The sequence below is a fragment of the Acerihabitans sp. genome (assembly GCF_036398755.1).
Taxonomy (GTDB): domain Bacteria; phylum Pseudomonadota; class Gammaproteobacteria; order Enterobacterales; family Enterobacteriaceae; genus Acerihabitans.
This window is the reverse complement of the sequence record NZ_DASWOM010000006.1, coordinates 1-85,441: the sequence shown is the minus strand read 5'-3', so window position 1 is coordinate 85,441 and position 85,441 is coordinate 1. Positions and strand designations below refer to the sequence as shown.

The 85,441-nt window shown below is 58.6% G+C and carries 75 protein-coding genes and 2 tRNA genes; 27 read left to right on the top strand and 50 right to left on the bottom strand.

The features are described from left to right. The 9 genes from bamA to rpsB form a co-directional block, all read right to left on the bottom strand. Nucleotides 1-2,156: outer membrane protein assembly factor BamA (bamA, locus tag VGC33_RS01280; RefSeq protein WP_331118207.1), on the bottom strand; the 2,156-nt coding region annotated here is incomplete at its 3' end. A 36-nt stretch (nucleotides 2,157-2,192) separates the two neighbouring features. Next, entirely contained in the window at nucleotides 2,193-3,548 is a 1,356-nt protein-coding gene (gene rseP / locus VGC33_RS01275; protein WP_331118205.1) for a sigma E protease regulator RseP, read from the bottom strand. A gap of 20 nt (nucleotides 3,549-3,568) precedes the next feature. After that, nucleotides 3,569-4,426: a phosphatidate cytidylyltransferase gene (gene cdsA / locus VGC33_RS01270; protein ID WP_331118203.1), complete on the bottom strand. Its 858-nt coding sequence runs from the start codon at nucleotides 4,424-4,426 to the stop codon at nucleotides 3,569-3,571. Nucleotides 4,427-4,435: 9 nt separating this feature from the next. After that, nucleotides 4,436-5,197: a (2E,6E)-farnesyl-diphosphate-specific ditrans,polycis-undecaprenyl-diphosphate synthase gene (gene ispU / locus VGC33_RS01265; RefSeq protein ID WP_331118201.1), complete on the bottom strand. Its 762-nt coding sequence runs from the start codon at nucleotides 5,195-5,197 to the stop codon at nucleotides 4,436-4,438. A 209-nt stretch (nucleotides 5,198-5,406) separates the two neighbouring features. Next, nucleotides 5,407-6,603 (bottom strand): 1-deoxy-D-xylulose-5-phosphate reductoisomerase, encoded by a 1,197-nt coding sequence (gene ispC / locus VGC33_RS01260; RefSeq protein WP_331118199.1) that lies wholly within the window; start codon nucleotides 6,601-6,603, stop codon nucleotides 5,407-5,409. A 206-nt stretch (nucleotides 6,604-6,809) separates the two neighbouring features. Beyond that, nucleotides 6,810-7,367 (bottom strand): ribosome recycling factor, encoded by a 558-nt coding sequence (frr, locus tag VGC33_RS01255; RefSeq protein WP_331118197.1) that lies wholly within the window; start codon nucleotides 7,365-7,367, stop codon nucleotides 6,810-6,812. A gap of 136 nt (nucleotides 7,368-7,503) precedes the next feature. After that, nucleotides 7,504-8,229, bottom strand: coding sequence for a UMP kinase (gene pyrH, locus VGC33_RS01250; RefSeq protein ID WP_331118195.1), 726 nt, complete (start codon nucleotides 8,227-8,229; stop codon nucleotides 7,504-7,506). A gap of 143 nt (nucleotides 8,230-8,372) precedes the next feature. Beyond that, nucleotides 8,373-9,230 carry a translation elongation factor Ts gene (gene tsf / locus VGC33_RS01245; protein WP_331118194.1) on the bottom strand — a complete coding sequence of 286 codons (858 nt, stop codon included), beginning with the start codon at nucleotides 9,228-9,230 and terminating at the stop codon, nucleotides 8,373-8,375. Between the two features lie 118 nt (nucleotides 9,231-9,348). Then, nucleotides 9,349-10,074 (bottom strand): 30S ribosomal protein S2, encoded by a 726-nt coding sequence (rpsB, locus tag VGC33_RS01240; RefSeq protein WP_162368260.1) that lies wholly within the window; start codon nucleotides 10,072-10,074, stop codon nucleotides 9,349-9,351. Between the two features lie 338 nt (nucleotides 10,075-10,412). Between rpsB and map the strand changes: the two genes are divergently transcribed. From map to VGC33_RS01220, 4 genes are all read left to right on the top strand, one after another. Further along, nucleotides 10,413-11,207: a type I methionyl aminopeptidase gene (gene map, locus VGC33_RS01235; RefSeq protein WP_331118191.1), complete on the top strand. Its 795-nt coding sequence runs from the start codon at nucleotides 10,413-10,415 to the stop codon at nucleotides 11,205-11,207. Between the two features lie 117 nt (nucleotides 11,208-11,324). After that, nucleotides 11,325-14,003 carry a bifunctional uridylyltransferase/uridylyl-removing protein GlnD gene (glnD, locus tag VGC33_RS01230; protein WP_331118189.1) on the top strand — a complete coding sequence of 893 codons (2,679 nt, stop codon included), beginning with the start codon at nucleotides 11,325-11,327 and terminating at the stop codon, nucleotides 14,001-14,003. Between the two features lie 71 nt (nucleotides 14,004-14,074). Then, entirely contained in the window at nucleotides 14,075-14,899 is an 825-nt protein-coding gene (gene dapD / locus VGC33_RS01225) for a 2,3,4,5-tetrahydropyridine-2,6-dicarboxylate N-succinyltransferase (protein WP_331118187.1), read from the top strand. Nucleotides 14,900-15,029: 130 nt separating this feature from the next. Next, nucleotides 15,030-15,422: a DUF3461 family protein gene (locus VGC33_RS01220; protein WP_331118185.1), complete on the top strand. Its 393-nt coding sequence runs from the start codon at nucleotides 15,030-15,032 to the stop codon at nucleotides 15,420-15,422. Nucleotides 15,423-15,605: 183 nt separating this feature from the next. Here VGC33_RS01220 and VGC33_RS01215 read toward each other — a convergent pair whose 3' ends face one another. From VGC33_RS01215 to syd, 4 genes are all read right to left on the bottom strand, one after another. Next, nucleotides 15,606-16,058: a flavodoxin gene (locus tag VGC33_RS01215; RefSeq protein WP_331118183.1), complete on the bottom strand. Its 453-nt coding sequence runs from the start codon at nucleotides 16,056-16,058 to the stop codon at nucleotides 15,606-15,608. 14 nt (nucleotides 16,059-16,072) lie between these two features. Continuing rightward, nucleotides 16,073-16,864, bottom strand: a complete 792-nt coding sequence (gene truC, locus VGC33_RS01210) for a tRNA pseudouridine(65) synthase TruC (RefSeq protein WP_331118181.1) — start codon at nucleotides 16,862-16,864, stop codon at nucleotides 16,073-16,075. Then, the gene (locus VGC33_RS01205) at nucleotides 16,857-17,213 is read right to left on the bottom strand and encodes a YqcC family protein (RefSeq protein ID WP_331118179.1); all 357 of its coding nucleotides are present in this window, start codon (nucleotides 17,211-17,213) and stop codon (nucleotides 16,857-16,859) included. Before VGC33_RS01205 ends, truC begins: the two co-directional genes overlap by 8 nt. Before the next feature lie 991 nt (nucleotides 17,214-18,204). Next, nucleotides 18,205-18,753: a SecY-interacting protein gene (gene syd / locus VGC33_RS01200; RefSeq protein ID WP_331118177.1), complete on the bottom strand. Its 549-nt coding sequence runs from the start codon at nucleotides 18,751-18,753 to the stop codon at nucleotides 18,205-18,207. A 73-nt stretch (nucleotides 18,754-18,826) separates the two neighbouring features. Here syd and queF point away from each other — a divergent pair, with 73 nt between their 5' ends. From queF to xni, 3 genes are all read left to right on the top strand, one after another. Then, nucleotides 18,827-19,687 (top strand): NADPH-dependent 7-cyano-7-deazaguanine reductase QueF, encoded by an 861-nt coding sequence (gene queF / locus VGC33_RS01195; protein ID WP_331118175.1) that lies wholly within the window; start codon nucleotides 18,827-18,829, stop codon nucleotides 19,685-19,687. Nucleotides 19,688-19,858: 171 nt separating this feature from the next. Then, entirely contained in the window at nucleotides 19,859-21,223 is a 1,365-nt protein-coding gene (gene ppnN / locus VGC33_RS01190; RefSeq protein WP_331118173.1) for a nucleotide 5'-monophosphate nucleosidase PpnN, read from the top strand. Between the two features lie 88 nt (nucleotides 21,224-21,311). After that, nucleotides 21,312-22,076, top strand: a complete 765-nt coding sequence (gene xni / locus VGC33_RS01185) for a flap endonuclease Xni (protein WP_331118171.1) — start codon at nucleotides 21,312-21,314, stop codon at nucleotides 22,074-22,076. Between the two features lie 72 nt (nucleotides 22,077-22,148). Here the strand turns inward: xni and rlmM are convergent, their stop codons facing one another. The 4 genes from rlmM to VGC33_RS01165 form a co-directional block, all read right to left on the bottom strand. Beyond that, nucleotides 22,149-23,249 (bottom strand): 23S rRNA (cytidine(2498)-2'-O)-methyltransferase RlmM, encoded by a 1,101-nt coding sequence (gene rlmM, locus VGC33_RS01180; protein WP_331118169.1) that lies wholly within the window; start codon nucleotides 23,247-23,249, stop codon nucleotides 22,149-22,151. Continuing rightward, a complete protein-coding gene (locus tag VGC33_RS01175; RefSeq protein WP_331118167.1) occupies nucleotides 23,242-23,637 on the bottom strand; it encodes a DUF423 domain-containing protein in 396 nt (131 codons plus the stop codon). The genes rlmM and VGC33_RS01175 overlap by 8 nt, the downstream gene beginning before the upstream one ends. 37 nt (nucleotides 23,638-23,674) lie before the next feature. Further along, nucleotides 23,675-24,613: a transcriptional regulator GcvA gene (gene gcvA, locus VGC33_RS01170; protein WP_331118165.1), complete on the bottom strand. Its 939-nt coding sequence runs from the start codon at nucleotides 24,611-24,613 to the stop codon at nucleotides 23,675-23,677. 435 nt (nucleotides 24,614-25,048) lie between these two features. After that, a complete protein-coding gene (locus tag VGC33_RS01165; RefSeq protein WP_331118163.1) occupies nucleotides 25,049-25,270 on the bottom strand; it encodes a YgdI/YgdR family lipoprotein in 222 nt (73 codons plus the stop codon). Between the two features lie 225 nt (nucleotides 25,271-25,495). Here VGC33_RS01165 and csdA point away from each other — a divergent pair, with 225 nt between their 5' ends. Together csdA and csdE are read left to right on the top strand one after the other, a co-directional pair. Next, entirely contained in the window at nucleotides 25,496-26,704 is a 1,209-nt protein-coding gene (gene csdA / locus VGC33_RS01160; protein WP_331118161.1) for a cysteine desulfurase CsdA, read from the top strand. A gap of 18 nt (nucleotides 26,705-26,722) precedes the next feature. Continuing rightward, nucleotides 26,723-27,175, top strand: coding sequence for a cysteine desulfurase sulfur acceptor subunit CsdE (gene csdE, locus VGC33_RS01155; protein WP_331118159.1), 453 nt, complete (start codon nucleotides 26,723-26,725; stop codon nucleotides 27,173-27,175). Here the strand turns inward: csdE and tcdA are convergent. Beyond that, complete coding sequence (tcdA, locus tag VGC33_RS01150) at nucleotides 27,165-27,977, bottom strand: tRNA cyclic N6-threonylcarbamoyladenosine(37) synthase TcdA (RefSeq protein WP_331118157.1); 813 nt, start codon at nucleotides 27,975-27,977, stop codon at nucleotides 27,165-27,167. The two genes, csdE and tcdA, sit on opposite strands and share 11 nt — an antisense overlap. Before the next feature lie 29 nt (nucleotides 27,978-28,006). Next, nucleotides 28,007-29,170: a murein transglycosylase A gene (gene mltA / locus VGC33_RS01145; RefSeq protein WP_331118155.1), complete on the bottom strand. Its 1,164-nt coding sequence runs from the start codon at nucleotides 29,168-29,170 to the stop codon at nucleotides 28,007-28,009. 216 nt (nucleotides 29,171-29,386) lie between these two features. Here mltA and VGC33_RS01140 point away from each other — a divergent pair. After that, a tRNA-Met gene (locus VGC33_RS01140) sits at nucleotides 29,387-29,463 on the top strand. Nucleotides 29,464-29,554: 91 nt separating this feature from the next. Continuing rightward, a tRNA-Met gene (locus VGC33_RS01135) sits at nucleotides 29,555-29,631 on the top strand. Between the two features lie 373 nt (nucleotides 29,632-30,004). On the opposite strand, the gene amiC is transcribed toward VGC33_RS01135, so the two are convergent. Next, nucleotides 30,005-31,264: an N-acetylmuramoyl-L-alanine amidase AmiC gene (gene amiC / locus VGC33_RS01130; RefSeq protein ID WP_331118153.1), complete on the bottom strand. Its 1,260-nt coding sequence runs from the start codon at nucleotides 31,262-31,264 to the stop codon at nucleotides 30,005-30,007. Between the two features lie 230 nt (nucleotides 31,265-31,494). Between amiC and argA the strand changes: the two genes are divergently transcribed. Next, on the top strand, nucleotides 31,495-32,829 hold the full coding sequence (gene argA / locus VGC33_RS01125) for an amino-acid N-acetyltransferase (protein WP_331118151.1): 1,335 nt from the start codon (nucleotides 31,495-31,497) through the stop codon (nucleotides 32,827-32,829). A gap of 11 nt (nucleotides 32,830-32,840) precedes the next feature. On the opposite strand, the gene recD is transcribed toward argA, so the two are convergent. From recD to rppH, 12 genes are all read right to left on the bottom strand, one after another. After that, entirely contained in the window at nucleotides 32,841-34,694 is a 1,854-nt protein-coding gene (gene recD / locus VGC33_RS01120; RefSeq protein WP_331118149.1) for an exodeoxyribonuclease V subunit alpha, read from the bottom strand. Continuing rightward, nucleotides 34,694-38,260 (bottom strand): exodeoxyribonuclease V subunit beta, encoded by a 3,567-nt coding sequence (gene recB / locus VGC33_RS01115; RefSeq protein WP_331118147.1) that lies wholly within the window; start codon nucleotides 38,258-38,260, stop codon nucleotides 34,694-34,696. The genes recD and recB overlap by 1 nt, the downstream gene beginning before the upstream one ends. Nucleotides 38,261-38,275: 15 nt before the next feature. Next, complete coding sequence (ptrA, locus tag VGC33_RS01110; RefSeq protein WP_414636867.1) at nucleotides 38,276-41,167, bottom strand: pitrilysin; 2,892 nt, start codon at nucleotides 41,165-41,167, stop codon at nucleotides 38,276-38,278. A 140-nt stretch (nucleotides 41,168-41,307) separates the two neighbouring features. Beyond that, nucleotides 41,308-44,721 (bottom strand): exodeoxyribonuclease V subunit gamma, encoded by a 3,414-nt coding sequence (recC, locus tag VGC33_RS01105; protein ID WP_331118144.1) that lies wholly within the window; start codon nucleotides 44,719-44,721, stop codon nucleotides 41,308-41,310. A 78-nt stretch (nucleotides 44,722-44,799) separates the two neighbouring features. Continuing rightward, nucleotides 44,800-45,189, bottom strand: coding sequence for a prepilin-type N-terminal cleavage/methylation domain-containing protein (locus VGC33_RS01100; RefSeq protein WP_331118142.1), 390 nt, complete (start codon nucleotides 45,187-45,189; stop codon nucleotides 44,800-44,802). A gap of 26 nt (nucleotides 45,190-45,215) precedes the next feature. After that, nucleotides 45,216-45,641 (bottom strand): DUF2509 family protein, encoded by a 426-nt coding sequence (locus tag VGC33_RS01095; RefSeq protein WP_331118140.1) that lies wholly within the window; start codon nucleotides 45,639-45,641, stop codon nucleotides 45,216-45,218. Continuing rightward, nucleotides 45,638-46,207 (bottom strand): prepilin-type N-terminal cleavage/methylation domain-containing protein, encoded by a 570-nt coding sequence (locus VGC33_RS01090; protein ID WP_331118139.1) that lies wholly within the window; start codon nucleotides 46,205-46,207, stop codon nucleotides 45,638-45,640. The genes VGC33_RS01095 and VGC33_RS01090 overlap by 4 nt, the downstream gene beginning before the upstream one ends. After that, nucleotides 46,201-46,698, bottom strand: a complete 498-nt coding sequence (locus tag VGC33_RS01085; protein ID WP_331118137.1) for a prepilin-type N-terminal cleavage/methylation domain-containing protein — start codon at nucleotides 46,696-46,698, stop codon at nucleotides 46,201-46,203. The genes VGC33_RS01090 and VGC33_RS01085 overlap by 7 nt, the downstream gene beginning before the upstream one ends. Before the next feature lie 315 nt (nucleotides 46,699-47,013). Continuing rightward, nucleotides 47,014-47,808 carry a thymidylate synthase gene (thyA, locus tag VGC33_RS01080; protein ID WP_331118135.1) on the bottom strand — a complete coding sequence of 265 codons (795 nt, stop codon included), beginning with the start codon at nucleotides 47,806-47,808 and terminating at the stop codon, nucleotides 47,014-47,016. A gap of 6 nt (nucleotides 47,809-47,814) precedes the next feature. Beyond that, nucleotides 47,815-48,687, bottom strand: a complete 873-nt coding sequence (gene lgt, locus VGC33_RS01075) for a prolipoprotein diacylglyceryl transferase (protein ID WP_331118133.1) — start codon at nucleotides 48,685-48,687, stop codon at nucleotides 47,815-47,817. A gap of 196 nt (nucleotides 48,688-48,883) precedes the next feature. Next, nucleotides 48,884-51,133 carry a phosphoenolpyruvate--protein phosphotransferase gene (gene ptsP, locus VGC33_RS01070; RefSeq protein ID WP_331118131.1) on the bottom strand — a complete coding sequence of 750 codons (2,250 nt, stop codon included), beginning with the start codon at nucleotides 51,131-51,133 and terminating at the stop codon, nucleotides 48,884-48,886. A gap of 12 nt (nucleotides 51,134-51,145) precedes the next feature. Next, nucleotides 51,146-51,673 carry an RNA pyrophosphohydrolase gene (gene rppH, locus VGC33_RS01065; RefSeq protein WP_331118129.1) on the bottom strand — a complete coding sequence of 176 codons (528 nt, stop codon included), beginning with the start codon at nucleotides 51,671-51,673 and terminating at the stop codon, nucleotides 51,146-51,148. A 705-nt stretch (nucleotides 51,674-52,378) separates the two neighbouring features. Between rppH and mutH the strand changes: the two genes are divergently transcribed. From mutH to VGC33_RS01045, 4 genes are all read left to right on the top strand, one after another. Beyond that, nucleotides 52,379-53,056 (top strand): DNA mismatch repair endonuclease MutH, encoded by a 678-nt coding sequence (gene mutH, locus VGC33_RS01060; RefSeq protein ID WP_414636868.1) that lies wholly within the window; start codon nucleotides 52,379-52,381, stop codon nucleotides 53,054-53,056. Nucleotides 53,057-53,136: 80 nt separating this feature from the next. Then, the gene (locus VGC33_RS01055; protein ID WP_331118214.1) at nucleotides 53,137-53,874 is read left to right on the top strand and encodes a TerC family protein; all 738 of its coding nucleotides are present in this window, start codon (nucleotides 53,137-53,139) and stop codon (nucleotides 53,872-53,874) included. A 12-nt stretch (nucleotides 53,875-53,886) separates the two neighbouring features. Next, entirely contained in the window at nucleotides 53,887-54,105 is a 219-nt protein-coding gene (locus tag VGC33_RS01050) for a YgdI/YgdR family lipoprotein (protein ID WP_331118127.1), read from the top strand. Nucleotides 54,106-54,241: 136 nt separating this feature from the next. Further along, the gene (locus VGC33_RS01045) at nucleotides 54,242-55,282 is read left to right on the top strand and encodes an NADP(H)-dependent aldo-keto reductase (protein WP_331118125.1); all 1,041 of its coding nucleotides are present in this window, start codon (nucleotides 54,242-54,244) and stop codon (nucleotides 55,280-55,282) included. A 100-nt stretch (nucleotides 55,283-55,382) separates the two neighbouring features. Here VGC33_RS01045 and lplT read toward each other — a convergent pair whose 3' ends face one another. The 3 genes from lplT to VGC33_RS01030 are packed head-to-tail and all read right to left on the bottom strand — an operon-like array spanning nucleotide 55,383 to nucleotide 59,470. Beyond that, nucleotides 55,383-56,588, bottom strand: a complete 1,206-nt coding sequence (gene lplT / locus VGC33_RS01040; protein ID WP_331118123.1) for a lysophospholipid transporter LplT — start codon at nucleotides 56,586-56,588, stop codon at nucleotides 55,383-55,385. After that, nucleotides 56,585-58,741 (bottom strand): bifunctional acyl-ACP--phospholipid O-acyltransferase/long-chain-fatty-acid--ACP ligase, encoded by a 2,157-nt coding sequence (gene aas / locus VGC33_RS01035; RefSeq protein ID WP_331118121.1) that lies wholly within the window; start codon nucleotides 58,739-58,741, stop codon nucleotides 56,585-56,587. Before aas ends, lplT begins: the two co-directional genes overlap by 4 nt. 9 nt (nucleotides 58,742-58,750) lie before the next feature. Next, nucleotides 58,751-59,470 carry a GNAT family N-acetyltransferase gene (locus VGC33_RS01030; protein ID WP_331118119.1) on the bottom strand — a complete coding sequence of 240 codons (720 nt, stop codon included), beginning with the start codon at nucleotides 59,468-59,470 and terminating at the stop codon, nucleotides 58,751-58,753. Between the two features lie 493 nt (nucleotides 59,471-59,963). On the opposite strand from VGC33_RS01030, the gene galR reads away from it, so the two are divergent. Beyond that, nucleotides 59,964-60,965 carry an HTH-type transcriptional regulator GalR gene (gene galR / locus VGC33_RS01025; RefSeq protein ID WP_331118117.1) on the top strand — a complete coding sequence of 334 codons (1,002 nt, stop codon included), beginning with the start codon at nucleotides 59,964-59,966 and terminating at the stop codon, nucleotides 60,963-60,965. Between the two features lie 15 nt (nucleotides 60,966-60,980). On the opposite strand, the gene VGC33_RS01020 is transcribed toward galR, so the two are convergent. Continuing rightward, on the bottom strand, nucleotides 60,981-61,445 hold the full coding sequence (locus VGC33_RS01020; RefSeq protein ID WP_331118115.1) for a GNAT family N-acetyltransferase: 465 nt from the start codon (nucleotides 61,443-61,445) through the stop codon (nucleotides 60,981-60,983). A gap of 412 nt (nucleotides 61,446-61,857) precedes the next feature. Between VGC33_RS01020 and VGC33_RS01015 the strand changes: the two genes are divergently transcribed. Further along, entirely contained in the window at nucleotides 61,858-62,676 is an 819-nt protein-coding gene (locus VGC33_RS01015) for a formate/nitrite transporter family protein (protein WP_331118113.1), read from the top strand. An 18-nt stretch (nucleotides 62,677-62,694) separates the two neighbouring features. On the opposite strand, the gene lysA is transcribed toward VGC33_RS01015, so the two are convergent. After that, nucleotides 62,695-63,957: a diaminopimelate decarboxylase gene (lysA, locus tag VGC33_RS01010; RefSeq protein ID WP_331118111.1), complete on the bottom strand. Its 1,263-nt coding sequence runs from the start codon at nucleotides 63,955-63,957 to the stop codon at nucleotides 62,695-62,697. Nucleotides 63,958-64,082: 125 nt separating this feature from the next. Here lysA and VGC33_RS01005 point away from each other — a divergent pair, with 125 nt between their 5' ends. Further along, nucleotides 64,083-65,123: a LysR family transcriptional regulator gene (locus tag VGC33_RS01005; RefSeq protein WP_331118109.1), complete on the top strand. Its 1,041-nt coding sequence runs from the start codon at nucleotides 64,083-64,085 to the stop codon at nucleotides 65,121-65,123. Between the two features lie 120 nt (nucleotides 65,124-65,243). On the opposite strand, the gene VGC33_RS01000 is transcribed toward VGC33_RS01005, so the two are convergent. From VGC33_RS01000 to VGC33_RS00990, 3 genes are all read right to left on the bottom strand, one after another. After that, nucleotides 65,244-66,401: an MFS transporter gene (locus tag VGC33_RS01000; protein WP_331118107.1), complete on the bottom strand. Its 1,158-nt coding sequence runs from the start codon at nucleotides 66,399-66,401 to the stop codon at nucleotides 65,244-65,246. Nucleotides 66,402-66,576: 175 nt separating this feature from the next. After that, a complete protein-coding gene (locus VGC33_RS00995; protein WP_331118105.1) occupies nucleotides 66,577-67,299 on the bottom strand; it encodes a tetratricopeptide repeat protein in 723 nt (240 codons plus the stop codon). Between the two features lie 114 nt (nucleotides 67,300-67,413). Further along, nucleotides 67,414-68,451 (bottom strand): NAD(P)H-quinone oxidoreductase, encoded by a 1,038-nt coding sequence (locus VGC33_RS00990; protein ID WP_331118103.1) that lies wholly within the window; start codon nucleotides 68,449-68,451, stop codon nucleotides 67,414-67,416. Nucleotides 68,452-68,716: 265 nt separating this feature from the next. Between VGC33_RS00990 and panS the strand changes: the two genes are divergently transcribed. Continuing rightward, entirely contained in the window at nucleotides 68,717-69,643 is a 927-nt protein-coding gene (gene panS, locus VGC33_RS00985; RefSeq protein WP_331118101.1) for a ketopantoate/pantoate/pantothenate transporter PanS, read from the top strand. A 395-nt stretch (nucleotides 69,644-70,038) separates the two neighbouring features. Next, complete coding sequence (locus tag VGC33_RS00980) at nucleotides 70,039-71,889, top strand: DUF3413 domain-containing protein (RefSeq protein ID WP_331118099.1); 1,851 nt, start codon at nucleotides 70,039-70,041, stop codon at nucleotides 71,887-71,889. Between the two features lie 57 nt (nucleotides 71,890-71,946). Here VGC33_RS00980 and VGC33_RS00975 read toward each other — a convergent pair whose 3' ends face one another. The 3 genes from VGC33_RS00975 to VGC33_RS00965 all read right to left on the bottom strand — a co-directional run bounded on the left by VGC33_RS00975 (nucleotide 71,947) and on the right by VGC33_RS00965 (nucleotide 73,799). Beyond that, entirely contained in the window at nucleotides 71,947-72,492 is a 546-nt protein-coding gene (locus tag VGC33_RS00975) for a YfaZ family outer membrane protein (RefSeq protein ID WP_331118097.1), read from the bottom strand. Nucleotides 72,493-72,637: 145 nt separating this feature from the next. Continuing rightward, on the bottom strand, nucleotides 72,638-72,814 hold the full coding sequence (locus VGC33_RS00970) for a DUF3606 domain-containing protein (RefSeq protein WP_331118095.1): 177 nt from the start codon (nucleotides 72,812-72,814) through the stop codon (nucleotides 72,638-72,640). A gap of 157 nt (nucleotides 72,815-72,971) precedes the next feature. After that, the gene (locus VGC33_RS00965; protein ID WP_331118093.1) at nucleotides 72,972-73,799 is read right to left on the bottom strand and encodes an SDR family oxidoreductase; all 828 of its coding nucleotides are present in this window, start codon (nucleotides 73,797-73,799) and stop codon (nucleotides 72,972-72,974) included. 116 nt (nucleotides 73,800-73,915) lie between these two features. Here VGC33_RS00965 and VGC33_RS00960 point away from each other — a divergent pair, with 116 nt between their 5' ends. Next, on the top strand, nucleotides 73,916-74,806 hold the full coding sequence (locus VGC33_RS00960; RefSeq protein WP_331118091.1) for a LysR family transcriptional regulator: 891 nt from the start codon (nucleotides 73,916-73,918) through the stop codon (nucleotides 74,804-74,806). Nucleotides 74,807-74,995: 189 nt separating this feature from the next. On the opposite strand, the gene VGC33_RS00955 is transcribed toward VGC33_RS00960, so the two are convergent. Beyond that, the gene (locus tag VGC33_RS00955) at nucleotides 74,996-75,637 is read right to left on the bottom strand and encodes an HD domain-containing protein (protein WP_331118089.1); all 642 of its coding nucleotides are present in this window, start codon (nucleotides 75,635-75,637) and stop codon (nucleotides 74,996-74,998) included. Nucleotides 75,638-75,773: 136 nt separating this feature from the next. On the opposite strand from VGC33_RS00955, the gene VGC33_RS00950 reads away from it, so the two are divergent. Further along, on the top strand, nucleotides 75,774-76,739 hold the full coding sequence (locus VGC33_RS00950) for a GlxA family transcriptional regulator (RefSeq protein ID WP_331118087.1): 966 nt from the start codon (nucleotides 75,774-75,776) through the stop codon (nucleotides 76,737-76,739). A 106-nt stretch (nucleotides 76,740-76,845) separates the two neighbouring features. Here the strand turns inward: VGC33_RS00950 and psiE are convergent, their stop codons facing one another. Together psiE and VGC33_RS00940 are read right to left on the bottom strand one after the other, a co-directional pair. Continuing rightward, complete coding sequence (gene psiE / locus VGC33_RS00945; RefSeq protein WP_331118085.1) at nucleotides 76,846-77,244, bottom strand: phosphate-starvation-inducible protein PsiE; 399 nt, start codon at nucleotides 77,242-77,244, stop codon at nucleotides 76,846-76,848. Between the two features lie 240 nt (nucleotides 77,245-77,484). Continuing rightward, nucleotides 77,485-77,916, bottom strand: a complete 432-nt coding sequence (locus VGC33_RS00940) for an OsmC family protein (protein ID WP_331118083.1) — start codon at nucleotides 77,914-77,916, stop codon at nucleotides 77,485-77,487. A 358-nt stretch (nucleotides 77,917-78,274) separates the two neighbouring features. On the opposite strand from VGC33_RS00940, the gene VGC33_RS00935 reads away from it, so the two are divergent. Further along, nucleotides 78,275-80,101 (top strand): methyl-accepting chemotaxis protein, encoded by a 1,827-nt coding sequence (locus VGC33_RS00935; protein ID WP_331118081.1) that lies wholly within the window; start codon nucleotides 78,275-78,277, stop codon nucleotides 80,099-80,101. Between the two features lie 19 nt (nucleotides 80,102-80,120). Here VGC33_RS00935 and VGC33_RS00930 read toward each other — a convergent pair whose 3' ends face one another. From VGC33_RS00930 to VGC33_RS00915, 4 genes are all read right to left on the bottom strand, one after another. Then, nucleotides 80,121-80,555 carry an RcnB family protein gene (locus VGC33_RS00930; RefSeq protein ID WP_331118079.1) on the bottom strand — a complete coding sequence of 145 codons (435 nt, stop codon included), beginning with the start codon at nucleotides 80,553-80,555 and terminating at the stop codon, nucleotides 80,121-80,123. 197 nt (nucleotides 80,556-80,752) lie between these two features. After that, the gene (locus tag VGC33_RS00925; protein ID WP_331118077.1) at nucleotides 80,753-81,715 is read right to left on the bottom strand and encodes a sugar-binding transcriptional regulator; all 963 of its coding nucleotides are present in this window, start codon (nucleotides 81,713-81,715) and stop codon (nucleotides 80,753-80,755) included. A gap of 95 nt (nucleotides 81,716-81,810) precedes the next feature. After that, complete coding sequence (gene dhaL / locus VGC33_RS00920) at nucleotides 81,811-82,467, bottom strand: dihydroxyacetone kinase subunit DhaL (RefSeq protein WP_331118075.1); 657 nt, start codon at nucleotides 82,465-82,467, stop codon at nucleotides 81,811-81,813. Between the two features lie 3 nt (nucleotides 82,468-82,470). Further along, complete coding sequence (locus VGC33_RS00915) at nucleotides 82,471-83,472, bottom strand: dihydroxyacetone kinase subunit DhaK (protein ID WP_331118211.1); 1,002 nt, start codon at nucleotides 83,470-83,472, stop codon at nucleotides 82,471-82,473. A 327-nt stretch (nucleotides 83,473-83,799) separates the two neighbouring features. Between VGC33_RS00915 and rpiB the strand changes: the two genes are divergently transcribed. The 3 genes from rpiB to VGC33_RS00900 form a co-directional block, all read left to right on the top strand. Continuing rightward, nucleotides 83,800-84,252 (top strand): ribose 5-phosphate isomerase B, encoded by a 453-nt coding sequence (rpiB, locus tag VGC33_RS00910; RefSeq protein ID WP_331118073.1) that lies wholly within the window; start codon nucleotides 83,800-83,802, stop codon nucleotides 84,250-84,252. Nucleotides 84,253-84,323: 71 nt separating this feature from the next. Further along, nucleotides 84,324-85,274, top strand: coding sequence for a transaldolase (gene tal / locus VGC33_RS00905; RefSeq protein ID WP_331118071.1), 951 nt, complete (start codon nucleotides 84,324-84,326; stop codon nucleotides 85,272-85,274). Between the two features lie 18 nt (nucleotides 85,275-85,292). Further along, nucleotides 85,293-85,441: thiamine pyrophosphate-binding protein (locus tag VGC33_RS00900; protein WP_331118209.1), on the top strand; the 149-nt coding region annotated here is incomplete at its 3' end.

Below are 85,441 nucleotides of genomic sequence, written 5' to 3'. Positions count from 1 at the left end.
AACGGCGTCGGCACGATCAGTTCCGCGCTTAACAATGCCATGGCGTTACCGCCCACCGCATCGCTGGATCTGTCCAGCGGGCAGTCGTTGTTGGACTTGGCGCCGGCCGCGCAATCGAAATAAATGGCTTTCGGCCCGATGGTGTTGGAGCGGAAACCACGCACCGTGCTGGAACCGCCGGCGAAGAAGTTATCGTAGAACGGCACTTGCTTGCCGCTCAGGCCGTCGGCATAACCGGCGCGTCCGCGGCCCATCAGCACCCAGTTGCCGGACTCGGACAGCGGCAGGTAGCTGGTGGTGTCGAAGGTCAATTTGTAATATTCGTTATCGGAACCCGGGACGGTAACCTTGCCGCTCAGGCTGGCGGTGGTGCCGGACGTCGGGAAGTACCCGCGGTCCAGGTTGTTGTAACTCCAGCCGGTGGTAAAGAAGAAGTCATCGGTGCTGAAATCGGCGTCGCTGGTTTCATTTTCCCCCGTCACCACCTTCGGGAAAATGCCGTTGGCATTCAAATAGCGCCACATGGCAATCTGGGGTTGCATGTTCGACAAGTCATTGTGGACATAATCAACACCCAGGTTCAGTGAATTGGTTTCACTGATGGGGAAGCCCAGCGTGGAGCCGATACCGTAACTCTTGTTGGTATAATCCGACAGATCGGCGTCATCCGCCTTGAAGTCGTTATAGAAAATGCGGCCCCCCAGGCTCACACCGTCAACGGTGAAGAAGGGGTCGGTAAGAGAGAGTTCGGCATAGGTCTGGAAATCGTTCTTGGTCCCGTTGATACCCACCGAGTTGCCGGTACCCAGCCAGTTGTCCTGCTGGATGCCGAACTGGAAGCTGACGCCGCTCTCGGTGCCGAAACCGATGCCGAAGTTAATGCTGCCGGTATTACGCTCTTTAACCTTGTAAACAACGTCCACCTGATCGCTGGTGCCGGGAACGCGCTGGGTATCGGCATCGACGGTTTCAAAATAGCCGAGCCGGTTCAGACGCTCCTTGCCCTGATCCACCAAATCGCTGCCCAGCCAGGCGCCTTCCATCTGGCGCATCTGGCGGCGCAGAACTTCGTCTTTGGTAATGTCGTTGCCTTCGAACCGCACGCGCCGGACGTAGAAACGGTTGCCCGCATCAACGTTGATATGGAGTTTGACGGTCTTGGCGGCATCGTCGATCTCGGGCTGCGTCACCACGCGGGGGTAAGCGTAACCATAACGCCCCAGCAGCTGCTTGATGTCGTTTTCCATCTTGGTGACCTTGGCGCCGCTGTACAAATCCCCCGGTTTAACCTGGGACAAGGCGTCGATTTCCGAGGAGTGGCCGGCCAGATTCCCGTTCACCACCGTACCGGACAGCTGGTACTGCGCGCCCTCGGTGATATTCAGAGTGATGTAGATGCCTTTTTTATCCGGCGTCAGGCTGACCTGGGTAGAATCGATATTAAAGCGCGCATAACCGCGATCGAGGTAGAAACTGCGCAGTGTCTCCAGGTCGCCCGCCAGTTTTTGCTTCTGGTATTTGCGGTCCCCCACCACGTTCCACCACGGCACTTCGTCCCGCAGTTGAAACCGGGAGACCAGTTCATCGGTGGTGAAGGCATGGTTGCCGACAATATTGATCTGCTGGATTTGCGCTGAAAGGCCTTCGGTGAAGACCAGTTTCAAATCGACCCGGTTGCGCGGCAGCGGCGTCACCACGGCTTTCACCGTCGCGCTGTATTTACCGGCGCTGTAGTAGAAATCCTCAAGCCCCTTCTCGATATTGGAGATGGTGGTGCGATCCAGCGCTTCGCCGACGCGGACGCCGGATGCTTCAAGATTCTCCTTGAGCTGATCCTCTTTCACCGCTTTATTGCCGGAGAACGTGATACTGGCAATGGTGGGGCGTTCCTTGACCTCGACGACCAGCGTATCTCCATCACGCAACACCCGGACATCCTCAAAGTTCCCGGTGGCAAATAAGGCACGGATAGTATTGCCGATATCCTCGTCAGTGGCCGTGTCGCCGACACGTACCGGCATACTGAGTAACGCCGCACCGACGGCGACCCGCTGCAGTCCTTCGAAATGAATGTCCTTCACTACGAACCCGTCTGCACCGTATACGGTGGCGCTGCTAAGAAGCAGCGACGCTATGAGCAACTTTTTCATCGCCATCGTGGTTATGCGTTCTTCCTAACATAATCCCCAGCGCTAGAGCCGGGAGAAATCATTGAAAAGAGCAAGGCCCATTAACAACACCAGCAAAATCGAACCGATGCGATAACTGAAATCCTGCACTCGTTCGGAAACCGGCCCACCCTTAAGCTTTTCTATCGCCAGGAAGAGCAAGTGACCACCATCTAACACCGGTAACGGGAACAGGTTGATGATACCCAGGTTGACGCTGATAAGCGCCAGGAACATCAGGTAGTAGATCAACCCATAGTCCGCTGACATCCCCGCGCCCTGGGCTATGGATATCGGCCCGCTCAGGTTGTTCAGCTTAACATCTCCCGTGACCAGTTTGCCCAGCATACTGACCGTCAACTTCATCAGTTGCCAGGTTTTTTCGCCAGCCTGATAAAACGCGGGAAACAGGCCGTACTGGCGTATCGTTTTGTATTCCTCGGGCAATGGCGTCACTTTCGGCACCACACCCGCGAAGCCTTCCACTTCGCCTTTACCTACCGACTTCTCATCGGGCACCAACGTCACCGGCAGGCTTTCACCCCGGCGATCGATTTCCAGCGCCAGGGGCTTGCCGGGATTATCCCGTACCTGCATGACGAAATTCTGCCAGCGGCCGACGGGCTGACCATCGACTTTAACGATCCTGTCGCCAGCTTGCAAACCGGCTTTTGCCGCCGCGGACGCGTTTTGCACTTCCGCGAGCACCGGTTCTATCTGCGGACCCCGGGGAATAATCCCCAGCGCGATGATGGGATCCTGCTTATCCGGTTCAAAATCCCACGCGCGCAGATCGAGGATTTTCCTTTCAATACGGGAAGATCCAAAAGGCGCGACGCCGACGCTGGTCTGGCTATCGCCGATCTTGCCGATAAGCTCCAGCCGCACCGAATCCCAGTCAGGCGTTTCGATACCGTCAACCGACTTTAGTTCCATGCCGGGCGAAATTTCAGCCTGGGCGACGATAGAATTTGGGGTAACCTCACCGATTACCGGACGAAAACTCGGCACGCCTATCAAAAATACCAGCCAGTAGGCAAACACCGCAAAAATGAAATTGGCAATGGGGCCGGCGCTGATGATGGCGGCGCGCTGCCAGACCTTTTTGTGGTTGAACGCCTCATGCCGGCGTTCGGGCGCGACGGTATCCACCCGCTCGTCCAGCATTTTTACATAACCCCCGAGGGGGATGGCCGCAATGACATATTCGGTGCCGCGCTTATCCCGATGACGCCACAGCGCGCGGCCGAACCCGATGGAGAAACGCTCCACCGTAACGCCACAGCGACGGGCCACCCAAAAGTGGCCGAATTCATGCACGGTAATCAATATACCCAGCGCGACGATAAATGCGGCGAGATTCCAGAGAAAGTGCAACATGATAACTCCTGGCCCCTCGATTAAATAGCTCTAAAAATCAGCAGCATTAAACAGGCGAAAACCGGCACCGCGGCGGTGAGGCTATCGATGCGATCCAAAATGCCGCCGTGGCCCGGAATCAGGTGCCCGCTGTCTTTGATGCCGGCCTCGCGTTTGAACATGCTTTCCGTTAAATCTCCCAGCACCGACGCCAGCGCCGCGATCACCGAACAGGCCAGCAGGCTGAGCGGCAGCGCGTCCAGCGGTGCGTATTTGCCGAACAGCCAGGAAATGACGGCCGAGGTCACCAGGCCGCCCGCCAGGCCTTCCCAGGTTTTGCCGGGAGAGACCTTGGGCGCCAGCTTATGCTTGCCCAGCGCGCGCCCGAAGAGGTAGGCGCCGGAGTCCGCCCCCCACACCAGCAGCATCACATACAGCAGCCACCAGGCGCCGGTAAAGTGATTTACCGAGTAGTGATACTGGCGCAGGGTGAGCATGCCCCAAAAAAAAGGCATGATGGTCAGCACCCCGAACAGCAGCCGCAGCGTGCGTGAATGGCGCCAGAACGCGCTTGAACGCGGATAGAACAGCACCAGCGCCAATGCCGCGATCCACCACGCCAGCGAGGCTCCCAGCGCGTATTTCACCATGGGGGCGGTAACGAACGGGTGGTAGTCCGGTATGGTGAACATCATCAGCGCCAGCAACAGCCCGCACAGAATGGCCAGCCAGATCCGCTGGCTGCGGGTCGCCAGGCCGGCAAGCTGCCCCCATTCCCACGCCGCCAGCATGCACACGACGAGCGTAACCAGCGCGAACCCCAGCGGAGGCAGTAAAAAAAGCGCGGCGATAACAATAGGTATCAGTATAAAGGCAGTAATCAAGCGAGACTTCAGCAAAAATCCCCCCTAGGACGCGTTGGCATCATTAGGCGTAGTTCCTCCGAAGCGCCGCTCACGTTGAGCAAAAGCATTCAGCGCACCTTCAAAAACGTCTTCGTCAAAATCCGGCCACAGCACATCGGTAAAATAGAGTTCGGCATAAGCTATCTGCCATAATAAAAAATTACTGATGCGATGTTCTCCGCCGGTGCGAATCACCAAATCCACCGGTGCGAGCTCATTGAGGCAGACATGCCGGCACAGGGCGTCCTCATCGATCTGATCGGGACGCAATATCCCTTCCTGTACTTCTTCGGCCAGTCGCTTCACGCCCTGAATAATATCCCAACGGCCGCCATAATTCGCGGCAATATTGAGGGTTAACCCATTGTTATTTTGCGTCAGGGCTTCGGATCGGCGGATACGCTCCTGTAAACGCAGGCCAAAACGGCTGGTATCGCCGATAATACGTAACCGGACGTTATGTTTATGCAGGCTTTTTACTTCGCTGTCCAATGCCCTGACGAATAATTCCATCAGCGCGGAAACCTCCTGGGTCGGCCGGTTCCAGTTCTCGCTGCTGAAGGCGTAAAGCGTTAGAGCATCGAAATGATGGCTTACGGCAAAACTGACCGCGCGACGAACTGACTTCACCCCCGCTTTATGACCGAAGATGCGTAATCTTCCCCGGCTTTTGGCCCAACGACCGTTGCCATCCATGATGATGGCCACGTGACGGGGGGTGGATGAAGACAGAATAGTAGCCTCGTGCTGATTTTCGGACGACATAACGCTTACGTGTTTCCTCAATAAGAATACAACCGTCTTTCCGGAACAGTAGGCCCCGAATGCGCAAAAAAGCCGTGTACTAACACGGCTCACTCCGGATTTCTTATGGCCAGCCATCATCCTGGAGACAATTGGCGCTGACTATATCATTTCAGCAGCGGCGGAACAAATCAGGGCGCGACCCGGGTCATGCCCGGCTCCGGCTGATTTTACTGTATAAAAGCGGCCATTTCGCGCACCGCCACGCACCTTGCCTCGGCGTCAATCGCCACGACGTCTTCCACGCTTGCCGGCTCGCTCAACACCATGCGCTCAAGCGTGGCGCGGACCAGCGGGGCAATAGCGGTAAAACGCACCCGCCCCTGTAAAAACGCCGCCACCGCCACCTCGTTGGCGGCGTTGAGCGTCGTGGTGGCCGCCTGGCCGAGTTCGCAGGCGTCGATCGCCAATTGCAGGCACGGGTAGCGCGCTTCATCGGCCCGCTCGAAGGTCAGCCCGCCGATACGGTAAAAATCAAGCGGTTCGACCCCGGTCGCCACCCGGTCGGGATAGGCCATCGCATGGGCGATGGGCGTGCGCATATCCGGCGAGCCCAGCTGCGCCAGCACGCTGCCGTCGCGGTAACGGACCATGGAATGCACCACCGACTGCGGATGCACTATCACCTCCATTTGCGCCGCCGAGGCGTTGAATAACCACCGCGCCTCGATATACTCCAGCCCTTTGTTCATCATCGTCGCCGAGTCAACGGAGATTTTGCGCCCCATCGACCAGTTGGGATGGGCGCAGGCCTGATCCGGCGTCATGGCGGCCAGTTCGGACAGCGCCGTGGTGCGAAACGGACCGCCGGAACCGGTAAGAATGATGCTCGACACGCCATGCGCCTCCAGGGAAGCGTACCCTAACCGGCGCTGAAATGGTTCGGGTAAACTCTGAAAAATCGCATTATGTTCACTATCCACCGGTAAAAGCTGCGCTTTGCTCTGGCGCACCTCGTTGATGAACAGTCGGCCGCAGGTGACCAGCGCCTCTTTATTGGCCAGCAGCACGGTTTTACCGGCGCGGATCGCCGCAAGCGTCGACGCCAGCCCGGCGGCGCCCACGATGGCGGCCATCACCATGTCCACCCCCTCAAGGGCCGCCAGTTCACAGGCGGCCTGCGGTCCCGCCATGACCTCGGTGTCGCTGCCCGCCTCGCGCAGCAGGCGTTTAAGCTCCAGCGCCGCCGTCTCATCGGCCATACAGGCATACCTGGGTCGGAAGGCCAGGCACTGTTGGGCCATGACGGCACTGTTTCGTCCGGCCACCAGGGCGCGCACGGCGAATTTTTCCGGATTTTGCTGAACAACGGCCAGTGTGCTGGTTCCAACCGAACCAGTGGAGCCGAGAATCGTCAAATTTCTCATGAGGTGCTCTGGACAACCGCGAGTTAAAAAAATTTAGAAAGCACAGTAGTCTGTAACGTTGCGCAACATTTGTCTATGGCGTTACCGACAAAAAAAAGCCGCGGCGGACAAACAATGAAATTGATTGGCCGCCGCGGCGTGATTGTCGATGCGAAACAGTACCGGCGCCCTGTCGCGCGACAGGGCGTCACTTTAGCGCCGTGCGCTTAAATTTCCATTAACTCGGCTTCTTTGTCGGCCAGCGCGCTGTCGACTTTTTTGATAAAGGCGTCGGTCAGCTTCTGGATATCGTCCTGCGAACGGCGATCCTCGTCCTCGCTGATTTCTTTATCCTTAAGCATGGCTTTGACTTTATCATTGGCGTCGCGGCGCACGTTACGCACCGATACCCTGCCCTGCTCCGCCTCGGCGCGCACCACCTTGATCAGGTCCCGGCGGCGTTCCTCGGTAAGCGCGGGCAGCGGAACGCGGATCACGCTGCCGGCTGATGAGGGATTCAGGCCCAGGTCGGACGCCATGATGGCTTTTTCCACCGCGGCGCTCAGGGAGCGGTCGAATACGGTAATGGCCAGCGTGCGTGAATCTTCAGCCACTACGTTCGCTAATTGGCGCAGCGGCGTCGACGTACCGTAGTATTCGATGTGAATGCCATCAAGCAGGCCCGGAGAGGCACGGCCGGTACGGATTTTGCCGATGTGGTTTTTGAATGCTTCTACGCATTTTTCCATGCGCAGTTCTGCATCTTTGCGGATTTCATTAATCACGTTGCGAACCCTTGAAAACTGGTTATCCGGGCGGGCTTACGCTTGCGTCAAGCCCGTGATAGTCTGACCAGCCGCAGCCGATCGTGTCTATTATTGCCGTAACATCGGCATGATACTGTAACCTAGTGGACAAAGGCTACTTGGTAATGAGCGTACCTTCCTTCTCGCCCATCACCACTCGCCGCAGCGCGCCGGGTTTGTTCATATTAAACACCCTGATGGGGATATTATGATCCCGGGCCAGGGTGAACGCCGCCAAATCCATCACTTTCAACTCCTGCTCCAGCACGTCCTGGTAGCTGAGCTGATCATACAGGGTGGCATCGGGGTTTTTCACCGGATCGGCGGAATAGACGCCGTCCACTTTGGTGGCCTTCAACACCACATCGGCTTCGATTTCAATGCCGCGCAGGCAGGCGGCGGAATCGGTGGTAAAAAAGGGATTGCCGGTACCGGCGGCGAAAATCACCACCCGGTTGTTGCGCAGCAGGCTGATAGCCTCGGCCCAGCTGTAATTATCGCATACGCCGTTAAGCGGAATGGCCGACATCAGCCTGGCGTTGACGTAGGCGCGGTGCAGCGCGTCGCGCATCGCCAGCCCGTTCATCACCGTCGCCAGCATACCCATATGGTCGCCCACCACACGATTCATGCCCGCCTGGGCCAGGCCCGCGCCGCGAAACAAATTGCCGCCGCCTATCACCACGCCGACCTGGATGCCCAGCTCGACCAGCTCCTTCACTTCCTGGGCCATGCGATCCAGGACGCTGGCGTCGATACCGAAACCTTCTGCGCCTTGCAGGGCTTCGCCGCTCAGTTTGAGCAGGATACGCTGGTATACGGGTTTTGCATTGGTTGCCATTTGGTCTTTTCCTAAGCAGCGATAACGAGATGGGCGGATCCGACTTCTGGACCGCGTTTTGCAGAGTTTGTGCGGCAAAAGTCCCCTGACTTTATTTCAGCTCATAAAAAGGAACCGCCTTGAGGCGGTTCCGGATATCTACTTTAAGACTGTTTGCTCATGGCGGCAACTTCGGCGGCGAAGTCGACTTCCGCTTTTTCGATGCCCTCGCCCACTTCAAAACGGATGAAGTCGGCAACGGCGGCTTTGTGCTCTTCGAGCAGTTGGCCGACGGTCTTGCTCGGATCCATCACGAAATGCTGGCCGGTCAGGGAGATTTCGCCGGTAAACTTGCGCATGCGGCCTTCAACCATTTTCTCGGCGATTTCACGCGGCTTGCCGGACTGCATGGCGATATCCAGCTGAATCTGGTGCTCGCGGGCCACCACGTCCGCCGGTACGTCTTCGGCATGGACATATTCAGGCTTGCTGGCGGCGATATGCATGGCGATATGCTTGACCAGTTCTTCGTCAGCGCCGGTGGCGGCCACCATGACGCCGATACGCGCGCCGTGCAGGTAAGTGCCCAGCACGTCGCCTTCCAATGCGGCTACACGGCGAATATTGATGTTTTCACCGATTTTGGCCACCATCGCGGCGCGCTGATCTTCAAATTTGGCTTTCAGCGTATCGATATCCGTGATGCGTTCGGCCAGCGCCGCGCTTATCACTTCGTCGCCGAAGGCTTTGAATCCGCCGTCTTTGGCCACGAAATCGGTTTCACAGTTCAGCTCGACGATGACGCCGTATTTGCCGTCGGCGGCGATTTTAGTCAGGATGATGCCTTCGGCGGCAACGCGGCCCGCTTTCTTGGCGGCCTTGGCCTGACCGGATTTACGCATGTTGTCGATAGCCAGCTCGATATCGCCCTGAGCTTCGACCAGCGCTTTTTTACATTCCATCATGCCTGCGCCAGTACGTTCGCGCAGTTCTTTCACCAGGGCGGCGGTAATATCAGCCATTATTTTTTCCTCGTTATCCCATGAGGGGGGATAGGTAAAAAAGAGGGCCTGAAGCCAGGCCCTCTAACCAACATAGTTAAAACTTGGTTAATAAGAGCTCAATAAAGAGCATGCCTTATTATTCAGTTTCTACAAAGCTTTCTTCGGCCTGCTCAACCAGGTCCTGAGAGCGGCCTTCGCGAACGGCGGTGGCAACGGCGGTCAGGTACAGGTTGATGGCGCGGATGGCGTCATCGTTACCCGGGATAATGAAATCCACGCCGTCCGGATCGGAGTTGGTATCAACAATAGAGAACACCGGGATGCCCAGGTTGTTCGCTTCTTTGATGGCGATGTGCTCGTGCTCGGCATCGATAACAAACAATGCGTCCGGCAGGCCGCCCATGTCCTTGATACCACCCAGGCTGTTTTCCAGCTTGGCCAGTTCGCGAGTACGCATCAGCGCCTCTTTTTTGGTCAGCTTTTCGAACGTACCGTCCTGGGACTGGGTTTCCAGATCCTTCAAACGCTTGATGGACTGACGAACCGTTTTCCAGTTGGTCAGCATCCCGCCTAACCAGCGATGATTCACGAAGAATTGATCGCAGCTGTTGGCAGCTTCTTTTACCGCTTCACTTGCCGCGCGCTTGGTGCCGACAAACAGGATTTTACCCTTGCGGGAGGCAATTTTGTTCAATTCAGCCAAGGCGTCGTTGAACATCGGTACCGTCTGCTCAAGGTTGATGATGTGTACTTTATTACGCGAACCGAAGATGAAAGGCTTCATTTTCGGGTTCCAGTAACGGGTCTGGTGGCCGAAATGTACACCCGCTTTGAGCATGTCACGCATGGAAACAGTTGCCATGATTAAACCTCTTGTTAAAGTTTGGGGTTATGCCTCCACGTGTCCCATACGACCGACCCCGCCCTACTGGCCAAGGCACCCCGGCGTATGTGCCGACACGTGTGTGTAATTACACAATTGAGTTTAGTTGATCTGAACGGCGCATAGGACCAAAATACTCTACGCCGATCGTCGGCGCGCTTTATACCATAATCCGCGCCCGGACTCCACTCTTTGTTCAGTCCAGGCACCGGCATTAAATGATAATTTGGCAGTCTTATGGCAGGACTGGTAACATTATCCTCTACTTAAGCTTAATCATAAAATCGTCGACTTTCACGCCGACTGCGGATCTCTTCATGGCCATTCCAATTAAAAATTCCGATGATATCGCCAAAATGCGCGTTGCCGGCCGGCTTGCCGCCGAAGTACTGGAAATAATCGCGCCCCACGTTGTCCCGGGCGTCAGCACCGGCGAGCTTGATCGCCTGTGCCACGAGCATATTACCGTGCATCAGCACGCCATTTCCGCCAGTCTCGGCTATCACGGTTATCCCAAGTCCGTGTGCATCTCCGTAAATGAAGTGGTGTGCCACGGCATTCCCTCGGATGAAAAAATACTCAAGGACGGCGATATCATCAATATCGACGTCACCGTTATCAAGGACGGCTTCCACGGCGATACGTCGAAAATGTTTATCGTCGGCAAGCCGACCATACTCGGCGAGCGCCTGTGCCGCATCACCAAGGAGAGCCTGTACCTGGCCATCAACATGGTGAAACCCGGCATACGCCTGCGCACGCTGGGCAAAGCCATCCAGCAGTTCGTCGAGGCGGAAAACTTTTCCGTGGTGCGCGAGTACTGCGGGCACGGCATCGGCGAGGGTTTCCACGAAGATCCGCAGGTCCTGCACTATGATGCCGACGACGGCGGCGTGGTGCTGCAGCCGGGCATGGCGTTTACCATTGAACCCATGGTCAACGCCGGCGATTACCGCATCCGCACCATGAAGGACGGCTGGACGGTGAAGACCAAGGATCGCAGCTTGTCGGCGCAATACGAACATACTATTGTGGTCACCGACAGCGGTTGTGAAATCATGACCCTGCGCAGCGACGACACCCTGCCGACGATCATTACGCACGCGGCTTGATGGTTAATCGCGCGGCACGCGCCGTCCGGCGTCCCGCGCGCTATGTATTGTCCTTCGCCGGATGGTCCGGGGCGGTGTGCCCCGCGCCCGATCCACCGGCTTTACCATGGGTTCCCTATGCCGGATAAAATCCTGCTCTACGCCAATAAGCCCGCCCCCGCCGCCGCCCTGCCGGCCAAGCCCGCCTCGCCGCTGACCTGGCCGGACGACGCCTTGAACCGCGGGTTTCTTAAAAGTCGCCTGGATGATTTCCAGGGCTGGCTGGCGGCGGCGTTTAACGCCGGGGTGCCGGCCGAGACGCTTATCGACGCGCGGGCGTTGTATATCGATCAGCTGCTGCGCCAGCTTTGGCGATTGTACGGTTTCGGCGCGGCGCCGGAAACCGCGCTGGTGGCGGTGGGCGGCTATGGCCGCGCGGAGCTGCATCCTTTATCGGATATCGACGTGCTGGTGCTGAGCCAGGAACCGCTTTCGGCCGCGCAGGCCCATGCCGTCAGCGAGCTGCTGACGCTGCTGTGGGATTTAAAGCTGGAAGTCGGCCATAGCGTGCGCACCCTGGAGCAATGCCTGCAGGAGGGGCTGGCGGACCTCACCGTCGCCACCAATTTGATCGAATCGCGGCTTATCTGCGGCGACGTGGCGTTATTCCTGAAATTGCAAAAAAGCATCTTCAGCGAGGAATTCTGGCCTTCCCGTGAATTTTTCCCGGCCAAGCTGGCGGAGCAGGAGGAACGGCACCAGCGCTACCACGGCACCAGCTACAACCTGGAGCCGGATATCAAAAGCAGTCCGGGCGGCCTAAGGGATATCCATACCCTGCTTTGGGTGGCCCATCGCCATTTCGGCGCCACGTCGCTGGACGAAATGGTCGGTTTCGGCTTCCTTACCCAGGCCGAGCGCGATGAGCTTATCGAGTGCCAGAGTTTTCTCTGGCGCATCCGTTTCGCGCTGCACCTGGTGCTGAACCGGTACGATAACCGCCTGCTGTTCGACCGTCAGCAAAGCGTGGCGCAGATCTTGCGTTACAGCGGCGAGGGCAATGTGCCGGTGGAACGGATGATGAAGGATTTCTTTCGCGTCACCCGCCGCATTGGCGAACTGAACCAAATGCTGCTGCAATTATTCGATGAAGCCATCCTGGCCCTGGGGCCGGACGATAAGCCGCAGCCGCTGGACGCGGATTTCCAGCTGCGCGGCAGCCTTATCGACCTGCGCGACGAGACGCTGTTCGCGCGCGAGCCGGAAGCCATACTGCGTATGTTTTACCAGATGGTGGTGCATCAGAACATTACCGGCATCTATTCCGCCACGCTGCGCCAGCTGCGCTACGCCCGCCGCCATCTGGCCGAGCCGCTGTGCAACAATCCCAAGGCGCGGCAACTGTTTATGGCCATACTGCGCCATCCCGGCGCGGTGCGGCACGCCCTGCTGCCGATGCACCGCCATAGCGTGCTCTGGGCCTATATGCCGCAGTGGAGCAATATCGTCGGCCAGATGCAGTTCGATCTGTTCCATGCCTATACGGTGGATGAACATACCATTCGCGTATTGATGAAGCTTGAAAGCTTCGCCGATGAAAAGGTGCGGCCGCAGCATCCATTATGCGTCGAGCTGTTCCCGCGCCTGGCGCACCATCATCTGCTGCTGCTGGCGGCGCTGTTCCATGATATCGCCAAGGGGCGCGGCGGCGATCATTCCCGGCTGGGGGCGAAAGATGCGCTGGAGTTTGCCGAGCTGCACGGTCTGCACGCCCGCGAAGCCCAACTGGTTTCCTGGCTGGTGCGCGACCATCTGGTGATGTCGGTCACGGCGCAACGACGGGATATCCAGGATCCGGATGTGCTGCGGGAGTTTGCCGCCGAGGTGCAAACCGAAAACCGCCTGCATTACCTGCTGTGCCTGACGGTGGCCGATATCTGCGCCACCAATGAAACCCTGTGGAACAGCTGGAAACAAAGCCTGCTGCGCGAGCTGTTTTTCGCCACCGAAAAACTCCTGCGCCGCGGCATGCAAAGCGCGCCGGATATGCGCGCCAGGATCCGCCACCACCGGATGCAGGCGCTGGCGCTGCTGCGCATGGAGAACATCGACGAGGAGGCGCTGCACGCCATCTGGAATCGCTGCCGGGCGGATTATTTCCTGCGCCATTCCCCAAACCAGCTGGCCTGGCACGCCCGCCATTTGCTGCGCCACCATTCCAATGAGCCGCTGGTGCTGATTAGCCCGCAGGCCACGCGCGGCGGCACCGAAATCTTCATCTGGAACCAGGACCGTCCTTATCTGTTCGCCGCCGTCACCGGCGAGCTGGATCGGCGCAACCTTAGCGTACATGACGCGCAGATCTTTACCAACCGCGACGGCATGGCCATGGATACCTTTGTGGTGCTCGAACCGGACGGCAGTCCCCTGGCGCCGGACCGCCATCAGGTTATCGGCCAGGCGCTGCTGCAAACGCTGCAGCCCGGCAAATACCAGCATCCGCGCGTGCGCCGTCCTTCGCCCAAGCTCAGGCATTTTAATGTCGCCACTTCGGTGGTATTCCTGCCGACCCAGTCGGACCGGCGCAGCTACCTGGAACTTACGGCATTGGATCAGCCGGGCCTGCTGGCCCGCGTCAGCGAGGTGTTCGTCGATATGGGGGTGTCGCTGCACGGCGCCAGGATTTCCACCATCGGCGAGCGGGTGGAGGATTTATTTATCCTGGCGGGCAGCGATCGGCGCGCATTAAGTCCGGAAATACAGCAGGAACTGGAACGGCGCTTGACAGAGGCGCTCAATCCAAACGATAAAATATGATACAACTAGTGTGCGCGGCAGCGGCTGGCCGCGTTCATCTATTCATTCGACAAGAAACGGGACAAGACAGGATGCAGCAATTACAACAGATCGTTGAAAGCGCCTTTGAGCGCCGCGCGGACATCACGCCGGCCACGGCCGACAGCGTCACCCTCGAGGCCGTCCGGCAGGTTATCAGCCAATTGGACAGCGGCGCGCTGCGGGTGGCGGAAAAAATCAACGGTGAATGGGTCACCCATCAATGGCTGAAAAAAGCGGTATTGCTGTCATTTCGTATCAGCGACAATCAGGTGATGGAAGGGGCGGAAACCCGCTACTTCGATAAAGTGCCGATGAAATTCGCCCAGTATGACGCCGCCCGTTTCCAACGCGAGGGTTTTCGCGTCGTGCCGCCCGCCAGCGTGCGCCAGGGCGCGTTTATCGCCCGCAATACCGTGCTGATGCCGTCGTATGTGAATATAGGCGCCTACGTCGATGAAGGCACCATGGTCGATACCTGGGCAACGGTCGGATCATGCGCGCAAATCGGCAAGAATGTTCACTTGTCCGGCGGCGTTGGCATCGGCGGCGTGCTGGAGCCTTTACAGGCCAATCCCACCATTATCGAGGATAACTGTTTTATCGGCGCCCGCTCGGAAGTGGTGGAGGGGGTGATTGTCGAGGAAGGGTCGGTTATCTCCATGGGCGTGTTTATCGGCCAGAGCACTAAAATTTACGATCGTGAAACCGGTGAGATTCATTACGGCCGCGTACCGGCCGGTTCGGTGGTGGTTTCCGGCAATTTGCCGTCGAAAGACGGGAGCTATGGTTTGTATTGCGCGGTTATCGTCAAGAAAGTGGACGCGAAAACCCGCGGCAAGGTCGGTATTAATGAGCTGCTGCGTACGATAGACTGATATCTTTAGTGGCGAAAGCGTCAACCGCCCGGATATTTGGCTGTAATCTTAGCCGTTAATCACATTTTATGGCGCCTGCGGGCGTCATAATCATTCCGGAACCCCGGCAACATATACCAGAGGTAGCGCTATGTACGACAATCTTAAAAGCCTTGGCGTTAATCATCCGGACGATATCGACCGATACAGCCTGCGTCAGGAAGCCAATAACGATATTTTGAAAATTTATTTTCGGCGGGATAAAGGCGAATTTTTTGCCAAGAGCGTTAAATTTAAATATCCGCGGCAGCGTAAAACCGTGGTTTCAGATAACGTCGCCGAGGGCTATCGCGAGATCAATGAAATCAGCCCCAATCTGCGTTATGTGATTGACGAGCTGGACAAGCTTTGCCTGCGCGATCAGACCGAGGTGGATTTGAAGCATAAGATTTTGGAAGATTTGCGCCATTTGGACAGCGTGGTGTCCAATAAGATCGCCGAGATCGAAGCCGATCTGGAAAAGCTGACCCGCAATAAACCATGATCCCCCGGCACGTCCGCCCTTCAACACGTCTGCGTTGAGTTCGGCGTTGGCGGGCCTAGCATGCCATGGGGCACTCGGTCGGGCGGGAAAACCACGCCCGATTCGACCCCACCGGCACGCTCTCCCTTTAACACGTCTGCGTTGAGATCGGCGTTGGCGGGCATAGCGCGCCGGGGCTTGACGTTAACTTTTGATCAGTTCCGCCCATTTTTTGACCCAGGGGCTGGAAATCACTTCCGGTTCCGGATGCGTCAGCGCATCGATTTCCAGCAATTCCCCTACCCTGACCGCGCCCTGTTCCTGCAGCAACGCGTCAAATGTGTGCCCGGCGCCGCAGAAATTGTCATAACTGCTGTCGCCGAGGGCAATCAGCCCGTAGCGCAGCTCCGGCTGGTAGCCGACATGATCCTTTACTGCCTGGAATAACGGCGCGATGGAGTCGGGAAAATTGCCCTGTCCGGTGGTGGAGGTAACGATCAGCACATGATGTTGCCGATAATATTGCCAGGACTCCAGCGTGCCCTCGTCAAACAATTTTACCTCAAAGCCCGCTTCGGCCAGGATGGCTTGCGCTTCTTCGGCGACCAGCAAGGCATTACCGTACACCGTCCCGACAAAAATACCCACTTGGGCCATGCTTTGACTCCCTTTTATTCAGCCAGCATAGAAGATGCCATATCCTGACCCGATGCCGCGGGAAACTCAACCCTTTCATATTCAGGGATAATACCCGTCCAGCCGAACCGGACCATCAAATTTTGCCAGGCCTGATCCCAGCCGGCGTTGATTTTTAACGCTTTACCGGTAACCGGATGGGTTAATTCCAGGCAGCTGGCGTGCAGCATTAATCGCGCGCAGTCAAACGTGCGGGCGAACCCGCGATTCTGGCGCAAATCACCGTGGGTGGAGTCGCCTATCAGCGGGTGGTGCAGGTGGGACATGTGGCGGCGCAGCTGGTGTTTGCGGCCGGTTTGCGGCGTCAGTTCCATCAGGCTGTAGCGGGAGGTGGGGTAGCGGCCGATAGCCACCGGCATTTCCACCCGCGCCAGCGCCCGGTAATGGCTTACCGCCGGCTGCGGCGCTTTGTCCGGCTGGGCGAATTTGTCGGCTATCTTGTCCAGTTCCTGAGTCAGGGCATAATCGACCACGCCCTCGCCTTCCATATATCCACGCGCCACCGCATGGTAGGTTTTCCCGACCCGGTGCTGTTCAAACTGTTCGGATAAACTGCGCGCCACCTCACTTGACAGCGCCAGCAACAGCACGCCGGAAGTAGGCCGATCCAGGCGATGGACGGTAAAGACGTGCTGTCCCAGCATATCGCGCACCGTTTGCATCACCACCACCTTTTCCCGGCGGTCCAGCCAACTGCGGTGCACCAGCCAGCCCGCCGGCTTGTTCACCGCCACTATATATTCGTCCTGGTAACATATCTCAATCATGCTGGATTATCGGCGCCTGCGGGTGGGGATCCTGGGGGGGATCGATATTAAGTAAGTCGTCGAGCCGCTGTAATTGGGTCAGCAAAGCGGCGGCGTGCGGAAACGCTTCCTCGAAATAAGCCGTGATGGCAAAGCGTCGCGGCAATGCCGCCTGCTGGTCCAGCAGGGCGTGCATGCGCGGCAGCAGCATCCATTGCAGCCATTCTTCGGGGCGCATGGTATCGATACAGAAGGGCTCCTGGCTGTCAAATGCCTCACGCGCCGGCGGCAGCGGCTGCCACATTGACAATGAACGCATCGCCTGCTCAATGGCAAACAGCCGCTGGCGGACCTGTTGGTGTAATTCCATCGTATGCTCCACGCTGGGGCCTGCTGAGCCGGGTGTGACAAAACGGCAAAGCATAGCACTTAACCTTGTCTGGTACTAATTATGACATAGGAAGTTAGCCTGATAATTACAACTGATGGCATCGGCGGCCGTCTGTAACCCTGCTTGGAATAGCCCGTTATTATCACATCCAGCTTCATCACAAATATTATTTATGGGTATAAAAATATGATTATCACAATAATCAGCGGATTAGATTGCCGTATTCATATTTTCCCCAAGCGAAGGTCATTCCAATAGGGTATTTTATAGAAAAAAATTAGCTTGCTGATGCGTTATTGATGCCGGCTGGTAAATGGAAATTATTAGATATCTACTAAATTTAATTATATATATTAATATCTTTTTGATCGGCAGGGGAACGTCCGGGGCGGCGCGCCAAAGAAAAGGGGGTACTGTATCGCTACAGTACCCCCGGTTCGTTTATAGCAATCCCGCTATTGTTGTGCTCCCTGCATTCATCCATGATAAGCGTTATACTCACGATAACCCGGCAACACTCCTTGTCGGCAATCCCCGTCCTTGAAAGCCGCCTACGTTGTCTAACGTATTTCCTTCAGGCATTCCCGCCCCGCTGGTACTCCCTGACCCGCTCACATTCTCCATCCTGGAGGTGTCCTCATCATCATCCTGAATCGTCCGGGCCTCATCATGAGGCCATCCTTGTTACAGCTCATCCTGAACCCTTCCCTATCGGATGGAACAGGACCAACAGCCTTAGCCGCGTTCTGAACCGAATGATAAGATCGCTTAATCTTAGTGCTTATACAAGACAGTTACTGCTTATAGTAAATATTGTTTACGGCCACACTGTTAATTATGCTAATTAATTCGTTGATAAATTTAGTTAAATTGAGATTATTAGCCTAAAAAAAACTTAAATTAATAGCATTATCCTACAAGAAATGTAAGAGATCTCTCACAAGCCCTTCTACAAAATCGCCTGTTTTTTTCATGTAACGCAGGGGACGAGCCGGGATAAAAAATCCTGAAGCGTGGGCGCCAGCACGGTATTTTTTTTGCGCCCCACCTCTTCGAGCAGCACTTCGCCGGTCAGATTGGATACAGAGACCAGGCTCAGTTCGGAGTCGGTGGTGGCGATAAACACGGTGGGCGCGATCTTCAGCCGTTTTTGCATCAGCAGGTGACCGATAAGGTTTTCCTGAATGCGCACCCCGTCCGCCTCGCTCCAGACCTGGAGCAGCTCAAGGGATTGTCCCTGGTGGGACACGGTCATATCGCCGGCGAGCTGGGTGCAATAAAATGCCCAGGCTTCCGGGCGCAGCCGCATCTCCATCGCCCGCTCGACGCCCGCGAGCGTCAATGCCTCCTGCGGCTGGCGCGGCTGCCAGAATACCCGGCTGTCGTCCTCGCTTACCACGCAGGGCGAAGGAACGCCATACAGCGCCCGGCTGGCCGGAGGATTGCCGGTAAGGGACTGCCAGTGATGCAGATAACGGCGGGTAAAATCCTGTAATGACTGTGACACTTGGTAATCCATATTCTCTCTCATCTTACGACTCTCTAGGTTACACTTGGCGCATTGCAATACGGAGCATATAGGTTGAAACATTATGTCCTTGAACGACGATCGACACACCCTGGACTATTTAACGCTGGGTAAACCCACCGCCTACCGCGATCGGTATGACGCCGCGCTGCTGCAGGGGGTACCGCGCGCGCTCAACCGCGATCCGCTGGGCATCCGGCCCGACCGGGACACGGGGGCGCTGCCGTTTCACGGCGCCGATATCTGGACGCTGTATGAGCTGTCGTGGCTCAATGAAAAGGGCCTGCCCCAGGTTGCGTTGGGCCAGGTCAGCCTTGACGCGCAAAGCCTTAACCTGATTGAATCCAAGAGCTTTAAGCTCTATCTTAACAGCTTCAACCAAACCCGGTTTGCCGACTGGGCCACGGTGCGTGAAATTTTACTGCGCGACCTCGCCCGGTGCGCCGCGGGCGAGGTGGACGTCGCGCTGTTCAGGCTTGGCGAGCTGACGCATCAGCCGATTGCTGATTTTGACGGCGAGTGCATTGACGATCAGGACATCATCATCGATGAATATGGTTTTAACGCCGATTGGCTGGCGAATGCCGTCGGCGACACGCCCGCGGTCAGCGAAACCCTGGTCAGCCATGTGCTGAAATCCAATTGTCTGATTACCCACCAGCCCGACTGGGGTTCCGTGCAAATCAGCTATCGGGGCCCGCGTATCGATCGCGAAGCCCTGTTGCGTTATCTGGTATCGTTTCGCCAGCATAATGAATTTCACGAGCAGTGCGTGGAGCGGATTTATACCGACCTGATGCGTTTTTGCCGGCCTGAACGCTTATCGGTCTACGCGCGTTATACCCGGCGCGGCGGCCTGGATATCAATCCCTGGCGCAGCAATACGGATTTTATCCCGGCAAAAAATCGCCTGGCGCGGCAATAATGCGCGCACGCGCGCATCTCAGACGAATTTCTTCGCGGGCGGTTGGTAAAACCGCGGCGATATTATTATGGTTAGCTTAACTACAAAACAGCGAACCGCCCAACGGACTCATCAGTGGCCGGTTCGACTGTTTGTTTGCGTTTTGTGCCGAGTCGCACACAAGGAGTTATATTGATTACGCATATCAGCCCCCTTGGCTCGATGGATCTATTGTCACAACTTGAAGTCGATATGCTCAAGCGTACCGCCAGCAGTGATTTGTACCGGCTGTTTCGCAATTGTTCGCTGGCCGTGCTTAACTCCGGCAGCCAGACCGACAGCAGCAAGGAACTGCTGGCCCGTTACCAGGATTTCGATATCAACGTGCTGCGCCGCGAGCGCGGCGTCAAGCTTGAACTGGTCAATCCCCCGGAGGAAGCCTTTGTCGACGGCCGGATTATCCGCTCGCTGCAGGCAAACCTGTTCGCGGTGCTGCGCGATATCCTGTTCGTCAACGGCCAGATTGTCAGCGCCGGCCACCACCAGCACCTGAACCTGGAAAATTCCGTCCATATCACCAACCTGGTATTTTCCATTATGCGCAACGCCCGCGGCCTGCATGTGGGCGAAGCGCCGAACATGATCGTGTGCTGGGGCGGACATTCCATCAATGAAACCGAATACCTGTATGCGCGCAATGTCGGCAGCCAGCTGGGACTGCGCGAACTGAACATCTGCACCGGCTGCGGTCCGGGCGCCATGGAGGCGCCCATGAAAGGCGCGGCGGTGGGACATGCCCAGCAGCGCTACAAGGATGGGCGTTTCATCGGCATGACCGAGCCGTCGATTATCGCCGCCGAGCCGCCGAACCCGCTGGTCAACGAGCTTATCATCATGCCGGACATCGAAAAACGCCTCGAGGCCTTCGTGCGCATCGGCCATGGGATTATCATCTTCCCCGGCGGCGTGGGCACCGCCGAAGAGCTGCTTTACCTGCTGGGCATCATGATGAACCCGGAGAATAAACATCAGGTGCTGCCGCTTATCCTGACCGGTCCCGGCATCAGCGCCGATTATTTCCGGGTACTGGACGAGTTTATTGTCAGCACCCTGGGCGAGCAGGCGCGCAGGTTTTACACCATTATTATCGACGACGCCGCAGAAGTGGCCAGGCGCATGAAAAAAGCGATGCCTGAAGTGAAGGAAAACCGCCGCAATACCGGCGATGCCTATAGCTTTAACTGGTCGCTGCGCATCGCGCCTGACCTGCAGCACCCGTTCGACCCGACCCATGAAAACATGGCTAACCTGAACCTGCACCGCGACCAGCCGGCCGAACAGCTGGCCTCCGCGCTGCGCCGGGCCTTTTCCGGCATCGTGTCCGGCAACGTCAAGGAGACCGGCATCAGGCTTATCGAGCAGTACGGCCCCTACAAGCTGCACGGCGATCCGGCTATCATGAAACGCATGGACGCCTTGTTGCAGGGATTTGTCGCCCAGCACCGGATGAAGCTGCCCGGCAGCGCCTATATCCCCTGCTACGAGATTTGTATTTAATCCCGCGTCCTCGCGGCCCGGCCCGGGCGGCACTGCGGTTACCGGCCCGGCTTAACGCCGCGCCGGTTAATTATCAGGACGGTAAGCCATGTCGGTCCACTTATTGATTGTCGATGCATTAAACCTGATTCGCCGCATTCACGCGGTGCAGGGCGCGTCCTGCGCGTCGGCCTGCCTGCACGCCCTCCAGCAGCTCATCCTGCATAGCGAACCCACGCACGCGGTGGCGGTGTTCGATGACGAGGAGCGGCATGGTAGCTGGCGCCACCAGCGGCTGCCCGGCTATAAGGGCGGCCGCACGCCGATGCCCGATGATTTACGGTTATTGCTGCCGGAGATTAAACAGTTTTTTTCCCGCGCGGGAGTGCCCAGTTGGCAGGCGGCGGGTTTTGAAGCGGATGATATTGCCGCCACGCTTGCGTGTAAAGTGGCCGCTGCCGGCCACCGCGTGACGCTGGTTTCCACCGACAAGGGGTATTGCCAGCTGCTGTCGCCGTCGATTCAGATCCGTGATTATTTTCAAAAACGCTGGCTGGATATGCCGTTTGTGGCCCAGACCTTTGGCGTACAGCCCGAACAGTTGACCGATTATTGGGGACTGGCCGGCATCAGCGGCAGCAAGATCCCGGGGGTGACCGGCATCGGTCCGAAAACCGCCGCCCAGCTAATCGGCCAGGCCGGATCGCTGGCCAGGTTGTACCAGCAGTTGGATCAGCTGGGCGGCAAGTGGCGCCTCAGGCTGGAGCAGCAGCGGGAAATGGCGTTTATCTGCCAGCAGGTGGCGACGCTTGATACCGGTATTCACCTGGAAGGCAATTTGCAGCAGTTAAGGTTGGGCGGTCATTCGTCATAAGCGCCGGCAGGGGTTTTAATATAAAATACCGTATTCGCGGGGCGTTTTCCCCGGCCCCGCGCCATGCGGTTATCAGCGTTCGTCCCGCCGCCCCGGCACCGCGCTCCAAAACCTGCGGATGTGCACCGTCACCTCTTCTCGATCGTGATAAAGCTGCTTGGCGTGTACCTCGGAATGAATATCATTTTCCTTCAGGGTATCGCGCAGCAGCGCCAGGTTCTGGCTGACTTCCTCATAACGCTTTTTCATCGGCAGCTTGAGGTTGATGATGGCCTCGCGGCACCAGCCCTTGACCAGCCAGTCGGCGGCCAGCTGCGCCACCCGCGCCGGTTTTTCCACCATATCGCAAACCAGCCAGTAAACGTTGTTGCGCGGCGGCTCGAACCTGAAGCCGTCCTCGCGATGGTGGATCACCTGCCCGGTCGCCATCAGGCTCTCGGCCATGTCGCCGTTGTCCACCGCATGCACCATCATACTCCGTTGCACCAGTTGATAGGTCCAGCCGCCGGGACAGGCGCCCAAATCCACCGCGTACATGCCGCTGCCCAGACGTTCATCCCATTCATCGCGCGGGATAAAGACATGAAACGCCTCTTCCAGCTTCAGCGTGGATCGGCTCGGCGCCTCGGACGGGAATTTCAGGCGCGGGATGCCCATATAAAACGGCGAATTGTTGTTACTGTAGGAATACCCCACGTAGCAGCAGCCGGGGGCGATAAAAAACACATGGATAACCGGACGAAACGGTTCTTCCCGCACGGCCAGGATTTTCTGCGCGCGCAACGCCCCGCGCAGCGGCACGGTAAATTTGCGGCAGAACTTCATCAGTTCCTTGCTTTCATTGGTGTCGGGCACTTCCACCCGCAAATCGCCGGCGCCTTTTACCGCGCCGGTCAACATGCCGATTATCGGCGCAATGCGGTCGTCCACCGGCAAATCGCGCAGCAGTTCCCCGGTGAGCAACATTTGCCGGGCAAAGATTAACTCGCGAAACGGCAGCTCGCGGATCAACCGGTCGGCCTCTTCATGCTGGTAACATTCAAAAATAACGTAGCCGCTGTTGTCCTTAACCCGCGCAAAGCCATAGATTTCCAGGGCGCCGGCTTTTTCGGTAATCTCCGAGGCACACTCTTTCTCAAATCCGGGTCGGCAATATAAAATCACTTTATTCACGGCGTTCGGCCTTTTTCTTCAGACGCAGCGCGCCAATTAACATTAACGTCCATCCCGCCACAAAGCATGCTCCGCCTATCGGCGTAACATAAACCCATAGACGCAGGTGCGACAGGGCCAGGCAATAAAGACTGCCGCTGAACAGGACAATACCGATGGCCAGCAGCGCCCCGCTCCAGTAAAACCACAGGCTGGGGTTACGCTGCATGGCAACACCCAGCGCCATAACGGCCAGGGTGTGAAATCCTTGATACTCCAGGCCGGTTTTCAGCCAGGCCAACTCCAGCTCGCCCAGCGTCTGGCTAAGAATATGGGCGCCGAATGCGCCGAGGGCGACATAAATTAGACCACTCACGGCGGCAAATACCAACATAGCGCGACTACGCATTATATTAATCCTGATTATGATGTTAATTTTGCGATAATTATTCGGATTCAACCGAATGACCGTTATTGAAACGGAATCGGAATTTTTCCTGCTCGCTCGCCGCGCGCCCGATAATCCATTGTCGAAAGGCGGCTATTTTACCCACTTCCGCCTGGCTGTCATGACAAACCAGATAAAAAGCGTTTTTACTGACCAATACTTCATTAAACGGGCAGGCCAGCCTGCCGGCTTCAATTTCCGTCTGCGCCATTACATTGTTGGCCAACGCCACACCCTGACCATGGATCGCCGCCTGCAGCACCATGGCGCTGTGGCTGAAAATCGGCCCTTGCTGCACGTTGATATGAGTAAGCCCCAACTGGCGGGTATAGGCCTGCCAGTCCCGGCGCGAGGCGTCGTGAAGCAGGGTATGGTGCGCCAGATCCCCGGGGGTTTTCAGCGGGTGCGTCCCGCTTAACAAGCTGGGCGCGCAAACCGGCAGTAAATATTCGGCATACAGCTTTTCCACCCGCAGGCCGGGCCAGACGCCGCGGCCGTAAAAAATGCCGACGTCAACGTCATCGGCCAGCTTATCTTCTTCACGATCCACCGCCTGGATCAGCACGTCAATCCCCGGCCAGGCGGCATTAAAACTGGATAAGCGCGGCACCAGCCACTGAATGGCAAAACTGGGCAACAGGCTGACGGTCAACGCGCCTTTGGCGCTGCGCGATTGCAACCGGCGGGTGGCGTCGATGAGCGCCGAGAAAATTTCCTTGATATCCAGGTAGTAGCTCTGCCCCTCTTCGGTCAGTAACAACGATCGGTTGCGGCGGCGAAACAACTTTAGCCCAAGAAAATCTTCCAGGGATTTAATCTGGTGGCTGACGGCGGCCTGGGTGACGAACAGCTCTTCGGCCGCGCGCGTAAAGCTTAAATGGCGCGCGGCCGCGTCAAAGACCCGCAGGGCGTTAAGCGGCGGTAAGCGTTTAGACATGAGCGCGGCACTTTTCTGCACCGGTGGAAAGGAAGATGGGCACGAAGGCTTGACCTATTAGTTTTTGTTATCCGAGACATTATAATTTGTCCGTTGTGGATGCACCAGCAAATACCTATAGTATTGCTCAACCACGCGGGCCGGAACGAAAGGTAAGTTTGGATATTGCGATTCAGGCGAGCCTTTGGTCCGCGCAGTGATGTTGTGTTTGCCAATTTTTGGTTTGTTTTTCAGGCCGTTAGCTTTTTTTGGCGGCAGGGTGCCGCTTTATCGTACCGCTGCTTAGCATTTTCAGCTTTACTGAACATTTTTCTGTCTGTCCAATACGTGAAATATGTAGCACCGCCCCAGGCGGTGCTTTTTTATGCATTAGTCACGGCTATGGCGCCTTGCCGCCGGCACGATGGCGTTCCGTCCGCAAGGGTTGGACGCTGATTACTGCGCTTTCATCATTTCCTTTACATCGGCACGGTTAATCTGCTGCTCGGTGCCGTTGGCGTCTTGGTAACCGATCATGCCGGTTTCATCATCGACCTTTGGTTTGCCGGACGTGACGATGGTACGCCCGTCGTTGGTGTGCAAGACGTAATTGCTTGAACAGGCGCTTAACGTCATGGCAAACAAAAAGGCGGATATGACTGCAGCTGATTTTTTCATTTTTATCTCCTGGCAATATCGTTTCGTAAATATAATCGACACTTAATTCTGTTTTTCATTTTCCAAACAGTCAGGTATTTTCCTTACCCATTGTTATTCAGCATAACAAGCATTCTTGTTTTTTCCACAAAACGGGATTAAATCCTGTCCATTAACCCCTTCAGGCGGCGATAATAGGAAAAATCTGTAGTTAGATATCGCCGAACAAGGTGTATGAGAGTAACCATGACCGAATTTGATTATGCCGGCTTCCGGCGTCATTTCCCGGCGCTCGACAATGAAGCGGTGTATCTGGACAGCGCCGCCACCGCCCTTAAGCCCAACGCGGTCATTGACGCCACCGACGCGTTTTATCGCCATGGCGCCGGCAATGTCCATCGCAGCCAATACCCCGGCGCGCTTTCGCTAACCGCCCGTTACGAGCAGGCGCGCTATAAGGCCGCCGCCTGGATCGGCGCTTCCGACGCCGCGGGCATAATCTGGACCCGCGGCGCCACCGAGGCGATTAACCTGGTGGCGCAAAGTTATGCCCGGCCACGCCTGCGGGCGGGAGACGAGATCCTGGTCAGCGAGGCCGAGCACCACGCCAACCTTATCCCCTGGCTCATGGTGGCGCAGCAGACCGGCGCGCGCGTGGTCAAATGGCCGCTGGGACATGATCTGCTGCCGGACCCGGGGCGACTCGGCGCGCTGCTGAACGATCGGACGCGTATCGTCGCCGTAACCCAGATGTCGAATGTTACCGGCGGCTGCCCGGATTTGGCGCTGATCACCGCTATGGTCCGTCGCCACCCGCGGGCGGTTATCGTGCTTGACGGCGCGCAGGGCGCGGTGCACCGGCCTGCCGACGTGCTAGGCGCCGATATTGATTTTTACGCTTTTTCCGGCCATAAACTTTATGGACCGACCGGCATCGGGGTTTTGTATGGCAAAACCGCGCTGCTGGAAGATATGCCGCCCTGGCAGGGGGGCGGCAAAATGTTGACCGAAGCGGGCTTCGACGGATTTATTCCCCGGTCGGCGCCGCAGCGTTTTGAAGCCGGCACGCCCAATATTGCCGGCGTGCTGGGGCTTGGCGCCGCCCTTGACTGGCTGGGCACACAGGATCTGGCGGCGGCGGAGGAATACAGCGCCGGGCTGGCCGCCCTCGCCGCGCAACGTTTGTCCGCCCTGCCGGGGTTTCGCGCATTTAGCGCGCCGGGTTCGAGTTTGTTATCTTTTATGTTTACCGGACTGCATCATCAGGATATCGCCGCCATCCTGGCGCAGGACGGCATTTCCCTGCGCGCCGGGCAGCATTGCGCCCAGCCGCTGATGGCGGCGCTGGGCGTATCCGGAACCCTGCGCGCTTCTTTTGCGCCGTATAATACCCGCGGCGATGTCGACCGGCTGGCCGCATCGGTGGAAAAAGCCTTATCCCTGCTGGGGGATTGATTTGAAGGGGATAACGTTATGACAGAACAGCAATCGGGCGGCCATCCTTTCGGCCGCGAAATCGATATGCGGGAGCTCGCGCAACGTTTTGCCGCCTGCAGGTCCTGGGAAGATCGCCTGCGGCAGATTATTCTGCTGGCCAAGGCGCTGCCGCCGCTGCCGGATGCGTTGAAAACGCCGGCGGCATTGTTGACGGGCTGTGAGAACCGGGTCTGGCTCGGCCATCAGCGGCTAACCGACGGCACGCTGCATTTTTACGCCGATAGCGACGGGCGCATCGTCAAAGGCTTGTTGGCCGTGGTGCTGGCCGGCGCCGAGGGCAAAACGCCGGAGCGGCTTTTCCGCCAGGATCCGCTGGCGCCGTTTGACGCGCTGGGGCTGCGCGCCGAACTGAGCGTCAGCCGCGCCGGGGGATTGGCGGCGATTGCCGGGCGGATAAGCGCAATTGCCGAGGGTTATATCAAGCGCTGACGCCGCGGGCCGCCCTGGCCAGCATTTTTTTCAACGCATGGGAAACGGCGATAAACCCGAAACTGGCGGTAACCATGGTCGCCGCGCCAAAACCCGAGGCGCAGTCCATGCGTTTAGGTCCCACTGCCGTGGAAGGCGACGCGCAAACCGAGCCGTCCGGCTGCGGGTACACCAAAGGTTCGGTGGAGTAGACGCAGTCTATGCCCAATTTACCTTTACTGTTTTTGACCACGTTAAAATCATGCCTGAGCCGCTCGCGCAGCTTGGCCGCCAGCGGATCCTGGATAGTTTTGGCCAGATCGGCCACCGCAATGCGGGTGGGATCGATCTGCCCGCCCGCCCCGCCCACGGTGACCACCGGAATTTTATAACGACGGCAATACGACAGCAGCGCCGCTTTCGGCCGCACGCTGTCGATGGCGTCTATAACGTAGTCGAAGCCGCGATCGAGCAAGGCCGCGACGTTATCGGCGGTGATGAAATCATCCACGCAGGTCACCACGCATTCCGGATTGATCGAGGCGATACGCGCGGCCATGACCTCGGTTTTCGGCTGGCCCACCTGCTCACGCAGCGCATGGATCTGGCGATTGGTATTGGTGACGCACACGTCATCCATATCAATGAGCGTAATGGCGCCGACGCCGGTGCGCGCCAACGCTTCCGCCGCCCATGACCCCACCCCGCCGATGCCTATCACGCAGATATGGGCACGGTAAAACACGTCCAGCGCCTGCCCGCCGTATAGCCGGGCGGTGCCGCCGAAACGCTGGAGATACGCGTCTGAATAGCGCCGGTTCATTTTGCTGACCTTATTGATTTGTCCATAGCCTAATTATCGTAGGTAACCTGTACCTGGCCGCTGCTGGCTTGGGTTGTCAGGCCCTGTGACCCGCCGGTGAATATCGGGTTGCCGTCCTGGGCGCCTTTCAAAATCCAGACCCGGCCGTAATGGTTGTAATATCCCGCCGCATGGCCGGCTTCGGCGCCGATGCCCTGATAGATATCGAAGTGCTGTCCTTTAATGGCGCCGCCCACATCCAGGGCCACCATCAGGCGCATCTCATATTTGCCGGTAAACTTGCCGGCGTTGTCCAGCAAGGGCACCTCCGCCAGCAGCGTGGTGCCGGCCGGTATCAGCGAGCGGTCCGACGCCACCGAAGCCTTGGCCACCAGCGGTACGGCGCTGGCGCCTTTTACCGGCGCGAAGGGAACCGGTCTGAAGAACACATAGGACGGGTTCTCCTCCAGCAGTTGGCGCACCTCGGCCTCGCTGTGGCGCGAAGCCCACTGGCGGATCGCCTGCATCGACATATCCTCGCGCGCGACTTCGCCGCGATCGATCAATATCTTGCCGATGCTGCGATAGGGGTGGCCGTTTTTACCGCCGTAACCAAAGAAGGTGAGCGGCCGGCCGTCGCCATAATCCACATAACCGCTGCCCTGCACTTCCATCATAAAATTATCCATCAGCGAATTACTGTAGGCAATCGCCAGGTTACGGCCGTCGAGGGCGCCCGCGTTAATGGCGGCCCGGTCGGGCAGACGGTTGCGGCCCTTGGGCGGCATGCGGTACAGCGGGTAGCGGAACTCGCCCTGCGGAGTATAGCGGGCCTGAATAACCGGGGTGTAATAGCCGGTAAACTGCACGTTGCCGTAATTGTCCACCCCTTCCATCTGGTAGGCCTTGACGCCGAACCGGCTGAGCTGGCGGGTATCGGCCCCCGCCATGGCCCAGCGTTTAACGGCGTCGAAATTGCCGCTGTTGCGGCTATAAAGACCCGCGGCCGCATATTGCGTTTCAATCACCTGATCGGCGTAATCCTTGGCATTAACCGGTCGCCCCTTGGCATTGGGTTCATTGACCAGCCCAAACGGCTGGGTAAGGAGACCATCTTTATACTGTTGTCCACGATCGGTGGGGCGCGACGAACAGCCGGCCAAAATGGCTAAAATCAGGCCGATGAAAAGATAGTGTGCCCATTGTTTTTTCATAACGTTCTCATGCCGGTTCCGTTTGCCCTGGTATCAACGGCGAACGATAGCAAAGGCGGTTCAATAGATAAATGCATTATTGCAAAAACAAGCGTATGTTTTGTATATAAATTAGGCGAAAAAACCCTTCTTTAAACAAAAATCATGCAAGCAGAGGATTAATCGCAAAAAGGGGTTGCATCAAATGCAGTCCAGAGTATAGTGCGCTTCCACGGACGCGGGGTGGAGCAGCCTGGTAGCTCGTCGGGCTCATAACCCGAAGGTCGTCGGTTCAAATCCGGCCCCCGCAACCAATTAAGCAGTAAAAGTAATGTGTTAAGACAAAAAGCAAAAAAAAATGTAAAGAAGCAAGCATCTGATTGCTCACAGATGTAGTATATCGGACGCGGGGTGGAGCAGCCTGGTAGCTCGTCGGGCTCATAACCCGAAGGTCGTCGGTTCAAATCCGGCCCCCGCAACCATTTTTAGCAAGTATGAATTCCTCTCTTCGCCGCATTTAATCCTGTTTTTCCGTTCGCCTCATTCTTGGCATTTTTCTGCCGACAGCCGCAACCCTTATAGAATCACCGATATAATCTTTTATCCCCTGGGTAACACCTTTCATTTAACGGCGTGACGACGGTCGCCGCGATTATTACCCCATATGGTGGCGGCCAATCGACTCCCTGGACCGACGGGCAGATTTTATAGGGGTTTCAGCCTGGGCGAAACGGCGGGGATACCCGGCGCCGCAAAACCCCGGCAGCGCTTGTGCCAATGACCAAGGCGGCCTGCGTAGAGCCGGCGTTAGGCCGGCCGCGGGGATTTTAACGATATCGGGCAATACGCCATGTTTTACCGGCCCGAGATTACGCCGCCCGAGGCGAAATAGGACTTGATGCCCGCCAGGATGGACTGCGCCACCTGCTGTTGGTAACGCGTGGTGCGCAGGCGCCGCTCTTCTTCCACATTGCTGATAAACGCGGTCTCCACCAGGATGGAGGGGATGTCGGGCGCCTTGAGCACCGCAAAACCGGCCTGATCGACGCTGCGTTTGTGCAGGTGCGCAATTTTTCCCAAATGATGCAATACCGCTCCGCCGAACTTAAGGCTATCCTTGACGGTGGCGGTTTGCACCAAATCAAACAGGGCATGATCCAGGTAGCGGTCGCCGCTTCTGCTCACTCCGCCCACCTCATCCGCGGCGTTCTGGGTTTGCGCCAGAAAGCGCGCGGCCGCGCTGGTGGCCCCTTTGGTGGACAGCGCGAACACCGACGCGCCGCGCGCCGCGCGGTTGGTAAACGCGTCGGCATGGATGGAGACGAACAAATCCGCCCGCTGCCGCCGCGCTTTCGCCACCCGCACCTTCAGCGGGATAAAGACATCCTCATTGCGCGTCATATAGACTTTCATATTCGGTTCACGTTCGATCAATGCGCGCAGATGACGGGCAATTTTCAGCACCACATCCTTTTCGCGGGTGCGGAATTTGCCGATAGCGCCGGAGTCCTCACCGCCATGGCCGGGGTCGAGCATGATGATTATCGGCCGGTCGCGCCCGGCTTTACCGGCCCGCGGAGCCTGCGATTCCGGCGGCAGGCTGCGCGCCAGATCCCCCTTATTGTAGTCTTCCAGCAGCGCCAGCAGCGGGTCGTCCTGCAAGGCGGAGCGGCTGCCGGCCAGGGGATAGAGGTCCATGATGAGACGGTTTTTGAACCCCGCCACCGGCGGTAAGGCCAGAAAGCGCGCCTGGACCGGCTGTTTCAGTTCTATCACCACCCGGGCGGTGCGTTGATCAAACTGACCGGCCCGCATCCGTCGGATGTAGGGATCCGCCTCGCTGACCAATTGACCGGCGCCCGCAAGCACCGAATTGAGCCGCGCGTCCTGGATATCCACCACCAGCCGGTCGGGGTTGGCGAGAATAAACTGGCGGTACTGCAGCGGCGCCCGGGATTCGAGCGTAATGCGGGTGTAGCTGGCCGCGGGCCAGATGCGCACGGCCACCACCAGCGGCGGCGCCGCCATGCCGGTGCGGCTGAGGCTCAGCAGCCAGGCGGCCGCGGCGCCACGCAGCAACCGCCTGCGCCCCGAATTATGATGTGAATCGGTCATGTCCCCCCGGGGGAAAAGCTATTATAATGAAAAAACAGTCATTTTTTTAATGGCAAAAACTTTAACCAATCCGCCGGTATCTGTCATCCTTAAAAGCCTCTATGCTTAGTGCTTCGGGGTTTATTTTCGATTCTTTACAATTAATGATGGGGATAAATGCTGCTTGCCATAACCTCATTTATAGAATAAAAATACACAAAATCAGAATAATCATTCACAGAGGATTTGCCGTGAAGGAACGTAGTACTGAACTGGTCCAAGGCTTTCGTCACTCAGTTCCCTATATCAATGCCCATCGCGGCAAGACGTTTGTCGTCATGTTGGGCGGCGAAGCCATCGAACATGAAAACTTCGCCAACATTGTCAATGATATCGGCCTCCTTCACAGCCTGGGCATCCGCCTGGTGCTGGTATACGGCGCACGGCCGCAAATCGACGCCAATCTGTCGGTGCACCATCTGGAACCTATTTATCACAAGCATACCCGCGTCACCGACGCGCCGACGCTGGAGCTGGTCAAGCAGGCCGCCGGCCTGCTGCAGCTGGACATTACCGCGCGGCTGTCCATGAGCCTGAATAATACGCCGCTGCAGGGCGCGCATATTAATGTGGTTAGCGGCAATTTTATCATTGCCCAGCCGCTCGGGGTGGACGACGGGGTGGACTACTGCCACAGCGGGCGCATTCGCCGTATCGACGACGAGGCAATCCATCGCCAGCTGGACAGCGGCGCTATCGTCCTGCTCGGTCCGGTGGCGGTGTCGGTGACCGGTGAGAGTTTTAACCTGACCTCGGAAGAGGTGGCCACGCAGATGGCTATCAAGCTCAAAGCGGAAAAGATTATTGGTTTTTGCTCTTCCCAAGGGGTGTTTGACGATAAGGGCGAGATCATCTCCGAACTGTTTCCCAACGATGCCCAGTTGCGTATCGACGCGTTGGAAAACAAAGGCGACTACCAGTCCGGCACGGTGCGTTTTTTACGCGGCGCGGTGAAAGCCTGCCGCAGCGGCGTGCGCCGTTGTCACCTGATAAGCTATCAAGATGACGGCGCGCTGGTGCAGGAACTGTTCTCCCGTGAAGGCATCGGCACGCAGATTGTCATGGAAAGCGCGGAACAGGTACGCCGCGCGACCATTAATGATATCGGCGGCATCCTGGAGCTGATACGGCCGCTGGAGCAGCAGGGTATTCTGGTGCGCCGCTCCCGCGAACAGCTGGAGATGGAAATCGATAAATTCACCATTATCGAACGGGACAACCTGACCATTGCCTGCGCCGCGCTTTACCCTTTCCCCGAGGAAGGGCTGGGTGAAATGGCCTGCGTGGCGGTACACCCCGATTATCGCAGCTCCTCGCGCGGGGAAATGCTGTTGCAGCGCATAACGCAGCAGGCGCGGCAAATGGGGTTGAAAAAACTGTTTGTACTGACCACGCGCAGCATTCACTGGTTCCAGGAGCGCGGTTTTACCCCGGCGGAAGTGGAAGTGCTGCCACAGCAGAAGCAGGCGCTGTATAACTACCACCGCCGCTCCAAAATCCTGGTGGCGGACCTGACGGGCCAGTGACCGTCCGCCATTTATCCCTTGAGCAGCAGTTCGCGCAGGCCGCTGCGCCGCTCGGTCGGCGTGTCGATGGCCTGGCTGAGCACCGCGTCGTTGGCATATACCGACAGCCGTTCGCGGGCGCGGGTAATCGCCGTATAAACCAGTTCGCGGGTCAACACCGGCAGGAACTGGTTGGGCAGCACCAGCGCCGTATGGATAAATTCCGAACCCTGGGATTTATGCACCGTCATGGCGAACGCCGTTTCATGATCGGGCAGGCGGCTTAAAGGGACGGCTTTCATCGCGCCGCCAGGCAGCGGGAAGCAGGCTCTCAGTTCCAACCGCGCATCCGGCAGCATAATGCCGATATCGCCGTTATACAGCCCAAGCGCCGGCGCATTGCGGGTGATCATCAGCGGTCGTCCCGCATAGCCCCGCGCGGCGGCATCCGCCTGGCGCGTAATCAGCCCAGCCTGCGCCAACGCCTGTTCGATACGCGCGTTCAGGCCGGCGACGCCAAAAGGCCCTTCGCGCAGCGCGCACAGCAGGCGATACTGGTTAAAAGCCGATAACACCGCGTCCGGCCCGGCGCCGTCGCCTATCAGCCGCAGGTAATCGCTGTAACCCTTAACGCACCCTTCCAGCAGCCGTAGATAGTCCGCGCCGTCCCGCACCGGCGCGTAGGTCACATCCCGATCGCGCCCGCCCTTAAGCAAAGCCAGCGCCCCCCGGCTATCGCCGCTGTTAACCGTATTGGCCAGCCGGCCGATGCCGGACTGCGCGTCAAAGCGGTAGCTTTTACGCAGCAGGCACAGGCTGTCCCCGGTCGTATGTCCCGGCACCGGCGTGCCCGGCGGCACATCGCAGCCGGTAAGCCGCCGCAGCTGGGCATTGCGCGCGGGGCTGTAGCCGTTTTCCGCCAAGAAGCAGATATCGCCCAGCACCGCCCCCGCCTCCACCGACGCCAGTTGGCAGCGATCGCCTAAAAACACCACCCGCGCCCGCGGCGGCAGCGCCGCGATCAGGCTGGCCATCATCGGTAAATCGACCATAGAGGCTTCGTCGACAATCAAGATATCCACGTGCAGCGGATTATCCCGATGGTAACGCATGCGCTGGCTGTTGGGCTGCGCGCCCAGCAGCCGGTGCAGCGTCACGGCTTCCGCGGGAAACAGCCGCCGCTGCCGTTCGTCAAGGCCCAGCGCCGCCAGCGCGGCGCCCAGGGATTCGCCCAGCCGCGCCGCCGCTTTACCGGTTGGCGCCGCCAACTGGATGCGCAGGCGGGCATCGCCGCCCAGCACCACCATGGCGGCCAGCAGTTTTGCCACCGTCGAGGTTTTGCCGGTGCCTGGACCGCCGGAAATCAGCGCCACCGGATGGGTGATGGCCACCGCCGCCGCCACTTTCTGCCAGTCAACCTCATCACCGCCACCGGCCGGGAAAAAGCGATCAAGCACCCGGCCTATCAGTAATTCATCCCCAGCCGGCAGAGGGCGGACGGCGTTGAAGAAATCCGCTACCCGCCGCTCGTTTTGCCACATGCGCTGCAAATATAGCCGGCCGTGATCCAAAACCAGGGGCGTGGGCGTGGAACCGTCGCTGACCGCCGGCGACGCGCTCAGCAAACGCGGCCAATCGCCCGGCGCGGGTTCGCCGGCCAGCCGCCAGGCAAGCCCTGCCAGTTGCGGATACCGGCCGTTGAACAGCCCGCCGGGATGCAACAGGGTCAACGGCAGGCAGACGTGCCCGGCGCCGGCATCGGCGCTCAGGCAGGCGCAGGCCAGCATCAGGGCCGGCTCCCGCGCGCTCGCCAGCATGCGGGCAAACTGGATATCCAGCGTACGCCACAGCCCGAGTTGTCGAGCCTGTTCGATAACCTCATCCATTAAACCGCCTTATCCTCGATGTTGACCGGCGCGCCCTGGCTGAATAATGTATCCAGCCCGTCAATCAGGGCCGGCTCGGGGCGGCAGTAAAATATGCCGTTGCCCGGATTATCGGCCGCGACACCGCGCAGGAACAGATAGAATACCCCGCCGAAATGGCGGCGGTAGTCATACTCCGCCAGGCGATGGCGCAGATAACGGTGCAACGCCAGGGTATAAAGCTGGTATTGCAAATCGTAGCGATGCTCCATCATGGCATGCGCCATCGCCTCGGGGGTATAGGCGGCATTGTCCTCGCCCAGCCAGTTGGATTTATAATCCAGCAGGTAGTATCGGTCCCGCCAGCGGAAAACCAGGTCGATAAACCCCTTGAGCATTCCCCGCACCTGGGGGAAATCCAGCGGCGGGCAGCGCGCCGACAGCGGATCGTAGCGTTTGCACAGCGTATCCAGCGCCCCGGCGGTCAACGTGGCGTCGATCGGCAGGTAGAACTGCAGCTCAGCCTGTTTACCGCCCGCATCCAGGCGGGAAAGCATGATGCCCGAAGCGTCGAGCCGCGTGTTCAATACCCGTTCCATCCATTGCCCGATAACCGGCTGCCATATATCGCTGATGCCATTTTGCGCCAGTTGCCCGCCCAGCCAGGCCATATCCAGCGGCTGGGTAAAATCGAGCGATTCAAACAGGGCGTGCAGGAAGGTGCCGGGCGAAGCCCCGCGCGCAAAGGTATGGGGCGACAGCTCGGGTTCAGCGTCCTGACGGCGTTCGCCCACCGCGTCGACATCCAGCCGTGGCAGCAGCTCCATCAGCCCCGGCCCGCCGCCGTGCTGTTGCAGGCCGGAATAGCTGGTAACGCGCCAATTATCCAGGGCGCGCGGCCGGAAACGCCGGGCGGCGAGGATATGCCGCGCCGTCGCGGCCGGTTGCCAGGGCCGGCCCTGCGGCTGGGTAATCACGTCCAGGACAATATCCGCGTCGGACAGCCGTTCAAGCCGCGCCCGCAGGCCGGCGCCGTCGGCGGGCTGGCCCTGCTGCACCAGGTAGCCCAGCGCGCTTTGGTGCGCATCGGTATCGCCGCTTTTGGCGCGGGTGCCGCGATAGAGCGGCGCAATACCAATGCAGCATTGATAAATGGAACGGGTCAACGCCACGTAGAGCAGGCGCAGATCCTCCGCCAGCCGCTCCTCCTCGGCAAGCGCAAGGCTCTCATCGGCGGCCGCCAGATCCAGCCAGGCCTGGAAATCATCACGGTCGTGGAACAAAGGACGCTTTTGCAGACGGAAATCAGCGACGAACGGCAGGAACACCACGGGAAATTCCAATCCCTTAGACTTATGCACCGTGGTAATACGCACCAGATGGCGGTCGCTCTCAAGCCTGAGCTGCTGGTTATCAGCCTGGGTATTGGGTTGTTCTATCTGTAAAGCCAGCCAGCGCACCAGCGCGTGTTCATTATCCAGCTGCGCCGAGGCTTCCTGCAGCAGTTCGGCCAGATGCAGCAGATCGGTCAGCCGGCGCTCACCGCTGACGCTGGCCAGCAGGTTCTCCGCCATCTGGTGGGCGATCATCACCTGACGCAGCATCGGCAGCACGCCGCGTTGCCGCCACAGTTGGCGATAACCGGCGAATTTATCCACCAGGGCATCCCAGGCCTGACCGTCATTATTTATGGCGTCGATATCCTGTGCGTCAAGCCCCATCAGGCTGGTGGCCAGGGCGCAGCGCAGGGCGTTATCCTGCCCCGGTATCAGGACAGCCTGCAACAACCACAGCAGCTCGCGCGCCTCCGGGGTTTCAAACACGCTGTCGCGATTGGAGAGGTACACCGCCGGGATCGACAGCGCGCTTAGCGCATCGCGCACCAGAGACGCCTCATTACGGTTACGCACCAGCACCGTCATATCCGAGGCCTGCAGCGCCTCGCGCCCTTTGCGGCCGTGGAGCCAGGCGCGGCCATCCCGGCCGGCGGCCAGCAGGTCGCTGATGGCCGCGGCGCACTGGCGCGCCATTATATGTTGGTACTCACTTACCCCTGCTCCGTCTCCGTCCAGCAGCCACACCCGCAGCGCCGGCTGCGGTTTCTCGTCAACCATCAGCGACAGCCCGCCGCTGTCCGGGGCGGCGGCCACCGGCAAAAAGGGGATTTGCTGAAAAATAAACGGATTGGGAAGCGATTGGAACAGACGATTTACCGCGCCGATCATGGCTGGCGATGAGCGCCAGTTGGTACCGAGAGTATAGTGGGCGCTAACTTCACTTCTGGCGCGCATATAGGTGAAAATATCCGCGCCGCGAAAAGCGTAAATCGCCTGTTTTGGGTCGCCTATCAGCACCAGGCCGCAGTCAGGCTGGCCGCCATAGATACGGCGGAAAATGCGATATTGCTGGGGATCGGTATCCTGAAATTCATCAATCATCGCCACCGGATAACGCTTGCGCACCGATTGCGCCAGATCGCCGCCGTGCTCTCCCCGCAGGGCTTCGTCAAAACGGCTAAGCAGATCGTCAAAACCCATTTCGCCGCGCCGGCGTTTTTCCTGGCGCAGCGCGAGGCGGATTTCATCCAGCGCCAGCACAAAAATCAGCTCGCGCAGGGTCAGCGCCTCCTGGAAAAACCGGTCGATATCGTCGAACAGGCCATGTTCGGGCGGCGAGCCCTGGGTGGTTTTGGCGCGCAGAACCGATTGGCGGAAGCGTTCTAGCTCTTTTGGCACCGCGTAATCCTCGGTTGGCGCGGCGGCCCAGGCCGACAGTTTATCCAGCCATAAGGGCAGGTTTTTACTGCTGTATGAGCGCTTGTCGACGCCGGAACCCCCCACCAGAGCCGGCAACAGCCCCGCCGCCTGCCGCCACTGCCGTTTCAGGGCGTCGATCTGCGCGATAATGCGCTCGTGACGCGCCATGATGGACTCGGTTTTATCCGGCGGATTGCGCACCACCGGCGCCTCGCCCTGCAGATAGGGCAACAGTTCCGCCAACAGCTTTTCCGGACCGTCCCACTCCCGGTTGATGGCCCGGGCAATGGCATAAGGCAGTGGATAACAGTGGCGTCGCCAAAAGTCGGCGCATACCTGGCGCCGCAGGGCCGATTCGTCTTCCACCAGGGTCTGCTGGAACAGCATGCCCGACTCGACGGTGTTCTGGCCGAGCATGCGCTGGCAAAAGCCATGAATGGTATAAATCGCCGCTTCATCCATCTGGCGTTCTGCCGCCAGCAGCAAACGAGCGGCATGTTCCGTATCGGCCACCTGGGCCAGCAGGCCCTGAAACACGTCATCCGTGCCGGTGGCGCGCCGCGAGGGATCGCGCACGCAGGCCAGCCGCAGGCGGTGGATATTCTCCCGGATGCGCCCCCGCAGTTCCTCGGTGGCCGCCTCGGTAAAAGTCACCACCAGGATCTCTTCCACGCTGAGCGGGCGCTGATAAGCCGCCTGCTGGCCCAGCCCCAGCAACAGCCGGAGATACAGCGCCGCCAGGGTGTAGGTTTTGCCGGTACCCGCCGACGCCTCGATAAGGCTTGCGCCCCAAAGCGGCAACGTCAGCGGATTAAGAATCTGCGCGGTCACGTATGCTGTTTTCCTTTACTGATGAGCAAGCACGGGTAACATCTTTTGCAGCGCCGAGGCGTTGGGGTATAGCTGCCAGCCCGCCGGCGCGGCATATTCCGCCGGGTCGTGGCCATCCGCGCCGCCAATCTGCGACAATAGCGCCAGGCCCGTCGGCTCAATCACCGCCTGATGGAAAAAATCGGCCAATTGAGCGAGCGTCAGCTGCCGCAGCGCCGCCACCACTTTAGCACGGGTATCGAAAGACGGGTTATCGCGCTCGATATCATCGGTATATTGTCCCACTTCTTCTGCCAGCGTCTGCGGCTGCTGTAGCAATTGGCTGATGATGCCTTGCTTATACTGCTCGAAATCCTCGGGCGCCATGGCGCGCAGCCGCTGCTCCGCCTCTGGGAAGAAGGCCTGGTAGCGTTGGAAAAGATAAGCGGGCTGATGGGTGCCGCTTTGCAGCACAAAACCGATGCCGCCCTGATCGCCGACAAACACGGGCACCATAAAAATCGCATATCCCAGCTGTTCCTGGGTTCGCAGCCGCTGATAGAACCAGGATTCCACAATCTGCGCGATCATATAGCTGTTGGCCATGCCCTGGACCCGATCATAACCCGCCGGGACATACACCGCGGACAACGCCGCATCCGAACTACCGCCCCGCTTTTGAATCACCGCCAGCTGCGGCCGGACGATGCTCACTTTATCGGCGCGTCGCCATTGCGTACCCGTCCAACCTATCTGCTTTTTCAACTGCGCCGACAGGTCGGTGGCCTGTTGCGGCGTCATATTTCCCACCACCAGCATATCCAGCGCGGTGGGTTTGAACAGGGTTTCGCGGTAATCTTCCAGATCCCGCACCGTCATGCCGTCTATCAGGGCGCGCCGCTCGTCCCGTTCCACATACGGCAGGGCCGACAGGACCTTGGCCGGGATCATCGCCTGGGCGTAAGGTTTTTCTTTTTCGGTACCGTCAAGCTGCTCGCGGTACCAGCTTTTGGCCTGCAACAGCTGATCCACCGTCGGGGTATAGGTGGCGTAACGCTCAACCAGGCTGAGTACCAGCTGCGACAGGCGCTGGGTATAACCCGAGGCCTTGATGGTCAGCCCGTCGTTTTCATAAGTGGAAAAGCTGATGCCCCCCACATAGGCCTGGTTGCTCAATTCGGCCAGATCCTGGCTGGCGATATAATCGTTAAGGGAATACAGCACCTGGTTGCGGGCGGTGGCCATGATGGCGGGATTACGGAAATTGAGGGTGATATCCGCCCGCGGCTCGTCGGCAAAATAACGGCTGGGCATATAACGCAGCCTCAGCCCCGGTTCGTCTATCAGCAACTGCGGATAGACCGGCGCCGCGGTGGTTTTAATCAATGAAAAATCGCTGGCGATATAGGGATTGAGCGTCGGCAGCGACAGCCGGATATGCGGCTGGGTTTGACGCCACAGACTCAGCCGTTCCGCCGGGATTTTATTCACCTGGTAAGGCGCGTTGACAAAATAGGCGCTTTTGTTATGCGGTTCGTCCGGACTGATAAACCAGATGCGGGCATTATCCGGCGTCATGCTGTCCAGGCGCGCGGCGATGGCCTTGGGATCGTAACGATCCGCCACGTAGGAGGCGTCGAGCACGTGGCGCACCGGTACCCGCAGCATGGAGTCCACCAGCCATTCGATATAATCCATATTTCGGGTAATCACCGGATAGCGAAAATCCTGATCCAGCACATGGGCGATTTCATCGAAATATTGCCGCTGTATTCCCCGTTCGCGCAGGGTTTTCAGGTAACTGAAAATAGCCGCCACCACTTCATCCCGTTGCCTGAGTCCCTTATCGCTCAGGGAGGTGGCAATGGCGAATACGCCGCCGTTGCGATCGACCATGGGGTCGGCGCCGGCGTCTATCGCATCCGCCAGCCCCTGTTTCTGCAACCAGTCCGCCAGGGTATTGGGGCTGCGATTGCCAATCAGGTAGCTGATATACGTATCGCTTTTGCTGCGAAACGCCAGGCTGTTATTGGCTATGGGGAACTCGATGCGCAGCATTTTCTGCGGCTGCACCGGCTGGTAATGAATCAGGACGCCGGTCTGTTTTTTAGTAACCGCCGGTACGGTAATCCTGGGCACGGTGGCATGGCGGTCGGCCACGCGTCCATAGGTGGCGGCGGCGATCCTCGCCAGTTCAGGCAACGGCTGGTTGCCGTAGATCACCGCCACCATCAGGTTGGCGGAATAGTAACGATGATAAAACGCCTTCAGCGCCTGATGCAGGTTGCTGCCCGGCTTATCACGCAGGGTGTCGAGGTTGCCGCCGGAAAAACGCGAGCCGGGGTGGGCGGGGTTCATGGTTTCGGCGCGGATTTGCGCCATGCGTAAGCCGTCATTGGCGCGGGCCATGGTGAGTTCGGCATTGACGGCATGACGCTCCTTATCGGCGTTGCCGGGGTCGAGCAAAGGTTCGGCGATGGCGTCCGCCAGGCGATCGATGGCCGGCTCCAGGGCGTTGTTTTCCACCTCGAGATAAAAGGCGGTGCGATAGGAGGCGGTGCTGGCATTATGATCGCCGCCGTGCTTTTTCAGGAATTCCGACAGGTTTTCCGGCTGTGGGTATTTCTTCGACCCCATCAGGATCATATGTTCGAGATAGTGGGCCAGGCCCAGCTGGTTATCGGGGTTTTCCAGCGAGCCCACCGGCACCGCGATGGCCGACAGCGATTTTACCGCCTGCTTATCGCTGACCAGCAGTACCGTCATGCCGTTGGCCAGCCGGACGGCCTGGTACTCACGCACGTCCTTGCTGCTTTTGCGGATAGTCTCCTTTATCGGCTGCCAGCCGGCGGTATCGGCTCCGGCGGGCGTAATGCCAAAAAAAACCAACACCATACAACTAAGCAGTCCCACAACCAATCTACGCATTCCACTCTCCAACAACCCTGAAGGGCCGGCCATGGCCTCTTCGCTTTAATCCGCAATAGGTATACCGCTTTGAATTTGATGACAGATCGGTGCCTGCGGGAATGACGAGCAGCTTTGTCAGCAGTCTGTAGCCGGTCTCGTTAGCTTAACGTGCTTTTTTTCCCCCGTCGTGCCTTTTCGGATTCCGCCAGGTTATGACTGAAAGGAGGCAGCAGGTAAAGCTGCGCCGCCTGGATAATCGCCTCAATGTGCTGCGCGTCCGGTTGCCGCATCAGCCGCTGCAGGTAAGGATCTTGTCCCTCGCCGGGCGTGTAGCCGTCCCCTTGCCAGGCTTGCATCAGCTTATCGCGCGCCTGGCGCTGGCAGGATTCGCCCCAGTCGAGGGCGCCGGTGTCGTGATCATAACTTTGCGCCAGCCACGCGCCCCCGGCGCGGTGCAATAATAACAGCGGCGCGCTCATGCCCTGGACATAGCCCGCCACCAACGCCTGCAAACACGCGCTGGCCTGCTCCCGCGCCATCGCGGCGAAACGCCACTGGCCCTTGGTGCCGTACATACGGCTTTCACCGCCGCCGCCCATGGCGCACCAAGCCAGATGCTCAAGCCAGAGCGCCATGCCGTCCTTCATTGATAAAATACCCGGACGCCAGCGCAACAGGCCGTCGTTTTGCACCTGGGGCAACCAGCCGCTCAGTTCGATGTCGCCCAGCAGCAGGCTTATCTCGGTGCTTTGCGTTCCTTCCCGGCGCTGTTCACGCACCGTGGCGGCCAGCAGGGCCATCTCATCCCGCTGTTTGGCCCAATAGAGCTCGCCGAAGGCGCCGTACGGCAGGTAGCCGGCCGCCCTGAAGGTGCGGTATAGCCGGTCCGGATCTTCACCGGCGATAAGCGTATTAAGCAGTTGGTCGTTGAGTTGATAGCGGTCCAGTCCTTCGACGACGAACGGCTCGTCGGCGGACAGCTCGGTTTCCTCCAGCCGGAACCAGACGCCCAGGCGCTGCTGGAAATAGGCGCGCGCCGGGTGGCCGTAAAATCGTTTTAATACCTCAAACGCCAACTGGGTAACCGGCTGCGTAGCCAGCGGACGGGCGAATGGCGGATGGGGCTTGCCGCCCGCGCTGGCGGCGGGTAGCCACTCCGCGGCAAAACTTTGCTGTTCGGTGTCATCGATAAAATTTTCCGCCGCGAACGGCATGCGGCTGTGCCACTGGCACAGGTGCGCGCCGACGCGCGCGGCGCTGGTATCCACATCCGCGTCTTCATCGCCCGGCAGGTAAAAACTCTGCGCGACATATTCGATTAATTCGCTGACCAGGACCGACGGATAGCGCTTGCCGTTATCCTGGATCGACTTGCCGATAAAACTGATATAAAAACGCTGCTGGGCCGATAGCAACGCTTCCAAGAACAAATAGCGATCATCGTCGCGCCGGCTGCGGTCGCCCCGCCTCGCCTGGCCGGCCATCAAATCGAACCCCTGCGGCGGCAGCGAACGCGGGTAGACGCCGTCGTTCATGCCCAGCAGGCACACCACCTTGAAGGGTATCGATCGCATGGGCATCAGCGTACAGAAATTGATGGTGCCGGCCAGGAAACGCTGGCTGACACGCTGCTGATCCAGCCGGGCGGAAAGTTCGTCGCGCAGCAGCGCGACGGGCAACGGTTCGTCATAGGATGCCTGCAGGCCGAAGCGCAGGATCTCCTGCCATTGCGTTTCCAGCACCGCCAGCGCGGCTTCGGTCTCGCTGTCCGGCAGGAAAAAGTCCGCCGCCAGCTCCCGGCAGCAGGGCAGCCATCCCGCCAGAACGCGCGGTTCCCGCAGGATGTCGCGCCAGCGCCCGAGCTGCGCCAGCAGTTCCGCCAGGTTGCCCACCAGTTCCGCAATCAGCCCGCTTGATTCGTCGTAAGGCAGGATGCCGCGCCAATCCCCGCCATGGCTATCCATGGCATATCCAAGCAACATGCGCGTCAGTCCGAACTGCCAGGTATGCTGGCCGGTGGCGGGGAGCATCAGCTCGCGGATATTATCGTCGTCCAGCCCCCAGCGGATGCCCGACTCGGCAACCCATTGCCGCAGCAGTTTCTGTCCGTCTTCGTTAATCGAAAAACGCGCCGCCACCGCCGGCACCTCGAGCAGCGCCAGCACCTGCTCGGCGGCGAAGCGGCTTTGCGGCAGCTCCAGCAGCGACAGAAACGCCGGCAGCGCTGGATGGATATGGCGCGCTCGCCGGTCGGAAATGGCGAAAGGCAGATAGCGTCCGGTGCCGGCATAACCGAATACCGCCTGGATCGCCGGGGTGTAACGATCGATATCCGCCACCATGACGATGATATCGCGGGGCGATAGCGCCGGATCGTCGCCAATCATCGCCAGCAGCCGATCGTGCAGCACTTCCACCTCGCGCTGCGGACTGTGGCAGACATGCAGGCTCAGGGACCGATCGGCCGGTTGCAACAGCCGTTTGGCCCGGCTGTTCTCCAGAGTCTCGCGGGTCATGCCGACCACGGCGTGATCTTCCAGTTCCAGGATATCGCGCTGCAGGGTGGATAGCAGGCCGTCGCCGGGCGGATCGACAAAGGCGTCCACCTCCTGAACGCCATCCAGCTGGGCCAGCAGAAACAGGTTATCGCGGCCCAGTTTGCCCCAGGAGGCCAGCAGCGGATTGCCGACCTGCTGTTCTCCCGCGTCGTTGAACAACGACCCGGCCTGCGCCGGCTGGCGGAAAAGCGCTTGTTGGCGCGGCTCCTGGTAATGGGTGCGCGCACGGCTCTGCAGCCTGGCCAGAAAGGCGTAATCGCGGATGTCACCCCAATAGTAGCGGCAAGGATTGGTGAACAGCAGGTGGATATCGATATGTCGCCCCAGCGCCTGCAAGGCTTGGATATAAGTAGGCGGCAAGGCCGAGATCCCGCAGATAAATACGCGCTCGGGCAGGTCCGGCGGACATTCGGTCGCCTCTTCCAGCGTGTTGATAAACCGTGCATAGAGATTGGCGCGATGCCAGGGCGATTGCCCGGCCCGGTCGGTAAACGCCACCAGTTCCCGCCACAAAGGGGCCTGCCAGGATTGGGCATCGCCCAGATCCGGCACCTGTTCCCCCCGCTGCCAGCGTTCCAGCCAGTCCGGCCGGAATACCAGGTATTGATCGAACAGATCCGCGATGCGCGCGGCAAACTGAAAACATTTGCGCCGGTCGGCGTCGTCCTTCAGGTACTGGCAAATCACCTCGAACCCCTGCTGCTCGCATATCCTTGGCAGCAGAGCCATCAGCTTCCAGGTCATGGCGTCTTTGGAGAACGCGCTCTCCTGCGGGATATCCGGCAGGACGCGGGTGAACATTTGCCAGATAAAGCTGGCGGGCAAGGGAAACTCGATATTGGCGGCAATGCCGAACCGCGACGCCAGCTCCATCTGCATCCATTGGGCCATGCCGGAGCTCTGGACCAGCACCACTTCTGGCTGGAACGGATCGCGCAGCGGGCGCCCCTCGATAAGCGAAGCGGCCAGCGTTTTAAGCAAATCCAGCTGGTTTGAATGGTACACCGTAAACATGCCGCCCCCTTTGCCCGACCCAATGGGTGTTGTTCATGCCGACACTCTAGCGGGATTTGCGCTGAAAACAAGCGTTGATCATCCGTCATCGACGGAGTCACCGCCGCCTTGCTGCGCGTCATAGGCTAAACAAAACCATTCGCATAGCGTCGCCCGCTGTCCGCGCGCGGTATCAACCCCTGCGCTGACCCGCGCGCAGCCGCCTCCCTGCGGATGCGCCGCTATCTCAAGCCGCCAGCCGGCCGGCAGGTCCAGGCTGTTGACCAGCCGATCCCGCAGGTGCGGCAGACGATACCCTTCCAGCGCCTGATGGCTGAACGTCAACGCCTGCCGGTACTGACGCAAATCTTCCTGCCGGTCTGCCAGCCGTTGCAGGTAGTGCAGCATAAACAGCGCCGCCAGCGAAAACAGCAGCACCGCAATCAGTGCTTCCGTCATGCCGTGCCCGCGCTGACAACATCTCTTCATAATCCCTCTTCATGGATCCGCTGAGCTCAGCCAGGATGATAGTCGAGCCAGCCCCCGGGCAACGGAGCCAGACGCCAGGATGCTCCGTCGCCCCCCCGAGGTCCGACCCCGCGCATGGCCATCACATGATACAGGTACAAGGGTTCATCCAAACCTTCGCCATGGCCGCGCAGAATCCACCTTCCGCCCGCGCCCGCCAGCAGGCAGGCCTGGAAGTCCCCGGCCGGCGGCCGCAGACATTGCCCTTCCGTCCCCCGCCAATGCTGGCGCGCGCCCCATGACAACGCGGATTCGGCCTGATGAAAAGCGCTCAGGTAACGCTGTTCATCCTCGATTAATGACAGGGAGGCATCCATAAACCGCTGCCAACCCGATAAGGCCAACATGCCGGTAAACAATACGGCCAGCAGCGCCGCCAGGGAACCGCCGCCGCGTTGCGATTGATTATTCATCCATTGCGCCCGATAACGATACGGCTGGTCCGACATCCGCTGCCCGGACGATCGACGGGAACGCCGTACAGGCTAATCCGCCACGCATTTACCGCCACCGGTTCGAACCGGACCTGTTTTATCCGCAACTGCCGTGGGTCATGCATATTGGCCCAGCCAGACTCGTCACAATGCCTGACGCCGCGCTGGGTTTCCAACGCGCCCCGATGCAAACGGTATCCGAAGGTGTCGTTGGCCAAGCGGCCGCCCGGCTTCCTGGCGTCGGTCGGATAAAAGGCATAGCTGACAATCAGGCAGGAGTTTTCACGCTCGCCGCGCCGCTGGCCGATGACGACGGCCGGCCGCGCGCAGGGGGGCCGGCAATGACCGGCGCGGCGGAGATCCTTTTCCATGGACAGCAGGCTATGATCAAGCTGCCTTGCCAGCCTGGCCTGTTGCATGCCGCTTTGGCTGAGACGGTGCGACAGCGGTAACAGCCGCAGGCCGGCCAGCAGCAGCAGGGACATCACCGCCATGGCGCATAAGGTTTCCACCAGGCTCGCTCCCCGCTGCGTCCGGCCTAGCATGGCCCGATACCCGCCCAATGGCCGCGTTCGCTGCATAACCTTATCCGCCCTTTGCCCGAGAGGATAATCTTGACCCTGCCCGCCGGGTTGCTGAGGGTCAGATGGGCCGCGGTGGTGGTATTGCGCCATCCCGCAAGCGTAAGGTAGCCGGGGGCGGAAATGTCCAGCCGGACCCCGCCGGAGGACGCCTGCGGTCGCAAGGCCATTGCCGGGGGCGGCGGATGGCGTGATGGCGCGTCGGTAGCCACGGCCAGCGACCAGTCGCAGCCGGTTTGTACCGTGACGCGATAGTGATGATTGCCCCAGCTGGCCCGGCATTGGATACGCTGCAGGAAATCCGCTATCTGGCGGGCCGCCTGATCAAGCTGGGATTGATGCTGGTAATGGCGCCAGACGAAACCACCCGAAAGCGTCAGTATCGCCGACAGGGTAAGCACCAGCATCATTTCTACCAGGGTGTAACCCTGCTGTGACACGTTTGAGATTTTCATGGACCGCAGGATAACGGCTATCCGCCCCGCCCGGCTACCGGGTCGGGCGCAACATGCGGCGGGCTGCGAAATGAATTTGGGGGAAGGGTGAAAAAAGACAAAAAAGTGCGGTAAACATTACAAAAATAGAGCGCTCACCGCACATCCAGGCTCGCTAGGCCCGCTAACACTAATGTTAAAAACAGACGTGTTCAAGGGAGAGCGTGCCGATGGGGTCGAATCGGGCGTGGGTTTCCCGCCCGACCGAGCGCCCCACGGCTCGCTAGGCCCGCTAACACTAATGTTAAAAACAGACGTGTCAAAGAGCGCCGGCTATCAGATGGCCACCGGCGCCTTGATCGGCGGATACGGATCATAACCCTGGATATCGAAATCCTCGAACCGATAGTCAAACAGCGATGCGGGCTTACGCTTGATAACCAGGCGCGGCAGTTCACGCGGCGCGCGGGTCAGCTGCAGATCGGCCTGTTCCAGATGATTACTGTACAGATGGGTATCGCCGCCGGTCCAGACAAAATCCCCTACCTCCAGGTCGCACTGCTGCGCCACCATATGCACCAATAACGCATAGCTGGCGATATTAAACGGCAGGCCGAGAAAAATATCGCATGAACGCTGGTAAAGCTGGCAGGACAAGGTGCCGTCGGCCACATAAAACTGGAACAGGGCATGGCATGGCGCCAACGCCATCTGATCCAGCTCGCCCACGTTCCAGGCGGAGACGATAATGCGCCGCGAGTCCGGATCCTGGCGCAACTGCCCGATCACCCGGCTTAACTGGTCAATCCGCCGGCCATCCGCCGCGCCCCAGGCGCGCCATTGCTTACCGTACACCGGGCCGAGGTTGCCGTCCTTATCCGCCCACTCATCCCAAATGGACACATTATGCTCATGCAGATAGTCCACCTGGGTATCGCCGTTGAGAAACCACAGCAGCTCATAAATGATCGAGCGCAGGTGGCAACGCTTGGTGGTGACCAACGGAAAGCCCTGACGCAGGTTGAAGCGCATCTGATGGCCGAAAATCGATAACGTGCCGGTGCCGGTGCGATCGGCTTTCGGCGTGCCTTGAGTACGTACCAGGCGCATCAATTCCAAATACTGTTTCATGTAACCTCAGGACAGTTGTTGCTGCGGGCGGCGGCGATACGCCCAGATAAACATAATCAGGCCGGCGATAATCATCGGCAACGACAGGATTTGCCCCATGCTGATGGCATCGTCGAATAAACCGAGCTGCGCGTCGGGCTGGCGGAAAAACTCCACGATGATGCGAAACGCGCCGTATCCCATCAGGAACAGGCCGGAAACGCTGCCCAACGGGCGCGGCTTGCGGATAAACAGATTCAGGATGATAAACAGCACCACGCCTTCAAGCAGCAGCTCATAGATCTGTGAGGGATGGCGGGGCAACACGCCATACTGATTAAACAACGCCTGCCATTGCGGATGCGACGGCAACAGGGCCAGATCCTCGCCGCGCGAGCTGGGAAACAGCATCGCCCACGGGGTATCCGTCGTGACGCGTCCCCAAAGCTCGCCGTTGATAAAGTTGCCCAGACGGCCGGCGCCGAGGCCGAAGGGGATCATCGGGGCAATAAAATCCGCCACCTGGAAAAAATGCCGTTTGGTGCGGTGGGCAAACCAAAACATCACGATAATGACGCCGATCAGGCCACCGTGGAACGACATGCCGCCGTCCCATACTTTAAACAAATACAGCGGATTATCGAGAAACTGCGGCAGGTTATAGAACAGCACATAGCCGATGCGTCCGCCCAGGAACACGCCCAGGAACCCGGCGTACAGCAGGTTCTCCACCTCGTCCTTGGTCCAGCCGCTACCGGGCCGGTTGGCGCGGCGCACCGCAAGCCACATGGCAAAGACAAAACCGACCAGGTACATCAGGCCGTACCAATGGAGCGACACCGGTCCAATGGAGAAAATCACCGGATCAAACTGAGGGAAGGCCAGATAATTCATTGTCATTCATCACCACGATATATGTCATTTTCACCACGTCGGCACGACGGGGCGGCAGGCCATACGGTTGCGAACCAAACGTTGGCTCGCGATGCGCTTGGTTCGCCCGAGGGCGGCATAGCATAACATAGCGCTCTATTATTCGCGGCGGAGCCAGGGTAAATTTACGCGTTTTTAATCCAAGGCCATCCTTCCCGCCGCCTTACCGGCCGCCGCGGATAAGGCCGCCCAGCCCGCGGCGCTCCAGGAACGCCGCCACCTGGTGACGCACATCAATGGCATTTTGCGCGGTGAGCACGCGTTCCACCAGGGTGACGGCATCGCCCAGCTCCACATTGCGCAGCAGATACTTTATGCGGGCAACGCTGCGTCCGTTCATGCTCAGGGTGCGATAGCCCATGCCGGTCAACAGCAGGGCGCCCATGGGGTCGCCGGCCATTTCGCCGCACAGGCTGCAATCGAGTCCCAGCAGACGGCACTCGGTGACGATTTTCGCCAGCACCTGCAGCATGGCCGGGTGCAGGCTATCGTACATGGCCGCCACCCGGGTATTGTTGCGGTCCACCGCCAGCAGGTATTGAGTCAGATCGTTACTGCCCACCGAGACAAAATCCACCCGGTTGATAAGCAGCGGCAGCATAAACACCATTGCGGGCACTTCAATCATCACGCCGATGCGCAGCGGCGGCAGGGCATAGCCCAGCATCTCTTCCACTTCCCGTCCGGCGCGGTCGATAAGGCGCCGCGCTTCGTCGATTTCATCGACGCTGGTAATCATCGGCAACAGGATGCTGAGATTACCGGTGGCCGCGTTGGCCCGCAGCATGGCGCGCACCTGGATCAGGAAAATTTCCGGCTGATCGAGCGTAATACGGATCCCGCGCCAGCCCAGGCAAGGGTTTTCCTCATTGAGCGGCGCCATATAGGGCAGTTGCTTATCGGAGCCGACGTCCAGGGTGCGCAGCGTAACCGATTTCGCCGGGAACAGTTGCAGCATGCCCTGGTATTGCGCCACCTGCTCATCCTCGGAGGGAAACCCGCTTTGCAGCATAAACGGAATTTCGGTGCGATACAGGCCGACGCCGTCCACCCGATTGCCCAGCCGCTGTTCATGCCCGGGGCTGAGTCCGGCGTTAAGCATCACCTGAATACGCTCGCCGCCCTTCATGGTCGCCGGCTGTTCCACGTCGTCTTCCGCCAGGCGGCTGAGCTGTTTCTCCTCGCTTATCAAGCGCTGGTACTCTTGCACCAGCACCGGTTCGGGGTCCACCAGCAGCTCGCCGCGATAGCCGTCCACCACCAGCAGCCGCTGATTTAGCAGCGCCGGCTGGATATCGGCGCCCATAACGGTCGGGATCCCCATGGCCCGCACCAGGATGGCGGCATGGGAATTGGCGGCGCCGTCCCTGACCACCACGCCCACCATTTTGTCCTGCGGCATTTCGGCCAGCAGCGTGGCGCTCAGCTCATCGGCCACCAGGATAAAGCGCGACGGCCAGGGGGTCTCGCCCTGGACATTATCATCAAGATGAAACAGCAGCCGCTGTCCAAGGGCGCGTAAATCCCCGGCGCGCTCGCGCATATAGCCGTCATTAAGCTGGCCGAACTGTTCGGCGAACAGCTCGATGACCTGCTTTACCGCCCATTCGGCCATGGCGCCGGCATCGATTTGCGCGAACAGTTCACGCTTTAGACGGGCGTCGTTAAGCAAATGGGAGTAGAGATCAAAAATAGCGGCGCTGTCTTTTTGCGCATTGGCGGTGAAACGCTTGCTGAAACGGCGGAATTCCGCCGCCGCCTCGCCGAGGGCGAAGGTCAGGCGCTCGCGCTCGCGCGCGCTGTCAAGCGACGAGGCTTGGAACACCTGATCGAGCGAAGGCTGGCTGCTGTCCACCCACCCCTGGGCAATCGCCACGCCGGGGGCCGCGGCCAGGGCGCGGATCCGCGTCTGGCGATACTGGCCGAACAGCGCGTTGAGCTGCGACTGGGAAAGGATGCCGGCCATTTGCGTGGCCAGCGTCACCATAAAGGATTCTTCGCTTTCATCGAACTGGCGATGTTCGCGCTGCTGCACCACCAATACGCCCAGCAACTGGCGGCGGTGGATAATGGGCACACCGAGGAAGGAGCGGAAACGCTCCTCTTTTACCGCCGGGATATACTGAAAGCTGGGGTGGTTATGGGCGTCGGCCAGATTGATGGGCTCCGCCAGGCGGCCCACCAGCCCGACGATCCCCTGATCGAAGGCAAGCGTAATGGTGCGCCCGCGCGGTTTTTGCAAACCACGCGTAGCCATCAGGTAATAACAGCGACGATCGTTATCGGCCAGATAAACCGAACAGACTTCGGTATCCATCGCCAGGCAGGTTTCATTAACCAGAATTTCCAGCGTATCCGACAGGCGCGGCGCGGCGGCGACCTTTTCAACGATTTCCCGCAATCGCGTGAGCATATTCTGCGTAGCTTAACCCCTCTTCCGTTTATAGCCTGGGAGAGGCCGCTGCACTGCGCTTTCCTGCAACGGCATGACAATAGTGGAAAATTCTTTCATTACCCGGCGGTAAACGTCCCGCTTAAAGGAAACAACCTGGCGCACCGGGTACCAGAAACTGACCCAACGCCAGCCGTCGAACTCAGGGGTGCCCCCGCACTGCATATTGATATCGGCATCCGGGCACATGAGCTGTAACAGAAACCATTTTTGTTTCTGGCCGATACAGACCGGTTTGGTGTCCCAGCGTACCAGACGCTTTGGCAGCTTGTAGCGCAGCCAGTTGCGGGTGGAGGCCAGTATACGCACATCTTTACGGCTCAGTCCGACCTCTTCGTACAGTTCGCGGTACATAGCCTGTTCGGCGGTTTCGCCAGGATTAATGCCGCCCTGGGGAAACTGCCATGAGTGCTGTCCATATCTCCTGGCCCATACCACCTGCCCATCACGATTACAGATCACAATACCAACATTCGGGCGGTAGCCATCATCATCGATCACCGGACTACCTCGATTACATAAAATGCAAAGATAGCTGATTGTTTCACACTCGCTCAATAGGGTAAACCACTGCTTTTGAGGAATGTCCGACTTCAGGGGAGGAGCAAGGCGTCCGGATGCGGCATTGTTATCAACAGCCGCGGCAAACAGGCGGTGGTTTTATTCACTTTTTCTGTGGATAGGTATGTGCAGAACACCGGATTAAACGGGGAAAACTTTTCGCCGTCCGTTGGCGGAAAAAATCCGATGTCAAAAAAAAACAAGGATTTTCAGAGGCATATTAGCGGATCCGCGGCTTGACACGATCGAGTGGGATCCGCTTCGCGCGCCATCGGCAACCTTAAGGTCAAAAAACAGGCGATGATGGTTTTATCCACAATTTATGCTGTTAAGCTCGGCGATTTATGTACAAACCAGCAAAAAAAAGCAGCGTCAAGGCTGTAAATAGTGACAGTACTGGCAGTTTATTAGGTTTATCCCATGGATCTGTGGATAACATGGTGTAAGATCCTGTTCATTGTCGGCCGCTTCAGGTGCACAACCTCGCGCGTTTCGGCGGCGAAAAAACCACGCGGCTTAAAAAAGGGTGTGAAATCATGCTATTATTTTTAGATGACAATTAATTATGCCGCCAGGGTCGGGCGACCCTGACGACCGGTTAGTTTTTATACAGCAGGCGGACACGTGTTTACGACCCTCCCCATCATCACCACACCCATTCCCCCACCGGGCGATGAAACCGAGCTGTTGGCGCGCGCCAACGCCCTGGCGGGCTATAATCTGGGTGAGCTGGCGGCGCATGCCGGCCTGGTGGCGCCGGCCGATCTGAAGCGCGATAAGGGGTGGATCGGCGTGTTGCTGGAGCGCTACCTGGGCGCCAGCGCGGGCAGCAAGCCGGAGCAGGATTTTGCCGCCATCGGGGTGGAGCTGAAAACCATCCCGGTCGACAGCCTTGGCCGCCCATTGGAAACCACCTTTGTCTGCGTCGCGCCGCTGACCGGCAACAGCGGCGTGACCTGGGAAACCAGCCATGTGCGGTATAAGCTGGCCCGGGTCTTGTGGATACCGGTGGAAGGCGCGCGCGAGATTCCGCTGACCCGGCGGCGCGTCGGAACGCCGCTGTTATGGAGTCCCAGCGCCGAGGAAGAACTGCTGTTGCAAAACGACTGGGAAGAATTAATGGACCTTATCGTGCTGGGGCGGGTGGAACATATTACCGCGCGCCATGGCGAGGTGCTGCAACTGAGGCCGAAGGCGGCCAACAGCCGGGCGCTGACCAAGGCCACCGGCGAATTCGGCCAGCCAATCATGACCCTGCCGCGGGGGTTTTACCTGAAAAAAACCTTTACCGGACCGATGCTGGCCCGACATTTCCTGGTGTAAATGTATTTTTCCTTGCCTGCCGCCCTCTGCACCTGTTTATAATATTCGTTTAAGTTTCGTTTACAATTAGGTAATGGATCATAATGTTTGATTGGATCGTGGATCCCGACGCGTGGCTGGCTCTGGGCACACTGACTATTCTGGAAATCGTCCTTGGCATTGATAATATTATTTTTCTCTCCCTGGTGGTCGCCAAGCTGCCCGCGGCGCAGCAGGCCAAAGCCCGCCGTCTGGGCCTGTTTGGCGCCATGGTCATGCGGCTTTGCCTGCTGGCGTCCATTTCCTGGGTAATCCGCCTGACATACCCCTTGTTTACCGTTTTCGCAACCGAGGTGTCGGTTCGCGATCTGATTTTACTGCTGGGGGGATTGTTCCTCATCTGGAAATCAAGCCGGGAAATCCACCAGGCCCTTGAAGGCGGCGAAACCGATCAAAACACAAATGTCAGCTCGTTTCTCGGCGCCATCACGCAAATCATGCTGCTGGATATCATCTTCAGCCTGGATTCGGTCATTACCGCCGTCGGCCTGTCCAATCATCTGTTTATCATGATGGCGGCGGTGGTGATTTCCGTCGGCGTCATGATGTTCGCCGCGCGGCCGATTGGCGAGTTTGTCGCTCGCCATCCTTCGGTCAAGATGCTGGCGCTGGCGTTCCTGATTTTAATCGGTTTCACTTTGATACTTGAAAGCGTTGATGTTCATGTGGCTAAAGGCTACATTTATTTTGCGATGTTTTTCTCTATGGGAGTCGAGGCGTTGAACCTGCTCAGGAATAAGAAAGTCAGCCGCGCCCGCCGTAATGGACCCAGTGCTTAACATGGATATAACATGAAAAAATATGTGGCAATCGTATCGGCGGTGTTATGCGCCGTCTTGCTGTCGGGCTGCGCCAGCGATTATGTGATGGCGACCAAGGACGGCCGGATGATTTTGACCCAGGGCAAGCCCGAATTGGATAAGAGTACCGGCCTGATTCGTTATACCGACGAGCGGGGCAACGACATGCAGATCAACGGTAATGAAGTATCGCAGATGATCGCGCGCTGAGTATTCGGCGCAATTGCCGGTTAAACCTCCCCGCCCGCCCATTTTGCGCTTTTCCCCGCGGCCTGGCTTGGTTATAGTCTGATCGGGCGGCGCCTGTTGACGCCTGATCTTTTCAGACATTAAGGAACGAGCCTCAATGCGTTATCACCGTATTCCCCATAGTTCACTTGAAGTCAGCGTCCTGGGATTGGGCACCATGACCTTTGGCGAGCAAAATACGCAGGCCGATGCCCATGCGCAGCTGGACCTTGCCGTTGCCGCCGGGGTGAATCTTATCGACACGGCTGAAATGTATCCGGTGCCGCCGCGCCCCGAAACCCAGGGGCTAACGGAAACCTATATCGGCAATTGGCTCAAGCGGCGCGGCCAGCGGGAAAAAATCATCCTGGCCAGCAAGGTCGCCGGTCCTTCGCGCGGCAACGATGCCGGCATCCGTCCACAGCAAATACTGGATCGCAAGAATATCCGCATGGCGCTGGACGCCAGCCTGCGGCGTCTCAACACCGATTATCTCGACCTCTACCAGGTTCACTGGCCGCAGCGCGCCACCAATTGCTTCGGCAAGCTGAATTATCAGTACACCGATGAAAAGCTGGCGGTGACGATACTTGAAACGCTGGAAGCGCTGACCGAGCAGGTGCGGGCGGGAAAAATCCGCTATCTCGGCATCTCCAACGAGACGCCCTGGGGCGCCATGCGTTATCTTCACCTGGCGGAAAAACACGACCTGCCGCGCATCGTGACGGTGCAGAACCCCTACAGTCTGCTGAACCGCAGTTTTGAAGTGGGCATGGCGGAAATCAGCCAGTTTGAAGGGCTGGAACTGCTGGCCTATTCCAGCCTGGCGTTCGGCACGCTGACCGGCAAATACCTCAACGGCGCCAAACCGGCGGGCGCGCGCAATACGTTGTTTAGCCGCTTTACCCGCTACAGCGCGCCCCATACCCAGCAGGCGATTGCCGAATACGTGGCGCTGGCGCAGCGTTACGGCCTGGATCCCGCCCAGATGGCGCTGGCGTTTGTGCGCCGGCAGCCTTTTGTGGCCTCCACCCTGCTTGGGGCCACGTCGCTTGCGCAATTGCAGACCAACCTGGATAGCCTTGATCTGATCCTGGACGACGAGATTATCGGCGAACTGGAACAAATCCATCAGCGCTTTACCATCCCGGCGCCCTGAATATACGCCGTCGCGCATCCGGGTCCGGCCCCCGCCGCCGGATCCCGAATGAGCCGCCCAAACCGCTTGGGGCGATCGGTTCGCGGGTCCGGTAATCCATTCAGCGCAGGGTTTTGCCATTGCGCGTGGTCAGCCATAGCAGGCCGATCGCCAGGGCGAACACCACGCCGAAACCCACGCCGATAATGACCGCCGGCACGCTCAGCCTGACCACCAGCGAATACAATCCCAGCATCGCCAGCATGGCGATATTTTCGCCGAAATTCTGCACCGCAATGGCATTGCCCGCGCCCACGCTTTCCTTACCGCGCTGTTGCAGCAGCGCATTTAACGGCACGATAAAAAAGCCGCCCAGGATGCCGATCAGCGCCAGCAGCAGATACGACGGCAATAAATGATGCTGCAGGCAAAGCGCCACCACCACCACGCCCATCAGGATGCCCGCCGGCATACAGCGCCGCACCGTCTCAAGCGTGACCAGCCTGGCCGCGGCCCCGGCGCCGAACACGATGCCCACCGCCACCATGGCGTTGAGGGTGGTCGGCGTGGCGTTATCGTTAATGCCCAGCGCCACCGGCACCCAGAGCACCAGCAGAAAACGCAGGGTCACCCCGGCGCCCCAGAACAGGCTGGTGCCGATCAGCGAAAAGCGGGTATAACCGTCGCGCCAGAGCAGGCGGCAGGCGCGGCTGAAATGGCCCACCATGCGCGCCGGATGCCAGGAAGCGTCCTGACGCGCCGGCGGCAGGCGCGGTATAAACAGATTCGCCGCCACCGCCACGCCATAGGTCAGCGCGCAGACCGCCAGCGCCGTGATCAGATGCCAGTCGGCCAATATTCCGCCGGCCACGGAACCGGTCAGGATGGCGGCAATGGTCGAGGCTTCCATCAGGCCGTTGGCCTTGACCAGTTGCCCGCCCTGGGTCAGTTCGCCCAGGATGCCGTATTTGGCCGGCGAGTAGGCCGCCGCGCCAATGCCCACCAGGCAATAGCCGACAAAGGGATTGAAACCAAAACAGATAACCAGCGCGCCGGCAAGCTTGAGCGCGTTTGCCACCATCATCACCCGGCCCTTGGCAAAATTATCGGCGAACTGGCCGACAAAGGGCGCCAGCACAATATACGCGGCGACGAACAGCATTTGCAGCACCGGCTGGCTCCACGCCGGGTACTGCTGTTCTTTGATCAGCGCAATGGTGGCGAACAGCAGCGCATTGTCGCCGAACGCGGAAAAAAACTGCGCGGACATGACCGCCAGCATCGGCCGGGATAGTACGCCGGATGAATTCATTGCGGATGGGTTCATCCTTGTGGCTCCGTGGCTTCCGCCATTTTTTTCAATGCGACAAAATCGGGCTTGCCGCTGCCCAGCAGCGGCAGCGCGTCGATGTGCCGGATATCACGCGGCACGTAGATTTCGGCAATGCCGTCCTGACGCGCCTGTTGCGACAGTTTCTCCCGCGTAAGTCCGGCATCGGTGGTAAACAGCACCAGCCCCTCGCCTTTGGTCTTGTCGCTTTTGGCGCAGGCGCCGTGCCGGGCGTCCGGCGAGGCTTTCAACGCCAGTTGCTCGACGCTTTCCAGCGACACCATTTCGCCGGCCAGTTTGGCAAAACGTTTTACCCGGCCCTGAATGGCGCAGAACCCCTGGGCGTCCAGGGTGACGATATCGCCGGTGTCGTACCAGCCTTCTTCCCGCACGCCCTGTGCGTTGTCGGCCGCCGGCGATTCCAGCACGCCGGGATGCTCCACCCGCAGGTAGCCGCGCATGATATTGGGGCCGCGCAGCTGTAGCCGCCCCCCTTCGCTGATGCCCGGCACCGCGATGATCCGCGCCTGCATGCCCGGCAGGATCTGCCCGACGGTATGGGGTTTCGCCGCCATGGGCACATTGATGGCCACCACCGGCGCGCACTCCGTTACGCCATAACCCTCGAGGATGCGGATGCCGAACTTATCCTGCCACATCAGCCGGGTATTTTCCGACAGTTTTTCCGCGCCGGCGACCACATAGCGCACCCGGGCAAAGTCATACTGGTGGGCCAGGCGGCCATATTGCCCCAGGAAGGTCGAGGTGCCGAACAGCACCGTGCAGTTCCGGTCGTAGACCAGCTCGGGAATAATCCGGTAATGCAGCGGACTGGGATAAAGCAGCACCCGCGCCCCGGTCAGCAACGGCGTCAATAAACCGACGGTGAGGCCGAACGCATGGAACAGCGGCAGCGCCGACATAAATTTGTCGCGCGGGGTGAAGTCGGCCACCGAGCGAATTTGCTCAATATTGGCCAGGATGGCGTCATGGGAGTGCACTACCCCTTTCGGCGTACCCTCCGACCCGGAGGTAAACAGCACCAGCGCGCTGTCGCCGGGCAACTGCGCCACTTCGGCACGGGCCGGGAACAGTAAATGCCCGAGGATCCACAGCTTGTCCCTCAGGGTCACGGTGTCTTTCACATCTTCCAGATAGACCCAGCGCGCACCGGTCACCTGTTCCGGCAGGTCGGTCAGCTTGGCTTTATCCAGGAACTGGCGGGAACTGACGATAGTGTTGATGGCGGCGGCTTTAAGCGCGTTATTGATACCGTTGGCGCCGGAGGTATAGTTCAGCATCGCCGGAATACGGCCGCGCAGTCCGGCGCCGAGGATGGCGGCGGCGGTAATGGTGGCGTTGGGCAACAGCAGGCCGACGTGCTCGCCGCGGGCGGTAAGGCGCGCCAGGATCCGGCTGACGCCGAAGATTTTTTTCAATAACCCGCGATAGCTGTCCGGGCTGAAGGCGATATCCTCGATACAGGGCTTGCCGGCGCCATAGCGCCGCGCCGCCGACAGCAGCGCCTGGTACAGGGTCTGCCGGGGCCGTGAGGCCATGCGCGCCTCCATCATGATGCGGTGCAGCTTCTCGCCGGCCAGGCGACGTCTGTCGCGCGCCCTGGGCGCGTCGGGCATCGGCAGGGAAACCGGGGCCTGGATGTGGATGGTGATTTTGGGAAACCAGTGGCGCTTGATAATACCGCCCATGCGGCTGAACGGCGTCAGCTCGGGCCCGTCAAGCCATATCGGCACCACCGTGGCGCCCGAGCGGGACGCCACGAACGCCGCGCCGTCATAGATTTTCATCAGCGACCCGGTGACTGAAATCCGCCCCTCCGGAAAGACGACGATCGGCCGGCCGCCGCCGACATAGCGGATAAGCTGCTTAATGCTCAGCGGCTTGGTGGGATCGAGCGGCAAAATATCCACATAGCGTTTTACCACGCGCATGTACCATACGTCGGTAATAGTGGAGTAAATGGCGAATACCGGTTTCACCGGCAAAAACAGCGCCAGCAGGATACCGTCCATAAACGAGACATGATTGGGGGTAATCATGATCTTCTGCTGCTGCAATACCCGCGTATCACCCACCAGTTCCACCCGGTAAAGCAGCCGGAACAGTCGGCGCAAGAGGGAAAAAAGCATACCATCTCCTTATAGTTTTGCGGATCTGAAGTCCGCCAGCGGCCGTATTTGCCTGCCCGCGGCGCTGAAATTATCGCTATCCAGCCAGGCTCGCAGCGCCCGGCCGACAGCGGGCCATTCGCCATCGATAATGGAATACCAGCAGGTGTCGCGATTATGCCCTTTGGACACCACCGCCTGGCGGAAGGTGCCTTCATACTGAAAACCCAACCGGCGGGCCGCCTGGTTGGACGGCAGGTTCAGGCTGTGGCATTTCCACTCGCAGCGCCGATAGCCCAGGGTGTCAAAGATATAGCTTAGCAGCAGGCTGATGGCTTCGGTGCCGCAGGGGGAGCGTTTCATCAGCGGCGACCAGTTAACCCAGCCGATTTCCAGCACGCCGTTGGCCGGATCGATGCGCATCAGCGCCACCGAACCCGCCGCCTCGCCGGTCGCCAGATCGATGACCGCGTAATGCAACGGGTCCGCGCCGGCCGCATTGGCGGTAATCAACGCATCGCACGCGGCGGCGGTTGCCGGGCGACGGTTGGAAAAATAGGTCCAGTCGCGCTCGTCGGCAATGCTGTGCCAGGCGCTGAACAACGCCGGGCTATGGCTTAACGCCAACGGCTCCAGGCGGCAAAAGCGCCCGGCCAAGATGATTTTTTGCGGCGGTTGACGGGGCTGCCAGTCCGCAACGCGGGCGCCGATAGGCTGGCCGTATTCGTTTACCAAAGTCGCCTGTTGCATGTCATTCTCTTCTCTGCGGGTAGCCGGTGACTCAAACTACTGCATAGCGGGGGTGGCTCGCAAATTTTAACCTGAAATGGAAGAATCGGGCTGGCTTTGAATGGAGATTGAAAACGCGGGCAAAAAAAACCTACGCATCCGCGTAGGTTGGTGCAACTGAAATGGTTTCAACATACAGAGTATGTTGATTTCTCACCAATCAATACCTCTGGGAGTACTTACTCTATAGTCCGTCGCCTGATTACACTACAGCATAATCGCAAGATTACCGCTCGAAATGAAACCAAGTGTAAGATTTAACCCATCATTGATTCCATTCGCGCTGATTCTTGTCTTTGCCGTTAAAACGGCGCCGGCCAGGCTGCGCCGCCGCGTTAATTTTCATTTATAACGTCCCGATCACCAAAGCTGAGCGCCAACGCCTTGCATCGGCGGGAATTTTCCGTAAAACTTAATAATGTAAACGATTACCCTATGAGAGCTTGCAAGCGATATGGCCACCATAAAGGATGTAGCTAAACTGGCGGGTGTATCAGTCGCCACAGTCTCGCGCGTTATTAATAATTCTCCAAAAGCCAGCGACAATTCCCGCCAGGCGGTGCTTGGCGCCATGGAGGAGTTGCAATACCATCCCAACGCCAACGCCCGGGCGCTGGCGCAGCAATCCACGGAAACGGTGGGACTCATCGTCTCGGACGTCTCCGATCCGTTTTTCGGCGCCATGGTCAAGGCGGTGGAGCAGGTGGCCTATCGTACCGGAAATTTTTTGCTGATTGGCAACGGCTACCATATCCTGGAGCAGGAGCGGCAGGCCATTGAGCAATTAATCCGTCATCGCTGCGCCGCGCTTGTGGTCCATGCGCAAATGATCCCCGAAAAAGAGCTTAGCGCCCTGATGGCCCATATTCCGGGCATGGTGCTGATTAACCGCATTTTGCCCGGCTACGCCAGCCGCTGTGTGGCCCTCGACGATCGTTACGGCGCCTGGCTTGCCACCCGCCATTTGATCCAGCAGGGCCATCGGCGCATAGCGTTCATCTGTTCAAGCCATCCCATTTCCGATAGCACCGATCGACTGCAGGGGTACCTGGATGCGTTGAAGGATCATAATATTGAGGTGGACGAGAAGTTTATCGCCTACGGCGAACCCGACGAAGTGGGCGGCGAGCAGGCCATTACCAGCCTGTTGGGACGCGGGCGCAATTTTACCGCCATTGCCTGCTACAACGACTCCATGGCCGCCGGCGCGATGGCGGTATTAAGCGACAACGGCATCGAGGTACCCGAGCAGATGTCGCTGGTGGGCTTTGACGATGTGCTTATCTCCCGTTACCTGCGCCCGCGCCTGACCACCATCCGCTATCCGGTGGTGGCGATGGCCACCCAGGCGGCGCAGCTGGCCTTGGCGCTGGCGAACGGCGACCCGCTGCCGGAGGTGACCAATACCTTCAGCCCTACCCTGGTCAGGCGTCACTCGGTGGCGCCGCCGCCTTAAATGGCGGACGCGAGTTTACCGCGCATCCGCCCGCAATCGATAAATATGCACCGGCAGGTCCGGGTGCTCGATACCCTCGCCAATACAGTCCCAGCCGTGGCGTTCGTAATAGCCGGTGAACGTGGCGTACAAATAAAGGCTGGCAAAACCCGCCCGGCGGCTGAAGCGTTTGACGACATCCTGCAATTGCCGTCCCAGTCCCCGGCCCCGGTACGCCTCATCGACATACAGCGCCGCCAGCCAGGGCGTCAGATCCTGCCGGCTCAGCAAATCGCAGCGCCACAGGCCCACGGTGCCCACCGGGCGGCCGTCGTCAAGGGCGATAAATGTGATGGGCAGTCCGTCCCGGCGCAGGCTGCTGTCGACGAGGGCGGCATAGAAACCCCGGTCCGCGCCGTGGCCGAAGGCGCGCCATAACCAGTCGGTCACCCGTTCCTTATGCCGGGCATGGTCGGCCAGCAGGGCTATCTCAATCGGCATCGGATACGCTTACCCTGGAAAATCGGTACCGATTCAAGGAGCACACCGTCGAATCCCGGCCAATTTCCCGATACTGTTTTTTTTCCTGCAACATTACTTTTGTTCCCCTCACGCGTGCAGCATACCCCGCGGCGCGACACCCTTGGTCAACCCGCAGCAGGGCGGCAGGCTCGACGGCAACGTGTCGCCTGTCGTCGCACAGGCGAGTGTAACAAACCCGGAGCCAGATCGCGTACTTTCACGCCGTTTAAAGGGCGGTGGCGGACCTCCGCGCTGGTTTATCGTCCCGCGGCGCCGGGGTCCGCCGACGGCGTTTCAATTTTTAACATTATTTTAACGCCGCGCCCGTTGGCTTAACGCCGGGAGCGGGATATGATGCGGCCTACCACTTTCTTTTAACATATAAGCCACCATGTCGTTTCATTCTCCTAAAGAAGTCGCAGCAATCGCTGTGCAAACGGGTACCATCAAGAGCCGTGCGCCCCTCCCCTATTTACTGGTGCTCGGCTGCCTGGCCGGCGCCTATATCGCCATTGGTTTCATGCTGGATATCCATGTCACCGCCAGCCTGCCCGCCGACTGGGGATCGTTCGGCGTGTTTTTAGGGGCGGCGGTGTTTCCGGTGGGGTTGGTGCTGACGCTTATCGCCGGCGGCGAACTGCTGACCGGCAATATGATGACGCTGCCTATCGCCTGGCTGGCGCGGCAGATCTCTTTTATGTCGCTGCTGCGCAACTGGTTCTGGATTACCGTGGCGAATTTTGCCGGCAGTATTTTGATTGCGTGGTTTTTCGGCCATGTGCTCGGCCTGACCGAAGGCGCGTTCCTGGCCAAAACCGTGGCTACCGCCCAGGCCAAGATTTCCGCCGATTTCCTGCACGCCTTTATTTCCGGCATCGGATGCAACTGGCTGGTGAGCCTGGCGGTATGGCTGGCTTATAGCGGCAAGGACGTGGCCAGCAAAATATTGGGCATCTGGTTCCCGATCATGGCGTTTGTCGATCTGGGCTTTCAGCACGTGGTCGCGAATATGTTCGTGATCCCGGCGGCGATTTTTGCCGGACAGGCGACCTGGGCGCAGTACTGGGGCAATTTCCCGGGCGTATTCCTGGGCAATGCCGCCGGCGGCGCCATTTTTGTCGCGCTGGTTTATTACATCGCCTACCGCCCCCTGGCGGCGGAAAGCGCGGCGGCGTCAGTACCGGCGGCCGGGCACCACGGCAAAGCCTGATCTGCGGCTTGGCCGGCGCTACAGGCGCTCCAGCGCCAGCAGCTCCTCGAGCGTCTGGCGACGGCGGATCTGGCGCGCGACGCCCTGGCTGAACAACACCTCAGGCAGCAGCGGACGGGTATTGTAATTGGACGACATCGAGGCGCCGTAGGCGCCGGTATCATGGAATACCAGGTAATCCCCCACCCGGGCGGCGGGCAAACGACGCGGCTCGACGCCGCCGCCGGCCAATTGGGTAAACACATCGCCCGATTCACATAGCGGGCCGCCCACCACCGTATCCGTTTCCGGCCGGTCGTCCGGTTCTCCGCCGTCGGCCGGAATCAGCGAAATATGGTGATAGCTGCCGTACATCGCCGGGCGCATCAGGTCGTTGAAACCGGCGTCCACCAGCACAAAATGGCGACTGCCCATATCCTTGACCGCCTGCACCTGCGCCACCAGCACGCCCGATTCGGCCACCAGGAAACGCCCCGGCTCGATTTCCAGCGTGACCGGATGGCCGAGATGGCGGCTGATATCCCGCCGCGCGGCATCCCACAGGCCGAAATAGTGTTCGGTGTTGATGGCCTCTTCGCCAAACCGGTACGGCACCGACAGCCCGCCGCCGGCGGAGATGGCGCGGATATCCTGCCCGGACGCGATAACCTCCCGCACCATCGCGTCACAAACCTGGCGCAAATGGTCATAGTCCACGCCGGAGCCGATATGCATATGCAGGCCGACAAGCGTTAACCCATACCGCTTGATCTGCGCGATGGCCAGCGGCAAATCGGCATACCAGATACCGTGTTTGCTGTTTTCGCCGCCGGTATTGGTTTTCTGGCTATGGCCGTGGCCGAAGCCGGGATTGATGCGCAGCCATACCTCATGGCCTGGCGACGATCGTCCCAGCTGTTCGAGCATATCCACCGATCCGGCGTTGACCGGGATGGCCAGCTCCACCACCCGCCGCAGGGTCGGGCCGTCGAACACATCGGCGGTAAACACGATATCATCCGGCTGATGCCCCGGCCGGTAGCCCGCCGCCAGCGCCCGCTCGATTTCGCCCAGGGACACGGAATCCACCTTCACCCCCTGTTCGCGCATCAGGCGCAGGATATGGATGTTGGAGCAGGCCTTCTGGGCAAAACGGATCACGTCGAACCGCCGCAACTGGCCGATACGCTCGATAATCACCTCGGCTTCATAGGCCCATACCGGACCGCCGTATTGCCGGGCCAGCTGCCGCAGATTGTCCGCGTTAAGCGCGCTTTGGGTGTGGTAGAGGTTATGTGGCATGGAGTCCCCAGTGGTTTTACCGCTTTGCCGCTATTATTTCTCCAACCACGGCTATCTATAAAATATCTATTTTAGCGACGGCCATTCATCTATGATATGGATTCAGGGGCTTGGGGGACAGCATTATGGCGGCGATTTCGTTGCGGCATATCGATATATTTCACGCGGTAATGACCACCGGCAATCTTACCGAGGCGGCGTTGCTGCTCAATACCTCGCAGCCGACGGTCAGCCGTGAGCTGGCGCGCTTCGAGCATCTGCTGCGCATGGCGCTGTTCGAGCGCGTAAAAGGCCGGCTGAAACCCACCAGCGAAGGGCTGCGGCTGTTTGACGAGGTACAGCGGTCTTATTACGGGCTGGATCGCATCTTAAGCGCCGCCCAGGCCATTCGCGAGTTCCGCCAGGCGCAGCTGTCGGTGGCCTGCCTGCCGGTATTTTCCCAATCGCTGCTGCCCTTGGTGTGCCGGGACTTTTTCCTGCGTCACCCTGCGGTCAGCCTGAGCGTGGTGCCGCAGGAGTCGCCGCTGCTGGAGGAGTGGCTCTCCGCGCAGCGCCACGATATCGGCCTGACGGAAAACACTTTTACTCCCGCCGGTACCGGACGCGAGACCCTGATGACGCTTAACGAGGTCTGCGTGCTGCCGGTCGGCCATGCGCTATGCCGGCGGGCGCAATTAACCCCGCGGGATTTTCACCAGCAGCCTTATATCAGCCTGTCGGCCACCGACAGCTATCGCCAGTTGTTGGACCGGCTATTTGAGCGGGAGGGGGTGGAGCGCGCCATGGTGGTGGAAACGCACAGCGCAGCGTCGGTATGCGCGATGGTGCGCGCCGGGGTGGGGATTGCCATCGTCAATCCGCTGACCGCGCTGGACTATGCGGCAAACATGACAATCAGCGCGGCAAACAAGACAACCAGCGCGGCAAACAAGACGGCCAGCCATGCAACGAACCCAGCCGGCGACGATACCGCCAACATGGCGACAAGCTATGCCGCCGGCGGCGTGGTGTTGAGAGCCTTCAGTCACCAGGTGCCGTTCACGGTCAGTCTGATCCGGCCGCTGCACCGCCCGGCTTCGGCCGTGGTCAGCCACTTTATCGATTACCTGCATGAGTTCGCCGCCGCCGTTCCAGCCCGGCTTGACGCCGCGCTGGCGCAGTCGTGAGCCGGTGCCGTTCATCCGCCGGCGGGGACGGCGTGGCCGGGTCATAAGGGCGCCGGCCTGGCGGGATCAAGCCGTGGCCGGGTTATTCCGGCGCCGGCCCGGCGGGATCAGCCGGCCGGGTTATGCGGTCACCGGCCTGCCGGGTGAACGGGAGAACGTCAGCAGGCACACCAGCAGTCCGCACAGGGCCATCGCCGCCGCGGCCAGCGGCACCGTGGCCAAGCCCATCCCGCTGGCGATCACCTCGCCGCCGGCCCAGGCCCCAAGCGCGTTGCCGATATTAAACGCGGAGATGTTCAGCGTCGATACCAGGTTAGGCGCGTCTTCGCCGTGCGTCACCACGTTAATCTGCAGTGCCGGTACAATGCTGAAGGTGGCCAGCGCCCAAAAAAACAGGGTAATTTCCGCCGGCAGCAGCGCGCGGCTGGTCCAGAAGAACATCAACGAGAACACCGCGATCAGGGCAAAACTCAACATCAGGCTGAAGGAAAGCCGCCAATCGGCCAGACGGCCGCCAATCAGGTTGCCAAGCGTTAACCCCCCGCCGATCAAAAACAATGTCCAGCTCACGCCCCGATCGCTGACGCCGGTCACCTGCAGCAACAGCGGCGCAATGTAGCTGAACAGCGTAAACATGGCGGCGGCGAAACATACCGTCATCAGCAGCGACAGCAGCAGGCGGCCGTTGCGCAGCGCGGCGAGTTCCCGCGCCAGATTGGCGGGCGCCGCGTCGCGCTGCGGCGGCAGGCTGGCCACCAGGGCGACAAACCCCACGATGCCAAGCAGCGAGACGCCCCAGAAGGTGGCGCGCCAGCCGTACAGCTGCCCCAGCCAGGTGCCGATGGGCACGCCCAGCACATTGGCCAGCGTCAGCCCGGTAAACATCAGCGCCACCGCCGACGCGCGGCGCTGCGGCGGCACCAGCCCGGCGGCCACCACCGCGCCGATGCCGAAAAAGGCGCCGTGGCTCAGCGCCGTGACCACCCTGGCCAGCATCAGCAGGCCATAATCGTAGGACCAGGCGCACAGGGCGTTGCCGATAATAAATATCACCATCAGCATCGCCAGGCAGGTCTTACGCGGCAGCCGGGCGGTGAGGATCGCCATGATGGGCGCGCCCACCGCCACGCCGATGGCATAACCGCTGATAAGCCGGCCGGCGTCCGGCAGCGACACCGACAGGCTTGCCGCCACCTGCGGCAACAGGCCCATAATGACGAATTCAGTCGTCCCGATGGCGAACGCGCTCAGCGCCAGGGCCAGAAGAGCAACAGGCATAACAGACTCCCATACATCATCCCGCCCTTGGGCCGGAAAGGTTATTAAGCGAAAAGAGGATAACCGGGTAGGGGAAAGAGTGGCGACCAAAAAGGCCGCAATCATGGTGCCGGCAGATCGTTATAATATTGTTAAAATAACACGCCGCGCGGACGGCGCCAAGACCACCGCGTGCCTAGTAGAGCGAAACCCGCTGGAAATCGCCGTCCGCCCGCACGTTCATGCCGAACCCGCAGTCGCCCGAGACGGTCTCCAGGTGAACCGCATTGGCGCTAAAGGTCATGTTCACCTGACAGGACGACCCGTCGGCCTGCGCGTCCTGGCGATAGACGCCATGGCCGCCGTCCAGGGACTGCACCACCGAAAATTCGCCCATGTTCGGGCCGTAATACATTCCCATCACCGGCATATAATAGCCGTTAAAGCTGATTTTCCACGCGTCGCCCTCGGGCTGTACCGACACGATGCTCCATACCCCTTTACCGGCATAACGCCAGTAATTGCCCATCGGAGTGGCGGCCAGTGCGGGCCGCAGGCGGGCCAGCACCGGCTGGATTAACGCCAGATTGGTGCGGGTTTTATCGTCGTCCGGCGCCAGGGAAAGCCAGGCCGCCGCCTTTAACGGCTCACCGGCGCGGATGAGCGCCAGCGCGACGTTATTATAGGCGGTGGCGATGGCCGCCGTGGGCAAGCGGCAAAATTCACTCCAGGCGGCCTGGGCGGTAAACTCATCCGCCGCGCGCGCCATATGGCCCTGCTGGTAAGCCGTATTGCCCGCCTGCGCATAGTCGTCCAGGCGCGCGCAATCGGTTTTGATCTGCTCGTCTTTCGGCGTCGCATAGCTCAGTGCGCTATACAATCCCAGGGCGAACGCCCCGGCTTTCAGTATCCTGTCCATCCCCTGCCCATATCGCTGCCGCCCGGTTTCTCCCGCGATAATGAAGCGCCGGCGGCCATAAGTAAAGATGAAGCAGGAAAGCTGAACACCGCCGAGCGGAAAATACGGCGCCGGTCAGCCATTTACGGCCAGTAAATCCGCATAGGCCTCGGTCACCAGCATGATTTTACCGATATGGGTGCCGCCCTCCATCAGCGCATGGGCCTCGGCTGCCCGCAGCAGCGGAAAAGCCCGTTCGATAAGCGGCCGGACCTTGCCCGCCGCCAGCAGCGGCCAGACCTGTTTTTGCAAATCGGCGGCGATGGCGGCCTTGTCCTCCACCGGGCGCGGGCGCAGCGTCGAACCGGTATGGGTCAGGCGCTTGGCCAGCATTTTCATCAGATCCAGATCTTTCGCCGGGCCGTTCTGAACGCCGATTTGCACAATCCGGCCGTCCATCGCCGCCGCCGCATAGTTACGCGCCACATAGTCGCCGGCAATCAGATCGACAATCACATCCGCGCCATGCCCGTCCGTCAGCTGTTGCGTCAGTGCGACAAAATCCCCGGTGCGGTAGTTAATGGCGTGATCGGCGCCCAGTTTGAGCGCCGCCGCGCATTTTTCCTCGGAGCCGACGGTGGTCAGCACCGTGGCGCCAAAGGCCTTCGCCAGCATGATGGTCACGGTGCCGATGCCGGAGGTGCCGCCGTGCACCAACAGGACCTCGCCCTGTTTCAGCTTGCCGCGCTGGAAAACGTTGACCCACACGGTGAAAAAGGTTTCCGGCAGCGCCGCGGCCTCCAGCAGCGACAGGCCGCGCGGCACCGGCAGCGCGTTGGTTTCATGCACCACGCAATATTCGGCGTAACCGCCGCCGGCCACCAAGCCGCACACCTCGTCACCGACGGCGAAGCGCCCGGCGCCGTCGCCCAGCGCCACCACCACGCCGGCAAACTCAAGTCCCGGCAGTTCGGATGCGCCCGGGGGCGGCGGATAAGCGCCTTTGCGCTGCAACACGTCGGGACGATTAACGCCCGCCGCGGCAACCCTGACCAGCAGATAGCCGGGCCCGGGACGGGGCACCGGCAGCTCGGTCTCAATCAGTTGTTCCGGGCCGCCGGGCTGTTTAATCCTGATGGCTTTCATGGTGGAGGGAACGGCGGATATAGTCATGGATAGCGTCCTGTAACATAAGTTTTGACCCTGGGTCGGGATAGAGAATTACCGATCCGATGTTAGTTAGCCTAGCCTATTTTACGCCGCGACTCAGCTATCAGCCGTGCTATGCAGGCGCAGGCGCGTGCTTTATTGACGGTAATATATTGCCACCCATCCGGATTGACGGTACAAATAAAGCCGCTATGGCAAGCGCGGGGGCGGCATCAGCTCCCTGCAACATAATTTACCTATTAAAATAAGACATAAGGACACACCTCACATGTTAGCCAAGTTAACCCGCCTGTTTCCGCTGTGGGCCGTTTTGCTGTCCATCGCCGCCTACTATTCCCCGACCACGTTTACCCGCATCGGCCCCTACGTCAGTATCCTGCTGATGCTGATTATGTTCGCCATGGGCGTCACGCTGCGGGTGGCTGATTTCAAACGCGTGCTGTCCCGCCCCGCGCCGGTCATCGCCGCCACCTTTCTGCACTATCTGGTGATGCCGCTGGCCGCCTGGGTGCTGGCCAAGCTGTTCCACATGCCGCCCGACCTGTCGGCGGGCATGATCCTGGTGGGCAGCGTCGCCAGCGGCACGGCATCCAACGTGATGATTTACCTGGCGAAAGGCGACGTGGCGCTGTCGGTGACCATCTCCGCCGTCTCCACCCTGGTGGGGGTTTTCGCCACGCCGCTGCTGACCCGGCTGTATGTGGATGCGCAGATCAAGGTCGACGTGGCGGGCATGCTGCTGAGCATTCTGCAGATTGTGGTTATCCCGATCTTTGCCGGCCTGGTGATCCATCATTTGTTTACCCGTGCCGTCAAGCGCGTGGAACCCTGGCTACCGGCGTTCTCGATGATCTGCATCCTGGCGATTATCAGCGCGGTGGTCGGCGGCAGCCAGGGTTTTATCGGCTCGGTGGGACTGGTGGTGATTGCGGCGGTGATCCTGCATAACGGCATCGGTCTGTTGAGCGGCTATTGGGGCGGCAAACTGTTCGGGTTTGACGAAACCACCTGCCGCACGCTGGCCATGGAGGTCGGCATGCAGAATTCCGGGCTGGCGGCCACCCTGGGCAAGATATATTTCTCCCCCCTGGCCGCCCTGCCCGGCGCGCTGTTTTCGGTATGGCACAACCTGTCCGGCTCGCTACTGGCCGGCTACTGGTCCGGCCGTCCGATCAAGAACGTGAAACCAAAATAACGGCGCGAAGATATCGCCCGGTTCAACGTCGGCCGGCGCAGCCGTTGCGCCGGCGATTAACCTATCAGAAAGCTTAAGTGAACAGGGCCGCCCGGCCTGTCGTTCGATTAATAAACCAGCGGTCATTTTACCCTCCCCATGTCCCCGGCGCGACGCGCCTTGATAGCCAGGGTCCGCCCCGCCGCCCTTGCCGGCCGAGCCGGTCGTTTTTTCCATTTTCCGCCCGCCAGCTATGCTTAAGCCAATGTAATCGATAAAACAATCCGGGAACGGGCCGATAATGAGCGGCGCGTTACAGTTATTTACCAAAATAGATAACCGGCTAAACACAATTTGGGTGTTAAATCTCACCGCCCTCAGCTCGCTGCCATAATTGCCATACAGGATTACTGAAGATGACGCTTAGATTGAATGCCTTTAGCTCAATTAAAACCAATGTAAAATGGGCTACGGTATTCTGGTTATTAAACGCGTTCTTACTGACGCTGGTGAGTTTCCGTTATTGGCAATGGATCACCATTCCCACCGGAGATTTCCGTTCTGTCATCTATCTGATCACTGCGCAATACGCGCTGTTCGGGGCTTTTTGCCTGCTGGGTCTCGCGCTTAATTGCCTGTTGTGCCTGTTGCCGGGCCGGCTGTTTCGGGGCGTCGGCATTCTGCTGGGCTTTTGCGCCATTGCGCTGCTGGTTATCGATACCCTGGTTTTCGCCCAATACCGCTTTCACCTTAACGGCGTGGTGCTCGAAATGCTGTTCGAGGGGCGCGACGTGGTCGATCTTTCCTGGTTTACCTGGCTGGTGGGCGGATGCATCGGGCTGGCGCTGCTGGCCTTGCAACTGCTGTTTAACCATCTGGCGCGCGCGCGCGGCCGGTTAAGCCCGCTCAGGACCCCCGGTTACGGCCTGTTGGCGCTCAGTATCCTGGTCAGCCAGGGTATGCATGCCTGGGATGACGCCAACTATAAAACCCAAATTCCAAGCTACACCCATGATTTTCCGCTTTATTATCCGCTGACGGCAAAATCGAGGCTGGTCGCCTGGGGATTGGTGGATCCCTCCCTGGCGCTGAATAAAGAGAACAATCTGCAGGCGGCGCCGGAAGGGAATTTACATTATCCCCTGCAGCCCATTGCCTATGACAGGCCGGCGCAGCAGGCCAACGTGCTGTTTATCCTGATCGACGCCTGGCGCTACGACGATGCCAATGAGCAGGTGACGCCCAATGTCAGCAGGTTCGCCCAGCAGGCGCTGCGCTTTCATCAGCATCGCAGCGGCGGCAATGCTACCGAACCGGGCATATTCAGTCTGTTCTACAGCCTGCCGGACACCTACTGGCTATCGGTGCGCAACAGCGGCCAGCGCCCGGTGCTGATGCAAACCCTGGCCGACGAGGGGTACCAGTTTTCTATTCATGGATCGGCGGATCTTAATCATCCGCCGTTTGACCGCACGGTATTTTCCCATATTGCTGATTTGACCATCAGCAATAGCGGAGCGTCTCCCGCCCTGCGCGATCGGCAGATTACCGATGACTTTAAGCAGTTCATTGATAAGCGGGACGATAAAAAACCCTTTTTCGGGTTTCTGTTTTATGACGCGGCCCACGGTTATGATTTGCCGCCAGGGGCGGCGACGCCGTTCAAACCCTATTGGGAACGCGTGGATCATATCAAGCTCAACAACGATTTTGACCCGACCGAATACCATAACCGTTACCGGGACGCGCTGTATTATGACGACAGCCTGATAGGCGAGGTGTTGAATAAACTGGCGCAGGCGGGGCTGGATAAAAATACCCTGGTGGTGATTACCTCCGACCACGGCGAAGAATTTAACGATCATAAAAAGAACTACTGGGGCCATGGCAGCAACTTTAGCGATGTGCAAATCCATGTGCCGATGTTTATGAAGCTGCCGGACGGCGAAAGCGGCGATATCAACCGGCGCACCAGCCATTTCGACGTCGTGCCGACGCTGATGCAGCATATTGCGGGCGTCACTACGCCGGTGAGCGATTACAGCGTGGGACGTAATTTATTGCAACCCGACGCGCCGCACTCCGACGATATGATCGTGGGCAGTTATTATAATTATGCCGTGGTGTCTCCCGATCAGATTGATGTGGTCTATCCGGGCGGGATTTTCGAAACCTTTACGCCGGACCTGAAGCCCAGCAAGCAGCATTTGCTGCAGGGCGAGCGCCTGCGGAATATTATCGGGCTGATGTCGCGGTTTAATAAATAAAACAGGACCGCCTGCGGGCTATCCTGTTTTGGCAAAGCAGAACCGGGCGGGCGCCAATCAGAAGTTGAAGGCGCCGCCGATATAAGGCCCATCGGCCACAATATTGTCGCGGTCGCCGTCCTTGCCGTCCAGCGCCATATAACGATAACCCACGCTGACGGTCACCAGCGGGATCGCGGTCAGCCTGATACCGGCATTGGCCTCGGTGTAGTTTTCCACGCCGCTGGAGAGTGAATCCGGCGAATAATAATAATCGCCGTACAGGCTGAACAGGCTGCCCACCGGCAATTGCAGGCCGCCGCCCACGGCTATGGCATAGCCTTCATCACCGTCCTTCGGCCCCACGTACAGCCCCTTGCCGCCCAGGGTGCCCATAAACGGACCGAGGGGAATATTGTAACCGAGGCCGAGGCCGGCAACATCGCCATTGTCATCGTTGTGCGCCCAGTTGCCGCTGACGGCAATGCCCGGCGTAGTGGTGCCGAAACCAACGCCTAGGTTGGTATAATGCTCGCCGACTTCACCGGTCACGCTGACAGCACTGGCGGATGCGGCGGCAAACAACAGACTGGCGGCGGCGCCAGCAATCAAAAACGTCTTCATTATCTTCTTCCTGAATCGTCAAAATGGGCGGGAAACATTCCACCGCTGGAAGTTTAACGCAAAGGGTGCAAAGTGTAATGATGTGAATTGTTTCATTTTTGGAAGCATGCGCCCACCGGGCTTGCCCCACCCCGCCGCCGCCGCATTATTTACCGCAATGTTCCTTAACGTCTTTCACGCCATTGCCCACCGCCCTGATGGCCGCGGAGAGTTTTTGCTTGGTGACGCCCAGGGTTTGCGTCCAGTACTCCACTTCCCACGGTTCCCGCAGGCTGATAAAATTTTTATCTTTTGGCTCTTGAAGATGAATTTGCTCACTCATTTCGTCTTGTCCCTGATAATGGGAATAGCCCCACATTAGTTATAAATTTATATAATTTATTAGCAACAGGGATTATTTAACTTCTCGGGCTGGATCATGACCTTGATGGAATAACGTGGTTTATTTGTAAACCGTGAAAAGGATCGCAGTAACTTTATTAATCCGAGTCGGTCGACAGCGCAATGGCTTTTTGCGCCTCCAGCGCGGCCAGCCGCTGCGTTAGCGCGGCGTGGAGATGCTCATATGCCTGGCTGCCAAGCGTCAGACGCCGGGGAGCGGGGCTGATTTCCACGCAGGCCATGATTTCCCGTACCATCTTTGCCGGGTCGCCCAGGATCGGGAAGGCTTCAGCGGCCAGCGCGCGACGCATATCCCCCGCCGGGGTGGCGTCATACTCCGCCATCGGCGTCGGGACGATCAACGCGCCGCCGAAGCCTGTTTTCGCCGGCCCCGGTTCCACCAGGGTAAACTCGATATTAAACGGCGCCACTTCCTGGGCCACCGCCTCGACAAACCCCTCTATACCCCATTTAGTGGCATGATACAGGCTGAAATTGGGATAGGCGGTCTGGCCGCCCTCCGAGGATATCTGCAGGATCCGTCCGCCGCCCTGCCGGCGCAGGTGGGGCAAGGCGGCGCGGATAATCTGGATCGAGCCGATAAGATTGGTATCGATCTGATGACGGATCTGATCGTCGCTCGCCTCCTCGCCCGCGCCGAACACCGCATAACCGGCGTTGCTTACCACCACCTCGATACGCCCCCAGCGCGCAACGACCTGGTCGAATACGCGGTGTATCGCCCGCGTATCGGTCACGTCCAACTGGGCGACCCACAGCCGATCGCCATAGCGGGCGCGTAAATCGTCCAGGGCGCCGGTCTTGCGCAGGGTTGCCGCGACGCGATCGCCACAGGCCAGGCGTTTTTCCGTCAGTTCCCGGCCAAGTCCCGAGGACGTGCCGGTTATAAACCATGTTTTAGACATAATCAGTTCCTTATCGTCAAGATGCCGTCACCGCGGCGCGTCAACTGAGTATAAGGCTCGATGATCCATGCTACTATCCGTATAATGTCGCATGAAGTAGTGAAAAATACCCACTAATGAAAAAACCTGATTTAGCCGATTTAACCGCTTTCGCCGCGATCGTCGCCCATCGCAGTTTTCGCCAGGCGGCGGACGAGCTCGGCCTGTCCGCCTCCACCCTCAGTCATATGATGCGGGCGCTGGAGCAGAAGATGGGCGTGCGTCTGTTGAACCGGACCACACGCAGCGTGGCGCCCACCGAGGCCGGCGAGCGATTGGTGTCCCGTCTGCGCCCGCTGCTCAGGGATCTGGATTTGGCGTTGGACGATATTAACCAATTCCGCGACCGGCCCAGCGGCTTATTACGCATCAACGCCAGCGAGCCGGCGGCCCGACAGCTGCTGGCGCAGGTGGTGCCGACGTTCCTGGCGCGTTACCCGGAAATGGCCCTCGATTTGGTGACGGAAAACCGGCTGGTGGATATCGTCGACGGCGGTTTTGACGCCGGCATTCGCCTGGGCGAGGCGCTGGCCCAGGATATGATTGCCGTGCGCTTTGGCGGCGAGGTGCGGTTTGTCACGGTGGCCGCTCCCGCCTATCTGGCGGGTCGCGGTACGCCGCAAACCCCCGATGACTTGAAACAACACCACTGCATCCGCCTGCGCCAGCCCAGCGGCAAAATCTACCGCTGGGAGTTTTCCCGCAACGGCCAGGAGATAGCCCTGGACGTGCCCGGCGCCCTGACCCTCAATCACCTGGGACTGATGGCGGAAGCCGCCGCCGGCGGGCTGGGTATCGCCTATGTGCCCGCGGCGGTGGCGCAGCCTTTTATCGACAACCGTAAGCTTGTTCGGGTGCTTGAGGAATGGTGCCCGCCGATACCCGGGTTATTTTTGTATTATCCCGGCAATCGTCATGTGCCCCCGGGTCTAAGAGCATTTATCAATGTGTTAAAAGAAATTGGATAAAATAAGCACAATCATTATGTATAACCAATATTAATGAATAGATTTAATTAACATCGGCAAACGCATCCCGCGGTTGACCAAGAGCCGGTCGGCGCCAGCTTCGGCGAACTCACGCCGGCCCAGCCCGGCGGCGGTAAATGAGGCTGCCGATTGAACCCGCTTAACCAAAGCCGCCTGGGCGCGGACGTTTTATCCTTTCCAGCGCGACGCGCGGATAATGGCGCAAAAGTTGCCGGGAATAAAATCGGGCTGCTTATCGGCTATCACATTGGCTTTGACATTGCCGAAGGTGGTGTCCGGCTTGTGTTTGATGCCATCATAAAACGCCTGGATAATATCCTCTTTAAACGCCGGGGTGCGCGGATGCTCGGCCACCACCCGTTCCCGGACGTCATCAGAATAGGACGCATAGTTAATGCCCAGCACATCCATCTCCACGCCGGCGGTGACCAGGGCGATTTCCGGCGCCATAAACTCCGGCACCCCCGGCGTGGTATGCAGGGCGATGGCGGTCCAGACCTTATCGATATCCTGTTGGCCGATACCGTAATGGCCAAGAAAATCACGCGCCGCATTGGCGCCGTCCACTTCAAAACGCTTATCGCAGCTGCAGTGCCCAGGGGTCAGGCCCATATCGTGAAACAGGCAGCCGATATACAGCAGTTCCCGATCGACGCTGACACCGCGCTGCCGACCGGCCAGCGCACCCCAATAATAGGTGCGGCTGGAGTGATGAAACAATAAGGCGGATTCAGTATCCCGCACCAGTTCCGTCGCTTCCCGCGCCATTTTGCTGTCGGGAACGCTAATGCCGTTAATGCTGAAAGTCATGATAATTCTCTCCGGTTAATTGACCCGTTTAGAATAATCATTCATGCTTACCGTCAACAATCGTCATATTACTACTATTTGAGCCAAAACGTCGGTCCACGCCACTCAAGGCTCAATTGCCCTCCTGGAGAGTCCCATGCTTAAAGAAATAGTCTGTCTCGCCCTGCCCGGCGCGCAGATGCTCGATATTTCCGGGCCGCTGGACGTGTTCGCCGAGGCTAACGCCGTTCTGGGGCGCATGGTTTACCGTACACGGGTCATGGGGCTTGATCAGCAGGTCATCACCACATCATCGGGGGTGAAAATCGTCCCCGATCTCTCGTTGCGGGATACGCTTGCCGGATCGCTGGACAGTTTCCTGGTGGCCGGTTCGCCGGCGGCTACCGGGTTCAATCTCGGGGCGCAAAGCCTGGCGGCGCTGGCGGCCTGCTGCCGGCAAAGCCAACGATACGGATCGGTGTGTACCGGTGCGTTGATCCTGGCCGCCACCGGATTGATGGATGGCTACCGGGTCACCACCCACTGGGCGGTGTCCGGGGAATTGGCGCGTCGTTATCCCGATGTGCGGGTTAATGCCGATGAAATCTATATTTGCGACGGCCCGCTCAGAACCGCCGCGGGCGTCACTTCCGGGCTGGACCTGGCGCTAAAAATGGTGGAAGAGGATTTGGGCCGCGAGGTGGCGATGGCGATTGCCGCCAACCTGGTGATGTTTTTCAAACGCCCGGTCGGCCAAGGGCATTTCAGCCGCAAGGGCCGCGCTTCGCTGGCCGGCAGATCGTCACTGCAGGATATGCAGCGCTGGGCCATCGCCCATATCAATGAGGTGACAAACGTTAAAGCCCTGGCCGACCATATGCAGCTCAGCACCAGGCATTTTACCCGTCTATTCCAGGAGGCGCTGGCGGTGACGCCCGCGCAGTGGCTGGAGCAGGAACGGGTGGACAAAGCGCGCCGACTGCTGGAGTCCACCCGTCTGGCGCCAAAGGAAATCGCCGTAGCCTGCGGTTATTCCAGCGTGGATATCCTGCGGCGCGCTTTTTTGCGGCAGCTGAAAAGCACGCCGACAGAATATCGCCGTTATTATACTGGTTCTGATTAAACCCCACGGGTAAAGCCGTTTTACCTGCGCCCGCAGCGAAAATTTTATTACATTCCGCTTATTTGGCAAAAAAATGAAAATACCGCGGCGCCGCCCGGCAGGTCTGTTATTCGCGTTTCAGGCGGTGACTGTTGACCAGCCACAGGGTTACCACCAGGATCAGGATGGCGGCCGAATAATACAGCGTATCCTGCGGATCTTTATGATCAACGATAATCAGGCGGATAATGGCGGTGATGCCGATATAGACAAAGTAGCGCAGCGGAAAGTGATAGCCGGACTGAAAATACTTCACAATCAAAGCGATAAATTCAAAATACAGGAAATAAATTACAATGCCTTCAATCAACTGGTAGTAAGACGCCAGTTCGCCGGTCACCAACAGCACCTTGGCCAGCAAAAAGGTTTCCTTCCCCATAAAGACTATCAGGATAAGCGCCAGGAACAGCAAGCCGATATTCAAAATCATCTGCAGCACGGATGCGATGCGCATACCGGTAATCATATCTTACCTCATCGTGATAGTTTCCTGTCGGAAAGGCCCATGAGCATAACACGATTTATGTGATGCACATCACATTATATAAGGCACTAACAATCCTGCGTTCAGGCGGCAACATGACGGGGCGGGTGCGGCGGTGCGGTGCGGTTTGCGCCTTATCCCGAAGAGAATGCGCACAGCAGCCACGCCGTTACGCAAGCCCCGCCCGTACAGGCGGGGTGGGGGTCATAACGCGGTGTGGATTCAGTTTTTCAGTTGATAGGTCAGTGTGATTTCAGCCTTAAGAACCTTCGACACCGGGCAGTTTTCTTTGGCCTGTTTGATGATGGCGTCGAACGCCTGTGTATCAATCCCCGGCAACACCACGCTGCTATCAAGGGCGATTTTGGTAATGCCGTAACCGCCATCCACTTTATCCAGCGAAACATCGGCCTTGGTGTCAATACTTTCGGGAACGTATCCTTTTTCGCCCAGCATCAGCGACAGCGCCATGGAAAAACAGGCCGAGTGCGCGGCGGCGATAAGTTCTTCGGGATTGGTGCCGGGTTTACCTTCGAAACGGGTGTTAAAGCCATAGGGCTGGCTGCTTAGCGCGCCGCTTTCCGTGGAAATGGCGCCCTTACCCTGTTTGATATCGCCTTCCCAGTGTGCCTGCCCGTGTTTATGAATAGTCATTTGTATCCTCCGAGTTGTTCAGCAACAGCCCTTAGTATAGCTACTCCTGTCGGAGTTGGGCGTTTGATGTGAATATTGCCTTAGAATATTGCCCTATTATATCCAGGCATATGCACAGCGAACGCCGCCATTTTTTTATATGCCCCTACGCGGCATTCAGCACGATCCGGTGACTGCCACAGGTTTATTTTTTTCGCGCAAGCATCAGCCGGATAAATGCATTCCGGCATTTTGCCGCCTGAGATCTCATCATGGTTAAAAGAGTCTAAAGAAGCAGGAAAAATTGCCGATAGTTAGGCTAGACAATTATCTTACGCATTACATTATTGGTATGTATAAATTTTATATGGAAAAAAACATGACCGGTTTACTAAAAAAAACAAATGGCATCAAAGTGTCACATAAACTTTTTTTGGGTTTTGGCATTGTATTATTATTGGTCGTTATCGCATCCGGATGGAGCGTGCAACGATTTAAAGGAATACGCGATATTTATGAAAAGACCAATCTTATTTATAATATAAACATTGATGTTTTTCAGGTTAAAGTCAACCGCATTAAATATCTTTATTCGTCCGACGAAGCGGTGCGTAAGACCATGGCCGGCTTTATCGATGACGCCACCAGGCTCACCCGCGAAGCCCAGGCGTTGTCCTGGGATAAAGAATCGATGGCAAGCCTGGATAATATTGCCCTCTATCTCGGGGATTTTAATAAATCGCTGGAAAAAATGGGTGTTTCTTCAAAAAAAATGGTGGCTGTCCGCGCCCAACTGGACGAACTTCAGAACCAGGACGCAATCGGACCTTTTAAAACCGCGCTGCTGAACCAAACGTTTGGCACCGATATGGATAATCAGCTCAATGATTTTGTATTGGCTTTTATTTTAATCAAGGACAATACATTCAATTTGCAATTAAAAGGAACCGATGACGCCTGGTCCTTGATACAAAAAAACTATGCGGATGCCGAGAAAAAATATAACGACCTGGCAGTCAGTCTCTCGCCGGAAAAAAAACCTGCTCTTGATGCTTTTTGGCGCTACTTTGGCCAATACAGGGATGCTAGCCAAACTTATTATACCGTTTACAAGGATTTAAATAGTGCGGAAAATGACGTCAAGACCGCCGGCGATAAAAGCAGCGCCGCGGTTAAAGTTATTATAAATATTGTGAAGCAAAAAAATGATGCGCTGGCCTACAACTCGTCTAGCATTACCATTATCATCGGTTTGCTGGCGGTGGTTTTCGGCATTTTGGTGTCATGGTATATCACCCGGCAGATCACCCGTCCGGTCCTGGGCAACCTGGCCGTTGCCGAACGCATCGCCAATGGCGATCTCACCGCCTCGATAACCCCCGAAAGCCATGATGAACTGGGCCAGCTTACCGCCGCCATGGCGCGCATGAACGCCAAACTGCGCCATATCATTTCCGATGTGCGCGATAGCGTAAACACCGTAGCCTCGTCGGCGGCCAAGATAGCCTTGGGCAATACCGACCTTTCCTCACGCACCGAACAACAGGCGGCCGCCGTGGTGCAAACCGCCGCCAGTATGGAACAGCTGACCTCGACGGTGAAAAATAACGCCGACAATGCCAAACATGCCAGCCAGATTGCCGGTGAAGCCACGCAAAATGCCCATCAGGGAGGTGAAGTCATGAAAAATGTCGTCGCGACCATGGGCGATATCTCTTCAAGTTCGCAGAAAATCACCGATATTACCGCCGTTATTAACAGTATTGCCTTTCAGACCAATATCCTGGCGCTTAACGCGGCGGTGGAAGCGGCGCGCGCCGGTGAGCAAGGTCGTGGATTCGCGGTGGTGGCCAGCGAAGTGCGCAATCTGTCGCAGCGCAGTTCACAGGCCGCGAAAGAGATCGCCGCACTGATCGGCGAGTCCGTCTCGCGCATTGACGTAGGGACCAAACTGGTGGCCCAGGCCGGGGATACCATGGAGCAGATCGTCGCCTCGGTATCACGGGTCAACGATATCATGGGTGAGATTTCCTCCGCCTCGGAAGAGCAAAGCCACGGTATTGGACAAATCGCCCGCGCCATTAGCGAGCTGGATACCACCACCCAGCAGAACGCCGCTCTGGTGACCGAATCCTCCATTGCCGCCAACAGCCTGGAAGATCAGTCGGCGGTGCTGGAAAAACTGGTCTCCAGCTTCCGCTTATAGCAACCGCCGTGCGGGAAAATCAATTATTACTGAAAAAGATGTCGCCCGACTCGGCTTTGAGGATCTTGCCGGTATCATTGGTAATCATCAGATAATTGCCGCTGGCATAGGTCCAGTGGCTGTTGTCTTGCGGAGCGGGCAAATGGCGTTTTTGCCATTCGACGATTTCATACTGCTTGGTCAGGTATTTAGCCGGTACCGTATCGCCGATTTGGTGCTCTTTGTCATCGATAACAATCTTGTCGAGATCGTAAGACGGAGGCGTGGCGGCCTGGGACTGGGGCGGTGCAAGCCCTGGCTGCGTCGGTGCCGCTTCCTGTTGCGATGGCGCCGTTTCCTGCTGCGCGGGCGCCGGCTCCTGTTGCGGCGCGGCGGTTCCCTGACCGTCTTGCGCCTGTACGGGGCCAGCCAGACTTAAACCGCCGGCCAACAGTCCCGCCGTAAAAAGTAACATGTGAGTCCTGCGCATCATATCTCCCGCTGTAAATGCTGTTTTTTATCAAAGTACTTACAGTACAGACAATACATAGGGCGATGTTGTTCCCTACCCAGGCCGGGAGCGGTAAAATTTAATCGAGGCGGCACCGGCCGCCGGTGCGGGACGGCGGCGAAACCCACCCCGCGGGTGGACATCGACGCGGCCGGTAGGGATTACTGCGATAAATTGAGAATGGTGCGTACATTCTGCGCGCTGGTGGCGATGATATTGATGGCACCGGTGCGTAAGGCGCCGAGAATCGCCAGCGCCTTGGTATTCTCGGAGGCGATGGCAATCACGCAGGGAATATTGCGCAGTTCCTCGATGCTCAGGCCGATCACCCGATCGCTCATCACGGTTTCCACATGGATCCCCTGGGCGTTGAAGAAATCGTAACCGGCAATATCGCCGATAACGCCCTGATTGAGATTGGCGTCGATAATCTCATGAGGCGTAAACCAGCCCAGCTTGACCATATAGCTGTTTTCATTCATGTCCCCGATGCCCACCAGGGCGATATCGGCTTTGCGGGCGCGGTCAAGCGTCTCTTTTATGGTGCCGTTCTGCATAAACGCTTGTTTAAGCGCACGATTCTCAACATAAGCCGGCGCATAGAGCGTTTCGCTGACGCCGCCGAATTTTCTGGCCAGCCGGCGGCTGATATGATCGGCATTGATCGCGTCTCCGGGCCGATGCGTGCCGCCGATCCCGCAGATAAAACGACAGTTTTTGTCCGGCACCTGGCCGATATGATCGGCCACGGCAGAGACATTGCGTCCTTGTCCCACCGCCAGCACCATACTGTCTTTTAACGTCAGCGCCAGGTAATTGGCCACCAGGGCCGCCACCTGGCGGCGTTGTTCATCTTCATCCTGGTAATCCAGCGCAATCAGCGCCCGGCTGATGGCGAAACGCTCCTTCATCTGTTGTTCAAGCCTGGAGCTGAATACCGGATGATAACGAACGGTAATTTCGACAATGCCTTCTTCTTTGGCGCGCTTTAGCAAACGACCGACTTTAATGCGCGAAATGCCGAATTTGTTTGCTATCTCTTCCTGGGTGATTTCATCTTGATAATAAGCAACGGCAATTTCAGTCAGCAGTTCATTATCCTGGAATATCGTTTGTTTTTCCATCTGTCACCCATGTCCTCATGGCAAGCCTGCAGGTTCTAACTCCCGCCATTGTGAAAGAGGGAGTAGAAAATCACAAGCCCGCTCTTACGCCCAGGCTATGCCGTCACGGTTTCCAATCGTCGTTCCACCGAATCTGCCAACCGGGTCAACAGCAGGCAACAAGATACCGCCCCGGCATCCAGCACGCCGCGCGAGCGCTCGCCCAAACGGCTGGCCCGGCCGATTTTAGCCACCAGATCGTGGGTGGAATCGCGGCCCCGCGCTGCGGCCTCTTTCATCCCCGCCAGCGCCTGGCTGAAACTTTCACCCTGCGCCACCGCGTGTTCAAAACGTTCCACCGCCGGGATCAGGGTATCCATCATGCATTTATCACCGACGCCGGCGCTGCTGATATCCTGCAGCCCGCTCAGGCCGGCGCGCAGCATGGCTGAAAAGGCGTTTTTATCCAGGGCCGGCCGATCGCGCGCGCTGTCGGCCATACCCATAAACAGGCTACCGTAAAGAGGCCCCATGGAGCCGCCGATACCTTCCATCAGCGCGTCGGAAAGGGCGTCAAACGCCTGGGCGAACGTCAGCCGGTGGCCTTCGATAGCCTTACCGCACAAGGAGAACCCCTTGGACATATTAATGCCATGATCGCCATCGCCGATTGCCCCGTCGATTTCACTGAGGTATTCCCGGTTGGCGACTATTACGTCCACCAGATCCGCCACCACCTCACTACCATACTGGGTTGAAATTTGTTCTGCCATGAGTTACTCCACTTGCGTCAAACCCAAAGATTGGGCCGGTATATCGATTAAGGTTTTTAATTCCTGGTCCAGTTTCATCACCGTTAACGTCACACCCATCATCTCCAGCGAGGTGAAGTAGTTGCCCACATAGCGGCGATGGATCCTGACGCCCAGGGCGCTGAGACGTTTTTCAATTTCCGCGTAATAGATATAAAGCTCCATTATCGGGGTGCCGCCGAGACCGGAAATCAGCAATGCCACCTCATCGCCCGCCTCCAGGGAATGTTCGTTAAGGACCAGATTCAGCATGGCCTGCGCCATGTCGGACGCGGACAGAACAGGCGAGACCTCAACCCCCGGTTCGCCGTGGTGGCCGATGCCGATTTCCATCATGCCGTTTTCAATATGGAAATTGGGTTTGCCCACGGCCGGGATGGTGCAGGAACTCAGGCCGGTGCCGATTGAGCGGCACTGGTCAATGGCCTTTTGCGCCACCGCAATCACCGCGTCCAGATCATAACCCGTCGCCGCCGCGGCCGCGCCTATCTTCCACATCAGGATTTCACCGGCCACACCGCGTCGTTTTTCAATTTCATTGGCGGGAGCGGAGGCCACATCGTCATTGGCCACCACGGTTTTTACCCGAATGCCCGCCGCGGTGGCTTTTTTTATCGCCATTTTGACGTTCATGTTATCGCCGGCGTAGTTGCCGTACAGGCAGGCTACCCCGGCGCCGCCATCGGCGGATTTGAACGCATCGAGGAACGCGCCGGCGGTCGGGGATGAAAAAATTTCGCCAATCGCCACCGCATCAATAAGATTTTTGCCCACATAACCCAGAAACGCCGGTTCATGGCCGCTGCCGCCGCCGGTAACAATCCCCACTTTGCCCTTGAGCGGCGCGTGCGGATATTTCAGAACGCGTGGGTTTTCAGTCGCGGTGTAAAATTCCGGATAGGCTTTCAGGAATCCTTGTATGGCATCTTCCACCACATGATCCGGGTCGTTAATAATCCTGTTCATCATGACCTCATCTTCACCTGAATATGAATGCTCCGATTGAGCATAAGAATACAAACAAAACATATGAACAATCACATCTAGGCGATATATTGCCGATAAACCGCTGCTAAAAGTGTGATTTTGCTCAAAAAACGCCTACAAAAGCAAAAACCGGCAAGATTACGGCATTTATTATGTGATTAACCTCACTATATCGACTAAATACCTGGTCCCATTGTAAAATATAAATGAACAGGTATTGAACATATGTTTAATTGTGGTTATCTTAACTTAATGATCCCCCTTGAGGGGTTTATATTCTTATAAATTTTCATTAAGGAGTATTTTATGCCAACCATTGCCATAGGGGCAGATGATGCCGCTATTGAACTGAAAAACGTGCTGGTCGCCTTTCTCCGGGATCGTCAGATTTCCGTCACCGATTACACCGGGGGACAAGAAGGAGAGACCTATCCCGATGTCGCATTCCAGGTCGCGAGCGCCATAAAAAAAGAGAAACATCAGCGCGGGATTCTGCTTTGCGGCACCGGCATCGGCATGAGTATCGTGGCCAATAAGGTGCCGGGGATCCGCGCCGCGCTGTGCCACGATACCTACTCGGCGCAGCGGGCGCGCAAAAGCAACGATGCGCAGATCATTACCCTGGGCGCGAGGGTGATTGGTCCCGAACTGGCAAAAAGCATTATCGAGGCCTGGTTGGAATCCGAGTTTGATGGGGGCAGATCGGCGCCGAAAGTAGCGAAGATTGATTATTACGAACAGCAACAATCGGCCAAATAAGCTCGCCCCATTATCGCATCACGAAAAATCATACCGGCCCGCCGCCAGGAGAGCCGGGAAAGGAGTACAAAATGAACCAGTTAGACGCACTCAAGCAATTAACCGTGGTGGTCGCCGACAGCGGCGACATTGAATCCATCCGGCAATTCGAGCCGCAGGACGCCACCACCAACCCCTCGTTAATCCTCAAAGCCGCCGCGTTGCCCCAATACCAGGCGCTGATTGACGGCGCGCTGGATTATGCCCGCCGGCAAGGGGGAACCCAGCAAACCCGGCTGCTTAACGCCTGCGATAAGCTGGCGGTAAGCATCGGCGGGGAAATACTGAACATCGTCCCCGGCCGGATTTCAACAGAAGTGGACGCCCGCCTGTCATTTGACCGCGGCATGTGCATCGCCAAAGCGCGGAAATTGATCGCGCTGTATCAGGAACAGGGAATCGATAAATCCAGAATCCTGATCAAACTGGCGGCCACCTGGGAAGGGATCAGAGCCGCCGAGGAGCTTGAAAAAGAACACATCAACTGCAACCTTACGCTGCTGTTTTCCTTTGCCCAGGCGCGCGCCTGCGCCGAAGCCGGCGTATTCCTTATCTCTCCCTTCGTTGGGCGCATCCACGACTGGTATCAGGCCAGACAGCCCGACACCGTCTATGATGCGGAGCTGGACAACGGCGTTAAATCGGTCCGGGCGATTTATGAATATTATAAAGAGCACCGTTACCCCACGGTCATCATGGGCGCCAGCTTTCGCCGGTTGGAACAGGTATTGGCCCTGGCGGGATGCGATCGCCTGACCATCGCGCCGGGGCTGCTGGAACAAATGAAAAAAAACGACGCGCCGATTGCGCGAAAACTGACGCCTCCGACCCGGTGTTTGCCCCATCCCGATCCGTTGACCGAAGCGGAATTCCGCTGGCAGCACAATCAGGACGCCATGGCGGTGGAAAAACTGGCGGAAGGCATCCGGCTGTTTGCTGTCGACCAGCATAAGCTGGAAACGATGCTGGCCGCGGGACTGTAACGACCCTGGAGCACTATGATGATAAACCGAAAAGAGCTGGCCAACGCCATCCGCGCGCTGAGCATGGACGCGGTACAAAAAGCCAAATCCGGCCACCCCGGCGCCCCGATGGGCATGGCGGACATCGCCGAAGTGCTGTGGCGCGACTATCTTAACCATAACCCGTC

Coding starts and splice junctions, on each gene's coding strand:
- VGC33_RS00995 (WP_331118105.1), bottom strand. CDS start 67,299: ATGGACAGGATACTGAAAGCCGGGGCGTTCGCCCTGGGATTGTATAGC.
- lysA (WP_331118111.1), bottom strand. CDS start 63,957: ATGCCACATAACCTCTACCACACCCAAAGCGCGCTTAACGCGGACAAT.
- VGC33_RS01005 (WP_331118109.1), top strand. CDS start 64,083: ATGGCGGCGATTTCGTTGCGGCATATCGATATATTTCACGCGGTAATG.
- VGC33_RS01100 (WP_331118142.1), bottom strand. CDS start 45,189: ATGAAGAGATGTTGTCAGCGCGGGCACGGCATGACGGAAGCACTGATT.
- amiC (WP_331118153.1), bottom strand. CDS start 31,264: ATGACCGATTCACATCATAATTCGGGGCGCAGGCGGTTGCTGCGTGGC.
- lplT (WP_331118123.1), bottom strand. CDS start 56,588: ATGAACCCATCCGCAATGAATTCATCCGGCGTACTATCCCGGCCGATG.
- recC (WP_331118144.1), bottom strand. CDS start 44,721: ATGTTTACGGTGTACCATTCAAACCAGCTGGATTTGCTTAAAACGCTG.
- pyrH (WP_331118195.1), bottom strand. CDS start 8,229: ATGGCAACCAATGCAAAACCCGTATACCAGCGTATCCTGCTCAAACTG.
- glnD (WP_331118189.1), top strand. CDS start 11,325: ATGCCGGATAAAATCCTGCTCTACGCCAATAAGCCCGCCCCCGCCGCC.
- tal (WP_331118071.1), top strand. CDS start 84,324: ATGAACCAGTTAGACGCACTCAAGCAATTAACCGTGGTGGTCGCCGAC.
- VGC33_RS00950 (WP_331118087.1), top strand. CDS start 75,774: ATGCTTAAAGAAATAGTCTGTCTCGCCCTGCCCGGCGCGCAGATGCTC.
- thyA (WP_331118135.1), bottom strand. CDS start 47,808: ATGAAACAGTATTTGGAATTGATGCGCCTGGTACGTACTCAAGGCACG.
- dapD (WP_331118187.1), top strand. CDS start 14,075: ATGCAGCAATTACAACAGATCGTTGAAAGCGCCTTTGAGCGCCGCGCG.
- VGC33_RS00915 (WP_331118211.1), bottom strand. CDS start 83,472: ATGAACAGGATTATTAACGACCCGGATCATGTGGTGGAAGATGCCATA.
- VGC33_RS01050 (WP_331118127.1), top strand. CDS start 53,887: ATGAAAAAATATGTGGCAATCGTATCGGCGGTGTTATGCGCCGTCTTG.
- rpiB (WP_331118073.1), top strand. CDS start 83,800: ATGCCAACCATTGCCATAGGGGCAGATGATGCCGCTATTGAACTGAAA.
- rseP (WP_331118205.1), bottom strand. CDS start 3,548: ATGTTGCACTTTCTCTGGAATCTCGCCGCATTTATCGTCGCGCTGGGT.
- VGC33_RS01175 (WP_331118167.1), bottom strand. CDS start 23,637: ATGCGTAGTCGCGCTATGTTGGTATTTGCCGCCGTGAGTGGTCTAATT.
- VGC33_RS00930 (WP_331118079.1), bottom strand. CDS start 80,555: ATGTTACTTTTTACGGCGGGACTGTTGGCCGGCGGTTTAAGTCTGGCT.
- VGC33_RS01020 (WP_331118115.1), bottom strand. CDS start 61,445: ATGCCGATTGAGATAGCCCTGCTGGCCGACCATGCCCGGCATAAGGAA.
- mltA (WP_331118155.1), bottom strand. CDS start 29,170: ATGAAAAAACAATGGGCACACTATCTTTTCATCGGCCTGATTTTAGCC.
- ptsP (WP_331118131.1), bottom strand. CDS start 51,133: ATGCTCACGCGATTGCGGGAAATCGTTGAAAAGGTCGCCGCCGCGCCG.
- VGC33_RS01090 (WP_331118139.1), bottom strand. CDS start 46,207: ATGCTAGGCCGGACGCAGCGGGGAGCGAGCCTGGTGGAAACCTTATGC.
- VGC33_RS01030 (WP_331118119.1), bottom strand. CDS start 59,470: ATGCAACAGGCGACTTTGGTAAACGAATACGGCCAGCCTATCGGCGCC.
- ispC (WP_331118199.1), bottom strand. CDS start 6,603: ATGAGAAATTTGACGATTCTCGGCTCCACTGGTTCGGTTGGAACCAGC.
- csdA (WP_331118161.1), top strand. CDS start 25,496: ATGACCGAATTTGATTATGCCGGCTTCCGGCGTCATTTCCCGGCGCTC.
- VGC33_RS00975 (WP_331118097.1), bottom strand. CDS start 72,492: ATGAAGACGTTTTTGATTGCTGGCGCCGCCGCCAGTCTGTTGTTTGCC.
- VGC33_RS01000 (WP_331118107.1), bottom strand. CDS start 66,401: ATGCCTGTTGCTCTTCTGGCCCTGGCGCTGAGCGCGTTCGCCATCGGG.
- VGC33_RS01205 (WP_331118179.1), bottom strand. CDS start 17,213: ATGGAATTACACCAACAGGTCCGCCAGCGGCTGTTTGCCATTGAGCAG.
- VGC33_RS00940 (WP_331118083.1), bottom strand. CDS start 77,916: ATGACTATTCATAAACACGGGCAGGCACACTGGGAAGGCGATATCAAA.
- VGC33_RS01015 (WP_331118113.1), top strand. CDS start 61,858: ATGTCGTTTCATTCTCCTAAAGAAGTCGCAGCAATCGCTGTGCAAACG.
- map (WP_331118191.1), top strand. CDS start 10,413: ATGGCCATTCCAATTAAAAATTCCGATGATATCGCCAAAATGCGCGTT.
- VGC33_RS00990 (WP_331118103.1), bottom strand. CDS start 68,451: ATGACTATATCCGCCGTTCCCTCCACCATGAAAGCCATCAGGATTAAA.
- VGC33_RS01085 (WP_331118137.1), bottom strand. CDS start 46,698: ATGAAAATCTCAAACGTGTCACAGCAGGGTTACACCCTGGTAGAAATG.
- gcvA (WP_331118165.1), bottom strand. CDS start 24,613: ATGTCTAAACGCTTACCGCCGCTTAACGCCCTGCGGGTCTTTGACGCG.
- queF (WP_331118175.1), top strand. CDS start 18,827: ATGTCCTTGAACGACGATCGACACACCCTGGACTATTTAACGCTGGGT.
- VGC33_RS00935 (WP_331118081.1), top strand. CDS start 78,275: ATGACCGGTTTACTAAAAAAAACAAATGGCATCAAAGTGTCACATAAA.
- VGC33_RS01095 (WP_331118140.1), bottom strand. CDS start 45,641: ATGAATAATCAATCGCAACGCGGCGGCGGTTCCCTGGCGGCGCTGCTG.
- aas (WP_331118121.1), bottom strand. CDS start 58,741: ATGCTTTTTTCCCTCTTGCGCCGACTGTTCCGGCTGCTTTACCGGGTG.
- truC (WP_331118181.1), bottom strand. CDS start 16,864: ATGATTGAGATATGTTACCAGGACGAATATATAGTGGCGGTGAACAAG.
- VGC33_RS01215 (WP_331118183.1), bottom strand. CDS start 16,058: ATGGCCCAAGTGGGTATTTTTGTCGGGACGGTGTACGGTAATGCCTTG.
- dhaL (WP_331118075.1), bottom strand. CDS start 82,467: ATGGCAGAACAAATTTCAACCCAGTATGGTAGTGAGGTGGTGGCGGAT.
- VGC33_RS00955 (WP_331118089.1), bottom strand. CDS start 75,637: ATGACTTTCAGCATTAACGGCATTAGCGTTCCCGACAGCAAAATGGCG.
- VGC33_RS00980 (WP_331118099.1), top strand. CDS start 70,039: ATGACGCTTAGATTGAATGCCTTTAGCTCAATTAAAACCAATGTAAAA.
- VGC33_RS00965 (WP_331118093.1), bottom strand. CDS start 73,799: ATGTCTAAAACATGGTTTATAACCGGCACGTCCTCGGGACTTGGCCGG.
- VGC33_RS00970 (WP_331118095.1), bottom strand. CDS start 72,814: ATGAGTGAGCAAATTCATCTTCAAGAGCCAAAAGATAAAAATTTTATC.
- csdE (WP_331118159.1), top strand. CDS start 26,723: ATGACAGAACAGCAATCGGGCGGCCATCCTTTCGGCCGCGAAATCGAT.
- VGC33_RS01045 (WP_331118125.1), top strand. CDS start 54,242: ATGCGTTATCACCGTATTCCCCATAGTTCACTTGAAGTCAGCGTCCTG.
- xni (WP_331118171.1), top strand. CDS start 21,312: ATGTCGGTCCACTTATTGATTGTCGATGCATTAAACCTGATTCGCCGC.
- ispU (WP_331118201.1), bottom strand. CDS start 5,197: ATGTCGTCCGAAAATCAGCACGAGGCTACTATTCTGTCTTCATCCACC.
- panS (WP_331118101.1), top strand. CDS start 68,717: ATGTTAGCCAAGTTAACCCGCCTGTTTCCGCTGTGGGCCGTTTTGCTG.
- VGC33_RS00925 (WP_331118077.1), bottom strand. CDS start 81,715: ATGGAAAAACAAACGATATTCCAGGATAATGAACTGCTGACTGAAATT.
- ptrA (WP_414636867.1), bottom strand. CDS start 41,167: ATGCGTAGATTGGTTGTGGGACTGCTTAGTTGTATGGTGTTGGTTTTT.
- tsf (WP_331118194.1), bottom strand. CDS start 9,230: ATGGCTGATATTACCGCCGCCCTGGTGAAAGAACTGCGCGAACGTACT.
- VGC33_RS00960 (WP_331118091.1), top strand. CDS start 73,916: ATGAAAAAACCTGATTTAGCCGATTTAACCGCTTTCGCCGCGATCGTC.
- recD (WP_331118149.1), bottom strand. CDS start 34,694: ATGGATGAGGTTATCGAACAGGCTCGACAACTCGGGCTGTGGCGTACG.
- VGC33_RS01165 (WP_331118163.1), bottom strand. CDS start 25,270: ATGAAAAAATCAGCTGCAGTCATATCCGCCTTTTTGTTTGCCATGACG.
- syd (WP_331118177.1), bottom strand. CDS start 18,753: ATGGATTACCAAGTGTCACAGTCATTACAGGATTTTACCCGCCGTTAT.
- VGC33_RS01220 (WP_331118185.1), top strand. CDS start 15,030: ATGTACGACAATCTTAAAAGCCTTGGCGTTAATCATCCGGACGATATC.
- galR (WP_331118117.1), top strand. CDS start 59,964: ATGGCCACCATAAAGGATGTAGCTAAACTGGCGGGTGTATCAGTCGCC.
- lgt (WP_331118133.1), bottom strand. CDS start 48,687: ATGACAATGAATTATCTGGCCTTCCCTCAGTTTGATCCGGTGATTTTC.
- psiE (WP_331118085.1), bottom strand. CDS start 77,244: ATGATTACCGGTATGCGCATCGCATCCGTGCTGCAGATGATTTTGAAT.
- tcdA (WP_331118157.1), bottom strand. CDS start 27,977: ATGAACCGGCGCTATTCAGACGCGTATCTCCAGCGTTTCGGCGGCACC.
- rpsB (WP_162368260.1), bottom strand. CDS start 10,074: ATGGCAACTGTTTCCATGCGTGACATGCTCAAAGCGGGTGTACATTTC.